This is a genomic window from Mesorhizobium sp. M1088, from assembly GCF_040318575.1.
Taxonomy (GTDB): Bacteria; Pseudomonadota; Alphaproteobacteria; order Rhizobiales; family Rhizobiaceae; genus Mesorhizobium.
In genome coordinates this window covers 1-115,343 of sequence record NZ_JAMYMO010000004.1, presented here as the reverse complement: position 1 = coordinate 115,343, position 115,343 = coordinate 1, and the positions used below count along the sequence as shown (strand labels likewise).

Sequence of the window (115,343 nt, the reverse complement as noted above, 5' to 3'; positions counted from 1 at the left end):
GAAGGGTCAGGCTGAGGCTGTCGACGGCGACGAGTTCGCGCAGGTCCGGCCTCATGAACGTGCCATGCCGCAGCATGAAGGAGACGCGCACATTCCTAGCTTCAAGAATAACGTCGGCGCCTTCCGGCAACGGATTTGCCTGGCCGCGCGGCTCGGAGGCAAGCAGGTGACAGGTGTAGGGATGCTGCGGATTGGCGAACAGCTTCTCCGTCACATTGTGCTCGCGCATCTCCCCATGCTGCATGACGTAGACATAGTCGGAGAACTGCCGCACCACGGTCAGGTCATGCGTGATCAGGATCACCGCCATGCGCAGTTTCTTCTGCAGGTTTCGGATGAGATTGAGGATCTGCGCCTGAACCGTGACGTCGAGCGCCGTCGTCGGCTCATCGGCGATCAGCACATCGGGATCGTTGGCCAGCGCCATGGCGATCATCACACGCTGGCGTTGGCCGCCGGAAAGCTGGTGCGGGTATTGTTTCAGCCGCGCCTGGGGCTCAGGAATCTGTACCTGCTGCAGCAGCTCGAGCGCTCTTGCTTCGGCCTGCCTGCGGCTCATCTTGCGATGCACCCGTATCGCCTCGACGATCTGGCTTCCGATCGTGTAGATCGGGTTAAGCGAACTCATCGGCTCCTGAAAGATCATCGAGATGCGGTCGCCGCGCAGTTTGCGCCGCGCACGCTCGGAAAATTTCAGGATGTTGGCCCCGTTGTATTCGACAGTCGATTTCGGCGACACGACTGCGCGCTTCGACAACAGTCCCATGACGGTGCGCGCCGTCACCGACTTGCCCGATCCCGACTCGCCGACAATGGCGATCGTCTCGCCGCGATAGAGCTGGAAGGAGATGTCCTTGACGGCTTCGATCATGCCGTGTTCGACCTTGAAATCGACGGCGATGTTGCGGGCATCAATGACCGGGTTTTCCGAACGGCCGTCATGGTCGAGCCGGACAGGCGGTGCGAAGGATTTGACGAGCGCGTGTTGCATCATCTCATGCTCAATAAGGATCGACCGCATCGCGCAGTCCATCGCCAAGCGCGTTGAACGCGAAGACGGTGACAAGCACGAAGCCGACCGGTGAGAGGATCCAGGGATAGGTGCCGATGACCGAATACGTCGCGGTGTCTTGCAGCATCAGGCCCCAGGAGATCAGCGGCGGCTTCACCGCGAAGCCGAGAAAACCGAGGAAGGATTCGAGCAGAACCACGCTGGGGATTGCCAACGTGACCGCAACGATCACGTGGCTCATCACGTTTGGAAAAATGTGTTGCATGATGATGCGGCCATCTGTGGCGCCGACCGCCATCGCCGCACGAACGTAATCAATCCGCGCCAGTGCCAGGGTCTTGCCGCGCACTTCGCGCGACATCTGCGCCCAGCCGAGTGCCGACATGACAACGATCACGAAGGCCAGGAAGACATTCGTCGGCGCCGTCACCGGAACCAGCGAGGTCAGCGCCAGATAAAGCGGCAATTGCGGAAACGCGAGCACCAGTTCGACGAAGCGCTGGACCCAGACGTCGAATGTGCCGCCGAAATAGCCCGACACCATGCCGACCGTCGTGCCGATCACGGTGACGATGAAGACCACGGTCAATGCGATCATCAACGAGATGCGCGAACCATAGATCGCACGAGCCAGCACATCGCGACCGAATTTGTCGGTGCCAAGGAAGTGCACCGGCTGGCCGTCGGTCGAGCCGAAGAAGTGCCGGTTCGCGGGAAGCAGGCCGAGCAGTCTGTACTCCGCTCCCTTGACGAAGAAGCCGAGCAGCCGCGGATGGTCGTAGTCCGGCCCGACGACGGGTTGGAAGGTGACCGGGTCGAGGTCTTCCGAATCCGCCAGGGCATAGACGCGTGGCTGGAAGACGAAGTTGCCGTCCTTGTCATGGAAGCTCATCATCTGCGGCGGGGCGAAGCCGACATCGGTCACCTTGGGATCCATCGGTGCGAAGAAGTCGGCAAACACCGCCAGCAGCACCAGAAACGCGACCAGGATGAGCCCGGCCATGCCGGTCCAGGACCGTTTCAGGCGGCGCCAGACGAGCGCGATGTAACTCTCATTGCCGCGCGGCTTGATCTTGGCCGGTTCCTCGGCAAGTGGCGGCAGCGAGGGCTCGAAAGCAAGCATCTCAGGACCCTGCATATTGGCGCACACGCGGATCGAGCATGACGAGCAGCATGTCGGCGATGATGTTGCCGACGATCAGCGTCGCCGACAGCACCATCATGAATGTCGCCGTGACATAGACGTCGCCGACCGCCATCGAGCCAACGATCGCCGGGCCGACGGTCGGCAGGGCAAAGATGATCGCGGTCTCGATCTCGCCGGTCAGCATATAGGGCAGCACCACGCCCTGATACATGACCAGCGGATGCAGCGCATTGGGCACCGCATGGCGCATCACGACCGCACCGCCGCTAAGGCCCTTGGCGCGAGCGGTTTCGACATATTGCGCGTTCAGCGTGTCGAGCAGATTGCCGCGCATCACCCGCATGTTGTAGGCGAGCCCGCCGAAGGTGGCGATGGCGACAACCGGCCAGACATGCCGGACGAGATCGACGAACTTCGCCCAGGACCACGGCGCCCCGCCAAATTGCGGCGAAAAGAAGCTGCCGATCTCGGAAACGTTGAACTGGAAGACCAGCAGATAGACGATGATCAGCGCCATCAGGAAGCGCGGCACCGTCATGCCGAGGAAGGAAATCGCTGACAGCGTACTGTCGATCCAGCTGTACTGCCTGGTCGCCGCCCATATGCCGAAGGTGATACCGAGGACCGAGGCCAGCAGATGGCACACCAGCGCCAGCAGCAGCGTGCGCGGCAGCCGCTCGCCCACCACATCGGCCACCGGCTTGTTGTAATAGAGGCTGTAGCCGAAATCGCCGCGGGTGATGATGCCGCCGATCCAGTTGAAATACTGGACGGGCAGCGGCTTATCGAGACCGTGTTCTATCCGATAGGCCTTGGCCTGCGCGTCGGCCTCGGCGAATGAGGCCCCGCCCTGATTGATCAACTGCGAGCGGATGTAGTCGGCATAGTCGCCCGGCGGCGCCTGGATGATGGCGAAGGTGACCAGGCTCAGAATGGCGAGGACCGGGATCGCCGACGCTATGCGCGTGAGCAGGAATCGCAACATCGGTCGGTCCGCTTCCTTGTCTGGCCGGTCGCTCTCTTTGAGCGTACGGAGGTTTGCTTTGTCCGGCCCCCCCCAGCGGCGCCGCCGGAGTTCTCAGTCAGGGGAGGTAAACCTAGTTCATCGGGCCCTTGTCTCCGGGCTTGCCGGGAAGCTCTTCGGGGAACAGCTCGTACTTGGCCTGCTTGTCGGCAGCGACAAAGACCCGCTCGCGGACGATCGAATCCTCGGCCCAGTTGAACATGAAGATCGGCGTGCCCTGCGGGATGTTGGAGAAGCGTTTGTTGATGATCAGCGCGCCGGGATATTCCGTCAGGCCGACATTGTAGACGTGCTCGGTCGAGATCTTCTGGAACTTTCTCATCAGGCTGGCGCGCTCGTCATTGTCCGCGGACGAGACAAACTTGTTGACGATGTCGACGAGGTCCTTCTCGAAAGGCATCATATCGACCTCGCCGTTTTCCGGCGCACGATGGTCCCAGCTGGTTCGTGGACCGACCGGGGCCAGCTGATCGGTATTCTGGACGACGGAAGTCAGCTCCTGATCGTTGCGCCGTACCAGCCAGTCGAAGCGGCCGGAGTATTGCGAGGCATCGCGCTGGGTGCCGTTGAGTCCGTTCAGCACGATCCGCAGCCCTAGCTTTTCCATCTGGGCGACGACACCTTCGGCAAGGCTCTTGTCGGTGGTGTAGTCGTTGTTGACGAGCATCACGATCTCGACATTCTTGCCGCCGGCGGTACCTGCAGGAAAATTGACGAAGCCGTCGCCATCCGTGTCCTTCAGGCCTGCCTTGGCGAGTTCCGCCTTAGCGCCTTCGAGATCGAAGGGGTAGTAGACCGTCGACTTCCGGTCGTAGAAGCTCGTGCCCGAGGATAAGCCGCCCGGATAGATGGCAGTGAACGGACCCTTGACCAGCGAGTCGCCGAGCGCCTTGCGGTTGAGCGCCATGGTGACGCCTTTGCGGAAGTCCTCGTTGCGGTTCAGCTCGCGTATCGCCTGTCCGCGCTCGTCGGGGTTGCCCCAGCCATTGGCTGAGAAATTCATGCGCAGATTATAGCCGATCAGCCGCGCGCCGAACGCAAGCCGTGCCGGTGCGTCTTTTTGCGCCGCGCGCTTCAGCGAGGCGACGAAGTTCTCTGGCTGCTCCAGATTGGAGAAGTCGCCCGCCCCCGATACCGCCTGAACGTCGCGGTCGGCCCAGGTCGACAATTTGTAGTGCAGTTCATTGAGATACGGCAGCTGGTTGCCCTTCTCGTCGACCTTCCAATAGTACGGATTGCGACGCATGACGATGATGTCGTCGGGGCGGTATGCCACCGGCACCCAGGCACCCATCACCGGCATGTTCATATATTCCGGCGGGAACGCGTTCTTGAACTGCTCGTAGGTGTTCTTCGAATATTTCGGATGCTGCGGCTTGAGGATATGCGACGGGCCCGGACAAAAGGTGCCGTAAGCCATGGCGTAAAGGTATTGTTTCGGAAAGGCGTCCTTGAACGTCCACTCGACGGTGTAGTCGTCGATTTTCTTCAACGTCGTGCCGACGCCGAAGGTCTCCTGCGTCGCGCCGTTCAGCGGCGACACATTGGGGTCGATCACCTCGTCGTCCCAGTAGAACATCACATCGTCGGCGTTGAACGGAACGCCGTCCGACCATTTGGCTCCTTCGACCAGATGCATCGTCAGCGTGTGGCCGTCCTTCGACCAGTCCCAGCTCTTGGCGAGGTTCGGCAGCGGCTCCGTGTCCTTGGCCTCGACCTGGAACAGCGGCGCGGTGCGCGTCAGGCATTCGGAAAGGCCGATGTCGATGCCGCCCCAGCCCTGCGTCTGGCCGGCGCCGTAGTTCCAGCCCTCCGGCCGGCCGCCGATGACATGACGCATCGTATCGCCGTAGACACCGACGCCGTCCGGCATATTGCCGGTCTTGAAGACCAGCGGCTCCTTCGGCAGCCGGTCCTTGACCGGCGGCAGCTTGCCTGCCTTGACGTATTTGTCGGTGACCCAATCGGGTTCGTGGTATTCCGGAAGTGCCTTGAACTCCAGGATGGAGTCGCGCGCGACGTATTTGATCTTTCCCTCGGCGGGAAATTGCGCGGGCACCGGCGGCACGGTCGGCTCGGATGCATACGCGTTCAGCGCCGAGGCCGAGACGCTAAGCGCCAGCCCGGCGAGAATGCCAATGTTTCGAAAATTCCTCATCGTCTCTCCTCCCTGTTGTTCAGGAGCGCGTTGACGCCGCTCCATTTCTCCTCGAACGAATGTACAGACTGGTGCGGAAAATCCTCCCGAAAGCTTGCCGCGATCCGTTCTGGCGAAATTCAGACGGCCTGCTTGAGAGCCGTTTTTTCCGCACGCAATTCCTCGATCGAACGGACGTCGCGCCTTGCCGCACCGGCCCATTCGCGGGTCTTGATCCTGGATTTCGAAAGCCGTTCCTTCGCGGCCGGCACCGCATCGGCATATTGCGGCAGCCAGCGAGCCTGGGCGACGACCATTTCGTCCACCATTTGCCAAACCTCTTCCGGCGTCGAAACCGCGCCGACCAGCGGGTCGTGCAGGACCGCGAGCTTCAGCAGGTCGATATCGCCGGAGATCGCCGCATGAACCGACATGCGCTGGACGTTGATGGAGGAAATGCAAGTGGCGGCGCAGGCCTCCGGCAGCGTGATGCCGGAGGCCATGTTGATACCGAAGCGGTCGACGAAGCCGGGCGACTCGACGATCGCGTCCTGCGGCAGGTTGGTGATGATGCCGTTGTTCTTGACGTTGAAATGGCCGCGATAAACGCGGTTCGTCTCCAGCGCCTCGAGAATGTGGCTGGCATGCTCGTTGGAGCGCTTGGCGGGGTCTATCGGCCTGGCGGCGGATTCCAGAAATTGCGGGAACTCCGTTTCGAACCAGTTGCGTGTTTCGGTCGAATAACGAAGGTAGCCGCCGGTCTCGCCGTGGATCCAGTCGGACATGTCGATCCAGCGGGTGATTTCGTCCGGCCGCTTGCGATACCAGGGCAGGTATTCGGAAAGATGGCCGTTGCTTTCGGTCGAATAGACGCCGAAGCGCTTCAGGACATCGATGCGCAGCTTTTCCTGCTGCGAATAGACCGGGTGCACCTCGAAGGCGGCAACCAGTTCGTCCTTACCGATCTTGCGGCCGTTGAGACGCAGGTCGATGAACCAGGTCTGGTGATTGATGCCGGAGCAGACGTAGTCGAGCTCGGTGCGCGACTTGGCGCCGAGCACTTCGGCGATCTGGTCGGCGCCATGCTGGACGCCGTGGCAGAGGCCGACGGTATCGACCCTGCCATATTCGATCGCCGCCCAGGTGTTCATGGCCATCGGATTGGCGTAGTTCAGGAATTTCGCCCCAGGCTCGGCGACTTCGAGGATATCCTTGCAGAAATCGAGGATCACCGGAATGTTGCGCTGGCCATAGAGGATGCCGCCGGCGCAGATCGTGTCGCCGACGCACTGGTCGATGCCATACTTCAAGGGAATGCGGATATCGTCCGCATAGGCTTCGAGACCGCCGACGCGAACGCAGCTGATGATGTAGCGGGCGCCCTCGAGGGCAGCACGGCGGTCTGTCATTGCCGTAACCTTGGTCGGCAGCCTGTTGAATTCGACGACCCTGTCGAGGATCGACTTGATCATCTGGAGGTTGCGCTCGCTGAGATCGGTCAATGCGAATTCGACATCCCTGAATTCAGGAACGCACAAAATGTCGGTGAAGAGCTTCTTGGTGAACCCGACGCTTCCCGCACCGATGATAGCGATCTTGAAACTCATCAGCCTCACCTCGACCTGATCGAACACTAGGGCAAAGGCGGCGAAAAGAGGCCTGGCCCGCCTGCCACGCTATGCAGGCTGGAATCCGGCACTTCCTCCCATCCGCTCTTTGACCGCGGTTTCTTTTGCTTTTCTCGAGGGATTATGCGCCTTATTCGGCACGCGACCAGAGAAGGATTATGCTTTTAGGGGTAATTTTGTGCTGCGGAACTTGATCGACATCGGGCCGGCGGGCAGGACGGTATCGCTGCCGCGCGGGCGCCAGCGCCTACACACCATGCCGACAAGCACCGGCTATGAAGTGCGCGAGAACGAGGTCTACGACTGGGATGGGCGCAAGCGCGGCCTGACGCCGTTTACCGTGCTCCAGCATACGATCAGCGGCACCGGCCGATTGCGCTACGAGAACCGGAACTACCGCCTGCAAAAGGGCGACACTTTGCTGGTTCTCGTGCCGCACAACCACCGTTACTGGCTGGCCAAGGGCGAACGCTGGGAGTTCTTCTGGATATCGATGAACGGCGAGGAGGCACTGCGCATCCACAAGTCGATCCTTGCCGCCGTCGGTCCGGTGCTGCGGCTGCAGCCCTCGACGATCGATCATCTAGCTGATTGCAGTGTGCGGCTGATCACGGGCGCGGTCTCGCCGGGAGCCGCCTCGGCCGTCGCCTATGAAGCAGCCATGGCGCTCTACGACGATGTCTTCGGCTCGCATGCCGTCACCGACGACAAGAGCGCCATGCAGCCGGTCATCGATCACATCAGGGCCAATCTCGACAGGCCGCTCCGCGTTGCCGATCTCGCTGAGATCAGCGGCCTGAGCCGCGCGCATTTCTCGCGCTGCTTCGCCGAGAGTGAAGGTCTTCCGCCCGCCGAATTCGTGCTGCAGCAGCGACTGCAGCGCGCGGCGAAGTTGCTCACGAAGGCCGATTTCCTGCCGGTCAAGGAAGTCGCCATCATGTGCGGCTTCGAGGATGCCAATTACTTTTCGAAGGTCTTCCGCCGCCTCTACGGCATCAACCCGACGCAATTCCGCACCAACGGAATGTATGCCAGCCTGGGAACCGCCCGATAGATTGGCACCGCGCGTGGCGTCGGAAGCGGGAACGCTTTTGCTTCCCCTTGGTTTAGGACAAGAGAGCCTGATCGCCGCTGCGGCAACCCGCTCTTGGCGGAGATCAGGCCACAGATGTCAGGGGAGTGATCGATGAACAACCCCGATCCGAACAACCCGAATCCACTGCCGGACAATCCCAATCCGGAGCCGGCCCGGCCGCCTGCCCCGCCGGAGACTCCGCCGGGAGAACCTCCAGGCGTACCCCCGCCCTCGCCGGATCCAATTCCGACGCCGGACCAGGAGCCGATCGGAGTTCCTCCCGGCACGCCTTCCGAAATTCCTTCGGAACCGACCTTTCCCGGGCCGACCGCCTGAAGGGCAGTCGGGTGGAGGATGGCAAGGGTGATTTCGGCGAAGCGCTCGAAACGGGTCTTGCCATGGAACGTTTTGCGCTGGCGCTCATTCACCCTTTCATCCTGGAAACCGGCGGCGGGCCCTGCAACCAAGGGAGGTTAAAATGAAAGTTGGCAACTGCATGACAAAGGACGTCGAGATCGCCAGTCCGCAGCAAACCCTGCGCGATGCGGCTGAAATGATGGGTCGCCTCGACGCCGGCGCAATGCCGGTGGGCGAGAACGATCGGCTTGTCGGCATGGTAACCGATCGCGACATCGCAATCCGCGGCGTCGCCCAAGGCAAGACACCTGACGCCAAGGTACGGGAAGTGATGAGCACCGAGGTCAGGTATTGCTTCGAAGACGAAGACGCAGAGGATGTTCTGCGTAACATGGCTGACCTGAAAGTGCGCCGCTTGCCGGTGCTGAACCGCGACAAGCGCCTGGTCGGCATCGTTTCGCTGGGCGACCTCGCCACCAACAGCGAGACGGCGACAGCAGGTGAAGCGCTGAGCGGCATCTCGCAACCCGGCGGCGAGCATTCGCAAACGATACACTGACGGCGCACCACCGGCCGGCCTTTGCTACGACCGAACCGCCGGCTGGATAGACGCCGGCCTGCCGGCGAAACTGTTCAGAGCGAACTGGACTGCAACCCGACGAGGAGCAAGCCATGATTACGATGAAGGCCGTCCGTATCCACGATTTTGGTGGACCGGAGGTTCTTTCGCTGGACGCGGTTCCGTTGCCTCAGCCGCATGACGACGAGGTCACGCTCAAGGTCTACGCGGCAAGCGTCAATCCCGTCGACTACAAGGTTCGCGAGGGCTCTTCGGGCGCGGATCTGCCCGTCACGCTCGGCCGCGACGTATCCGGCGTGGTGGAACTGTGCGGCACGCGGGCCCATACGCTGAAGAAGGGCGATCCGCTATATGCCATGCTCGGCAACGACCGCGGCGGCAACGCCGAATATGTCGTCGTGAAGGCAACGGAGGCGGCGGCGAAGCCGCAACGCTTAAGCCACGCCGAAGCCGCCGCCGTGCCACTTGCGGGCCTTACCGCGTGGCAAGGCCTTTTCGATCACGGCGGCCTCAAATCCGGGCAGCGGGTCCTTATCCATGGCGGCGCCGGCGGCGTCGGTCATCTGGCGGTGCAGTTCGCAAAGGCCGCGGGCGCGTTTGTCGCGACGACTGTGTCCGCGCAGGATTTCGATTTCGTCCGCGCGCTTGGCGCCGACCAGGCGGTCGATTACAAGAACCAGCGCTTCGAGGAGCTTGTCGAGGACGTCGACCTCGTCTTCGACCTGGTAGCGGGTGAAACACAGGACCGCTCGTGGGACGTGCTCAAGCCCGGCGGGACGCTCGTCTCAACGCTTTCCGAACCGTCGGCGGAGAAGGCCCGCCTGCATCGGGCTCGCGGCGTTTCCTATTTGACCAAGCCGAACGCGGCGCAGCTTGCCGAGATCAGCCGCCTCATCGACGCCGGGAAGGTCAGGCCATTCGTGCAGGCAATCTATCCTCTTGAGGAAGTCGCCAGGGCCGAGGAACAGCTCGAGAAGCAGCACACGCGCGGCAAGATTGTGCTTCAGGTAGCTGCCTGAGCACTCGCCGAACAACAGGCCGCGGGCCAGTTTGCGGAGTGCTCGGACACAGGCCGTTTTCTGCTGTCCAGAAGCCCGGCGGCCGAGAGTTTGACACAGGACGGCCCGCCGGGCCTGGCCGGCTTAGGCAGGTGCCGGCTAAAGCAGCATGCGCCGGGTTTGCCGGGATGCGCAAATCAAACAAATCAAGGAGATGCAACGGATCGTGAGGCACGTCGCGACGACACCGTCGCACGGCCGACGTCAGTTAACTGCGAAGCGAAGGACATAGCGTTTACCGACAGGCGGGCCAGGTTCCTACCGGCCGCAAGCCGCAAAAACCGCTTCAAACTGTCGGAAACCGGCGATAGGTTCGAACCATGTCTCAACCCGCCAATATCTCGCGCGAAACGGCAGTCTCGCCGTGGCGCCACAACTGGTCAGGAGCGTATGATGGCAGACGAATGCAGGCACGCCGGGGACATTCGCGGCGTGACACCGAGCGCGCTCGGCTGCGAGGAATGCCTGAAGAGCGGTTCGCAGTGGGTGCATCTGCGGCTCTGCCGCACATGCGGCCATGTCGGCTGCTGCGACGACTCGCCCAACCGTCATGCCACCAAGCATTTTCGGGCAACCGGCCATCCTGTCATCGAAGGCTACGATCCGCCGGAAGGTTGGGGATGGTGCTACATCGACGAAATCTTCCTCGACCTCGGCGACCGCACCACGCCGCAAAACGGTCCGATACCGCGCTTCATTTGAGCTTTTTGCGAGCGGGCCGTTTCCGTGAAACGATGAACCGTTCTAAAGCATGTCGCGCAAAAGTGTGCAGCGGTTTTGCGATAACGACATGTTAAAACAAGATTCTAAAGCGCGTTGCATGAGGCCGATCGAACGCGACGCGCTTTAGTCCAAGGCTGCTTCGGCTTGAGCGGGCGCATCGCGTCCCTCTGGTGGTGCCGATGACCGCTCGCGCATATGCCTGACCGTCTGGAGAACACGATCGGCAAGAAATGCAAGCGCGCCCTGTGCCGTGCGCGTCCCGATGACGGATTCCAGCGTAACCGCCTGCGTTGAGAATTTGTGTTTGAACGACTCTGCGCCACAGAGGAAATCGACCATGCTCAAACCGTGATCTATCGACCACTGCACGTAATCCATCAACAGGATCACACCCGGCGACGCCCGGCCGAAATCCGGATCGAACGTCGTCACGAAGGCCATCATCACGTCGTGCTGGACGAAATTGATCGACACCGCGACCATCACGCCATTGCATTCGAGGACGAAGATATGCAGCACGCCGGCGCGCGCCAACGCACCGACGAGCGCGGCGAGTACCGGGACGCCCTCTTCGAACAGGTCTGACTCACGCATGCGCTCGGTCAGCCATTTCCGCTTCAAGGCCGCGAGGCGCTCCAGTACCGGTTGCAGCGGCTCGTCGGGGGCAAGCAGGCGAAATCTCACCTGTCCGGTTTCTTCCAGCGCTTTGATGCCGCGCCGATAGTTCTGGCGCGTCTTTTTCGACTGGCCCGCGAACCATGCCGCTCCGCTTTCCCATTGTCCGGCAACGCGATAGCTGACTTCCGTTCGGTGAAACGGACGAAGCCTGATGCCGCCGGAAGCTCCTGGCGTGAAAATTTTGCGGGCCGCCGCATCCGGTGAGAGACGATTGATCAAGGCAAGGTCGAAGCCGCCGGCATCGCAGAGTTGGGTCCATAGCTCCTGCAGCGCCGATAACGAGCATTCCGGAGCAACGAGAATATCCCCATAGTCGGTATAGCTGCCGGCCGCCCATTCGAGAAACCGCAGCCCCCTGCGCCTGCCGATCGCCAGCGGAACGACAGCAACGAGTCTCTCGCCCTTCCAGACCAGGCCGATCCGCAACGCGCGCTGGTCACGGCGTTGTACGGTACTCCACCATGCCGAAATCCAGGCATGGCTTTGAAAGATCAGCCCGTCGGTACGATGCCAAAGCTCCATCCAAGCGGCTTCGACCGCAGCCAGGCGATCCGCCGAACGGACGATTTCCAGGCGCTCCGCGCTTAGGACGTCGATGGAAACAGCGGTGTTCATGAAGGAGAACTGTCCTGTGGCTGCGCGACCACATTGGGCCGTCTGTGAAACAGTCGCATGACATGCCTTGCCATCTTCTTGAGCGGCAGGATGTAGAGCCCAAAGAGCGACTGGTAATCGCGCACATCGCGATCGACCAGGCCAAATTTCAGGTCTTCATCCGGCTCCGGGACAAATTGCGTTCCGAACAGACGATCCCAGAACGAAAAAAGCAGGCCGAAATTCTTGTCATAATGACGAGGGTCGATGCTGTGATGCACCTGGTGCCAGTGCGGACACAGGATGATGTTGTTCAACGGGCCGAACGATATCTTGAGATGCGTATGGCGAACAAAGTCCATCATCAGGATGTTGCGGATGACGTAGACGTTGATGCCGAAGATAGCGACCTCTACCGGATCGAGTGCGATCAGGCTCCAGATCCCGAAGCAGATGCCCGGGATGACGCCATCCCACATACGGTTCATCAGATCGTCCAGCGGATGAACCCGGTCCTTGGTGATCCCCACCATCACCTCGGCCGAATGATGTACCTTGTGCAATTCCCACAGGAACGGGAAACGGTGCTGGGCGACGTGGTAGAGGTAGTATGAAATATCATAGGCGACCAGCATGGTTGCGGTGAAGATGACGATCGTCACCGATCCCGCCGGGCCGCCGGGAAGCGTCGCGTGGATGTTAAGGAGCCAGCCAATTGCCTCGCGTGTGCCATAGCCCACCGCGACGACGAAGGTGACGCCGGCAGGAATAAGCAGGAAAGGCATCATCGCCCGTTTCGTGATCCAGAACATGGCGTCGGCTCGCGCCGACGGGTGCAGGATGACTTCCTGTGGGAAGGCGAAGTCGAAAAAGTCCCTGAGGGACTTATGTTCGGCAGTTCGCCAGTAGGCGATCACCGCGCTGCCCAGTGCGGTGAGGAGAAGCAGGCCGAGCGTGGTCAGATTGACGTTCGAAAGCTTTTCCACAATCGCTCTGGCAAATTCGGAAAACATTGATGCAGCGGCTCCTGGTCGTAAGAAGGCAGTCTGGGGGTCGTAAGAAGGCGATCTGGCGAATAGCAAAGCACAAAATTCCCGCCAAACTCGCTACGCCGCCTGCAACCAGTGGCTGTTGCGGGGCGCAGCGGGCAAAGCAGGCTGGATGGTGCGAGACTAGCAGATCAACGGTAACGAAACCGCTAAATGTCCAAACGTAATTAATGTCGAATACGGCTGGAACTCACGCGGCAACTCTACGTTGGCACCGGTTTTTGCTGTCGCGGCGGGTGAATTGGGGCAAGATGGATATCGATCCCGGCTTCGCCCACTTCACCGTGCCAGGCGAGGCGTTCGGCTTGCTGCCTGCTGCCAAAACGCAGTGAAACCCAACCGCCTTGGCCCGGCATGTCACCGCCGGCGCCGATATCGAGCACAGCATCAGGAAAGCGGATGGCCAACAGTACCTCGTCGCCGCGCAATACCGCGACCGTATCTTCGTGCCGGTCGGCATGGAGGCCGGGGGCCAGTTGGAAGACGATCTCGGACTGGCGCCTGCCGCCGAGCAGTTGGTCGGTGATGAGGATGCCATCGGCCTGGCGCGCCAAAGTGCGCTGATGCACGACGCCGAAGCGGCTTCTATAGCCGTCATGCCGGGCGCTCAGCCTCCAGTGCGGTCCCGGTTCGCTCTCCACCAGCGATGCGACTGCCTTGTGCGACCAGTTGAAATTTCCAGCGATGGTGCTTTGGCTCTTGCCCTCGATGTTCAGCGTGTTGTGCGCCGGTGTGGAGCGGAACCAGTCGCGCCATGCGCCTCCCGAACCGTAGAGCCAGGTGCCGGGATCGACCAGCACCGGCTCATCGTCGATGCACAGGGTGAGCGACAGCGCGTCGGCATGGCCGTGCGCCGCTATCGAGAGATAGCCGAGCGGTCCATGGTCGAACGTCAGTTCGACATTGCGGCCATTCATTGCTCCGCGCCAGACGGAGAGCCCGCCTTGCGTGAATGTCTGTAAGCCATGCACCGCGGGCGCCGGGCCTGACGGCGCACCAAAGAAAAGCGAACGAAAATCGTCAGGCTCCGGCGCGTTGCCCGGCGTCCCCAGTAAGCCGTGGATGGCGGCCGCGACGGATCGGATATAGTTCGGCTCGTCGCCCAGCTTCAGCACATGGCCCTCATCGTCGTCGCCGAAGCGGGCGGCTTTCTGTGGCAGCCAGCCGACGAAATTGGCGAAGGCGCCCAGACGCGCTTCGGCGGCCGAGGGAAACGGCATTCCCGCCTGGCGCGCCGCGGCGGCGCACAGCAAGATGAGTTCGGCGCTGAAGGCTGCATAGGTCGGCGTTTGCTCGGCACCGGCGCCGTCGGCAAGAATCTGCTTGTGCGTCTCATTTAAGAGGGCGCTGCGGGCAATTTCGGATTCGGCCCCGAGCGCCAGGCCAACCAGATATTCGCCAGCCAACTCTGCGACGAGATGGTTGTTGGCGGAGGAATATCGCGACGGAAACCGCGGCAGCCAATAGGCGCTTGCCGCGAGTATCTCACCGGCTTTCCGCAGCGTCGCCGGGTCAAGCCGGTCACCGATAAGGTCCAGGGTGACGATCAGGCTGATGGCTCGCAGCGCTACTTCGATGCCGGAAGCCCAGCCAATGCCTCGGTACGGCGGATTGGCGGAATGCCAACTGCCGATTGCCGCCTCAATGGCACTCCGGGATCGATTGTCCTCGCTGAGGAGCAGGTGTGCAGCCAGTACTGGCAATTGCTGCAGCCGGTTGATCTCCCAGACATATTTTATATCGCCAAGGTCGCCGCCATCGCGAAAATCGATATCGAAAGTATGAGCCTCGGCGCCAGGCCAAAGCCTGCCGGTTACCGGATCAAGACGCCAAAGCTCAGCAGGAAACAAACGATCGGGCTCACGCTTTGGCCATGTCCGCCCGAGTGCCGAAAACCGGCCATGCAGCATCTCTTGCGCGGCCGCCGCTATGGCCTGCCGTTGAGCGTCGGTCGCTGCCAGCGCAGCATGGCGAAATCCGGGCAGCACTGGGTGCAACTGCGGCGATGGATAGCGCTCCCACCCATCATCGCGGCGGCGCGACGCGATCCTTCGACGTTGCTCGCCCAGCCGGTGCAACACCTCGGCCGGTCCCATGCTGCGCAATCGGTTGATGTACCAGCCGATTCTCATGCACGCCCCGTCAACGTTTCGGTCCTTGTATACCATGCCGTCGAAAAGCTGCGGGCCGGCAATCTTCTTTCCCGTTCGTTGCGGTTAATATCTCCCGCGAGCATGCGGAGGGAGCGATGCGAAAAGCGGTGTATTTTGTTGCCTGGGTGCTCGCCTTGCTTGTGGCGGCCGAGGCAGAGCCCATCCCTCTCAAGCGCGGCGTTGGCGTGCATCAGTGGCTCAACTGGTCGCCGGTGGCGAAAGACGGAACCTACGTTTGGCCGCCCTATCGCAGCGAAAAGGAGTGGCTTGCGGAAAGCAGGCCGCTCACCGACTGGCCGGCCGGGGAGGTGTTTGCCCACATCCGATCGATGGGCTTCGACTTCGTCCGGCTGAGCGTCGATCCCGGCCCGCTGCTTGCCAGCGGGGACGCCAGGCGGCAGCAGGCGCTGGACATACTTGCCGCCGCCGTCGAGCGGATCACGTCGACCGGCCTCAAGGTGGTTTTCGACCTGCATGGCGTCACTCAGGTTCCCGACTACAGCATGGAGATGATCTATGGCGGCGCCGACAGCGAGGGCGTTGCCCGCTATCGTCAAATGGTTGTGGCGGTCGCCGCCATGCTGGTCAAGATAGGCACCGACAAAGTCGCCCTCGAACCTTACAACGAGCCCGCATACTACCCTTGCGATGCGAGCGGCAGCGATCACTGGCAGCGGATCATGGCAGGGACCGTCCACGAAATTCGAGCGGTCAGCAGCGAACTTACCATCGTTGCAACCGGCGCCTGCGGCGGCAGCATTGCCGGATTGGTCAACCTCAGCCCCGGCTTTGATGACCCAAACCTCTATTACAGCTTCCATATGTATGAGCCGCACAGCTTCACCCACCAGCGGCCCGATGACACGATCAGCTTTGCTTCGGGACTTCCCTGGCCGGCCGACAGCAGTACACCCGAAGTGGTGACCGAAACCCTTAGAGCGCGGATGGACGCTGCCGGCTTGAGCAGGGTCGAGCAGGTCATGAACATGGCCACCACGCGCCAAGCAATCGCGAACTATTTCGAGCAGAACTGGGGCCAGAGCCAACTGGAGGCGAGCTTTCGCCAGGCTGTCGACTGGGCTGATGGCCATGGCATTCCCAGCCGGCGGCTCTTCATGGGCGAATTCGGCGCTATTCTCATGTCCGCGGACGGCCGCATGGGCGCCTTTGAGGCCGACCGTTCGCGCTATCTCAAGGCAGTGCGCCGAGAGGCCGAACGCTTCGCGATCCCATGGTCTGCCTGGGAGTTCTCCAATCCCTATGGGATGAGCCTCATCCCGCCCGATGGTCCCCCGGTTCCCGACCCGGAGATGCTGCAGGCATTGGGCCTGCCATAGGTGCCATCACACGCCCTCACTAGCGAACAACCGGTGGCAATCCCTGACCCGCCAGGCTCGATCGAGGAACGGCCCGCGGCAGCTTTCTCCCGGTTGGGTTGTATTGGCACGAAGTGTTTAACACATTTGTTGTACTGAGTGGGGAATGCGCGCGCCTAGGGGGGAACAATGTGTGGAATTGCCGGATGGATCGGGCGAAGGGCTAAAAATCCACAAGAGCGGGCCGCCAAAATGTCAAACGCATTGCGGCATCGCGGTCCCGATGCCGAAGGCACCGAGATATTGGACCTGAATACCGGCGAGCAACAATTGGCATTGGTTCATCGCCGCCTGGCGATCATTGACCTAGCGCCCGAGTCGAATCAGCCGATGCAGATTGAGGACGGTCGTCTCAAAATAATTTTCAACGGCGAGATATATAACTACATCGAGCTGCGCCAGGAACTGATCGGCCTTGGCCATCATTTTCGAACGCGCTCCGATACCGAGGTGCTGCTCCGAGCCTACGATCAGTGGCGCTTGTCAATGTTCGACCGGCTGAGCGGCATGTTCGCCTTTGCACTCTGGGATGCTCAGAGGCAGGAATTGATCCTCGCCCGGGATCCCTTCGGGGAAAAGCCGCTTTACCTCATGCAAAGCGAAAAATTGCTGCTATTTGCCTCGGAGATCAACGCATTGTTGTCATCGCAGCAAGATGCTCAGGAACTCGATCTGGATGCCGTGCACGAGTATCTGAACTGGCGTTATGTGCCGGGACCGCGCACGCTCTTCAAACAGATCCGCAAACTCAATCCCGGAAGCTATGCTGTCTGGTCGCAAGGGGTAGTCAAGGAAACGCGCTACTATACGCCTCCGGACCAGGCGGCCGTTACCGAGCGGATCGACGGAAAAACCGCCAAGCGGCGATTTCTGGAATTGCTCGACCATTCCGTCGAGATCAGGATGCGCAGCGATGCACCTTTTGGGGCCTTTCTCTCCGGAGGGCTCGACTCCTCGGCTATCGTCGCGCTGATGGCCAGGCACAGCGCCACGCCCATTCGCACGTTTTCCGTCGGGTTCGACAACGCAGCCTATAGCGAATTTGCATTCGCCCGACGCGTTGCCGATCATTTCAAGACCGATCATTGCGAACTTGTAATCCAGCCAGGCGATCTGATGGATCATCTGCCGATGATGGTTCGCCAACGCGGGGCACCTGTTTCGCAAAGCAGCGATATTCCAATTTACCTGATGTCGGAGCGAGCCTCGCAAGACGTCAAGATGGTGCTCACCGGAGAAGGAGCCGACGAGATTCTCGGCGGCTATCCCAAGCATCGCGCGGAATCACTGGCCGGGATCTACCAGTCGCTTGTTCCAGCCTCGCTGCACGATAACGTCCTTTCCCCTTTGGTACGCGCCATGCCGGGCGCGTCGGCCAAGGTCGATACATTTGCCCGCACCGCGGGCGAAAGGGACTTTGCCGCCCGGATGGTCTCCTGGTTTGGAGCCGTTTCGGCGCAGCAGAGCGCTTGCCTGATCGGCGCGTCCGCAAATCGCCGTTATGAGCGCAATGACTTTCCGTTCTCGTCAAGTGCTGCGGCCTCCCATCTTCGCCGCGTGTTGTTTTTCGATCAGACATCGTGGCTGCCTGACAATCTCCTGGAACGAGGCGACCACATGATGATGGCCGGTTCAATCGAAGGAAGAATGCCGTTCCTCGATCGAGACCTGGTTTCATTCGTTAGCAAATTGCCCGATCGCTACAGGCTGGGTTGGTTGCACAGCAAGCAGATCCTGCGCGACAGCATGGCCAATATCCTCCCGGAGGAAATTCTCAGCCGCCGCAAGGTCGGGTTCAAGGTACCGGTCGCCGAATGGTTTCGCGGATCGATGAGGAACTACGTGCATGACCATCTTTGCTCGCCTCACTCCGTCATTCGCAGCTATCTGAGTCCGAAACAGCTAGATCAAATCGTCTCGGAACACACAACGCGTGCTGCAGACCACGAAAAGCTGATATGGGCGCTGTTGAATTTGGAGATATTCCACCGCGAATTCAGGCTCGACGCGCCGCCGCGATCGTCGGCCTCAGCGCTTGACCGTTTGACGGCTTGACGCGGCCGACCGCCAGACATCGCAGATTGCGCCGACAAACGGGGCGAGCTCAAGCCGTTCCCGATGCACGGCCATGGCACCGGCACCAAGCTTTGCCCGCAGTGCCGGGTTCTCCGCGAGGCGGCTCAGCGCCTCGGTCAACGCTGTAACATCGCCTGGCGGCACCAGCAGCCCGGATTGCCCGTCGGTGATTATGTCTTCGACGGCGCCAACCGGGGTCGCCACCACCGCCAAACCGGCTGCCATGCCTTCGATCACCGACATCGGCAGATTTTCGGCGAAGGATGGAAGAACCAGAATATCGGCCGAAGAAATCAGCGATGCGACATCGTCCGGTCCCACCCAACCCGGAAAGGCGATCCGGTCTGCAATCCGCAGCGCGGCTGACTTTGCCCGTGCCGCCTCGACTTCGCCATCGCCGGCAATCGTGGCGCGCCAATTCTTGACAGGGCTCATGCGGTGCAGTGCCTCGAGCAATTGCGGCACGCCCTTGCGGTCGCCGATGCGGCCCAGGAACAGGATATGCAAATGGTCGCCGCCGCCGACATGGGCCAGCGACGGGACTTCGGTCGCATTGGGCACGATCACGATATTGCCGGCTGCGCCCGGCGCCCTGCTGGCGACGAAATCGCGCCAAAGCCTGCCCAAAACGATCACCCGATCGGCATGCTCGAACAGAGCTTTGATACGGCGGCTAATGAAACCGCGGTCGGCTTTCCAGAATGTCTGATACTGCGCCCCGTGCAAGTGCAGGACATAGGGTATCGACAGCAGCCGTGCGCAGGCGGCGATCACCATCTTGCGGTAGGTGCTGCCGGAAACTGAGATGTTGATATGAATGACATCGGCGCGTCCAGCCAGACGCGCTTTAAGCATCCGTAAGCAAAAACCGAGCATATAGAAGATCGAAAGTCCGACATGCCCCGGGCCACGACTGGCAAGGAAGCACACATCGATGTCGGCGATTTCTTGCCGTTCGAACTCCTGCTTCAGCGCGCCCATGATGCGGTCGATGCCGCCCTGCCCCGAAACGCCCGAGGGCGTCGCGACCAGGACATGTATTTTTCGATCGGATATGAGGCGCTGCAACATGATGGTACTCTAAATAACACAGACCGGGTAACTGCAAAGCAAACGTTCCCGATAAGTTTTACGGCAAATCTTTTAGTTCAAACTGAATCTGTTCACCCTTCGGCGTCATCGGGCTGGATTTTCCGCCAGTCGGCGGCTAGTCGAAGGTGAGTTTTCCAGGGACACGCCCTTGCTGCTCCGTTCCACGCTCATTTATGCTCCGGCGATCCTGCTGACGCGAATTTCGGCGCTGCTCCTGCTGGTCGTCGTGACGCGTTTGATCAACCAGACCGAGTATGGCCTGCTCACCCTGGTGGTGACCGTCGGGGAAATGACCGACATTGCCGTCACCAACTGGCTGCGCATCGCCTTGCTCAGGCTTGGCGGCAAGGGCGAAGTCAGCCGCGGCAGCCTGATGCTGGCCGGGCAGGTGTTGCTTGCCACCACGGCACTGGCGCTGGTCATATCGGTAGGCGCGTCGGCGGTGATCGTGCCTGAACGCTGGATCGAGTTCGCGATCGCAGTCTGCGGCTATCTGGTCGCCGGGTCCATCAGCCGCTTCGCGTTGACGGTGCTGCAGATGCAGCAGCGCCATTCGGTCTATTCGATGCTAGAAGCCCTGCGTGCCCTGCTGCAACTCGCGTTACCGATCGGCGCTATCCTTGTCTTTCAGGATAGCTTTCTGACGGTGTCGCTCGGCTCGAGCCTCGGCGCCTTGATTGCCGGCATCGTGGCGGGCATCATGGCATCGCGACGGCTCGTTGCCGGTCCGCCGCGTTTCACCCACAGGGACTTCTTTGCGCTCGGTGTGCCGCTGATCATCATGGCGCTGGTTGGCTTCGGGCTCAACAGCGCGGAGCGTCTGTTCCTCAAGTTCTATTACGATGCCAGCGCCGTGGCGATCTTCGCGGCAGCCTATGCGCTGGCCCGCCAGCCGATCGATATGGTCGCCAACGCCATCAACATGGGCGCCTTTCCCGAGGTGGTTAGCCGGTTCGACGAGGATGGGCCCGCGGCATCGGGTCGGTTGCTGTCGCAGTTAATGGCCTTGATGATGCGGCTTTGCCTGCCGATTGCAGCGATGCTGGTCGCGCTCAGCAGCGATATCACCGAGCTCATGCTGCCCTCGCAATATCACGGCCGCTTCGGCCTGCTGTTTCCGATCATTGCCTTCAGCGTGCTGTGCGCCAACCTCACCAGCTTCGTCTATGGCGTCGTGGTGCACGCGCACAAGCGGCCGTGGCTGCTGATCATCGCCAATCTCTTCGGCTCCGTGGCAACAATCGCATTGTCCCTGCTGTTGATCCCCCCGATGGCGGAGATCGGCGCCGCTTTGGCGCTGGCGGGGGGCTCGGTGGTGGGCTCCATAACCTGCATCATCATCAGCGAGCGGCTCACGCCGGTGCCGGTGCCGTGGCGCGACATCGGTGTTTCGGTAATCATCTCGCTCAGCACGGGGGTGGCCGCCAAGGTTGCCAGCATGGTGGCCGGCGACGTGCCGGCGATCTTCTCGCTTGTCGCCGGCGGCACCACCGGCGCCGCGGTTTTCTTCGGGCTGACCTCGTTGTTCCACCCCGTGGCAGCGACGCAATTCGTCGCCCAGCTGCGAGCGCGGCTACGGATCGCGTAATTTCCAAGCGATCTGTAAGCAGGTATTTCTGAGGCTTACAACACATGGTGTACCTTGCCGGGGACGGGCTCGTTGCATATCCGACATTCGGTCTCCGGGTGTTCGGGTCATGAGAGCGAGGCGCCATAATGGTCCGCACGTCGCGCTCGGCGGAAAAATGCCAACGAATCCGCGGGATCGCAGTCGGGCGAGAAACGGATGATTGAAAAGCTGCAATCATCGGCATTTAGTCGAACCCGGCTTCTTGTCCAAGTCTGAGGGGGCAATGTGATTTCCCGATCCAAGAAGGTTAAACAATTTCGCGCTCTTCATAAATCCGGCTGCTTCGTGATCCCAAACCCTTGGGACGTAGCCGGCGCGCGGATGATGGCTGGTCTGGGTTTTAGGGCGCTGGCGACCACCTCTTCGGGCTACGCCTTTTCGAAGGGGAAGAAGGACGGAGCAAAGGAAGTCGGCCGCGCCGAAAGCTTGGCATATGCCGCCGAGATCGCAGCCTCGACGACCGTGCCAGTCACTGCCGATTTGGAAGATTGTTATGAAGACACACCAGAAGGCGTGGCTGAAACCGTCCGGCTTGCCGCCGAAGCGGGATTGGCTGGACTTTCGATCGAAGATCGACAACCAAATCCCGGCCAGCCAATACGCGATTTTGATACCGCGATGGCACGTGTAGCGGCGGCGGTTGCGGCTGCTCGAAAATACGACATCGTACTCACCGCCCGCGCCGATGGGATGGGTAAAGGCGTATATGGTCTCGACGAGGCAATTCGCCGCCTGAAGGCCTTCGAAGCTCTTGGCGCTGAGGTGCTGTATGCGCCGGGCGTCCCGGACCTGGCGTCTCTCGAGCAGATTTGCAGCTCTGTCAGTGCACCAGTGAATCATGTCCTTGGCCAAGGTGTTTCCGGTCTCACATTCGAGCAGATTGCCGAGGCCGGTGTACGGCGGATAAGCGTGGGCGGCTCACTTGCGCGCGCCGCTGGCGGAGCACTAATGAAAATATGCCAGGAGATCGCAACCGGGAAATATACGGCGTTGGAAAGCGCTCTGGCCTGGAACAGTCTTCGCGATCCTAAGCCTGCGGTCGAAAGGGGGCGACGCCTGCGTTCCGGACATTAGGCGCCGCGCCGCTGGAGCCCCGTAGGCGAAACTATAAACCGGCGTTTCGGCGCCAGCGACGCTCCCAGAACTCCCGGCACAGCAGTCCCGCATAGGCAGTGTTGGTATCGTAGTAGCGGCGCCACAAGCGTCGCGGCTCCTGGACGACGCGGAACAGCCACTCCAGGCCGGCCGCTTGTATCAGCTTCGGCGCGCGGGCAACCTTGCCCCCATAGACGTCGAAACTGCCGCCCACGCCCATCACGAAACTTGAGGCGAGTTCATCGCGGTAGCGTTTGAGAAAGCGTTCCTTGCGCGGTGTCGGCATGGCCACCAGCAGGCAGTCGGCGCCCGAGGCGTTGATCGCCGCGACGATCCCGGCCTCGTCCTCCGGCTTGAAATAGCCGTTGCGCATTCCCGCTATGACGAGGCTCGGATGGTCCTTGGCAAGTCTCACTACAACCGCGTCGAGAACGTGCTGTTCGGCCCCCAGCAGATACGGCCTGAATCCACGCTTCGCGCAGAGGCTCAGCAGATTGATCATGATGTCGACGCCCGCCACCCGCTCGGGCAGCGCGACGCCGCACAGACGTGCACCCCAAAGCACGCCGATGCCGTCGACATTGACCACGTCCGCCCCGGCCACATCCTCGCGCAGCTCGGCATTCTGGCGCATGGTCACCAGCTTGGCGACGTTCACGACCACATGATGCAGCGGCCGCCCCAGGGTCATCGCCTCGTCGGCGATGGCCAGTGTCTCGGCCATGGTCAGCGCATGGATCGGTGCACCAAGGAACTCCCGGCGCCGTGATGCCAACAGGGAATGCTGCGCCCATGCCGGGGCGTGCGCGTTCATGCGGCCTGCTCCCTTGCAAGCGTCACTTGTGCGACCTCTGGTTTCTTGCCTTCGATGCGGGCGTCGGGCTTGCGTGCCTTGCGCCACGTCCACAGACCCCTCGTATCGACGAGCTTCTTGTCCTTGAGCGCTTCGGGGTCGACCAGATTGAACTGCCGATGGTCGACCAGGAGGACGACGATATCGGACTTGTCGATGGCCGAAAGTGCGTCGGTGAACACGATGCCCCTGCCCTCGAGCTCATGCGGCAGCGCATTTGTGTTGGGTTCAGCCGCAATGATCTTCACATTGGGGTTATCGGACAGAAGCTTCACCACCTCGACGGCCGGGCTCTCGCGCAGATCGTCGATATTGGCTTTGAAGCTGAGGCCAAGACAGGCGATCGTTTGCTTGCGGGAGGGGTCGAGCAAGGCCTCGATATCCCTGACCACCGACATCGGCCGCTCGGAATTGATCTGGCGTGCCGAAGCCATCAGCCGCGTGCTGTTGGGTGCGGCGTCGATGATAAAATATGGATCGACCGCAATGCAGTGACCGCCGACGCCCGGGCTCGGCTGGAGGATGTTCACGCGAGGGTGCCGATTGGCGAGATCGATCACTTCCCAGACATTGAGCGACAGGTCCTGACACACGGCGGCAAGCTCGTTGGCGAAGGCGATGTTGACGTCGCGGAACGCGTTCTCGGTCAGTTTCACCAGCTCAGCACTTTCGGCCGTCGTCATGAACAGGTCGCCGGTGACGAAGGTTGAATAGAGTGCCGCGGTCCGCTCCGACGATTTGCGGGACAATCCGCCGATCGAGCGATCGTTGTTGATCAGCTCGGTCAGCACCTTTCCCGGCAGCACACGCTCGGGCGAATAGGCGACCAGCACATCGGCGTCTTCGCCATGCTGGACAGGAAATTTGAGATCAGGCCGCAACTCGGCAAGCAGCCCGGTCATGATACGCGTGGTTCCAACCGGCGATGTCGATTCCAATACCACAAGGTCTCCGCGCTTCAGCACGGGGGCGATGCTTCGTGCCGCCGCGAGCACGTAGGTTACGTCCGGCTTATGATCGTGGGTCATCGGGGTCGGCACGGCGATGATATAGGCGTCCGCCGGCTGCGGCGTGCTGTAGGCCATGAGCTTGCCGTTCGCCACGACCTTCTGGATCAGACCGTCAAGGTCCGGCTCGACGATGTGGATTTCGCCGCGATTGACCTTCTCGACCACCGCTCCGTTGACATCGACGCCAATGACGTTGAGCCCGCGGCTGGCGAAAATGGCGCAGGTCGGCAGGCCGATATATCCCATGCCGATTACGGAAACGGTTTTGATTTCAGCCATGATGCAGCAGTTCCTCAACAATCCGGTTACTAGCCCGGCCATCGCCATATGGGTTGTGTCGTTCCGCCATGCCGCGATAGGCAGCCTGATCGTCGAGCAGGCGATTGGCGTTGAACAGGATTTTTTCGACATCGGTGCCGACAAGGCGGGCGGTGCCGGCCACGATCCCCTCGGGTCGCTCGGTATTTTCGCGCATCACCAGCACCGGCTTGCCGAGCGACGGCGCTTCTTCCTGCACGCCGCCGCTATCGGTAAGCACCAGATAGCTCTGCTTCTGCAGGTACAGGAACGGCAGATAGTCCTGCGGCTCGACCAGATGGATGTTCGGCACGCCTTCCAGCTCTGCGTTGACCACCGAGCGCACATTGGGGTTTGGATGGACAGGGTAGACGATCTGCACGTCTCCTCGCGCCGCCAATCCCTTCAACGCCGTACAGATGCGCTGGATGCCGCCGTCAAAATTCTCGCGGCGATGTCCGGTGACGAGGATCATCTTCTTGGCAGGGTCGAGGAAGGGGAAGCTGGCAGCGAGCTTCGCGTTCATCAGCCTGTCGGCATCGATCGCGCTTGAAAAATGCAACAGCGTGTCGATCACCGTGTTGCCGGTCACGAAAATGGTGCTTTCGGCCTTTCCTTCGGCGATGAGATTGTCGCGCGCTTGAACGGTCGGCGCAAAATGCCAGGTGGCGATGTCGCCGGCAATCTTGCGGTTCAGTTCTTCAGGAAACGGCGAGTTGATGTTGTGGCTGCGCAATCCTGCTTCGACATGAGCGACGGGGATACGCTTGTAGAAGGCAGCAAGAGCCGCGGCCATTGCCGTGGTGGTGTCGCCCTGTACCATGATGATATCGGGCTTCGCCTTGTCCAACACCTCGGCCATGCCCAGGAGCACGCGCGAGGTCACATCGAACAGCGACTGGCCGGGTTGCATGATGTTGAGATCGTGGTGCACAGGCAAGCCGGTCAGCTCGACAACCTGGTCGACCATTTCACGATGCTGGGCGGTTATGCATATTTCGGTGATGAAGCCTGGATGAGCGAGGGCGGCACGCGCCACTGGAAAGCATTTGAGTGCCTCCGGCCTAGTGCCGAACACGATCAGCAGTTTCTGCCTGGATGGCAGTTTTGGACGTGAAAGGACGTTCATCGCTGATCCTGGTCGCCTGCAGCCTTCGGGACATGCCGACTATTGCCCGCAAGAGTCATAATAGCGCCGGAAAGCGCCTTCGTGATCTCAATTCTTAATATATGATTAACAACCAAGGCCGCGTTCTCCCGGTTTAACTCTTGTGAAAGGTTGGGCTGACAAGTAGTCTATGGCAGTAGTCTTGAAAAAGAATATATTGGATTGACTAATATTTTAATCATCGGCCACGCCGACACATCCCGGCGCTGGGAAAATGAGCTTCTGGCGCGGTTGAGTGCGGCTGGACATGCGGTTTCGAGTTGCCGCGCGCCGACGCCTGAACCCAATGCGCGCACGATGGATAATGTGCTGGCGCTCGAGGGCCGGCGCTTCGGCCCCTCACTGGCAAGCCGTTCCCGGCCGTTGCCGTCCGGCGACACCGGCCCAGTCGATCTTATAGTCGATCTCACGGCTACCGCCGCACGACGCGGCACGCCTGTCCTGACGCTCGAATTTTGCGGCCAAAGCAGCTTTGCCGCAGGCATGACCGAGATGCTGGCGAGCGGGCGGCTGCCCGAACTCACCGCGCGCCTCGACGGCGTTGCCGTCGCCAGGGCGCGGCCGATGATCAGCGACCGGTTGTGGCTGTCCCGAACCAGCAACGACCTGCTCGCCGGCGCCATCTCCCTGATTGCCCAATGTGTCGCCCGCTTTTCCGCGGGCAAACTTGCGCCGATTGCCGAGAGCCCGGCGCCGCCCCTGCAGAAAGGCGGATTTATCGGGCACTATCTGCCCTTTTTCGGCAGGGGGTTAGTCGACCGCGCCGTGCAAAAACTGCGACGTGGTCGGCGTCCCTTCTATTGGCAGGTTGCTTATCGGCTGATCGACGGTCCAGGCGTCGCCGAAACCGGACTGCTGGATGGTAAGCCCTTCACCGTGCTTGCCGATGACGGGCAGCGCTTCTACGCCGATCCGTTCGTTCTCGAGCGCGACGGCCGTCATTTTCTGTTTGTCGAGGAGTTTCCCTACTCCACCGGCCGCGGGGTGATTTCTGTCGCTGAACTTGGCACCGACGGCACTTTCGGCGTGCCGAAAGTGGTGCTGGACGAAGCGCATCACCTGTCATATCCGCAGGTGTTCGCTCACTCCGGCGAGATTTTCATGATCCCTGAAAGCGCTACGGCGCGAGAACTGGTGCTCTACCGTGCCGTGCAGTTTCCGGATCGCTGGGTACGCGATACGGTGCTGATGACGGACAGGGATTTCAACGACGCCACGCTGCTCGAATCCGACGGCCGTTTCTGGCTGTTGGGGACGGGGCGGTTCGGTTACGGCAGCGCGTCCGACACGATGGCCGTCTATTCCGCCCCGGCGCTGCGTGGGCCGTGGGCTGCGCACGCGCTCAATCCCGTCGCCGTCGATCACTCGGCCACTCGGCCGGGCGGCGGTTTCATCCGCCAGGGCGACGCTTTGCTACTGCCCGTGCAAAACGGGTCTAGAGCCTATGGCGGCGGCCTGGGATTGATGCGGTTGGATCGCCTTGACGACTTCGATGTCCTGTTTGCACCGCCCCACCCGATCGGCCCAGGACCGGCATGGGCGCGGGCGGGCATCCACACGCTCAATCGCGCAGGCAATGTCGAGGTTGTGGATAGCGCCGGCTGATGCGTCTGGAGCCTGCGCTTATCCAAGCCGATCCAGTTTCGGCTCGGATGCGACAGCGGTCGAAGACGTGCTCTTCGGCTGGTTTCTATACGGCACGTTTCTATAGGCAAGCAGCAACACCACGATAGTCGTAATATCCGGCGCTTTTGACGAGAGCGCGTTGTTCGACAGCGCAGCAAGCAGGAAGGTCATGGTGCCGATCCATGCCGGCAGCGGCGCCGCGCGCAGCAGCCGAAAAATGAACCAGAATACCAGCACTATGAAGAGCACAGCTATCGGCAAGCCGAAGAGCATGGTGATGACCACCGGAGCGCTCTCGATATAGGGCAGATGCAGCTTCTCTTTGACGATCGCCAGGAGGTCGTCGACGTTCATGCCAAACAGGATGTCTTTCCAGCTAACAAGTCCGAATATCTGGTAGATCGTCACCCGCGCCATGAAATTCTCGTCAAAGATCGTGTTGCCGAATCGATTCAGCAGCCCGCCCGAAAATAGTATGGCCACCAGCACTGCGCCGCTCACCAGGGCGAACAGCAGCACGACGGACTTGGCCTGCCGCTGGTGCTTGAGAGTCAGGCGCGGCCAAGGCACGAACAGCAGCAGAATGAGGGTTTCTCCCGCAGCGAGCATCAGGGCGGCGCGGGCGCCTGACGCAGCACAACCGACGAGCAACACGAGAATCGATGCCACCCGCACCCATATGCGCCAGCGCGTCAGCGGCACGAATCCGATGGCTGTGGCGCAGAGCGCGCCTAGCGCCAGCGGGTGCGCCGATAGGCCAATTGGCCTGAACTGCAGTTCGTTGAGACCGTAAGGCATAAATCGATGTTGAGTCACCGCTTCGATCGTGCCGAGCACAGCGCTGAGGATCACCATTCCAAGCACGACGTCGCCCAACGCCCGCCGCACTTCCGCGTTCAAGGCCAGCATCAACAGGCCTGCGGCGCCGGCCACCAGATAAGAATCGATGATGAACCCGGAGGAGCCCGCACGGCCGGTGACGAACAGATAGGGCACCAGCGCGAACATCAGCACCGAAAAGCGAATCAACGCTTTGAATATCCCAATTTCGTCGCCCTGCAGCAGAAACGGTCGGCTGAAAAGAACGACGGCAAGGACCAGGAAGATCGCATAGGTGCCGAAATGCAGCTTCTCGTAGAACGAGCCCCCCTGGGCCGTATAGTCGACGACCATGTTCATCACCTGCGGCGACACCGTAAAGCGAAGCAGGAGCGCGAAGGCGGCGCATAGGAAAAACAGCAGCGACAGCGCGTTCTCACGGCGCGCTCGACTGGGCAACAATCGTTCCGATGCGGCAGCGGGATAGCTCATGGCCCATCCAGGTGAAGGTATTCAAACAGCATTCCGGGCAACGAGACCCCTTCAACGTCCGCCGGACGGACAGCGAGAGCGGTAAAATGGGCCAACTTGGAAAATAAGATGTTAACGATGTTTCTGTAGAGCAGGCCAAGCGTAATGATTTAACAAGGGTTGTCACCATGTCTGCCGGTTCCGGCACACCCCCTATCTCCGCGACGGCTTCCAATAACAGTGCATTCGAGCGTATCGCCAATGCACGGCGCAGGGCATTGCTGCAACAGCATGGCCCAGTCGCGGGGCTAAGCTCCGCGCCGGTGACGCCGCAACCTCCAGAGCCTGTCGCAACGGTGACCCTGGACAAGATCGGCGATTTCCTTGAGCTCGATTTTCGGCGTCTGTTCGTCTGGCTGCGGGCCGGCCTCGCCCTGGCCTTCATGCTGGCGGTAGTCGGCGGCATTGTCGGCGGCGCCTATGCATTGCTGAGCAAGCAGCGTTACACCGTCACGACCGAGGTCCTCATCAACCCATCCAATTTGCAGGTTGTGGAAAACGACCTCTACTCGCAACCGGGCCAGGTCGATAGCCAGTTGCTCAGCACGCGCAGCAAGCAGCGCATCCTGACCTCGGGCAACGTGCTTTCCCGTGTGGTGGACGAACTGAATCTGACTCACGATCCGGAGTTTTTCGATCCGGACCGGAGCACATCCTCGTCCGGCGCTGTGGCGAAGCCCGACCCGAGGCTCATCGCCTTGAAGAACCTGGCGGACCGGGTAGACGCCATCGCGGATCCGACCTCGTTTGTCACAACCCTCTCGGTATCTGCGGAAACCACCGCCAAGGCGATCCTGATCTCGCAGGCCATAGTCAAAAACTTCCAGGAAGAACTGGCTAAGGCCGAAGCTGCCGGCGCCAGCCGTGCCGCGGCTGCCCTTGACAGCCGGCTTGGCCAACTCAAGAGCGACGTGCAGGCAGCCGAAGAGAAGGTCGAGAGCTACAGGCGCAGCCACAACCTGTCGTCCAGCAATGGCCAGCTCGTCAGTTCGCAGACGCTGACGCAGCTCAATGGCGAAATCGTCGATGCGCAATCGCGTGTCATCGCCGCGCAGGCAAGCTACGACGCCCTGGTTGCCTCCGGTATCAACGGGGCCAATCCCGACCCCACGGTTTCGGAAGCGCTCGCTGCGCTGCGCGACAGGTCAAACAGCCTGCGGCAGCAGATCGACTCACAGTCGATGACCTTCGGTCCGCGCCACCCGACGATTGTCAGGCTCAGGACGGAACTCGAGACCGTCAACTCGCAACTCCGGGCCGAGTTCTCCCGCACCGTCGGCACGGCAAAGGCCAGCCTGGACAAGGCCCGGGCCTCGTTGGCTTCTCTCAACGCCAGGATGAACGATCTGAAGGGCAATGTATTCACCGACAGCGAATCCGAAGTCGCCCTGCGTGAACTTGAACGCGATGCCGCGTCCAAGAGAGCGGTCTATGAGAGCTTCCTGTCACGTGCGCGCCAAATCAGCGAGCGCGAGCAGATCGACACCACAAACGTACAGGTGATTTCGACCGCGGTGCCCCCGCCCGCGCGCTCATGGCCCCCGCGCACTGCCCTGGTGGCAGGCGCCGGAGCGTTCGCAGGCTTTGCCCTGGGGATGCTGCTGGCCATCGGCATGGGCATCATCCGCGACATGCGCCGGCCGCCGAACCGATCGGGCGTTGCCGCCAGCCAAGCCTGAAGCAAGGCATGGTGAAGCGCATCGTTTTCCACATCGCCAGCCTGAGGGGCGGCGGCGCCGAACGTGTTTTCGTCCTGATGGCAAATGAACTGGCATCGCGTGGCCACGAGGTCACGCTTTTTACCTGGAACGCGGAAGGCCCCAACGCCGCGCTGCGTTCCGCTGCCGTGCATCTGGTCGACTTCGGCCTTCTCTTGCGCGGCGAGGGTTACGCCAAGTCGGCGACGCTGAAAGGCATCGTGCGAAGCGCAAATTTGTTCCGCCGCCTTGATCCTGATGCGGTTTATAGCGCCCCGGAATTCGCCAATCTGGTGATGGCGCTGTCACTCATGTTGGCCAGAAGCCGGGCAAAATTCTTTCCAAGCTTCCATGCCGCCGCCTCGCTGCCTGCCAGCGGCCTCGGCGCGAGGCTGGCGATCTGGCTTTCCGCGCTGGTTGCAGCGCGCGCAACCAAAGCCATCGCCGTTTCGGTGGGTGTCGGCCGTGACATCATCGCCCGAGGCTTCCCCGAATCGAAGGTTGTCGTCATCAACAACCCGCTGCCGCCGGCTGAAGCACCGCAGAGGAATTCCTATGCCTGGCAGGCAGCGTTGGCGGCGATGGGCGATGGCCCGGTCATCGCCACCGCGGGACGCCTGGTGCCGGTCAAGGACCACCGGACTTTGCTGCGGGCCTTCGCTGCCCTGCGCGCCGGCCGCCCTGCCCGGCTTGTCATCTTCGGCGAAGGTCCGCTGGCTGCCGAATTGCACGCCTGTGCCGAGCAGATCGGCATTGGCCAGGACGTACTCTTTGCCGGCTACGTCAACGATCCCGCAGCCTGTTACGCCGCAGCCGATCTGTTCGTCCTTACATCCACGAGCGAAGGCTTTGGCAACGTCTTGGTCGAGGCCATGGCCGCCGGTGTCCCCGTAATCTCCACCGATGCTCCGCACGGCCCGCGCGAAATACTCGGTGACGGCCGCTTCGGCACCTTGGTGCCGGTCGGTGACGCCGCGGCCCTGGCGAAGGCGATGGCCGAGACGCTGGACCACCCCACCCCTGCTGCCGTGCTGAAAAACAGGGCGGTGGATTTCACAGTCGACAAGATTGGCAATCAATACGAAGCGTTGCTCTAGTCGTTACGCACTGGCAGCAGATCGGCGTTGGATGCGGTCGGCGTGGTCGGGCTTTGATTGCGATAATCTCTTCACGGGCTTGGGCGCAACGAATTCATCGTGAGGCGTTCCCTCGTTCCTTGAGTTGTTGGGCGAGGAAATCCTTGACCGAATCGAGAACCGCGTCCCGTTCATGAGAAATGCCTGGCAGCAAATCGAAGCGCACGCGCCCACCCGCCTCCTCGAACGATCGACACAATGCCATGAGGCGTTCCGGCCGTGTTCGCCCGGCATCGTTGGCGCCTGGCATCCAATGGGTGCTGCCTTGGACATGAGTGATTTCCCAAGTCTCCAGGTCAGCGCCGCCGACGATCATCTGGAAAGGCACCTTTGCCAGCGCTGCGGCATCGAAGGTGATGCCGAACCTCTCCGGCAGATCGCGAATGCCCACCCACCAGTCATGCGTCGGATCGAGCAAGGTCACCGAGCCTGGCGCGCCGATTGAGGCCGCCCAGAGCCTGTCGGGATGCAGGATAGCAAAACGATGCGTGAAATGCCCGCCGCCGGAAAATCCGAACATGGCAAAGCGGCTCCAATCCTGACTGTATTTGGCGCTGACCTCCTCAACCATGGCGAGCAGCGCCTGATCGTAGCGTATGTTGCCCTCGAGCAAATATTTGTACCCGCTGCGGGCATCATCCCCGAGAACGCCGATTGGAAACAGCGGACACAAAACGGCGCAGCCGTTCCAGCGTCCGAACTCGGAAAACGCGTCGCGGAATCCAAGAAAAGAGGTGCGGCCGGTGCCATGGACAGCGACCATCAGATCGACTTTGGCCCCTTCCCCAACCGCGGGAGGCACATACAGGCAATAGTGAAAGCGCGCGTCTGATTTGGAAGCAAAGATGGCGGTCGCGCCAAGGTCATAGGTAGCGCGACCGCGATCCGCGACAGGCCCCTTGGCAACACTTGTCAAATCGATAACTCCTTAATAGGCCCGGCGTTCCGACAACAATATACCGGTCGGCCGACCTCGTGAACTGGAGGCGCCTCCAGGCAGCCGCGAGGAGGACCTCGTCGTGCACCGGAAGCAGGGCGCCGCCGGGGCGACGGGACAAAAAGAATGCCTCCGCCAACGCCTCGGGAAGCCGCCATTAACTTTTCGTTAACCATGCCGGGCTAGCCTTAACCAATCAGTAAGGACTCGCCTCTGTGACCTGCGTCGCTCCCATCCAAAACAAGTCCATACGCTTTCGAGCGCGCTCGTTTGTAGCCTTCACCCTCACCCCTGAGGCCCCGCTAGGGGAATGGCTGCAAAGCCTCGATCACTGGACCGAAAACTCCCCCGGCTTCTTTGCCGGCCGCCCGGTCGTGCTCGATCTGAATATACTCAAGCCCGAGGTGGGCGAGATGCGGGATCTGGTCTTACAGCTCGCGGAGCGCGGGATTCGCATCTACGCGATCGAGGCCGATGGCAATGTAGCGCTCGATGCCGATCTGCCGCCGCTCCTCGTTGGCGCCAAGGAGGCCACCGCCGACGCGCTTTACGTGCAGCCGGACCCGAAGGCCGCAGCTGAGGCCAAGACGGAAGAGCCGCAGGCGCCGAACTCATTGATGATCAAGGCACCGATCCGCTCCGGCCAGTCGATCTTTCATCCCGATGGCGATGTGGTCATTGTCGGCTCCGTCAGTTCCGGATCCGAGATCGTCGCCGGAGGATCGATCCACGTCTACGGCACGCTGCGTGGACGTGCGTTCGCCGGCGCCACGGGAAATTCCGCGGCTCGCATCTTTTGCCGGAAAAACGAAGCCGAACTTCTGGCGGTGGACGGCTGGTACCGCACTGCCGAGGAGATGGACGCCTCCTCGCGAGGAAGGCCGGTACAGGCCTTTCTCGAGGACGGCGCACTTTGCGTCGCACCGCTCAACTAACAACATTGGAGGCACAAATATGGGCAAGGTAGTGGTTGTCACATCCGGCAAAGGGGGTGTCGGCAAGACGACCTCGACGGCCGCTCTCGGCGCCGCGGTCGCGAAAACCGGCAAGCGGGTGGCTCTCGTCGATTTCGACGTCGGCCTGCGCAACCTCGATCTGATCATGGGTGCCGAGCGGCGCGTTGTTTTCGATATCGTCAACGTCATTCAGGGAACCGCCAAGCTTTCGCAGGCGCTGATCCGTGACAAGCGACTCGAAACGCTGTTCCTGCTGCCGGCCTCACAAACGCGCGACAAGGATGCTCTCACCGAGGAAGGCGTCGCCGACGTCATCGACAAGCTGCGCTCCGTTTTCGACTACGTCTTCTGCGACAGCCCGGCCGGCATAGAGCGGGGCGCGCAACTTGCCATGCGCTTTGCCGACGAGGCGGTAATCGTCACCAACCCGGAAGTGAGCTCGGTCCGCGATTCCGATCGCATCATTGGCCTGCTCGACTCCAGAACGATAAAAGCCGAGCAAGGTGAATCGATTGCCAAACACGTCCTCGTCACGCGCTACGACGCTGCCCGCGCTGCCCGCGGCGAGATGCTCAGCATCGATGACGTGCTCGAGATCCTGTCCACGCCTCTGCTGGGAATAATTCCCGAGAGCCAGGACGTACTGCGCGCATCCAATGTGGGCGCGCCGGTTACGCTCAGCGAAAACACCAACCCCGCCGCACGCGCCTATATCGACGCGGCAAGAAGACTCGAGGGCGAGGACCTGCCGGTCATTCTGCCTTTCGAGCGGAGGGGCCTCCTCGACCGGCTGTTGGGAAGGAGGGCAGCATGAACCTGCTCGATATCTTCAAGCGCCGCGGCAGCGCGCCGGTGGCGCGCGAACGCTTGCAACTGCTGTTGGCTTACGAGCGTCGAAGCCGCAACCAGCCCGATCTCGTCTCGGTGTTGCGCGAGGAGATCATGGCGGTGATCGCCCGGCATGTTCAGGTCGACCAGGATTTCCTGCAGGTGAGCATGGATCACGGCGAAACGACGTCGAGATTGGAGATCGACATCCAGATCCCCAACAAGATCGCAATGCCCATGGCCGCGGCGTTCTAGAGCGGAATGCATTTGGATCGAATCGGGCATTCCGCTCTATCTGTTTGTTTTAGCCGCATTTGTGCGACGCCAAGTGGTTCCACTTGGCTGCAAAATGCTTTAGCGGAATCCTCCGGCCAGGGCTTGCGTCGGCTGCTGCCGAGGTTGCGGCGCCGTGGTTGGCGTGTTTGACCCGGTCGCCACCGGCAAGTCGCGCAATTCGAGGACAATAATCACTGCCTCACCAAAAACCCGCGGCCGTTTCCAGCCGCGGGGGGCCTTGGGAGGGGCCTTTCGAAACCCGTGATCAAATGTTGGCGAGCAATTCGTTGACGCGGCTTTCCATGTCGGCAAGGGCGGTGTCGACGTCCTTCTGGCCACTGATTGCTGCACTCATCTCTTCGCCGATAATGTCCTGGATCGCAAACTGACGCTGTACGGCGGACGGCAGCGGCCTGCCGAGATCGGCGACCGCAGAGATCGTGTTGCGATGCGGCAGGGCCTTGAAGGCGTCCGAGGTGATGACGGCCTTATAGGCCGGCAGGTGACCGGTGCGTGACCATTCGAAGTCGTTGTCGGCGAAGAACTTCAGGAATTTACCGATGGCCGCGATCTGTTCAGGCGTGCGGTCTTTCTGCGAAACGGCCCAAGTGTGGCCGTCGGCATATTGCGCATGGGCGCCGCCAAACAGCTGCGGATACGGATAGACCGCATAGCCGCCCTTGTTGAGCGCCGTACCCTTGGTCTCGGACTGGGCGTTGTAATCGCCGACCACCCAGGTGCCGTTAAGGTGGACGCCACCCTCGCCGGCAAGGAAGGCGTTTATCGAGCCGCCATAATCGAGATCCTTGGTGGTGTAGCCCTTCTCGAAGATCGCCTTGTACATCTCGACGACCTTCTTGGCTTCCGGCGTATTCAACTTCACGTGCTTCGGATCGGCAAAGAAATCGGAATCCTGCTGGAAAAGATAGGTGTAGAGGTTGCGTGTGTAGAGTGCAGTCTCATTGGTCAGGTTCTGAACGAAATAAGGCTTGCCCGTCTTCTGCTTGAACTGTTCGGCCTGGGCGAGCAGTTCCTCGGGCGACTTTGGAAAAATCGGCGTGCCGTCGGCATTGACGAGGCCGGCTTGTTTGAAAAGATCCATGTTGACGTGATAGAGCATCGTCCAGCTGTCGATCGGCAGGCCATAGACCTTGCCGTCTTTGGTGGCGCCATTGCGTGCCGCGTCGGTGAAGGCGTCGGGTGTCACGCCGACCGACTTCAAGAGATCGTCGAGCGGCATCAACAGGCCCTTCGACTGATAATCCGACAGTACGGATTCATGGATCGTGACGATGTCCGGAGCGTCGCCTGAAGCGAACTGCGCGGTCAGCTGATCATAGCCGGGCCATTCCACGGTGGTGACGTTGACATGGACATCGGGATTGTCGGCGTTGAACTTGTTGATTAGCGAGGTGATGATGCCGCATTCGCCAACGGCCTTGGTGGCATCGGTGTTGGTGCCGAAATCGGCATCGCAGGCGCCGAAAAAGCGCTGCACGCTCAGCTCCGTGGCCGCGAAGCTTGGACTTGCGAGCATCATTGCGCCCGCAGAGACTGCGGCAAACAGTATTTTCTTCAGTTTCATATCAGTTCCTCCTACTGAGTTTCCGCCGCTCCACCCTGGATTGGCTTTCGTGCTTCAATTGCTGCGCATTCCCCCGGCCGTCAGGCAATCTTCGTTATCTCACCGCAGCGCCGGAGACCGCCGTGACGATGTATTTCTGGAAGAACAGGTAGACGATCAGGATCGGTGCACCGGCGAACACCGCCTGCGCCATCAGGAAGCCGATGCCTTCGGACTGGGCGAAGTTGGTCTGGGTCGAGGCCATGCCGACCGTCAGCGTGAACATGTCTTTCTTCGTCGCCGAAATCAGCGGCCAGAAGTAGTCGTTCCACGCGCCGAGAAAGGTGAAGATGCCGAGCGTCGCCTGCGCAGGCAGCGTGAGCGGCAGAAGCACCTTCCAGAAAATCCTGAGCCGGCTGGCGTTATCGAGCATGGCGGCTTCGTCCAGCTCCTTCGGGATGGCCTTGAAATACTGGGTCATCAGGAAGACGCCGAACGGAGCTGAAAGGCCCGGCAGGATGAGCCCTTGATAGGTGTTGTGGAACTTCAGCATGCTGAAGATCTGGTGACGGGCGACAAGCACGGCCTGTTCCGGGACCGCCAGGCCGAACAGCACGATCACGAACAGCACGTCTCGGCCGGGGAAATTCAGCCGTGCAAAGCCGTAGCCGGCGAGCGATGACAGGATCAACGTGCCGAGCGTCAATCCGCCCGAGACGATGATGCTGTTGCGCACCCAGATGAACACCGACGAGGTGCCGACGGTGTTGATGTAGTTCTTCAGCGTATAGGGCGCGTGAAACACCGAATTCGGATCGGCCATCAGCTCCGTATTGTCCTTGAGTGACAGGCCGATGACCCACGGAACCGGCGCGATCATGACGATCGAAAGCAGGATGACCAGGGCCAATAACAAATGGTCGCCAAATGCCCGGCCCTTGATGGAAGCTGCTGTGGCGCTCATGCCTGGTCTCCCCTGCTGCGTGTCACCAGGTACTGGGCCATGGCCGCGACCAGGATGAGGATGAACAGGATTTCCGATGCCGCGGCGCCCAGGCCGAGATCCCAGCGACGGAATGCGGTATCGTAGATGTAGAGCACGATCGGCTTGGTCAGGTTGTTCGGACCGCCGCGCGTCATCAGCCAGGCCTGGCCGAACAGCTGGAATTGCAGCACGATCTGGATGATGATCACCAGGATGAAGGTCCGCTTGATCGACGGCAGCGTGATCGAGCGTAGCGTCTGCCAGCGACTGGCATTGTCCAGCGCTGCCGCCTCGTAAATATCCTGTGGAATCTGCTGGAGCGCCGAGAGAAAGAGCATCATCGGCAGGCCGATGCACCACCAGATGGTGGCAATGGCGATGCCGATCATCGCAAGGCTGGGGTCGGAAATGAAGGCCGGAGCCGTTGCGCCGAACCATCCGTAGATCGTCGACAACAGGCCGACATTCGGAATGAAGACGATGCGCCAGATCAGCGTGACGATGGTGACCGACAGCACCGACGAGGAAAAGAACAGCGTCCGCAAAACCGCGGCAGTGCGCGTGCGGCGGTTGAGGCAAAGCGCCAGGAAAAGGCCGATCAGCGCCAGCGTCGGCACCGTCAGAAGCACGAAATAGAAGGTGTTCCAGATCGATTGCAGGAAGACCTTGTCGTGATACAGCCTGGCGTAATTGCCGAGACCGACAAAATTTCCGGACGAGAACGTGTCGGCCTTGTGGAAACTCAGCCACATCCCCCAGAGCAGCGGGAAGAGCAGCAGCGTGGTGAAGAAGAACAAGAATGGCGCAACGAAAATGACGTTTCGCCATTGCGACGCATAGATGTCGGCGGTAGGGGCTCTGACGCCGACAGCAAGCGTCGCGGTCGGGGACATCGCCAGCCGGTCAGCCATCTCAGGCCTCTCTCGCATGCCAGGCGCGGCCGGTCTCGTTGAACAGATGCGATTTCTGGCCGTCAAAGGCGAGCCCGATTCTGTCGCCGACGGCGACGCGGCTGTTGCCGGCATCCGAGCCGACGATCTGCTGGCCATCGCCCAGCCGCGCGTAGATCAGGGTGCGTTCGCCGAGCCGCTCGAGCACATCGACCACGCCGCCGGCGTTGCCCTGTCCGGCGGCAACGATGCGCACGTCTTCAGAACGGATGCCGAAAGTGTACTTGCCATCGGTCAGTTGGCTGGAGGCGATCTCGGTCTGCACCGAGACGCCGTCCGCAAACCTGGCCGTGGCGTTCTCGCCGGATCTGTCAAGCGTCGCATCGACGAAGTTCATCGCCGGCGAGCCGACGAAACCCGCGACGAATTTGGTCGCCGGGCGTTCGTAGATCTCCATCGGGGTACCGATCTGGTCGATCTTGCGATTGTTCATGACGACGATGCGGTCGGCCAGCGTCATTGCCTCGACCTGGTCATGGGTGACGAAGATCATCGTCGATTGCAGCCGCTGGTGAAGCTGGGCAAGCTCGATGCGGGTGCGGGTGCGCAACGCCGCATCGAGATTGGAAAGCGGCTCGTCGAACAGAAAGGCCTTCGGCTCCTTGACGATCGCACGGCCGATGGCGACGCGCTGGCGCTGACCACCGGAGAGCTGGCCCGGCTTGCGATCGAGCAGATGCGGCATTTCGAGGATGCGGGCGGCTTCGTTGATGCGCGCCTCGATGACCTTGCCTGGAACGCCGATATTCGCAAGCCCGAAGGCCATGTTGTCGCGCACCGTCATGTGCGGATAAAGCGCATAGGACTGGAACACCATGGCAATGCCGCGCTTGCCCGGTGGCAGATGATCGATGCGCTCGTTGTTGATGGCAATCTCGCCGCTATCGACAGCTTCGAGCCCGGCAATCATTCGAAGAAGCGTCGATTTTCCGCAGCCGGACGGGCCCAGGAACACGATGAATTCGCGTGCCCTTATGGAGAGCGACAGATGATCCAGCACCGTCATGGCACCGAACTGCTTGCTCACGTTCCTGATCTCGATATCGGCCGTCACGTCGACGCTCCTCCTCAGCGTTTGCGCTTTCTCGATGATCCGCCTGAACTCAGAGCCTCAGGCGTATGACCTGGTAGGAATAGGCCGGCAGTGACAGGCTCAGCTTGCCGCTGGCGAGCGAGGCGCCCTCACCCTTCCTGGGGCCGACATTGCCAGGGTTTTCGGCCGAATTGACGGCTTTCAGATCGGCGTGTGCCATCACCTGGTGATCGACGATCTCCGCCGCGCCGAAGCCGGTGAGGTCGACCACTGTTTCGATTGCCTCGCTCGAATGGCGGTTGACCGCGAAGAAGGTGACGTGGCCGGTTTGCCTGTCGTGCACGCCGGCAACATCGACATAAGCGACGTCGCCCGCAACGCTGGATTTGTAGGTCGGGCTTTCCACCTTGAGATCCAGCGCATTGCCGCGACCATAGCTAGAAGCAAACAGATAGGGATAAAAGATCGTCTGCCGCCATGCCGGGCCATTCGGAACGGTCATGATCGGCGCAATGACATTGACCAGTTGTGCCAGGCAGGCGATCTTGACGACATCGGAACGGCGGATGAAGGTGTTGAGGATCAGGCCGACCTGCAGCACATCCTCGAAATTATAGATGTCTTCGAGCAACGGCGGGGCGAACGGCCAGCCGTTGCTGCCGCCGAGTATCTTCCTGTCCTGCTCCTTGGAATGGTACCAGACGTTCCATTCGTCGAACGAGATGTAGACCTGCTTGTTGGAGCGCTTCTTGGCCTTGATATACTCGATGGCGCCGGCGACCGAGACAATGTAGTCGTCGAGCTTTTCGCTCATGGCGAGATAGTTCGGAGCGTCGTTGGCTTCGTTGTCGAAATACATGTGCAGCGAGATGTAGTCGACCTCGTTGTAGGTATGGTCGAGAACCGTCGCTTCCCATTCAGGGTAGGTCGGCATCTTGGCATTCGAAGAGCCGCAGACCACCAGCTCGAGTGACTTGGAGAAGGCACGCATGGCCTTGGCCGTCTCATGCGCCAGCCGGCCATACTCGTCCGCGGTCTTGTGGCCGATCTGCCAGGGGCCATCCATTTCATTGCCGAGGCACCAGAGCTTGACGTCGAACGGCTCCTTGCGGCCGTTGGCGATGCGCTTGTCGCTCCATTTGCTGCCGCCGGGATGGTTGGCGTACTCCAGCAGGTTGCGGGCTTCATCGAGGCCGCGCGAGCCGAGATTGACGGCAAGCATCATCTCGGTGTTGGCGGAGGTGCACCAATCGGCAAATTCATGCAGGCCGACTTCGTTGCTTTCCGACGTGTGCCACGCGAGGTCGAGGCGCACTGGACGCTGTTCCTTGGGGCCAATGCCGTCTTCCCAATTGTAGGCCGAGACGAAATTGCCGCCGGGGTAGCGGACGATCGGAACATTGAGTTCCCTGACGAGATCGATGACGTCCTGACGCATGCCGTTGGCATCCGCTGTCGGATGGCCGGGCTCATAGATGCCAGTGTAAACTGCCCGCCCCAGATGCTCGATGAAGGATCCGTAGAGCCTCGGATCGATTTCCGAGACAACATAGTGCGGATGAGCCGTAACGGCTGCCTTCATGCATTCCTCCCATCGATATCACAAACGATGATTTAAATCATCTTGCCCGATATCAAAGAGGAATTGGCAGCCCTTCGTCAAGCCAAAATAGCCAAATGTAGGACAATTAGACGAACGCTTTGGAACAGCAGAAAGCCAGATAGTTGAAATTGCTGCGTTATCTTCAGAACCCGGTTTCATGATATCAACCAGTTTTGATCCTGAGCAGGATGTCCTGATCGTAATTTCCAAAGCCCTTGCCGAAAATATTGATCCCGCCGGGGCGCTTGGCGTCGTCCTTGACGCCGATACGGACGCGGATTGAATGATGGCTCTTCAGATCGAGTGCGGCGAGGCCGGTTTCGGAAATCCTGAGGCCGTCGACATGGGTGCCGTCATTGGCAATTCGCCAGTTCTTCAGCTTACCGTATTGCGAGCCCTTGAGCTTCCACCAGGAGGGCGTGAAGACGCCGCGCTTGTCGCCGAAATCCCCCGGCGACGTCCAGGTGCCGACATCGACGCCATTGATCGTCAGCGTGATGTCCGAGGGCCAATCGGCGCTGGTGCCCGGCACTTCCGAAGACAGCTCTATCGCAACTTCGAGGCCGGTGATCTCGGCATTCGCGAGCTTGGCATTGTTGGGGAACTGGTATTCGACAAAACCGCGCGTGAACCATAGCAGACCGGCCTTCATGCGGTCCGGATCGAGGAAAGTGTTCGGCACATCGAGCAGACCGATGATGCCGTCCGGCGAACAAAGGCCGCAGGGCGCGGTAACCTCGAAGCCGGTATAAAGCCCGATCGGCATCGACACTTCGATCGCGTCGTTCTTGACCGCACGATATTCGCTCTTGAACACGACGAGCACTTCTTCCGCCGTCGGATAACAGATTTTCTGACTGCCTTTCTTCGCTTTCAGGTTCTCGGTGCGGATCAGCCCCGCATCCTCCAGCACCTGGATGTTGGTCGAGACGGTCGACTGCGGAAGCGACAGCACGGCGGCGATTTCGTTGACATTCATCGGCCCCTTCTCATGCAGCAATTTCAGCATCGAGATCCGCGCCGAGGAGGCAAGCCCCTTGAGCACGGCAATGCCTTCCTCAGGTTCAATCACCAGAAAATTGCGACTCATGAAATTGCCCGGCCCATGTAAAATCCATATCCGAAATTACCCTGTATATCGGGATATCTGATTTAATCAATGTGCGGGCGGAACGCCTGGCAATTTTGTTGAATCCGGCAGGGCGAGGGTCGCGCGGTGGCCCTGCACAGAATTTGTGCAGGAGCCATATGCAGAGTGGACACCTGAACGCCGATCGCCCAATCTAGTCCGGAGCCGAGCCCGGTGATGGCGGCTTGCACATAAAGCGGTTGGACGGGTCGTGACCAAAGGGTGGAAATTATACGATCAGCGACTGGCCTGGGTCCTCGTCGCGCCTGTGCTTTTACTGCTTACCCTGCTTCTGCTGCTGCCGATCGCGATGATGACGGTCTACACGTTTTTCACCTTCGTCACCGCGGGGGTGGAGTCGGCGGTGCTGACCTTCGACAACTGGAAGGAATTCCTCACCGACAGCTACTATCACGGTTTTCTTTGGAAGACCGTTCGCGTCGGCGCCATCACCGCTGTGATCTGCGCGATCCTTGGCTATTTCCCCGCCTATTTCATCTGGGCCACGACCTTCAGGCACAAATGGCTGTTGTTGCTGCTGCTCATCGTGCCGTTCTGGATCAGCTTCACCATCCGGACATTCTCGTGGATCCATATTCTCGGCGAACAGGGGCTGATCAACGTCGTGCTCATCAGGCTGGGGATTATCAACGAGCCGTTGCCGATGCTCTACACCGAGGGCGCCGTCATCATGGGGCTGCTGCATTTTCTGCTGCCCTATATGATCCTGAACGTCTATGTCAGCCTGGAAAGCATCGACCGCACGCTGATCGCCGCCGCCCGCTCGATGGGCTGTACCAGCGCGCAGGCGTTTCGCGAAGTGACCCTGCCGCTATCGATGCCGGGGCTGGGCGCCGGGCTGCTGCTCTGCTTCGTGCTGGCGGCCGGCTCCTATGTGACGCCGCAGCTGCTCGGTGGCAGCCGCGATGCGCTGTTCGGCAACTTGATCTACGACACCATCATGGGGCAGCTCAATTGGCCGATGGGCGCCACGCTTTCCATCGTCCTGTTCGTCCTGCTCGGCGCGGCCGCGGCCGCCTATAGCCGCTATATGGGCCTATCGCAGATCATGAAGGGCCTCAGTGCATGAGAGCGGACCATCCCGATCGCGAAGGCAGATGGGTGTGGCGGCTGACCGGCGCGATCACGGTGTGCGTCTACGTCTTCATGTTTGCGCCGATCCTCGCCACGGTCGTGCTTTCCTTCAACGCCTCGATGTTCGGCGGCTTTCCCCTCACCGGCTTCAGCCTGCGATGGTACGAAAAGCTGCTCACCAACGAGCCGGTTCTCGACGCCTTCCGGACATCGATGTGGATTGCCCTGGTGACGGCAACGGTGACGACGCTGCTCGGCATCATGGCGGCATTGGCGCTGGTGCGCTTCGAGTTCCGTGGCAAGCAGGCGATCAACACGCTTGTCATTCTTCCCGCGCTGGTCCCCGAAACGATACTCGGCGTCGGCCTGCTGGTCATGATCAAAGCCGTCGACCAGCCGCGCACCATGACGCTGCTGGTGCTCGGCCACATTCTGCTCACGCTCCCCTACGTGGTGCTGATCGTCCAGGCGCGCATGGTCGGCATAAAACGTTCCTATGAGGAGGCGGCGCTTTCGCTCGGGGCGCCGCGCGTGTCGACATTCCGCGAAATCACGCTGCCGCTGCTCATTCCCGCAGTGCTTGCCAGTGTTCTGCTCGCTTTCACCATTTCGTTCGACAACACCTCGGCCAGCCTGTTCTGGCGGCCGGCCGGCGTCGAGACCATGCCGACGCAAATCCTTTCGATGCTGAAGATCTCGATCAGCCCTGAGGTGAACGCGCTCGGAACCGTCATGATCCTTTTGACGGTCGGCATTCCCTTGGCAGGCGGGCTCATCCTGCAAAGCCTCACCTGGTTCAAGGCAGGCAAGTGAAAATGAAAATGGGAGAATGGAAATGAAACTGACAACCACCAAACGACTGGAACGGCTCAACGAACGCTATGCCAATGGTGACATCAGCCGGCGATCATTCCTGACGCTGACGGCGGCCGCTACCGCCGCCACCGGGCTTTCCATGCCCTGGATGGGACGGGCGCTGGCCGCGGTTTCGGAAGTGCGCTTCGACGGATGGGGCGGCGTGGTGCAGGAGGCGATCGATAAGTACGCGTTCCAGCCTTATACCGCCAAGTCCAAGGTCAAGGTCGTCCAGGGCACCTTTGGCGACGAGAACGAGATCATCACCAAGATCAAGACGTCGAAACCAGGCGACTTCCAGATCGTCCATTCTTCCGGCGTCAACTACTACATCAAATACGTCAATGGCGGTTTCAATTCGGAGATCAACGAGGCAAACATTCCGAACATGGCGAATGTCCTGACCGCCATGATCGAGCCGTTCCGCAAGATCACGCCGAAGCTGTCGGCAGTGCCATATGATTACGGCACCACCGGCATCGCCTACAACAACAAGGTCATCTCGCCGGAGGAAGCCAAGGAAAAGGGCGCCAACCTGCTTACCGACACGAAATATGCCGGCAAGATCGGCGGCTATGCCGATATGACGACGCGCGTCTGGTATGCGGCACTGCAGACGAAACAGGACCCCAACAACATCCAGGACATGGATGCGGTCTGGGCCAAGGTTCGCGAGACCCGCGACCTGGCCAAGAAGTTCTGGAGTTCCGGCGCGGAACTCATGGACCTCCTGTCGCGAAACGAGATCGTTGTCACCGACGCCTGGTCAGGACGTGTCGCCGCCCTGCAGCAGCAGGGCCAGCCGATCGGCTATCTCGACCCTGCCGGCTCATACGCGTGGATGGAGGACATGCTGGTGCTCAAGGGTTCGCCGATGGCCGAATGCGAGGAACTGATCAACTTCATGCTGGATCCTGCCACCTCGATCGCCGTCGCCGAGGGCCAGAACTATCCGCCATCGCTTGACCCCACCAAGGTGAAGCTGACCGACAAGATCGCGGCGCTTCCGGCCTTCGACCCGACTGGATCGATGAAATCGCTGACCTTCGCCGATCCGCTCTACTGGGCGAAGAACGAAGACGCCTGGACCAAGCAATGGGACAGGGTGTCGAAAGGTGCATGACGACAACAGCCACGACCAGCAGCCCCGGCCGGCTTCGGCCGGGGCTGATGGCGACCCGCTCGCCCAGAGCGAGCGGCAGCCGATAGGAAAGCCTGCGGTCGAGTTTCGCGACATCGATATTTTCTACGGCAAGTTCGCCGCTGTGCGCGATTTTTCACTGGCAATCCGCAAAGGTAGTTTCGTCACCTTGCTGGGGCCGTCCGGGTGCGGCAAAACGACGATCCTGCGCTCGATCGCGGGCCTGGTCGACATCTCCAGTGGCCAGATCTCGATCGGCGGAAAGCGGGTCGACGACATCCCGATCTATAAGCGCAACATTGGTCTGGTGTTCCAGAACTACGCGCTCTTTCCGCACAAGAACGTCTTCGACAACGTCGCATTCGGCCTGAAATACCGAAACGTGCCGAAACCGGAAATCGTGCGCCGGGTCAAGAAGGCGCTGGATATGGTGCGGCTGCCCGGCAGTGAGACAAAGCTGCCGTCACAGCTCTCGGGCGGCCAGCAGCAACGCATCGCACTGGCCCGCGCCATCGTCTTCGAGCCGGAAGTGCTGCTGCTGGACGAGCCCTTGTCGGCGCTCGACGCCAATATGCGCGAGGACATGCGCGTCGAGATCAAGAAAATCCAGAGGGAGACGGGCATCACTGCTATCTTCGTGACGCACGACCAGGAAGAAGCCTTGTCGATGTCCGACCACATCGTCGTGATGAACGCCGGCCTGATCGAGCAGATCGGCTCCCCCGCGCAGGTCTATGACCAGCCGGCCACCGCATTCGTCGCCAATTTCCTGGGCAAGGCCAACATGCTGCCCGGCAGCGTGACCGTGATGGACGGCAAGATGGCGACGATCGCGCTGGCCACCGGCCATATCGTAAAGGCGGCCGCGCCGAAGGCGCTCGAGACCGGCAGCGTGGTCACCGTCGTCGTTCGCCCGCAGAAGCTTACCGTCGGTACCGCCGGTGCTGCCAACAGGCTGGCGGGACGGATCGCCTCGACCTCCTATCTCGGCGGCAATGCGGTCTACGAGATCGACATCGGCGCCGGCACGCTGGTGCGCGCCAACACGTTGATCGACGGCCAGCCGCTGCGTGAAGGCGAAGCGGTCGATGTCTGCTTCGACCCGCTGGGCTGCGTGCTTCTCGACGCGCAAGGCTTACGCATCGCCTAGCGAGGCGGAACTGAGCCGTTCAGTCTTTCGCGTCACCCTTTGGCCCGAGAAACCGCGCATAGACCTCACCGACAATACCGCGCCGGAAAACCAGCACGCAGACCATGAAGGTCAGGCCGGTGGCGATGGTCACCGGAAAGTTCGAGGTGGCGAGCATGTTTTCCAGGCCGACGACCAGACTGGCGCCGATGATCGGCCCGGCCATGGTGCCGATGCCGCCGAGGAGCGTCATCAGGATCACCTCGCCCGACATCTGCCAGGTGACGTCGGTGAGCGTGGCAAACTGAAAAACGATCGCCTTGAGCGCGCCGGCCAGCCCGGCCAATGTTGCCGACATGACGAAAGCCGCCAGCTTGTAGTTGGCGACGGAATAGCCCAGCGAAATGGCCCGGCTCTCGTTTTCCCGGATAGAACGCAGGATCATGCCGAAAGGCGAGTTGATGATGCGCCAGATGGCGAACACGCCGATCAGGAAGACCGCCAGCACGAAATAATAGATGTTCATCGAGACGTTCAGGTCGAGCATTCCAAGCAGCCTGCCGCGCGGCACGCCCTGGATGCCGTCCTCACCTCCGGTGAACGGCGCCTGCACGCAGAAGAAGAAGAACATCTGCGACAGCGCCAGCGTGATCATGGCGAAATAGATGCCTTGCCGGCGGATGGCAAAGAAGCCCATCACAAGGCCGAGCAGCGCGGCACCTAGGACACCGAGCAGGATGCCCGCTTCCGGTGGCCAGCCCCAGACCTTGACCGCGTATGCGGTGAAATAGGCCGCCCCGCCGAAGAATGTCGCATGGCCGAAGGACAACAGCCCGGTGTAGCCGAGCAGAAGGTTGAACGCGCAGGCAAACAGCGCAAAGCACAGCATCTTCATCAGGAAGATCGGATAGACGAAGAAAGGCGCCACCAGCAGCGCCAGGATGCCGAGCCCGACCAGCGCCCATTCAAGCCGTGCCGAATTCTTGGCACGCGTCTCGCGAAGTGTCAGTTCGGCCATCTCAGGCATCCCTTCCGAACAGGCCGGCTGGCCGGACCAGAAGCACGATTGCCATGATGACGAAGACCACCAGATTGGAGGCTTCGGGATAGAAGACCTTGGTCAGGCCTTCGGCGAGGCCAAGCATGTAACCGGTGACGATCGCCCCGAGGATCGATCCCATGCCGCCGACCACGACGACGGCGAAGACGACGATGATGAGGTCAGATCCCATCAGCGGGCTCACCTGATAGATCGGCGCGGCGAGAACCCCTGCAAGTCCGGCAAGAGCGGCGCCGAGGCCGTAGGTGAGGGTCAGCAGCAACGGCACGTTGACGCCGAAAGCCTGCACCAGGCCGGGGTTCTCCGTCGCCGCGCGCAGATAGGAGCCCAGCCTGGTCTTCTCGATCAGCGCCCAGGTGCCGAAACAGACGATCATCGAGGCGACCACCACCCAGCCGCGATAATTGGGCAGGAACATGAAGCCGAGATTGGTTCCCCCGGAGAGCAGCGGCGGCACGGAATAAGGACTTCCCGATACGCCATAGTAGTAACGGAACACCCCTTCGAGCACGAGCGCGAGGCCAAAGGTGAAAAGCAGCCCGTAAAGCGGGTCGATGTCGTAAAGCCTCGACAGCGCCAGGCGCTCGACCACGACGCCGAAGCCGCCGACGATCAGCGGCGACAGGATCAGAGCCGGCCAGTAGCCGATGCCGAAGCGGGTGAGAAGCAGGTACCCGACGAAGGCGCCGAGCATATAGAGCGCGCCGTGGGCAAAATTGATGACGCGCAACAGGCCGAATATGACAGCCAGGCCCAGGCTCAACATTGCGTAGAACGAGCCGTTGATGAGGCCGACCAGCAATTGGCCGAGGAATGCCTGAACGGGTATCCCGAAGATCATCGTCATGGCGCCATCATACACCCAGCACTTCATGCAGCAGCGTCATGCGATCCGGCAGTTCGCCGACCGGAAAGCCCGCCACGACCTTGCCGTGCTCCATCAGGTAGAAACGGTCGGTGACGCGGCTGGCAAAGCGGAAATTCTGCTCGACCAGCAGGATCGTCATGCCGCGCTTTTTCATCGTCGCCAGCAGATCGCCGATGCGCTGCACAATGACCGGAGCCAGGCCCTCGGTCGGCTCATCGAGAAGCAGCATTTTCACGCCGGTTCTGAGCATGCGCGCGATCGCCAGCATCTGCTGCTCGCCGCCCGACAGCTTGGTGCCCGGGCTGTTGCGGCGCTCCTTCAGATTGGGGAAAAGATCGAATATTTCCTGCACGCTCATGCCGCCCTCGGCGACGATCGGCGGCAGAACCAGATTCTCGTCCACGGTCAGCGTCGCAAAGATGCCGCGTTCCTCTGGCACCAGGCCGATGCCTTGATGCGCGGTCCGGTGCAATGGCAGGCGCATCAGATCCTTGCCGTCGAAAAAAATCTGGCCGGTCCGCTGGCGGATCAGCCCGATAATGGCGCGCAATGTCGTAGTCTTGCCGACGCCGTTGCGGCCCAGCAACGTCACAGTTTCACCTGGAAAGACCTCAAGATCGACGCCGTGCAGCGCATGGCTCTCGCCATACCAGGCGTTGAGGCCGCGGACTGCGAGAAGCGGCGCGGCGTCACTCATCGGCGGTGCCCATATAGGCGATCCTCACCCGCTCGTCGCGGCTGACCGTGGAGTAGTCGCCGGCGGCAAGGATTTCGCCGCGCTGCATGACGGTTATCCAGTCGCAAAGATCGGCTACAACAGTCAGATTGTGCTCGACCATCAGCACCGCACGCTCCCTGGCGACCGAGCGGATGATGTCGGAAACCGTGCGCACATCCTCATGCCCCATGCCGGCCATCGGCTCGTCGAGCAGCAGCACTTTCGGGTCGAGCGCCAGCGTCGTGGCGATCTCGAGCACGCGTTTCCTGCCATAGGAGAGATCGGCGGCGGGCCTGTTCTTGGCATCGTCGAGGCCGACAGACCGTAAAAGCTCCTCGGCGCGCGGCGTCAACCGATCGAGCACAGACAGCGAGCGCCAGAACTGAACGCTGAGTCCGGCCCGTCGCTGCAATGCAACGCGCACATTGTCGAGCACGCTGAGATGCGGAAACACCGCCGAGATCTGGAACGAGCGCACCAGGCCCATCCGCGCGACCTTGGCCGGCGAGGTGCGGGTGATGTCGTGGCCGAGCAGTTCGATCCTGCCGCTGGTCGGCGGCAGGAACTTGGTGAGCAGGTTGAAGACGGTGGTCTTGCCAGCGCCGTTGGGTCCGATCAGCGCGTGGATATTGCCGTGGTAGAGGTCGAGATCGACATTCCTGACCGCAACAAAGCCGGCGAAGTCACGCCGCAAACCGCGGGCGGAAAGCACTACCCGCGGCCCATCCGGTCCAGGCGGCGCCATCGGTCCGCCAATCACTCGCCTGCCGTGGGACAGCCGCTCTCCTTGGGGCTCAGAAACGCCTCGTTACCGGGGATCGTGGCGAGCGGTTTGTAATAGTCCCACTCCTTGGTGCTCTCGCTCGGCGACTTGACCTGATAAAGATACATGTCGTGAACCATGTTGCCGTCGGCCTGCACTTTGCCGTTCGCCGTAAAGACATCGTTCACCGGCATCGCATGCAATTCCTTGGCGACCGCCTCGGTTCCATCGGTGCCGGCTTTGTCGATCGCCTTCAAATACTGGGTCACCGCTGAATAGGTGGCGGCCTGGATCATATTCGGCATGCGGTTGGTGCGCTTGAAGAAGCGCTGGGCGAACTCGCGACTCTTGTCGTCGCGATCCCAGTAGAAACCTTCGGTCAGCACCACGCCTTGCGCCGCCTCGAGACCGAGCCCATGCACCTCGGCCAGCGTGAACAGAAGTGCTGCAAGCCGCTGACCGCCCTGCACGATACCGAATTCGGCCGCTTGCTTGATCGAGTTGGAGGTGTCGAGGCCGGCATTCGCCAGGCCGATAACCTTGGCGCCCGACGATTGCGCCTGCAGCAGGAAGGATGAATAGTCGGTCGAGCCGAGCGGGTAACGCACCTCGCCAACCACCTTGCCGCCATGGCTCTCGACGAACTTTGCGGTCTGCTCCTTCAGCGAATAGCCGAATGCATAATCGACTGTGACGAAGAACCAGCTGTCGCCGCCTTGCTGGACGAGAGCGCCACCAGTCCCCACTGCCTGCGAATGCGTGTCGTAGGCCCAGTGGAAGCCATAGGGCGAGCACTGTTTACCGGTGAGTTCGGTGGTCGCGGCGCCGGTGACGATGTCAATTTTCTTCTTCTCCTTGGAAATTCCCTGGACGGCGAGCGCCACCGAGGAGGTGGTCAGTTCCATGATGGAATCGACCTGTTCGGTGTCATACCACTGCCGCGCAATGTTGGAGGCGATGTCCGGCTTGTTCTGGTGGTCGGCGCTGACGATCTCGATCGGCGAGCCTTGTACCTTGCCGCCGAAATCCTCGACCGCCATCTTGGCGGCCTCAACCGACCACCTGCCGCCGAAATCGGCATAGACGCCCGACTGGTCGTTGAGAATGCCGATCTTGATCTTGCCGTCGGAAATCTCGGCGGCTGCGGCAGGCATCGCGGTCGCTGCAAGAAGCGCGGCTGAGACCAGGTACGATATCTTCATTGGTGACTTCCTCCCTTATGGTCGACAACCGAGCAACATGTCGGCGGCAGCCTGCTGCAGCACGAAGAGTGGCCTCCCACATTCCGTCCTCGCCGGCGCAAAATCACGCAGCGCTGTACGGCCGCCGTCCTTCAAATCGTAGCATCGCTCGGCAACGCGAGAACAGTTACTTTAGTATTAGGCATCCGCGATGCCCGGCCGCCGAAGCGCAACATAGCGCCGGATCGTGCGGCGTCCAGATCGGCCTCTATTCTCGCCGAAGCAATGATTACGGCTGACGGTCCGGATATCGTTGAACGAGAATTCCCCTAGTCAACCGTCGGCTGGATGATGGCACGCGACCAGGCGGCCCTCGCCAATGCTTTGGAGAAGCGGGCGCTCGCTGCGGCAGATCGGGGTGGCAGCTGGGCAACGGGTGTGGAACCGGCACCCCGAGGGTGGGTTCATCGGGCTGGGCAGATCACCCTTGAGCACCAGCCGGCCGCGCCGCGCCCGGTCAATGCTGGGTATCGGCACGGCGGAACGCAGCGCCGCGGTGTAATGGTGTCTGGGCGCCACAAAGACCTCGTCGGTCGGCCCGCTCTCCACGATTGACCCCAGATACATCACCGCCACACGGCTCGAGATTTGACGCACCACGGAAAGATCGTGGGCGATGAACACATAGGTCAAGTTGAACTCCTCGCGCAGGTCGGCGAGCAGATTGACGATCTGCGCCTGGATCGACACGTCGAGCGCCGAGACCGGCTCGTCGGCCACGATCAGCCGTGGCCGCAGCGCCAGCGCGCGGGCGATGCCGATACGCTGGCGCTGGCCGCCGGAGAATTCGTGCGGGTAGCGCGATGCGTGCTGGGGCGACAAGTCGACCCGGCGCAGGAGCTCGGCCACGCGGTCCGCCATTTCCGATGCCGAGAGGCGTTCATGGATGCGGAACGGATCGGCCAGCAGATCGCCGACCCGCCGGCGCGGATTGAGCGAAGCGCTGGGATCCTGAAAGACCATCTGCATCTGCCGCCGCAACGGACGAAGCTGGCGCTGGGAGGCGTCGCTGATGTCGCGGCCCTCGAATTCCAGCGACCCCGAGCTGATTTCGGTCAGACGCACCAGACACCGGCCAAGCGTGGATTTGCCGCAACCGGACTCGCCGACGATGCCGAGGGTCTCCCCGGGCCAGATGTCGAGCGACACCCTATCAACCGCATGCACGGTCCGGCGCTGCGCCGGGAAGATCGAGCGGCCGACGCTATAGCGCTTCGACAGGTCGCCGGCACGAAGCAGCGGACGTTCGAGTGGCCTGGCATTCATCGTTGCATCTCCACCACGCCGCCAGGCCTCTGGGCAGCGAATTGTCTGCGCGTAGGCTCCGGCAACAGGCACGCGGCGCGATGGCTCTCGCCTTGCATGATCGGCAGTTGAACCAGACAGGCGTCGTGGCGAAAGGCGCAGCGGGGGCTGAAGGCGCAGCCTTTCGGCAGGTTGGAGAGCGACGGCGGAATTCCCGGAATGGCAGCGAGCCGGGCTGGACGTGGTCCCTCCATCGGCGGGATCGAGCCGAACAAGCCCCATGTGTAGGGATGCAGCGGCGCCCGGAACACGCTGCTCTTGCCGCCCTCCTCGACAAAGCGTCCGCCATACATAACCAGTACCCGGTCCGCGACTTCGGCGACGACGCCAAGATCATGCGTGACCAGGATCACAGCGGAACCGAACTGGTCGCGCAATCGTCCGATCAGTTCGAGGATCTGCGCCTGCACGGTAACATCGAGGGCTGTAGTCGGTTCATCCGCGACGAGCAGCGCCGGGTTGCACGAGAGCGCCATGGCAATCACCGCGCGCTGGCGCATACCGCCGGAAAGCTGGTGCGGGTAGCTGTCGATGACCCGATCCGGATTTGCGATGCCGACCGCATCCAGCAATTGCACGGCCCTCGCCCGTGCCGCTTTCGCCGACACCTTTTCATGCGCGCGGACCTGCTCGCCGATCTGGTTGCCGATCGTATGCACCGGGGTGAGCGCAGACATCGGATCCTGGAAGATCATCGCGATTTGGCGGCCGCGGATGGCATCGAGCGCACGCCGCTTGAGCCCGATCAGCTCCTGTCCCATGAAACGGATGGAACCGGAGACGATAGCGTTGGGGCTGTCGATCAACCCCATAATGGCGAGCAAGGTCTGGCTTTTGCCCGAACCGGATTCGCCGACCACACCGACGATCTCGCGCTGCTCGACGGAGAACGAAACACCTCCCACCGCCCGCACCAGGCCTTCGTCGCTGCGGAAGGAGACAGTGAGGTCCTTGACCACCAGAAGGGGAGCATCAGCCGACATTGCGCGCCCTCGGGTCGATTATGACGAAGACGACGTCGACGACGAAGTTTGCCATCACCACGAAGAAGGCGGCGTAAATCACCGTGGCCAGGATCATCGGCAGATCGAGGGTCTGCAGCGCCTCATACGTCAGTTTTCCGACACCCTGCAATCCGAAGACCACTTCGGTCAACAGCGCGCCGCCGCCGACCAAGGCACCGAAATCGAGGCCGAACATGGTGACGAATGCGACCAAAGAGGTCCTGAGGCCATGATGCAGCAGCACCCGGCGTTCGCCGATCCCCTTGGCCCGGGCGGTGCGGATGAAATCCTCCTGCATCATTTCGATCAGGCTTGCCCGCAGCACCCGGCCGTAGAGGCCGACATAAAGGGTTGCCAGCGTGAACCACGGAATGACGAGCGCCTTGAACCAGCCCCAGGGATTCTCGGTCAGGGGGATGTAGCCGAGCGGAGGAACCCAGGAAAACAGCCAGTTGTCGTGCCAGCGGCTTTGCGTCAGCAGGTTGGCGACCTCGCCCAGCCAGAAGACCGGGATCGACACACCTACCAGGCTCAGGATCATCAGCGCGCGATCAATGAATGTACCGCGCGTTGCGCCTGCGATCACACCGACGATCAATCCGCCGAGCACCCACAGCACTGCCGCGCCGCCGACCAGCGACAGCGTCACGGGAATGGCGCTTATCACGGTCGGAATGACGCGCTGCCCGCGATTGACGAAGGAGGTGAGATCGCGGCTGACGAAAAGCCGGTTCATCATCAGCCCATATTGCACCGGCAATGGCCGGTCGAGACCGAAATCGTGGCGCACCTGGATCAGCGTCTCTTGCGAAGCATTGCGGCCAGCAATGCGCGCCGATGGATCAGCGCCAGGCGTCGCAAAGAAGATCAGGAAAGCGACGACGCTGATACCGAACATAACCAGCACCATCTGGCCAAGCCGGAAGCCGAGCGCGGCAACCACTAGACGCCCCTCGGCGAGGATTTCGGATCGAGCGCGTCGCGCACGCCGTCGCCCAGAATGTTTAGAGCCAGCACCGTGATCACAATGGCTAGCCCCGGCGCCAGTGCCACGACCGGCCGCGAATAGAGCAGGCCCTGGCCGTCCTGGATGATCGTGCCCCAGCTGGCATCCGGCGGCTGCACGCCGATCGACAGGAACGACAGCGAGGATTCCGTCATCATGTTGAGCGCCAGGATCAACGGCACGAAAACGATGATGCGGGTCACCACATTGGGCATGATGTCGCGCAAAAGGATGCGCCAGGGCGATGCGCCAAGGCCGATCGCAGCGGTGACGAATTCGGCATGCATTAAGGTCAGGACATGGCCGCGGATCGGCCGCGCCACATAGGGCACATAGACGATGCCGATGATGAAGACCGGTAGCCACAGGCTGCCGGAGCGGATTTCGAACGGACCGATCTGGATACTCTGCGCAATCAGCACGATCGACAATGAAATTGCCAACAGGAAAATCGGAAAAGCCCAGAGCACGTCGAGAATGCGCGACAGGCCGATGTCGACGATGCCGCCGAAGAAGCCGGAAACGACCCCAAGGAATGTCGCGAGGACAAGGCACAGCACGGCTGCAGCACCCGAGATCAACAGCGAATCCCGTCCGCCGTAAAGCAGCCGCGCCGCGACGTCACGGCCCTGGTTGTCGGCACCCAGCATATAGGGTCCGATGCGCCAGGTCGGCCCGACCGGCGTCATGCCGAGGCCAAGGCCTTCGGTGGAGGGCTGCAGCACCGGCTGGGTCACCCCATCGACGACGATCTCGCCATTGAGATTGGTCACAAATGGATCGGTGCCGGAGACGTACCGCGCATAAAGCGGCGCCGCGAGCGAGGCGATCACGATGACGACGAGCACGGCGAAGGCAGATATTGCCGAACGATCGCCTTTCAGCTTGCGCCATGCGGTGCGCCACGGGCCATCGGTGGCCCGGCGAACCGGGATGGCAGGCTGGTCCGCAATGACATTGACCATGAACAGGATTGCCTGGGAAAAATCGCGGCCTGGAAGATGCGCTGATCCGCCGGAAAAGGAAATGCGACGGAGAGCCAGCGGCACTCCGTCGCATTGGCTCCGGTCGGCTATTCCACCCAGGACTGGCTGACAATCCAGTAGAATTGCGGGCTGAAGGTGAAGTTCTTCAGCCTGGAAGAGATCACATCGACGCGCTTTGGCGTGAACAGGACAGCGACCGGAGCCTTGTCCGTCACAGCCTTGTCGATGGCGGTCCAGAGTGTCGCGCCCTTGGCCGGATCGGCGATGGTGGCTGCCTCTGCCTCGTCCATCGATGCGTCGATCGACTTGTCGCAGAACCCCGAAATATTGACCGAGGCGTCGGAGCCCGGCGTAAACGAGGCACAGCTGAACAAGACCTGCAGGAAATTCGATGGCGCCGGGTAATCCTGGAACCATTGCGAGATCGAAATCTGCACCTTGTTATTGGTGTTCTGGATGTAGGTGAACTGTATGTTCTGCGAGATCGGCTTGACCGACGTCTTGTAGCCAAGCTGGTTGAGCACATCCTGCAGGTAGACGCCGATCGCTTTGGAGACCGTGGTGTCCTCGGTGATGATCGTCACCTCCTGACCTGCGGTTCCCGATTCAGCGACCAATTGCTTGGCCTTGTCCATATCCGGTGCTGACCACTTCTCGCCCGGATTGGCGGTGAACGGGCAATAGGCCACAAATGACGGGAAGCCCGGTGGCAGGATCTGGCAGGCCGGTTGCGCCAGATTGCTGCCGCCGAACAGCTTGACCATCGCGGCGCGGTCGATCGCGAAGTTCACTGCCTGGCGAACGCGGATGTCGTTGAACGGCGCCAGATTGGTGTTCATCGGCGCGTACCACATCGCTGTCAGCGGATGAACCGTGACCTGCTTGGCATATTTGGTGCCGAGTTCGGCGAGACGGTCGGACGGCGGCGGGTCGAACATCCAGTCCGCCTGGCCGTTCTCGACAGCGGTCACCGCCGCCTCGTCGGTTAGGCCGAATTCGTAGTCGATCTCGTCCGGATATCCGGCCGGCTGCGCTTCCTTGCTCCATTCCTTGAAATGAGGGTTGCGCACAATCTTCATCAGCTTGTTGGGATCGTAACTGGCGATCATGTAGGGTCCGGTGCCCGGGATCGGATCGGTGCCGGCGTCCTTCAGCGGCGCGCTCGCCGGCAGGATCGACGCATGCGGAACAGCCAGCTTCTGCAGGAACTCGGCATCCGGCTGGACCAGGTTGAAGGTAATGTTTCCGGCGGCGTCGTCGACCGACAGGCCACCTTCGAGGGTACACGTCGCAGGCGTCTTCAAGCACGCATCCGCGCCGACGATGCCTTTGTAGAAGGTCCCGGCCGTCGGCCCGCTGATCTTGAAGATGCGTTGGAACGAAGCCACCACGTCCTTCGTGGTGACATCCGACCCATCCGCGAATTTGATGCCCTTGCGCAGCTTGAAGACGTAGGTCTTGCCGCCGTTCTCGACCTGCGGGAGGCTTTCCGCCAGGTCCGCGACGACTTCGAAGCCGGTCTTGTCCCCGGCCTTCTTGTAGGTCACCAGGCCATCGTAGAGGACATAATTGATCTGGAAATACTGCAGCGTGTAGTTGATGTGCGGATCGGCGGTGCCTGCCGCGGCATTGGCCAGCAGTCGGAGTGTGCCGCCTGGCTTTCCCTCGGTGGCCAAGGCACTGCTTGCCGGCGACATCATGGTCACGCCGAGCAGAGCCAGGCAGGGCATCAACGCTGCAAATGCTTTTTGGGGTCGCATATTTGTTCCCTCATGGAGGCGTGTCGGCTTTTACCGCGCTGAACCCGGTCGATCGACCATTGCGCGGCTGAAACCGTCTGGGTTTGCGAACGGTGTCCGCTACTTGGCCCAATCGCAAAAGACTACGGCGAGCGAAGCCGGACGGGATAGCTATTAAGATAGATAGGGTCGGACAGGTTATCCCCGCCTATTTGTTGAGCAGCCGGCCGACATGGCTATTTGACAAGCAATCATCAGCGGGTAAGCTTGCCCGATGCAAAGCCTTCCAGGCGATCTAGAGAGCCGGTTCCAAACCGGAATGAGCATCGACGCTGCCATGGCGGTGGCAACGGAGGTGCTGGAGCCCATCGGTTTCACCGCATTCATCTACGACTATACGCCCGTGCCGGTCAGTCACAAGGGCGAGCTTATCACGCCCTCGTTGATGGCTCTGCGCAACGTGCCGCGCGACATGCAGGATCTCTGGTGCAAGGGCGGATATTATCAGCTTGACCCGGTGCAGGAGGCCGCGCTCACCGTATCGAGACCGTTTCTCTGGTCGCACAGCGGCGTTCAGAGCACCGTCATGCAGCGCGTGCTCCAGTCCAAGCACGATCCTGTGGTCAGCTATTTGCTTGACACCAGGATGACCTGCGGCGTCACCGTTCCCATTCGCCTTGCCGGCGGCGATCTCGCCACCTTTACCGCGATCCGTGCCGATCCGGAGGCCGGGTTCGAGCTCGAAGCCAGACCCTTGATCGCCGAGATCGGAGATCTGGGTCATCTGCTGCATGACTCCGCCTACGCCGGTTTCGACGCCGGAATCCGCACCTGCCAACATGTCCATCTGACGTCGCGCGAACGTCAGTGCCTGCGCCTGGCCGCTGCCGGACTGACGGCCAAGCAGGTCGCGCGTGAGATTGGCCGCGCGGTGCCTACCGCAACGCTGCACCTCAACGCGGCGACGCGAAAGCTTGGCGCGCGCAACCGCTTCCATGCCATCGCGCTCGCCGCCCATTACCGGCTGCTCGAACCGGAGCATTGAGGCTCGCGACCTGCGGGCGATCGGCCTTGCCTCGGGCGAACCCATAACCGGCGAACCTATAAATAGTGCTAGCTGTAAATGCGCTGGGCCGCTTAGTACCGTCGGCCGCAAACAAGGCTTGGGAGGGGTGCACCAAAGTGGCTCCTGCCGCGCCATGATGCGGAGCTTGGACTGTGACGGCACATGCGATCACCGAAGGATTTAGCGACTACAAGGGCTATCGCACCTGGTACCGTGTGACCGGGGACATCGGGTCGGGCAAGCTGCCCCTGGTCGTCGCTCATGGTGGACCGGGCTGCACCCACGACTATGTGGACTCATTCAAGGAGCTTGCCGGAACCGGGCGAGCCGTCATCCACTACGATCAGATCGGCAACGGCAAATCGACCCATCTGCCGGACAAGGGCGGCGACTTCTGGACCGTCGATTTCTTCCTGGGCGAACTCGATGCGTTGCTCGCCCATCTCAGCATTGCCGGCCATTATGCACTGCTCGGCCAGTCCTGGGGCGGCATACTCTCGGCCGAGCACGCCGTGCGCCGCCCTGAGGGGCTCAAGGCATTGATCCTGGCCAATTCGCTGGCCTCGATGGCGCTGTGGGTGGAAGGAGCCCGGCAATTGCGCGCCGAGTTGCCAGCCGATGTGCAAAGTGCGCTCGACCGGCACGAAGCGGCGGGAACCACCGATCACCCCGAATATGTTGCGGCGACGAAGGCTTTCTACGACCGTCATGTCTGTCGCGTCGTTCCGATGCCGCCAGAGGTCGCCCGGACATTTGCGGCAATCGAGGAAGATCCGACCGTCTATCACACCATGAACGGTCCCAATGAGTTCCACGTCATCGGCACGATGCGGAACTGGACCATCGTCGACCGCCTGCATCGGATCGAGGCGCCGACCCTGGTTTTCCGCGGCTTCTACGACGAAGCGACCGAGGCCTGCGTCCAGCCCTTTCTGGATCTTATCCCGTACGTTGAAGGCCTGGTCTTCCCGAATTCCAGCCACATGCCGCATGTGGAGGAAAAGCACGACTGCCTCAGCGCCGTCGGGCGTTTCCTGGCCAAATACGATTGACGTTCCAGCACCAGGCCTTCTGTTCCAACGGATCGTCGACACGACGCAGTCGTCGTGAGGCAGGTTCAGAAAACCACGAACCGTCCCATTTCTCCGCCGACGCACATTGCTATGCCTCGGTGATGGCGACACCACGCTATGTGGATGTCCCGCAAAGGCCTGCAGGGTCGTCCGATAAGGCCAAATCACGGGCAGAATGCCAGATCACGGACAGCATAAAGGAGCCCATTCGAGCGCCTTTTCCATTGCCCGCGGAGGCGGAGGCCTAACGTTGCGGCGCAGATTGGCATGTCGCCGGCATGGCCGCAATCAGCCTGCCTTCCCCCGAACTGGCATCCCGTCGCTGAAAAACCTGACGGATACGGAGGACCAAGTTGCCGGTGGGTACGGAAAGTATCGGACCCAAAGTTTCGCCAAGCAGTTGCAACCGAATTCATTAGCCGGCGTTAAAGTGCGGGTGATCTAGCGGGGCATGGGGAGGCTTTCATGCAGACGTATCTCGTCGAGCGTATGGACGGCGACGATGTTATCTCGGTGCGCGTTGTCAACGCGCCGAGTCCGTTCAGAGCCGCAGCTATGATGACGGGCGGGCGTATTACCTTCCGAACGTGGGAAAAGGATTGGATCCGCGTGACCGACGAAAATCGGGGACAGATCTATGCCTATTGTTTCGTCCCCGGCAGCTATTCCGATACCGAAGCATCGGCGGTATCGTCCGGAAGAACCACCGAATAGGCAATATGCCTGAATAGCGGCAATTCCATCTTCGACCCCACCTTGGTCTTCGAGCCCGCCTTGGCATGTGTCCGTGTCATGCGCACCACAACAGCCAGCGAGCCCGGCATGATTGGCTCTGCCGGCGGCTTGCGAAACAGGCGAAGTGACTAACCAAGCGTCATTGAGCGAAGATCGGGGCATCATCAGAATGATCGATGAAAAGATTGGGGCGGGGGGCGATAAGTGACCCTAATCTTAGCGTAGGCAACTCATGTCTTCGGCATATTTGGGATCAGAAGTCGCGGATCAGGATCTAGCGGTGGATTGTCAGACAACGACCTCGGATAATTGGTCAAGTGTCCCACAATACGCACTGGATCAGGGTGGTCCCGTACTGCGCCCATTTCAAAGATTGGGCGTCGATTTTACCAACATTGCGGCCTTCGATCACCTGAGAAATGTCGTCCGCCAGTACCCCGACAAGCTTGCAATCAGCGACGGCGCCAATCGTCTGACCTATTCCCAGCTCCTCCGGTCAGTCGAGACGCTGTCCCACCAGATCGCGGCGGCCGTCCCAGACGGACAGGCGATAGGGATTCTTCAGGCCAACTCGGCCTGGTATCCCATTGCCATGCTGGCAAGCATGACGGCTGGGCGGCCTTCGGTGCCACTCAACACGCGAGATCCTAGCTCGCGTATCCTTGAAATCGTGGCCGGGGCGCGGCTCTCAGCTGTCCTGGGCGAGGGCAATGTCCGACCCGATGGTTTGCCTCACCTGGTCAGTTGGATCGATGTGTCGACCAGTGCGGCCTCGCAGGCTGGGCAAGTGCCTCGTTCTTATTTCGTCTCGGTCGATGCGCCCGCCATCGTGCTTTATACGTCAGGGAGTACGGGCAGGCCCAAAGGCATCGTTAACAGCCAGCGCAGCTTGCTATCCCGGGTCCAGCAATATGTCGATGCGTGCCACATCAACTCGGATGACGTTTTCCTGCCATTGACCGGACCGGCCACAATCGCCGGGTGCCGGGAGATTCTTGCTGCTCTTCTCACCGGCGCCACCTTGCATCTGGTCGAAGTCGAAGCGGTCGGCTTGCGCGCCGTTCAACGCCTGGTGCGATCCGAAGACGTGACAATCACCTATCTGGTGCCGGCACTGCTTCGCGCGCTTATGGCAGACGGACCTGCAGAAGCGTTCCATTCACTCAGAGTCGCCCGGATCGGTGGCGAGAAGGTGCCCTGGACCGACATCGCCCTGCTGCGCAAGGCCGTCTCCGATACGTGCCTTGTCCAGATCGGTTATTCGTCAACCGAGACCACCGGCTCGCAATGGTTCCTGCCGCGAGACTGGCCAGAGCATGGAGATTCGGTTCCAGTTGGCTGGCTGCTGCCTGGAATCACCTTCGCAATTGTCGACGAAGCGGGCCGCCGCGTTCAACCGGGCCGCAGCGGAGAACTTCTGATCAGGAGCCCGTATGTCCTGCTTGGCCATTGGGAGGACGGGGCGGTTGTGCCGGCAACATCAGACCCGCACGATCCAGGCCTTCGGATTTTCGCGACAGGTGACCTCGTTCGACTTGATGATCAAGGCCTGCTGCACATCGTCGGTCGCAAGGGGCGCCAGGTAAAAATCAACGGTCGACGCGTCGAGCCAGCCGAACTCGAACGGGTGCTGCGTTGTGCACCCTCTGTCGCGGATGCCGTGGCAATCGTGACGGCCGCGAATGAGCTTGTCGCCTTTGCTATTCCTCGGCGCTCGGCCGAAGCGACCTTTTCGGACGAGCTTCGCCAGCTTGTCAGGACCAATCTGCCGCCGCCGCTGCGTCCCTTGCGGTTGCACACGATCGCCGAGATTCCGCGTCTGCCGAGCGGCAAAGTCGACATCACGACACTTGCAGAGATGGATCTTTCAGCCAGAGAGACAGCGGCGACCGCGCGTCCGCTCGAGCCGCAAGGCAAGCTGACCGCGCAGCAGGTCGTCCAGCGGGCATGGACCAGCATTCTCAATACGCGCGTAGCGGCAGGACGCTGGGATGACGCCGGAGGAGATTCGCTAAAGCTGCTGCACTGCGTCATGGAAATCGAAAGCGCCATCGGGCAGGAACTCGGCCTTGAGGCCTTCACCGTCGGGATGAGCCTGGAGCAAATGATCAAGGCGGTCGTGTCCGCCCAGGCAGGCGATCAAAGCGCGCGCGCCCAGAAGCACGACCCTCCCATTCTTTTTCTGTTCCCCGGGTCCGTCGGCTATGGCCCGAGCCTTGCTGCCTTTGCAGCAGCGATGGGCAAGGTGACCCGTGTTGCCCCGATCAGGTATCCGGCCCTGGCTATGATACTGCGCGGACAAGACAGCCTCGCCGATATGGCCGACGCCGCCGTCGACCAGATCCGCCGCGCCCAACCCTCGGGCCATGTACGACTTCTCGGCCATTCGCTCGGCGGCGCTGTTGCCTTCGAAGTTGCGGCGCGGCTGCTGGCAGCGGGGCGAACCGTAAAGTTCCTCGGCATCCTCGACACCAGCCTCGTCGGGGAGCGAAGCGCCCGCTGGGAGACGTTTACGCGCACAGTCAATCGAATCCGAACCAACCGCGTGTCCGCTTACCGGATGGCTTGCCGCGCCCTCGCGAAAGTTGCCGTGGCAATGAAGCGCGAGGCACAACTGGTCCAGTTTCTCGACCGCTTCGCTCAAGGACAGTTCAACGCGACGAGCTTTAGAACCAAACTAGAACTGCAAGAGGTTTTGCGCGCGCAAGCCTTCTTCCAGTGGGTGGCCGAGCCAAAGCCGTCTCTGCCGATCACAGGCACCCTGTTCCGCTGTGCTCGACCCGGAATGCCTCTGGCAATCGGCTGGGATAACGTCTTCGCCCATCTGGACGTGATTCCGATCGTCGGCAGCCACATCGATCTGGTTGTAGAGCCTCACCTTACCACCAATCGTCCCCTTATCGAGAAAGCGGTGGCGAAAACCTATTCGCCAATCGAGTCTCGCAAACTGGAGTACAAGCCATCGACCTGATCTCATCATTCGGCAAAGACGCCCTGGTGCTCGACGCTGGCGCGGAAGTCGATCGCATCGTCCAGATCTTGCGCCAGCAGGTCCTTGGCACGCTGCGACGTCGAGGCGTGGTTGTCGGCCTCTCAGGCGGCATCGACAGCTCCGTCGTTGCGGCGTTGTGTGTTCGCGCCTTTGGGAAAGGCAAGGTCCTCGGGATATTCATGCCGGAGCGCCATTCCTCCGGCGACTCACTGAGGCTCGGCCGCATTGTCGCCGCACACCTTGGTATCGAAACGATCCTGGAGGATATAACGCCGGCCCTGGAAGCGACCGGCGCCTATAGACGGCAGACCGAAGCAATCCAGACCGTCGTTCCCGAATATGGGGACGGCTGGAAATGCAAGCTGGTGCTCGCCTCGGTTCTCGAGAGCAACGGTCTCAACATCACGCGCCTCACGGTTCAGGACCCCGAGGGCAGGACCGACACAGTGCGCCTGCCGTCGGCAGCCTATCTGCAGATCGTCGCTGCAACCAGCTACAAGCAGCGCCTGCGCAAGATGACCGAATACTACCATGCCGACCGCCTCAACTACGCGGTAGCGGGCACGCCGAACCGCCTGGAGTACGACCAGGGCTTCTTCGTCAAGCAGGGCGACGGAATTGCCGACCTGATGCCAATCGTCCACCTCTACAAGACCCAGGTCTACCAATTGGCCGAATATCTTGGGGTGGACGAAGAGGTCCGGCGCAGACCGCCCACCACGGACACCTTCTCGATGGCGCAGAGTCAGGAGGAGTTCTACTTCGCGCTTCCTTATTATCTGATGGATCTGTGCCTCTACGGCTTGAACCATGGGATCGCCGACGAAGACGTCGCTGAGGCAACCAGCCTCACGGTGATGCAGGTCCAGAAGGTTTTCAAGGATATCGACAGCAAGCGGCGCGCCGCACGTTATCTTCACGCGCGGCCGTTGGTGTCCTCTTCAATGGGCGAGGGCTAGGCGATGTGCGGCATCGCCGGAATTGTGTCGCTGAGCGCCGCAGCGGCGCCCCCTTCCCGGGATGCGCTGATACGTATGGCGGGCGCGCTGGCGCATCGCGGCCCGGACGAGCGCGGCCTTTACCGGGACAGACGTGCGGGATTGGCGCATGCCCGCCTGTCCGTCATCGATCTCGCAAGCGGCCAGCAGCCACTCGCCGGCGCGGGCGACACGATGTGGATCGTCTTCAACGGCGAAATCTTCAATTACGTCGAGCTGCGACAAGATCTGGTCGCGCTCGGTTATCGCTTCCGCACACGCAGCGACACCGAGGTCATCGTCCATGCCTATCATGCCTGGGGCGAGGCCGCCTTCGAGCGAATGAATGGGCAGTGGGCAGTCGCCATCTGGGACTCCGTGGCAGGTCGTCTCGTCTTGTCTCGGGATCGGTTCGGCATCTGCCCGCTGCACTTTTGCGAGCATGGCGGGCGGCTTTACTTCGCCAGCGAGGTGAAGGCCATTTTCGCGGCCGATGCGGATATACCCCGCGCCTTCGATCCAGCCGGCATCGATCAGACTTTCACACTCTGGACTGTCGCGCCGCCACAAGGCGTGTTTGGAGGAGTAAGCGAACTCACGCCGGGGCATGTCCGCATTTATGACAGCGGCGTCGTCCGGGAGCGGGCTTTTTGGAAGCCTGACTATCCAGAGGTTGACGGACCCGGCGATGATGAATTCACCGGCTCGCTTGATGACGCGGTGGAGGAAGTGCGCAGCGCCCTGGAAGCCGCGACGGCGCTCAGGATAGTACGCGCCGACGTGCCGGTCGGCTGCTATTTGTCCGGCGGGCTCGACAGCTCGCTGGTCGCCACGCTGGGGAGACGCTTCGCGGGCGAGCGCTTCCAGACTTTCTCGCTGCGTTTTGCCGACGCCGAGTATGATGAGACGCATTTCCAGCGCTTGGTTGCCGGCGTGGCCGGCAGTGACCATCATGAGGTGGTTGTTTCGCGCAGCGATATCGCTGGCATCTTCCCTGAGGTGATCTACCACACCGAGCGGCCAATCCTCAGGACCGCGCCGGCGCCGCTGTTCCTGCTCTCGAGACTGGTGCGCCAGCACGGCATCAAGGTCGTGCTTACCGGCGAAGGGGCCGACGAAATGTTCGCCGGCTACGATTTGTTCCGCGAGGGCAAGGTCCGCCGCTTCTGGGGACGCCAGCCCGCCTCGACGCGACGCTCGCGGCTGCTGGAGCGCCTCTATCCCTATCTCAGCCGCTCGCCGGTGCAGCAGCAGGCAATGGCACGCCAGTTCTTCGGGCGCGACATTCACGCCTGTGACGCGCCAGGTTTTGCGCATGGCACGCGCTGGCGTACCACAAGCGCCATCAAGCGGCTGTTTTCGGCAGACATACGCGCCCAAACGGAGCGCCGCAACGCCGTGTCCGAACTGCTTGCCCGCCTGCCGCCGGAGTTTTCGCGATGGGGCTCTCTTGCGCAGGACCAGTACATAGAGATTCAGACGCTGATGTCGGGATACCTGCTTTCCTCACAAGGGGACAGAATGCTGATGGCTCATTCCGTCGAGGGGCGCTTCCCGTTCCTCGATCATGAACTCGTGAGACTCGCGAATTCGCTTCCGGCCGCCTACAAGCTGCGCGTGCTCGATGAAAAGCATGTGCTGAAGCGCGTAGCGCAACCGATCGTGCCGTCGGAAATCGTCACCCGCAAGAAGCAGCCTTACCGGGCTCCCAACGCGCTTTGCTTTGTCGCAGATGGCGCTCCGGCCTATATTCGCGAAGCACTTTCGGAGGCGGCGCTGCGCGAAGCGAACGTCTTCGATCCCAAGTCGGTCACCCGGCTCTTGAGCAAGTGCCAGGCCAGCGCCGGCGGCGGCGACCTGTCCAACTCCGACAATATGGCGCTGGTCGGAGTGCTGTCGACGCAGCTTCTCCATCGGCAATTTATCGCGAGCCGTCCAAATGGGGCCCGCACGCTCAAGCTCAGCATCGATATCGACCGCGAACACCGCGAAGAGGTGCTCGCATGATGCATGGCGCCGTACCGCTCCTGCACGACTATCTCACCCACTCTGCCAGCCGGCTCGGCGAGAAGGTGGCCCTGGTGTGCGGCAATCAACGCGTCACTTATGGCGATCTCGATATGCGTTCGAACGCCATAGCGCACCATTTGACCGATGCCGGAATTGCGCGTGGCGATCGCGTGGTGGTCTTCGCCGACAACACTGTCGAGGCCGTCGTTGCGTTCTGGGCGGTGCTAAAGGCCAACGCCGTGGTGTGCATCGTCAATCCGCTCACCAAAAGCGACAAGCTTGATTATCTGCTCAACGATTGCCGCCCGACGGCACTGATCACCGACAAACACCTGCACTCGATTTTCAGCGAGCCGGCGCGGAATTGCCCATCGTTGCGCCGCATGATCGTCTCCGGGCCGATCGAACACAGCGACCTGCAAGAATTGCCGCATGCTGTGCGCTGGGACACCGCGGTCGCGGCAGCCCACAGCACGCCGCCCTGGCGCCGCTGCATCGACATCGATCTCGCTGCGATCATTTATACGTCCGGCTCGACGGGCGAGCCCAAGGGCGTGATGCTGACGCATCGAAACATGATCGCCGCGTGCGCCTCGATTTCCTCATACCTGGCGCTTGCCGAAGACGAGGTGATCCTCAATGTCCTGCCGCTCGCCTTCGACTACGGTCTTTACCAGATGATCATGGCATTCGGCGCGGGCGCCCGGCTGGTGCTTGAGCGCTCATTCGCCTTCCCGGCGCAGATCCTTGGGCTGATCAAGCAAGAAAGGGTGACGGGTTTTCCCGGCGTACCGACCATCTTCGCCGCACTCGGGGAGCTCAGGTCTCTTAGGGATCAGGATTTTTCGAGTATTCGCTACGTCACGAACACTGCGGCCGCCCTGCCGCTCAAGCACATTCTCCTGCTGCAGGAACTGTTTTCTGGCGCCCGCATCTATTCGATGTACGGCCTTACCGAATGCAAGCGCTGCACCTACCTGCCGCCGGAGGATCTGGAGCGAAAGCCGTCGAGCGTCGGGATCGCCATCCCCAATACGGAAATGTGGATTGTCGACGAGCATGACAGGCGGGTCGGCCCCGGCATCGTTGGTCAGCTCGTCATCCGCGGAGCGACGGTGATGAAGGGCTATTGGGGCAAACCGGAGGCGACAGCCAGGAAGCTCAAGCCCGGCCTGCTGCCGGGTGAGCAGGTCCTATACACCGGCGACTACTGCCGGATGGACGCCGAGGGCTACCTCTACTTCGTCGGTCGCGGCGACGAGATCATAAAATCGCGCGGAGAGAAGATAGCGCCGAAGGAGGTGGAAAACGTGTTGATGAACATTGCGGGCGTACGGGAAGCCGCGGTCATCGGCGTTCCGGACGAACTGCTCGGGCAAGCAGTGAAGGCATTTGTCGTGATGGAGCAGGGAAGCATGATCGGTGAAAAGCAGTTGCAGAAAGAGTGCCAGAGACGGCTGGAAAACTTCATGGTTCCGAAGTCCATCGTCATCGTACCCAGTCTGCCGATGACCGACACGGGTAAGCTCAAAAAAACGGCCCTGTCATGAGTCGGTACCAGGGCGAAGTTGATCAGCATTCATCTTTTGTACCGGAGGCGAAATAAATGTTATCTACCAAGGATAGAACCGATACCTGCAGCGAACAAATTCGCGCTTTCCTGGCCTCGAATTTCTATATAGCCGATCCCGAGAGCCTGGAGAGCGACACCTCGCTCCTCGACCAGGGCATCGTGGACTCGACGGGTGTGCTCGAGGTTATCGGCTTCATCGAGGAGACCTTCGGCATCACGGTCGAAGACAGCGAGCTGCTGCCGGAGAATCTCGATTCCATCGAGGGAATTGCGCAATACGTCATGCGCAAGAGAAACTGACGCAAGAGAAACTGATTTCCGAAATCTCGCGCAACTCTGTTTCAACTTCCCGGCCGTTTCTAGCCGCGACAGCGCGTCTACCTGCCGCGGCTGCGATGCTTACGCCTGCGCCCTCGTATGTCCCACAACCACCCTGACCTCACCGGCCTGGTTGGTGACTGCCCGGATACTCTCATAGGCCTTGGAACGCTCGAGCAAACTCATGACCTGCCGATCCTGGCCAAGCCCCACTTCGAAAAGCAGGATGCCTCCGCGCCGCAAATAGCGCGGCGCCTCCTTGAGCACCCGCATGTGGATGCTCAGGCCGTAGGGGCCGGCTGCGAATGCTTCACGCGGCTCGAGCTCGACCAGATGCGAACGGTCGCCCTCGAGCCGTTTTTCCGAAATGTAGGGCGGGTTGCAAACGATCACGTCGATCGTGCCGTCGAGCTCCAAGCCTGAGAAGGCGCTGAACAAGTCGCCCTGAAGCACCGTTACCCGGTCCTCGATTTTAAGATGGGTGACGTTGCGGCGCGCGACCTCCACGCATCCGTCGGTAAGATCGCTTGCCCACACGCGCGCGGTGGGAGCGTGGTGCGCGATGGCGCACGCCAGATTGCCCGCCCCACAGCACATGTCGACAACGCGAGGCACCGGCAGGTTCAGTTGGCTCAGGACATCGAGAGCGGCCTTGCCGAGCAGTTCCGTTTCCGGCCGAGGAACAAGCGCACCGGGCGAGACCAGCAACTGCAATCCCATGAAGGTGCTGCGCCCCCTGCCGTAGGCATCGGCAACATTGATCTCTTCGCTCACGACACTCGCCTCCCCGATTTAGCCGGCGTTGGTGGCCGACGTACCGATGAAGTGTATCTCAAAACCGTTTAACTCTCGATCGACAAAATCAAAACCCATCCGTCGCCAGACGCTTTGAAGCCTTGATGCTACAAAGATGATCATAAGCTTCTGCCGGGTGTCATGATTAGGAATATCTCCTTACCTGACCCGGTTATCCCCAGCTTGGCGAGCCAGTTGCCGAATTCTCAGCCTGGCGTCACGATTTTGCTACATTTTAATCAAAGAAGGCACGTATGTAAGCAATTCGTAATGTTCAGCAGCGGGGCGGGGCTGCTGCTTCCCGGAAGGTTAAAGTTTGTCCCTCATCGAAAGAATCGACGAGATTGCGCGGCAATTTCGCGTCAACGAGCGCACATCATGAAGTCGACCAAAGGGCGCTCGCTCGATCTCCGCTCCGCAATGTTCGGCTGTGTGCACGGCCTCGTCGGCGTAGGCGTTTTCTCGGCATTGATAAATATCCTCGCCTTGACCGGCTCCGTCTACATGCTCCAGGTCTATGACCGCGTGCTGCCTTCGCAGAGCGTGCCGACTCTTATCGGATTTACAGTCGGGATGCTGGGACTTTACGCGGCCTATGGGCTCCTCGATTTCGTGAGGCTTCGCCTGTTGGTCCGCATCGGCAGCCGCCTGCATAGAAATCTGCAGCAAAAAGCGTTCGCAGCCTCGCTTTCCCTGCCCCTCGTCGCCGGGCCGGATGCGAACCGGGTACACCCGCTTCGTGATCTGGACCAGCTACGTGGCTTTCTTTCCGGGCTCGGGCCGACAGTCTTGTTCGACGCTCCCTGGATACCATTTTATATGGTGGTCATCTATCTGCTGCACCCCGCGCTTGGCGTGCTGGCAACGCTCGGCGCATGTGCCGTTGTGTTTTTGACGGTGGTTGCCGAGATCATCGGCCGCAAACCAGCGGCTCGTGCATCTGAGACACTCGTAGCGCAGCGGCTTCTGGCCGACTCCGGCCGCCGCAACGCAGAGGTTGTTCAGGCGATGGGCCTTTCCGCCCCGCTTAGCCGGCGCTGGAACGAGGTCAGTCATCTTTATCTGAAGAACCAGGAACGGCTCTCCGACGTCGTCGGCGCAGCAAGCTCACTGTCGAAGACGCTCCGAATGGCCCTGCAATCATGTGTGCTGGGGCTTGGTGCCTACCTTGTGATCGGCGGCGAGGCCTCGCCCGGCGTGATCATTGCATCGTCCATATTGCTGGGCCGCTCGCTGGCACCGGTCGATGTGGCGATCGCAAACTGGAGAGGGTTTCTGGCAACCCGCAAAAGCTATTCCGAGCTGGCGGCAGCCCTGGATGCTTTTGATAGCCAGCAAGAGCCAATGGAACTGCCCGGCCCGAAGGCTGAGCTTGCGGTCGAGGAATTGACCGTCGCGCCACCAAGCCTGCAGAAGCCCACCATCTTCAATGTAAGCTTCCGCTTGGCGAGAGGCGCAGGGTTGGCGGTCGTCGGCCCGAGCGGCTCCGGCAAGACCACGCTCGTGCGCGCTTTGGTCGGCGCATGGAAGCCGCTTCGTGGCACGGTAAGATTGGACGGCGCCTCGCTCGATCAGTGGAACTCAGAACTGCTCGGCATTCATATTGGCTACCTGCCGCAGGACGTTGAGCTGTTCGACGGGACGATCGCCGACAACATTTCGAGGTTCGGCGGTAAAAGCGACGCAAAAGGCGTGCTGGCAGCTGCCAAGGCTGCGGGCGTGGACAAGATGATCATGCGTCTTCCGCAGGGTTTTCAAACACGCATCGGAGAAGGCGGCGCGGCCCTTTCGGCTGGGCAGAGGCAGCTCGTCGGGCTTGCCAGGGCACTTTACGGCGATCCATTCCTCGTCGTTCTTGACGAACCAAATTCCAATCTGGATGCAGACGGTGATGCTGCTTTGGCCGGCGCAATCCTGGCAGTGCGTCGGCGCGGCGGTATCGTGATCGTCGTTGCGCATCGCCCCTCCGCTCTCGTCAACATCGATCAGGTACTCGTCCTGTCGAACGGGATGCTCCATTCGTTCGGCTCGCGCGAAGACGTTCTGGCAAATGTGGTCCGGCCCTTCCCGCGCCCGGACAAGCCAAACATTGTCGTTCCGCTGCAGCACGGTGCAAGCGGGCATGCGTGAGGTATTGCTTAGTGTCTAACGTGACCATGTCGTCATATGCTGCGGTTGGCGGCGAAGGCCCGCCGACCGGGCAGAAGCCGCAGCCGGATGGGATTCGAGCCAATCTACCCTGGGGTACTCTGGTCCGGAGCCTAGCAGCACATTGTCGTTCCGCCGCACAAGGGTGCAGCCGGGCATATGCGAGGTATCGCTCTGCTGTTGCCGTGTCATACGTCGCAGCCGGTGGCGAAGGCCGTTCGTTGGAGACGAAGCCAGAGCCGGATGGCATCCGGGCCAATCTGCTCTTGGGCCTGGCAACCAGCTTGCTGTTGATCTTTGGCGGAGGGCTCTGGTTGGGATTGACCAAGATTGCCGGCGCGGTGATTGCGCCCGCAACCGTGGTGGTCGAAAGCAACATTAAAAAAGTCCAGCATCAAACCGGCGGCACCATCGGCGGAATCTTCGCTCAGGACGGCGATCATGTGAAGGCCGGCGATGTGTTGGTCAGGCTGGACAACACATTGACCCGAGCAAACCTGCAGATAGTCACCGAGGACCTCAATCGCGCCACCATTCGTCTGGCCCGACTGGAGGCCGAGCGCCAGGGTCTGCCGGAAATGCAGACCCCGCCCGACCTTCGCGCTCAAATGGGCGACCCGCAAGTGGCGGCACTTGTCAGTGGCGAGCGTGCCTTGTTTGAAAGCCGTGCTGCGGCGCTGGCTGGCCAGAAGGCACAATTACAAAGCCGCGCGAAGCAGCTGGAACGTCAGATCGATGGCCTCAAATCGCAGCAGTCTGCAACGGACGAGTCTCTGGATCTGCTGACCAAGAACCTTGCGGATGTCGAATCTCTCTACGCAAAGAAGTTGGTGTCCAAGGAGAGGTTGAGCAATGTCAGCCTGGACAAGACCCGGGCTCGCGGCGAATCGGGACGCCTTGTCGCAGCGATAGCAGAGGTCCAAGCTCACATCAGTGAAACGGACCTGCAGGTGCTTCAGCTCGACGAACAAATGCGGAGCGACGTGACCAACGAACTTCGCGAAACGGAAGCCAAGCAGACCGAGCTCAGTGAGCGCAAGGTGGTGGCCGAAGACGAACTCAGCAGGACAGACATTCGTGCCCCGCAATCGGGCACAGTACAAGAATCCTCGGTCCATACCGTAGGAGGCGTGATTGGCGCGGGAGAGGTGCTCATGATGATTGTGCCCGATTCCGACAACCTTGTCGTCGACGCTTCCATTCCTCCGTCGCGTATCGACGAGATTCATCCCGGACAGCAGGTGTCGATCCGCTTTCCAGCGTTCGACGCCGGCACCACACCTGCTTGCGAAGGCTCGGTCAAGCGCGTCTCAGCGGATCTGATCAAGGATCAGCAACGCCAGCTTTCCTTTTTTTCGGCGCGTATCGACGTCGAGAATGAAGCGACGTGCCTGACAGGAGAGAAAATCCTCAAACCGGGCATGCCCGCCGAAGTCCACATAAGAACCGACGAGCGCAGTGTCTGGTCCTACTTGATGAAGCCCCTCACCGACCAGTTTTCCAGAGCTTTCAGGCAGTAAAGCGGTTGCCACACTCAACCGACAGTGCGGCGGCCGATTGGATCGGGGCGCAGCCGATCTATCGGGTCGCTGCATTTTCGAGAGCGCTGCTGAATCTGACCTCGATCGTGTCTCCCGGCATGACCTCGGTGTCTTCTTGGGCAAGCTGTTTTCGCCATTCTTCGCCGAGCTTGCGAATGATCGTGACCTCGGCCTGGATCGTTTCGCCGGCAACCGGCAATGGCAGAGCGGCCGCTCCCGTGGGCTGCAACTTCTGGCTGGCGGCGCGAAGTCTTGCGCCAACGTCGGCAAGACGCACGTTGGTATCCTTCAACTCAGTCAGCAGACCCATTCTTCTTTGGTTGACATTGCGTTCGTGCTGTCTGGTAAAATCGTCCTGCTGACGTCGTGCTCTCATAAGCTCAACCGACGTTTCGAGTGCCCGGCTGGAAGAAAGAACCAAAGCGCGCCGGACATCGGCAAGCCGGGTATTGGTTAGATTTCCGGACTCAAACGCTTTCCTTACGCGCGCCAGCTCGTCTTCGTCCGCCTTCACTCCATCCGCTTCGGCCTGCTCGCGCTTGAGCAGGGTCTCGGTTTGTGCAGCAGCATCCTTGCCACTTTTTTCGAGAAAGCCCTGCTCTTGCCGGAAGTTGTCCAACGAGAGCTTCAGCCCTTCCGCTTCAGCCTGCGCGATCGCCGACGCAAAACTTGCCGGCAAGGGAGATCCTTGTGGTGGCTGCATGTCGAAAGTCGGTTTGTCCTGAAGTTCGGCGCGGATGCGGGTGCTATGAAAATAATCTCTCGTATATTCCCCCCAAAGCGACTCGTAATCGCGCCGCAGATCCACCGGATCCGGGCCAACCTGGTTTGCCCGGGACCGCAAAAGGCTGAAACCGCCTGACACGGCAATCGCCTGCCGCACGGTCATCAGCGGGCGGTAGGCCTGCTGTCCGGGAGTGAGCACGTCGCCGGTCACATAGATCGGCCTGTACTCCGCAACCACGGCGGTCACGTCTGTCGGCTTGATGACGATCATTTGCTCCCGCCCATCAGGCAGACGCTGGTGGAATATCTTGGTCGGCAAGATCGTCTGCATGCGCGTTTGCAGTTCAGCCGGAGTTAAGCCCCCCACCGAAACCATCCCGACTTCGGGAAGCGCGATCGTGCCGTCCATCTGGACCACCGCACGTTGCGTTCGCTCCGGGATGGAGGCAATTCCAATCTCGACGGTGTCGCCGGCAGAAAGTCGATAGGCGACCCGCGGTTCCGCTGCAGCAGCCGTATTCATGGCAGCCAGCATACCGAACACGACAAGAAGCATTCGATCAACGAGGACCATTGGCGGCAATCTCCTTCTGGTTCGACCGCGGCTCTTCCGGCCAATCGAGACGGGTGACGAATTCGTAGACCGGCCCGCCAGGCACGCCCCAGTTGCTCGACCAGATTACCTGTGAGCCGTCGGGGGATGGCGAGGCATGGGTCTCGCTCCAGTAATCGGACGGGACGTTGTGAGTTTGCGTGACGCGTCGAACCTCCCCGCTGCCGTCGAGGCGAAGCGCGATCACCTCTCGCGCATATGGCGCCCAGTCGGGATTGGCAGATATCTCTTCCGGCTTGCCGCCATAGCTTACGAACACCCAACCGCGCCTGTCCAATGCCCGCAGGGATGCATGCTCGGCTTCGCCAAACTTCATAAGTGAGGTGACCTTTCCGTCGGCCAGCCTCCTTTTGATGACGTGATATTTGTCAGGGTCGGACTTGCTGATGCCCACGAAAACTTCGCTGCCGTCTTTATCCACCGTCATATCGCCATGGCCGGGGCGATGATGGTCAGTCCACCTCTGCCGCAACGTCCCGTCGACGGAGAAAATAGCCCGCTGCTCTGTGTCCTCGTTCACATTCTGAAAGCACAGGATGTTCGCTCCGAGCGGGGAGATCGAGCAGGCGCTGACGGTTCCGGCAAGCTGAGCAAGATCGATGTCCGGAAATTTCCGGCGCTGCTTGAGATCATAGGCAAATACAACCATCGCGCCATCCCCACGGATTGCGCGCACTGCTATGCGATCGCCGTCACGGCTGGGATTGCCTTTGGACGGCCCGAACTGAAGATCACGATAATTCGGCGAAACGAACAGGACGTCTTCGCGATTGGTCCGCGGCGCCCAGGTCGAAATTTTCCGGTCCTGAACGCAGATCATCAGATCGGCATTTTGCGGATGCCATTCGCATTCAGCCGATCGAGCACGACGGAAGAGCGGGACATAGGTCTGCCCGTCGAAAAAGCACATGCCATTGCAGCCGTTGGTGATGACGAGGAGAGTCTGGTCCGAATTCCAGGCCTGGGCGCTGGAATAACGGTGGCTGCAGAATTTTTTCTCGCATACGACTCCATTCCCAAGGGCCCCAGGCTTGGTAATGCGCATGAAAATTGTCCCGAAGGCTGGGTCGGTCGCGGGTTGGAGATAATCGGGCAAGTCCATCGTCACTGGCGCAACAAATTGTCTCGACGCGCTGCTTTGCCGACTGCCTGCCACGGTCAAATCCAACGACAAGGCAGCCGCAATCAACAGCGGAGCCAATCCTCCCGGGCGAAAGCTCATGTCATGTAGCCCATTTCGTGTCGCACCCGGCCTTCGCTGAGGCGCCCTTGCCACCATCCGATGGTCCGCTCCAGGCCTTCGCGCAGGCTGGTCTGGGCACGCCATCCAGTCTTGCTTTCGAGGAGCGAAGAATCGGCCAGCAAGGCACGCACCTCGGAATTCTGCGGCCGCAGGCGGCGCTCGTCCCGGTGGATTGGTTTCTTGCAGCCACTCAACTCGATCACCAGATCCAATATGTCCGAGATCGTCACGGCGCGCTGGCTTCCGGCATTGTAGGCATGGCCAAATTCGAGCTCGGCGGAACCTGCGGTCAAAAACGCCGCCGCGGTGTCTTCCACGAAAGTAAGATCGCGGATCGGGCTTGTGTCTCCCACCATGATCGCCGGGCATTTCTTGTCGAGAGCCTGGCGTATAATGGTCGGTACTATGGCCCGCTCACTCTGGCGCGGGCCGTACGTATTGAAGGGCCGCATGATAACCACAGGGATGTCGAACGATCTGGCGTAGGACTCCGCCATCATGTCCGCGCCGATCTTGGATGCCGAATATGGTGACTGTCCCTGCAACGGGTGCGATTCGCTGATAGGCATTGTCAGCGCGGTGCCATAAACCTCGCTTGTCGAGGTGTGCACCACACGCTCCGTATCCCATTGGCGCGCCGCTTCGAGGACGTTGACCGTGCCCAGGATGTTCGTTTCTACATAGGACTGGGCCGCGGCGTACGAATATGGGATAGCTATCAGTGCGGCGAGATGAAACACGACCGCCTGGCCACGCACGATCCGGTTAAGGAAGGCGCTGTCACGAACATCGCCGCGGATGAGGTTCAACTGGCTTCGAATGGTGTCCGGCAAATCGTCCAGCCAGCCGTGGCTGTCGAAGGAATTGTAGAGAGCCAGCGCAGTGACGTCCGCGCCGCTACGGACGAGTGCTTCGGTGAGATGCGACCCGATGAATCCGTCGGCACCGGTAACCAGAACTTTCCTGCCCTTGTATGCCATGACCCAAGCGTTCCCCCTATGACGTGAGGCACTGACTTTGCAAATCCACGAGAGTGCGGGTGTTCCACCTGCTCTCAAGTTCCGATCGGCGACGGCGAAACCACCCCAAGCACCGCCAGCAAGCCGCGCACCATCCACCCAACATCGGACCCGATCGTGCGCTGCGGATAATAGGAAAGGTCGAGCCTGGCTTTGGCAGGAAACAGAACCTGGCGATAGAACAGTAGCGGGTCCATCGATCGCGGATAGAAACGGGCTTCATGCCGGAAGAGAACCTGGGCTGGACCCAGCAAGCCTGGCTTGTATTGTAAAATGTCTTCGAAGCCCCCGCGAAAACAATCGGCGAAGGCAAGGCTCTCCGGGCGTGGCCCGATGATTGCCATCTCGCCTCTGAAGACGTTCCAAAGCTGTGGCAGTTCGTCGAACTTGGTGACCGCGAGGAACCGTCCTATCGGCGTCATGCGGCTGTCATCGGCCATGGTCAGAGCCAAGCCACCGGGGTCACATTGCACGCTGAACTTGCGAAACTTGTACATGCGGAATGGGCGAGCACCGGCCCCGACGCGGGTCTGTGTGAAGAAGATGGGCCGACCGCCTTCCAGCAGCAGCGCCACGGCAATCAGCAGCATCAGCGGGGCGAAGACGATCGCCGCGGCTGCAGCAATGACGAGATCGATTGCTCGTCTCGCAGACCCATGGGCGGCGCTCGAGCCGTTAGGCCTGTGAATGGCTAGGTCCAGGGCATTCATGCGGCTGTTCCTGTCTGAGCGCAGTTATTGACCGCCGCGGCAAGAGCGACCACCACCGTTTCGACCAAAGGTGCGGTGATCTGCGGATGCAGCGGTACAGTCAGTTCGCGCTGGGCGAAATCTTCAGTGCGCGGTAAGTGAGTACCGGGAATGAGCTCACGATAGAGCGTCATCTGGTGCACCGGCGGGTAGTGGATAGTGGTTTGTATCCCTTGCCCGCGCAGTGCGTCGATGACGTCTTGCCTGTCGGCGTAACGTGGCAAAAGGATAGGCATGATGTGGTAGGCCGACGTCCGCGGCTCGTGGAACGGGATGGTCACGGCTGGGCAATGCTTCGCTATGAGACGACGATACAGCATGACCAGGATACGCCTGATCTCATTCCACTCCTGCAGATTTTGCAGCTGGACCAGTCCGATCGCAGCCCGCAATTCATCCATGCGATAGTTGAATCCGAGCATGGTGACATCATACTGAGGGGTGCGGCTGTTCAGCCTTTGACGTGTCCCGGTGGTCATCCCATGTCCACGCGCCTGGCGGATTGTCTCGAGCAGACCGGCATCCCTGGCGATCACAGCCCCGCCTTCCGCCGTGGTCATGTTCTTGTTGCCGTAGAAGCTGAAGGCGGCCGCGGCACCAAATGTCCCCACCTCCTTCAAGCCCGGCGCATGCGCGGCGTCCTCGACGATGTGTAGCCCCCGGGCACGGGCGAACCTCTGCCATTGTTCCCGATCGGCGAGGTAGCCGGCGAAATGAACGAGAATGATTGCCTTGGTGCGGGCCGTGCATTTCGCTTCGGCTTCCACGATCGACATCAGCGGCACGTCGGCTGACTCGATGTCGACGAAAACCGGCGTCGCACCGACATAGAGGACCGCATTTGCGGTCGCCACGAACGTCAAGGATGGCACCAGCACCTCGTCGCCCGGTCCGATGCCAAGTGCGTGCAAAATGAGATGAAGCGCTGCGGTGCAAGAACTGACCGCGACGCAATCCTCCGCATCATGAACGTCGGCAAAAGCTTGTTCGAAGGCTCGTACCTGCTCCCCCATGGTCAGCCAGCCGCTGTCGATGACCCTGGTCAAAGCAGTCTTCTCCGGCACACCCAAGATCGGGGCACTGACCAAGAGCATCACAACCTCCTAGACTGATAACTGTGGGAACCGGGCTCGTGACTTCATCATCATCATGCAGCCGTCGCAGTGACCTCGATCGAGGCCGACTGGTCTTCCCAGGAAATGGTCTGTGCGTTCTGAAAATCGTCGACGCGCCCGATATCGAGCCAGAGACCCTCATGCTTGTACACGTGCACGGTTGTGCCATTCTGCATCATCTGCAGCATCAGGTCGTCGAACCCAAAGGGTATGCCGGATGGGATAAACTGCAGAACATCCGGGTTCATGCAGTAAATTCCCATGCTGACCAGATGCGAAAGCGTCGGCTTCTCGCGAAAGACCTGCACGGTATTGTCGACTTCGTCGATGACGCCGAAATCCATCTTGATCAGGCGACAGGCTGTTGCGATTGTCACTGGATCGGTGTGCTTACGGTGCGCTGCTACAAATCGACTGAGGCTTAGATCCGTAAGGACATCGCCATTGAGAACGATGAATGGCTCCGTCAGTTCATCCCTGATCAAAGACAGTGGCCCGATGGTGCCAAGCGGCTCCATCTCCTGCGTATATCGAATTTTCAGGTTCCACTGCGAGCCATCTCCACACACGGTGCGGATCAAGTGGCCGAGATACCCGGTTGTAATATAAACTTCCTGAATGCCGTTGCGTCGCAACCATTTCAGAAGCATCTCGAGAACCGGCCGTGCGCCGATCGGCATGAGCGGCTTCGGCAAGACCGAAGTGAAGGGGCGGAGGCGTGTTCCCATTCCTCCACATTGAATAACCGCTTTCATCCTGGTCCTCCCTTGTTCATTCGGCCTGAACGCCATCGTCACGGGCCGGCTATCCTGCCCTGGTCAGCACCCGGGAAACGCGTTCTTGTCCCCTCAGAAGAACCGGTGAGATTTCCCGTAGAAGACCGGTGAGATTACTCCACTGTCCCCTGATCCGGACATTGCATCTGGATGGTATGTGGCCGTCAGGGTGGATGTCGTCGTGCATTCGAATGGTAACAATTCAGCCGTTTTGCTGTTCTATATCTTTAGGCCTATAGCACTGCTGAACGACCGGCCGGTCTGTCAGCTGTCCAAAAGGTCAGAACGTATGTTCGACGACGTTCGGCGGGTTTCGCTCTCAAGGGGCAAAAAAAGAGGAGCGTTTCCCGTCATTTAAGATTATATTAGAAATCTGGCGTTTGCGGTGTTGGGGGTGCCGCAGCGTCGGCTGGATGAATCGACGAGTGGATGGCCACGATTTTCAGGCCATTACCGTTCAATCCATTCAGATAGGCGTTGGGGTAGTTCAATGTATCGAATCGTCATCGCCGACGATCACGGCTTGTATCGTCGCGGCTTGCGATTGGCACTGACCGCAGGCATTCCAGGTGTGGAGATCTTTGAAGCGTCCTGTTTCGACGCGGTGCTCAGTTTGCTGGCAGAGCAGTCGTTCGTGGATCTTGCGATCCTGGATCTGAATATGCCGGGCCTGTTCAATCAAGAAGTGCTCGGCGGGATCCTGTCTGCCTATCCGGACACGCGATTTGCGATCGTTTCCGGAAACGATTCACGCTCGGAAATACTCACAGCTCTGTCGATCGGGCTTCACGGCTACATCGTAAAATCGCAGACGGACGAAGAGGTTGTTTTGGCCGTCAATGAAATCCTCTCCGGCCGCATCTATGTTCCTGCACTTCTGTCACGCCCGGGAGCGACGCAAACAACCCACGCGCATACCCATTCCGACGACAAAGGCCCACAGAGGCGTACCGCTGGCGTCAACCTTGGCAGGCTGACTTCGAGGCAAAAGGAAGTCCTCAAGCTGATGGCGGAAGGCTATTCAAACAAGGAAATTGCGCGCGATCTGGAAATCGCGGAGGCGACCACGAAAATCCACGCTGCTGCGGTTCTGCGTGAATTGGGGGTACGCAATCGGACCGAGGCTGCCGTTATGCTGAAGACTTGGCTTTCGAGACATGCCAGCTAGAGCACCGCGCGTCCTTTTGGACGTGCAAACGGCGTCGCAAGACTCCTCATGCATTTTACTGCATATCCCAAAGCCGCGGCGCAGCTTTGGGCCGACGACATTCTTGGAAGGAACCCTGCGCATCTCAAAGGCCGCTCAGCGCGACCCGCCTTTAGATATCTGCTTTCCGATTGGAGCACTGCACTACAATCCGATTTCCTTGCGTGACAGCCGCAGCGAATACCGTAACCCTTGGTCCGATATTTCCAGCCTGGGAGAGTGACCGACAAGCGGCGCTCCATCCACTCCGATTATCATGGAACCGAAGCCATGACGGACTACGCTCGAGGTCCGCCGCCGCCCCGATTCCACCCACTCGAACGCGATCTCGCTGCCTGTGTCTTCAGGTGCGAACGTCCAGCTTACGTCGATCCGGCCTTTTGGATCGCCAAGCGCTCCATACTTCATGGAATTGGTGGCAAGCTCGTGAACGATCATCGCAAAACTCTCGGCGGCGCCTCCCGACATCGTCACGGAAGGACCGCCGACCGATATGGCGCGTGTTCCCATATATGGTTGCAATTCTTGAGCAACGAGATCGTTTAGCGTCCCCGATACGCTGCCGTTGCGTGAAAGAAGCAGATGGGTTGCCTCAAGCGCGCGTATCCGGTCGATCAGCATTTCCTTGTATTTGGCAACATTGTTTCCAGGAGTATCGACCATTTTCACGAGCGCCGTGATCACCGCGAAAACGTTGCCGAATCTGTGACGCTGTTCGAGCATGATGCGCTCCCGCTTCTTTGCCGCGGCGCGCAGCAGCGTGGTTTGTCGTCTCTCGCTCAGGTCGGCGGCCACTCCAAGCCGCTGTCCACCATCATCATGTCTTTCCTCCCTTCCGCGCAGCGCAATCCAGCGGATATGTCCGTCCGGTCGGCGGACGCGTATCTCGACATCGTAATTCGTGACCGATGGTGCGGCCTTTCTCGATGCCGCCAGCTTCGGCCAGTCCGCCGGATGAACGACAGCTGACAGCTCCTCCAAACTGCGGCTATTGGCCTGGGCCAGGCCGAGAATGTCCCAGAACGTGTCCGAGCCCGTGACTATCCCGTCTTTAAGGTCTATGCGCCACGTGGCCAAGCGTCCAGCAGACAGAGCGAGGTCCAGCCATTCCTTCTGGGCCCGAAGCGCTTCGTGAACAGCGCGTCGTTCCGAAATATCGTCGACCACCACGAAGATGCTCTCCGAGAGGCCACCCTCGGGCACGGACGAAGAAAGCGTTAGCCTAGCCCAGAATGCCGTACCGTCCTTTCGTGACAGACGCACCTCCGAAACGAACGAAGAAATGTCATTGCCCAGCCTCGCCAGCAATTGCGCCAAGGTATCCCGGTCGTTCGGATGGGCGAGCGTATCAAGCTGTAATTGGGCAAGCTCCTCCTCCCTGTACCCGGTCATCTCACAAAGGCGTCTGTTAGACTGCAGCAACTCACCTTTCTTGTTGGTGTTCGCGAATCCCATGGCAGCACGTTCGAAGGCCCAACGATAGCGGCTTTCGGTCGCCTCGACGGCAGCGAGCCTGGCCTCCGCGACTTCCAGCAACTCACGCAAGTCCTGCCGCAGACGATGGAAGGTCATGGCAATCACGCCACCCGAAACCAGAAGCAGGATTGCGCGCGCCCAGTCTCCACTTGAAATCTGATCGTGTCCTCGTGCCCACAGCCCGACAGCAACCATCAGAATGGTCGCAGCGAGCGCAGGTACGCGGTCTTCGAGATAAGCGATAATAATAATAGCCGGAATAAATTCCAGAAAACTGGCGCCTTGCCCAATATAGGCTGACGATTTTATTTCAAATATCAGTGTGGCAGCTAACACCGATGCAGACGCAATATGAGTTAGCAATCTGCCCGACGGGTTCGAATTCGACCTGCGCGACTGCGAGCTCATGGACACAGACTACAACCTTCTGACTAGCCCGTCGAGACTAGAGCAAAAAACGTACAGCTTAGTACCACTGCCGGATTGCCATACCGCTATCATAGCGCGCATTTTATCGGACGCAGCGGGGCCTAAGAGCTGCCTTAGAACTGTCGGATCATATTAAGTTTTCAAGGTGATGATGAACGTATTATCCGTCAGCGCATAGAAGACTATAATCCAGCTACACATAGAAGACTACATGAATCCCGAATACTTATTTCGGGCGTGTGAAACTTTGGGTTAGGGGTAGAAAATGAATCTGATCGATAGACAAGTCGATGCTTCTTCGAACAATCGGTATATTGTTACGAGGACCAAGTATGATTTTGAAGCGCGGAATACGCGGCCCTCTTCTGGTCACCTTCCCGATCGCGCATCGGATCCATTGGGCGCAAGGTTCGGCGAACCAAAAGGCCGCAGTCTGGAATCCATAACCGGCGTGCTTGATCGCATTGGCTGTGGCTATCTCGTGTTGAATCGCGAAAGAAAAGTAGTCGAGTGGAACGCAGCCGCCCAAACCACGCTTGAGCGCCAGGGCGAAGCGGCCGACACGGCGAGCGGACTTACGGCCGCCCTAAGGCGGCTGATCGCGAATGTTCCGGGCCAATTCCTGCCGGGCTCATTGTCTTGGGTAGTGATCCGCAGCAGGGGCGACCGACCGGTGATACTGAACGAGAACGGCGTTATCGCTCCCGACGGAACAAGCATTGTGGCGCTGCTGGATCGCGACAACAGGTCGGGGCCAAATCCTCGGACGCTGCAAAGAATGTTTGGCTTGACGAGCGCAGAAACGCACCTCGCCTTGCGCTTGGCCCAGGGCGACGCACCTTTGGAGATCGCTCGCAGCTGGCGTCTCAGCCGCACCACGATCCGTTCCCAGCTTGCCTCGCTGTTCGCCAAGACCGAAACAAAACGCCAGGCGGAACTGGTGGCCCTTCTTGGGCGTATTTCGGTCCTGCCGTAAGGGCCGCGCAGTTGTTGGGGTCTAGTTGGCGGCATCCACATGCGACGGGGCTTGGTCGACCGGTGCTGGAGGCCGTTCCAACCTAGCTTGGCAGGTCACGTTGCGCAGCGCGTGGCCGGCGCCTGCTCACCTGTGCCGACGCCGACGCCCCGGCACATAACATCCCGGCACAATTGGCCGGGATCTCGGAATAGGCAATTCGACACTGTCGAGTGACGTCGAAGGGGCAAAAAATTGGATCATGATTTAAACGGTGGTTCCGTTCTTTCTGCGGAAAATATGGAAACCGCCCGATCCCGGTCAGACCGCGCCGTGAAGGAACTCGCCCCGATAGGACCGATCGTCGTCACCGGTGCTGCAGGCTTCATTGGTTTTCACGTCGCCTTGCGGCTTTTGCGTCTGGGTGTCGAAGTCATCGGCGTCGACAATTTCACCCCCTACTACGATCCACGACTCAAGGAAGCGCGGTTTGCACGTCTCTGTGCCGAGCCGGGCTTCACTTCGATGCGAATTGATCTGGCGGATGCCGCCCGCGTTCAGTTGCTGTTTTCAGAATTTCGCCCCTCACACTTTGTCCATCTCGCGGCTCAGGCCGGCGTGCGTCATTCACTTGCTGACCCGCATTGCTATGTGCAATCGAACATAGTGGCGTTTCTCAACGTCCTTGAGGGCTGCCGGCACTTCGGCGCTAGTCATCTCGTCTACGCTTCGTCGAGCTCCGTCTACGGCTCAAATCGAACCACACCGTTTTCTGAGCATCACGGCGCAGACCATCCTGTCAGTCTGTACGCCGCAACCAAGCGTTCAAACGAATTCATGGCGCATTCATACAGTCATTTATTCTGCTTGCCCGTGACCGGACTGCGCTTCTTCACCGTTTATGGCCCCTGGGGCAGGCCCGACATGGCAGTCTACATGTTCACGCGTTTGATTATCGAGGGGAAACCAATCGAAGTAGCCAATGCCGGCCGCGTGTGGCGAGACTTCACCTATATCGACGACGTCGCTGAGGGGGTGGTTCGAGCACTCGCTGCACCGCCGCGACCCGACCCGGGTTGGGATTTTCTTACCGCAGATCCCGCCACAAGTTCTGCACCGTACCGCGTCTATAATATTGGCAACGACCGGCCGGAGGAGATTAACCGGCTGATTTCGCTCATCGAGACCGCCCTTGGCTGCCGGGCGATTCGCGTGGAAGTGCCTCTACCACCGGGCGACGTTCTGGAGACTCGCGCCGACGTGAGTGATCTTCGTAACGCTGTCGGCTTCGCCCCGGCGACAACGCTCGAGGACGGAGTGCAACGCTTTGTCGAATGGTACCGGGACTTTCATGGAACGAACATCGCAGCCAGCACACAGCAACAAACGTTAATGCATGTGTAAGCCCACCGTGTAATCCGCGCCTTGTCGGAGCGACGAATCCACGCGTCGGCCATCCTTGTCGCGGCTGCTGGTCTGGTCAAAAGATCCAGTTGGTACCGCATAACGTGACGACGACATTCCCGAGCATCGATGCCCGCGCGATCCCCGCAGAAATCAGTTCATCGCGGGCAAGTCCAACGAGCGGTCTCAATTTCAGAGCTGCAGTTGTGCCCCGCCCGGAGCACAAAGAATTCGCTACATCGCCGCTCCGCCGAACGATGTCATTCAGATGGATGATGGTGACGTTCAGGCCCCATCGTAAGCTCCGGTCAACCGCATTTTGCCTCCTCGGAATCGCGAGCTCATGTCCCAAAGCTACTTTCTGAGATCCAGGACGGTTCCTACGGTCGAGAAAATAATCACCCGTGTTCCTCCAAGCCCGATCGGCAGTATTCTGCGCGCGGCAGGAGGCGTTTCGGCCATGGCGATTGCCGGTCAGTTGACTCTCGTCGCCGCTATTCCCGTTTTGGCCCGGCTCTATTCCCCGGCAGATTTCGGGATCTTCACGATTTATCTTTCGATCGTAAACATCCTCGGCGCGATCGCAGCACTGCGTTTCGAGGCCTCTCTCTATGGTGTCAAGGACAATGCGCGGGCGTATGTGACTGTTAAGCTCATTCTCCTGGCTGTGTCGGTGACGAGTGTCCTCGCCTTTGCGGCAGGACTGCTGTGGGCGAGCATCGCTCCAGCGCGGGTCGGCCACCTCGCCTGGCTCGTTCCACTTGGGATGGCGGGCGCAGGTCTCGTCGAAGCCATGAACTGCTGGAGCCTGCGCGCAGGCCTGCTACGAGACTTCGCCCTCGGCCGGCTGATCTTGCCGGCGACCATGGCCCTGCTGCAATTGATTTTTGGGCTCGCCCATTTCGGAGGTGAGTCGATGGTACATGCCCATATCCTGAGCCAATTCATTTTTATCGGACTCCTCGGCTCTCGGATTCTGAGCTGGAAGGACTTACACGGCGTCGCCCGAGCGCCGTGGCGTACCGTCTTTGCCGTCGCCAGGCGAGAATACAAGTTTCCGTTATTTGACATTCCCTCAGCTCTCGCGAGTTTCGCCATTATCAATCTTCCCGCAATACTTGTTGGTTCGCTGTTTGGCGCCGCTTTTGCGGGTTACCTGGGAGTGGCAGCGCGGCTGGTGACTGCGCCGGTCACGCTGATCGCCACCCCGCTCAGCAATGTTTTTGTCTCCGAGGCGAACAAAAACAGTGATCGCAGACATCTGCTCGGCACCGCACGCGGCCTCTTGATGCTTTCAGCCTGCCTCACTGCATTGCCAATATTGGCGCTTGGCCTGGCTGCGCCATATATTGTCGTCCCCCTGCTGGGCCCGCCCTGGGTTCCCGCCGCAGACATTATGACCGCGCTGGCGTTCATGGGGGCTGCGCAGGCGTTGGCGACGCCGCTTCAAGATGTCCCAGCTCTCCTGCGCCGGCAGGAGCTACGGCTTCTCGTCGACGGCGCGCGGACGGCGCTGGTGTTTGGTCCGCTTCTTGCCGGTGCTGAGGCAGGTTGGGAACCACTCAAGGTCATTTATCTGATGGCGGCCGGCGGCGGCGTCGGGTTTGCACTGAAAACGGCGGCCTCTCTGTATATTTTGAGCCATGCCATTAAACCAGCGGGAGCTGCCATACCAAAACAAGGTCATCATCTCGAGGGAAAAGCACCATGAAACAATCGCAGCTTGATCAGCTCCAAACGACCGCTGTGGTTGACCAACATCATCGCGCTGATGCTTCGCGACTGCGCCCTTTCATTTCAGTTGCAATCCCAACCTTTCGCCGACCGGACACGATCCGCCGGGCAATGGATAGCATTCTGAGTCAGAATTTTTCCAGTTGGGAGTTGGTCGTCAGCGACGACGAGGGCCGGGACGGACCGACCTGGGCAATCGTGGCCGAGTATGCGCGGACCGAGCCTCGCATCCGAATTGTCGAAAACTGCCGGGGCCGCGGTCAGGTAGAGAATACCAACAATGCCATGCTCGCTTGCGCCGGAAAATGGATCAAGCTGCTCCATGACGATGACTGGCTCGCCCCGGGCGCACTCAAGACCTTTGCCGAGGTTTCCACCAAGCATCCCTCAGCTGCATTCATGACCTGTGCAGCCAATATAATTGAGGACGATCGGATGAAATTCCGATTGCCACCGCAGGGGCGGCAACGAATTTCCGTCTACTCAAGCCAGCAATGCCTGACGGACCTCTATCTGGTCCGCACGACGCGGAGCCTTGGGATCATCCCATCGACGCTTTTGATCAACCGCGACGTCATTCACGCGGGTTGCCTGATGCGCGCCCATAATTCAATCCCAGCTGGAGTCGACCAGCTGTTCTTTGTCGATCTGGCCTGCCACGGAGACATGGTCGCGATAAACGATGGCTTGATCTTCTACGACGCGACGAACCACCCGAGCATCACTACAACCAAGAGTTTCGATGAGGTCGATCAGGTAACGCTTGCCGTCAAAGAGCTTAACTGGAACCTCATCGAGGATCGTAAACATCTTCCCTGCCCTGAGACTCTGTTACGGGCGCTGCGGGTTGCTCGTCTTCCCAGCAGATTCCACCAGCAACCCTGGCGGGCGACGATCCGAGATGCGATGCAAATTCTTCGCCCGTCAGTTATGAAAATAGCGAGCCAGCACATTCTTACTTACGTGTTCGCGATCCGCCCGAGACTGGGTCGATTGCGTAGCCTGAGACGATTTAGCTTCTGAGCATGGCGGCATCGTCGAGCGCGACGGCGGGCGGGCTGGGGCGCATCATATACCGTCGAAGGCGGCTTTCCTTCGGTCTGGCCTTTAGGGGTAAGCGAGATGACCATTTGTCCGGCGTGTGCCAGTGTATCAACCGCGAAATTGTTCGAAGTGACAGCAGATGAGGCCTCTCGACATTTCATCAATCCGCGTCAGGACCCCGACCGCTCTCGAAAATTAACAAGCCACCTGTCGGATCTCTGGGGCAGCAACACATGCGATATCCGCAAATGCGCAGATTGCGGATTCGGTTTTGCAGATCCCTTCGTCGCTGGCGGCGTTGAATTTTATAACTTAGCCTGGGCGTACCCTTCCTATCCGACCATGAAATGGGAATATTCAAGGACTATCGAAGAGCTCGCGGGCCTGAAGACTGGCGGAAAAACTGCCCTCGAAGTGGGGTCTGGGTTCGGATATTTTCTCGATCGCATCAAGAATAAATTCTTCCATGTTTCCGACATCTCTGCGGTCGACTACAACGAAACGGCGAGGTCTGTACTGGCGTCGAAAGGCTTTAAGACCTATTCAGGCGATTTTCGGATGGACAGCTTCGATTCTATGAAAGAGTCCTTCGACTTTATTTTCATGTTTCAAGTCTTCGAGCATATGGACCAAGTGGACGACGTTTTTGCTCGATTGAAATATCTTCTGAAGGCGCAAGGATCTGCCTTTATCGCCGTGCCAAATGAAAACAGAACTTACTACATGGAGTCCCATGGCTCGCTCATAGACATGCCACCAAACCACATCGGCCGATGGACGAAAGAAGCCTTCGATGCCATATGTCAGCGGCACGGCTTGCAATTGAGCAAGTGCGAGCGGGAGCCGTTCAATCTCGCCAAATTCCTGAAACAAGACATCGTCCACAGCTTTTTCCGAAAGGGAGAGAAACCAGGTAGCGTGAGTGAGTTCGTGCGCGCCCTGCCGCGAAGCAAAGCGCAACGGATTGCGCAAGGTTTGACTGCCCTTGCGATTTCACCATCGCGGTTGCCGGCATGGGCATACGCGGTCAGGAATGCATCGACGATGGGGGGGAGCGCACTCTGGGCAAAGATCGACAAAGTCTCGTCACCTGCGCTACGGATTCATCGCCAAGCCAAGCAGCGATGAGCGGGTCCGCGTGAAGGGTGATTTCGACACCACTAGGCGCGCGGTGAACGCCAAGCAGACGAAGGACGGCGTCAGGCGCGTTGCCTCAGATGGGGTCCGGAATTCATGAATGCCCGTCCGGCGGCTCCTGGCCGTAGGTTCCGTTGTGACACTTCGGACCCACGCTCCGGATGGATCTCTCCGCGACAACCCCAGCTACTGCCGGATGGCCCGCGCCCAGCAGCCGATCGGCGCAGCGCCTAGCGCGGTGATTTTCAACCAAGCGGGAAGTGCGCAACAACAAGAGCCGCGCTCGTCATGTCCTCTCCAGCAAGAGGTCAGCGCTGTCCCCGAACCGGTAACCAGCGTGCTTCCTGAGATTAACCTTCGTGAGAACGCTTGCGACGGGGACCGAAGCTGGTGCATCGCCCGCAAGCAGGTCCAGAACGCCTCGCGCGATGCTGCGTCGCGTTTTCGCCCAGCGAACGGCGAAAAGAACCACGTCACCCCAGCCTGTCAGGAGCCTGGCCTCTGGTCCCTCAAGCCCCAGCGGTCCATTTATGATGACGACCCGATAGATCGAGTGCAGTTCATCTTTGAAAGGGGAGCCGTCGACACTGGACAGCAAGGGCAGCAGATCCTCCGACGGTGCGAGCGCCATGAAGTCGATCCCGATCGCCGACATTCCTGCTATCGCATCGTGCAGTGCACAACGGTCACTCACATAGTCTCCGAAAAAATTGTGCGGCTTACGTGCGCTGAATTCCTTCACAAACTCGCCGGTAAGGCGGTGGTCCGTGCGGTCCAGATCAATGAAGAGTACTCGCCCTCCAAGTCTGGTGGCCGCCAAGGCCATGCTCCATGCGAGCTCGGTCTTGCCATCATCCTCACCGCAGGATGTTATCAAGATTATGTTCGAGTAATCCCTTGCCTGTTGGGGCGCCGCGGCGACAAGCAGGGACGTCACGGCGCGGCTGTATCTGCACCCCTGCTGGCCTGAAACCAGCTGCTGCAGTCGCTTCGCGTGCGTTGTGGGAGCCTGGGGTATTAGCCCGAGGCACGGAACCTTGAGCGCTGCTTCAGCTTCGGCCTCTCCGCGCAAAGTGCGATCGAAGCGTTGGCGGACAAGTATGAAAATCCCTCCAATCAGGCCAAACACGACCATGCCAGGCGGAATAAGAAAAATTGGCGAAAGAGTCGTTGGATTGGTAGGGGGCCACGCCGCTGAGAGAAGCCTGACTCCGGGGGATGGACTTGCAATACGCCGCATCAAGTCCTGTTGCCGGGTCAAAAGGTCGTTGTAGCGCTGCGTCAGGATGCTGACCTGCGGCTCGAGAGCACGCAGTCCGGAAAGCCGGCCGGCTGTATCGGCCACAACCGCATCTAGGACATCCTTACGCTTTTGCAGCGCCGCAATCTGGGAGCGATAGATGTTTGCCTCAGCAGCGACGCGGGCGATTTCTTGTTCGATCTCACGATCGATCGCATTTGTGACATTCTCATCTGCCGTGCCGTTGGCCTGGCCTGCCAAGAGATCGGCCAGCAAGGGTGATTCGATGGCTTCGGCTACCGAGGCAACGGGCGCGCCCCCCTTTCGCAAGTCCTGAATGTGTTGGAGTCGAGATTCCGTTGCGGAGAGGTCCGCTTTCGACAAGGAAATTTGCTGAGTGAGTTCGGCTGTCTCCTTGGCAGCATTGTCCGCCGCACCTTGATCGACCGCGCCATGGCTCAACCGATATCTCTCCAGACGATCGGTCGCTTCTGCCAGACTGCTTTGTATAGTCGGCAGCCCGGAGACTATCGAGTCGAGTTCCAGCCTGTCCGACGCTTGGCTTTTCCTTGCCAGATCGCCAATATACACTTCGACGAACGTGTTGGCGATCAGAGCGGCTCGCGCCGGATCGTGATCGGTGAAGCCGACACTGATAACTCTCGATCGCAGCTCCTGGCCGATCCTCATACCTTCACGCAGCACCTTGAGTTCAGCCGCATCTGGCTCCGCCGGCGTGCTTCGCGGCCAAATTTTGGCCAGCAAATCGGCTGGAACCGAGCGCAAATTCAGCGGCTCGACGCCAACAGGCTTCGGAGGATGGTTTCCGGTTCGAGCACCAGCCTGTTTAGCACCATTGGCAGCATCCGTTTTGCGCAGCGCTGCCACTACGCTTCGCAGGTGGCTTTGCGATGAGAGCATGGTGATATGGTCGTCAATGCTGGAATCCAGCTGATCCTGAGCAGAGATCAAGCCGCCGGCAGGGGCTGCTCTACTAGGTGCGTCGACGATTACCTGCGTGGTGGCCTCGTATAGGGCAGGCCGTGCAAGCCCTCCAAGCGCGGCCAAGACACCGCCTGCGACGACCATGGCCAGGAGGAACCACTTTTTTCTTGAGAGGGTAACGAGGAGCTGATGGAGCGGGGTTTGCGTGTCCATCTGCTCACGCAACGGCCGTTTCATGCGCGGAGTGATTTCGCGCGCAGGCAAGTGCATTTCGGTAACGTGCGGAAGGTGGATGCGGCTAACTATGGACCCTTCCATCTTAATCTCCTGTAAGTTCGGGCACGCGAGAACCCGTTGCTGGCGGCGATGGCCGCCTTGCCTCGTTGTGCCAGGCCTGGAACATCAAAGCCGGCCACAATTCGCGAGAATGGTCGTGCCTGCCATCGACGTGACCGCGCCAGCACGCATCCACCTTCGCAAGGTCGAAAATTCCGTCTCCGGAGATGCGCATATCGGCGACAAGATCGTTTGCCCAACTGAGCAGCGGGCCCCTCAGCCAGACTGCTATAGGAACATCGAAACCTTGCTTTGGCCGCTCGATCAGTCGCTGCGGAACGTACCGGCGCAACAACTGACGAAGGATCCACTTACCTTTGCCATTACGAACCTTGGTATTCGTCGGCAGGCGCCAGGCGAATTCGACAACCCGATGATCGAGTAGCGGGCACCGCCCCTCGAGGCTGTTGGCCATGCTGGCGCGGTCCAGCTTCACCAATATATCGCCGGGCAGGTAGCCGTCCATATCGTCATACAAAAGACGGGACAGCAGCCCATCAAGCCGGTGCTCGACGTGGATTGATGAGGGGGGCTGGTGCAGGCTGAGGTTCTCGGTCGACGATCTCGTCAGTCGCCGAAACAACTCGTCCTCATCGGCTGCAGCGAGTAGCTGAGCAAGGCGATCCAGCCGGTCGCCCCGCAGCGCATGCCGTGCACCCTCCGAAAGCGGCAGCTTCCCGACGAGATCGTGACGGGCTGCACGGGCCAGTAACCCAGTGCCTGCCGCGAGCGCCCGACGCAGTGCCGACGGCAGAGTATGCTGTCGTCGCAGGCGGGCAGCCATGAAGTGGCGGGCGTAGCCGGCGAAGCATTCGTCGCCACCGTCACCCGACAGAGCCACCGTAACGTGCCGGCGGGCGAGCCGCGCCACCAGCAGAGTTGGTATCTGCGATTCGTCAGCGAAAGGCTCGTCCCAGATCTGCGGCAATTCTGGAATGACTTCGCGCGCTACGGCAGCCGAAAGGTGGAGTTCGGTATGGTCGGTGCCCAGATGCCGCGCGACTTCCGCCGCGTGGGGAGCCTCATCGAACCCGCCCTCTCCGAAAGCGATCGTGAACGTGCGCACCGGCTTGTCCGATTGAGCCTGCATCAGGGCTACAACCGTCGAGCTGTCTATTCCGCCCGACAGGAAGGCCCCGAGCGGAACGTCAGCGATCATGCGCTCCCGAACGGCAAGTCGAAGCAGGCCATCCAGTTCAGTGGTAAGTTCTTCGTCACTGCCGACGACCTGCTCCGCCCGCCCTTTGGCGGCGGTTTCGGCTAGCGACCACCAGTATCGAATACGATGCGCTAGCGAGGCGGCACTTCGCGACGCGGCGAAGTCAGCTGCCGTCACCGACAGGACCGAACCCGGCGGTAATTTGAACACGCCTCGCCAGATGCAGCTGTCATCCGGTACCCATCCGTTCGAAAGCATCGCCGCGGCCGCATTGATATCGAGCTCCTGACAAAAACCTGGAAAACGGGTGATCGCCTTCAACTCAGAGGCAAAAACAAGCGCATCACGTGTTGAGGCGACATAAAGCGGCTTTTTGCCCATTCGGTCGCGGGCGAGATGGAGCGTCCTCGTCTTCAGATCCCATAGTCCTAGCGCGAACATGCCGGCGAAGCGTGTGAGTGCTTTTTCGAGGCCCCAATTCTCAATAGCGGCAAGCATGACCTCGGTATCGCTGGTGCCCCTGAAATGACGACCTGTACTTTCCAGTTCGCAGCGCAGATCGCGGAAATTGTATATTTCGCCGTTAAACGTAATGACGTATCTGCCGCTTTCGGAATGCATTGGCTGGCAGCCCGCCTCCGACAGATCAACAATGGCCAAACGCCTGTGACCGAAGGCAAGCCCGGCTTCGCTATGTATCCAGAATGCCTCGCCATCCGGTCCGCGGTGACGAAGCGCGGCCGTCATTTGCTCTATTGCCTTGAGCGGCTTCGTGTCGGCTGAATCGGGGGCAAGAAGAATTCCGGCAATACCACACATGCCATTAACCCGGATTGTTGGAGATTGCAGAAACTGCTTTCGGAGCACCGGCGACAAGGCAGATGGTCAGCGCAAACCACACGATCGGGTGACGGATGATCAGGTGCGGCATTCCGAAAATAGCGATTGACACCACGAGCGCTAACAGCGCGTCGAGCTTCGCACGCCATACCGACACGATGGCGGCGCTGACGATCCAGACCAGCGCCAGAACCGCAATAAGTCCACCTTGAGTGTACAGGTCGAGGATCGTGTTGTGAGCCTCGAAGGGTCGTTCCAGAAATTGCGATTCGAACACTGATGGGCGCTCGAGATGCGGACCTGGACCAAGGCCCAACGACCCGGATTCCGCGCCCTTCTCTATTGCTTCGTCCCAGAGATGCACGCGGAGTGCGGCGGTTTCGGCAGTGGCCTCGCCGCCCTTGTCCTTGGTCAGGCCCTTGGCGAAGTTTTCGAGGACGCTCGCCTCCGTCACGGCGTAGGGGGTTATCGCGATCGCCAACGGAAGGATACCGACGAGCAACAGGAGGACGGCTTGCCGTGAAAAGCTGCCCCTGTTGCCACCGGTCTTGAGCCATGTCCTGATCCGCAGCCCGAGGAACGTCAGGCAAGTCAGGATACTGGTATACAAATAGGTATCGCTCTTTGTCAGCCTCCCGACATAGAAGGTTAGGAACAGGCTGGCGATCCCAAGAAAGCTGCCCCATCGATTGCTGGTGGTGGTCGCAAGATGCAAGGCTAGCGGGCCAAAGATTGCGCAGTAGAGCGCGAGCTGATTTGGATTGTGCGACCAGCCGCGAAAGCGGTCCCAGTACCAGGGATCGACGCCAGCTCGGGGGATCCAGCCCCAGCCCTGTCCCAGCTGAATGGCAAGGGCCATATTCGCGATACCCACGACCCACCAGCCAGTACGACGGAGATGGCGGTCGGCGTCGGGTTCTGCAGCGGCAAGGCAGGTGACGCTGACCAACAGCAGGTAGGCCATCGTATCGTGCATCAGGCCCGTCAGGTATAGAACTGTGGTCAGATAGCCGACAACGGTGCCGACCCCCAGAGCCAGCGCCATGATCGTCCAGTAACTTGCAAGGAGTGTCAGCGCCGGCCTGGTCTCCAGGCGACCGCCGGCAAGGACGCGCGCGATCGACAGCATGATCCAAAGCACGAGGAACAGTTCGCCAATCCCCAAGGGCGACCCGGGAATGTCGAGTTGCTCCGCATAGGTCGTTGCGAGCCCGCAGGCCAGGATCGCGTCCCGGATCATCGGCGCACATCCAATCTACCGCTGACAGCATCGTCTCTAATTAAGATCGGATACCCCGGTCGGGCGAGGCCACCGTGGGATTTGGCGCCAAGGATATTTTCGTACAGATCGCAATACTGAGCGACCACCCGCGGCAGCGCGAACTGCTCACGGACGAGTTCGACAGAACGACCGCCCATGATTTTTCCGTGACTGCGGTCGGACAGGATGTCGACTATTCGAGATGCAAGGCCATCGGCGTCGTAGGGTTGGACTAGGTAGCCGTTCCATCCATCCTCGACCACCTCATTGCAGCCGGGCATCTTTGAGGCGACCATGGGCAATCCCGCCAGCCCTGCCTCGAGCAGGACGCGCGGGATTCCTTCTCGATATTGTGTGGGGAAGGCGAACACGTCGGCCATGCCAAGAAGGGCTGGAACATCGCGTCGTGGGCCTAGCGCGATGATATGAGGAGCGTGTCTATCGATTTCCGACTTGTCGACTGCAAATGGACCTTCGGACTCCCAAGGGCCGACAAGCACGAAACGCGCATTAGGCCTTTTAGAAAGGACGCGGGGGACTGCTTGGAGCAGCGTCGGGATGCCCTTCTGGCGGGTTAGCCGGCCCACAAAAATTACGATCTCTGCTGACTGGAGCCCGAGTTCCTGGCGCATTTTCGCCGCCGGCGGAGCAAGATGCCTCGCCATAGCGAACGCATCGACATCGATGCCAGAACTGCGGATCACTCTTCCGCTGCCAGGTTCAATCAATCGAAAGCGCTTGAAGAAAGCCTCATCGTCCCGATTCTGAAATACCGTCGCTGCCGTCCAGAAGGAGGCAAGCCATTGTAGTCCGCAAAAAATTGGACGTAAGGCCAGAGCCCGCGGTTCCAACGATGAAAATGTCCAGCCCAGGCCGTTGATCGTGCGCACGACCGGGACCGTTCCGCGCACCGAAATGGGTGTCAGCAGGTTAGGCTTGGTATCGAAGCTTTGGACGATGTCAGGCCGGAGTTCCGCAAGCAATTTCCGAATCGCTCTTACAGCGGTCCACTCGCCAGTGCCGCTGGCAAATCGGTCGAAACCGTAGCGGCGATGCGGAATGCCATGCCGCAAAAACGCAGCCTCATCGCCGGTTGAAACTGCCGTGACCCGGAAGCCGCTTTCGCGCAGCGACATTAGGAACGGAATTCTCAGGGCGTGATCTTCGCCTCCCACACAAACGAGATGCGGATTCATCCCGAAGCTCCCGTCCGTGCGCCGTGTTCCGGTCGCGTGAAGTAACTGCCTTTCGCATCTGCTTTCATGGTTTTGCTTCGTTACTTCTGTGCGCGTGAAAGGATACGGTAGGAGGAGGCTTGCATACTGTCCTCGTCTGTTTGAATGAGGCAAACTGCATGGGGATCACGGCCTTACGGGTATCGCGAACCGCCTCGACGGCATCTGGTGGTGCATAGGAACGGGTACGGTGATGAATTGCGCCTCGAACTCTAGGGGTTCGGCCAAGCCGGACTTGCAACTGATAAGGCAACCGAAGAAAGCGCTTCCGACAGTCGTGCGTTGTACGGCTGCTCTACGCTGGGCGCGTCGGATTCCTAAGCTCCCGGTCCGGGTTCGCGCCTCAGCTTGTCCCGCTTGTGCTACCAGGCATGATGGTCGACCCCTCAGCCACAACTCCTGGCGCAACCTGCCTCCTTGCGACCAGCGGATAAGCCGATTCGGACCGTTCCGACGCCGGCGACCTGATCTGCCGACCGATTTCACGCGACGAACGCGCGGACACCTACGAATTATCCACAACTAATTGGTTGCGGGATTGAGACTGTGGAGGGGTCTGGCTCTTAGGTGAACGTCTGTCTGATCTCTCAATGCGCGGGTGAACAGTTAGATAGAAACATAATTTACAAGTTTATTTCAGCGATCTGCAAGATACGCTCTAGATATTAAACTATCTGTCTTTCAATCTAACCAGATGGGCTGGATAAAAACACGGCCCTTTGATGGGATCATATTCTTGTTACTTATTTATTATGTCCATGGAAGTTACTCCTTCCGTGCAGCATTCCTATTGGCGATCAACCATCCATCAGAGCCTGCAGGTATGTGATTTGGCGCTAATATACACCCTCTAGTAGGCAGACATCCGCGGGGCGCTATCGAATCAAAATGAGGGATTATGGATGGCAACTCTGCACTATGCATCGGGTGGATCCGCCACCGAAATCGCAACCGCCGGCTTCAATCTGGCTGACGTTCAGTATGTTTCGCTGGTCGACGCATTGCCTGACGGCATGAAAGGCCTGGTGTACCTCAACGAGCATGAGGGCGTAACTTCATCCTTCATCGAGAAAATGACCCCCTTCCTCGGCAATCCGAATGTGTTTGGGTTCTATCTGGTTGACGAGCCCGATCCCACGGGCAGGTGGGGCACCTATGCAACCGCCGAGAACCTGAAGGCGGAATCCGACTGGATCCATGAGCATTTTCCAGGCGCCAAGACCTTCATCACCATGATGAACATGGGATCCCCGACCAATCCGGATTTTACCAACACCTACAATCCGGCCAACACGCATATCGACTATTTTGGAATAGACCCCTATCCGGTGCGCACGGGAACGGACACGGTCGACTACGACATGATCGACCGAGCCGTGGCTGCAGCGGTGAAATCCGGCATCCCGATCAGCAACATCGTTCCGGTCTATCAGGCCTTCGGTGGCGGCAATTGGGAGACTTCCGATGGCGGCAGACAGGTCATGCCCACCGCCGAACAGATGCAAATCATGATCGATCATTGGGCCAAGCTGGTTCCGTCACCCGCCTTCGACTATACCTACAAATGGGGAACGCAGAACGGCGACACCGCATTAGAGAGCTCTCCGGAACTACAAGCCGTTTTCCGGGAGCACAACCTCGCAACGACTGGGACCGAACCGCCTCCAGTCGACACAAGCGACACCTTGTATGGCACCAGCGGCGACGATGTGTTCCACGGCGCCGGCGGCCACACGATGATCGGCTATGGTGGCAATGACACCTATTATGTCGAAGATGTCCGCGACAAGGAGATTGAGACAGCAGGCGGCGGTACCGACAAAGTGCTCGCGTCCGTAAGTCATACCCTTGCGGGCGGGTCGGAGATCGAGCTTCTCGCCACCAGCAATCCGTCCGGCACGATGGCGGTCACCCTTGTCGGCAACGAATTCGCCCAGACTATCCAGGGCAATGCCGGCGCCAATGTCATCAACGGCCTCGGCGGCGCTGACACAATGACCGGCTATGGCGGCAATGACACCTACTATGTCGACAATGCCGGTGACAAGGTCATTGAGACGGTGGGCGGCGGCGCCGATAGGGTGATCACTTCAGTGAGCCATGCGCTTTCGACGGGCTCCCAGATCGAGCTTCTCGCTGCAAGGTATCCATCCGACACGACGGCAATGAACCTCAGCGGCAACGAGTTCAGCCAGACCATCGTGGGCAACGCTGGCGCCAACATCATCAACGGTGGCGGCGGCGCTGACACGATGACCGGCTACGGTGGCAATGACACCTACTATGTTGACAATGCCGGTGACAAGGTCATCGAGACAGTGGGCGGCGGTACCGACAAAGCACTCGCCTCCGTAAGTCATACCCTTGCGGGCGGGTCGGAGATCGAGCTTCTCGCCACCAGCAATCCGTCCGGCACGATGGCGGTCACCCTTGTCGGCAACGAATTCGCCCAGACTATCCAGGGCAATGCCGGCGCCAATGTCATCAACGGCCTCGGCGGCGCTGACACAATGACCGGCTATGGCGGCAATGACACCTACTATGTCGACAATGCCGGTGACAAGGTCATTGAGACGGTGGGCGGCGGCGCCGATAGGGTGATCACTTCAGTGAGCCATGCGCTTTCGACGGGCTCCCAGATCGAGCTTCTCGCTGCAAGGTATCCATCCGACACGACGGCAATGAACCTCAGCGGCAACGAGTTCAGCCAGACCATCCAAGGCAACGCCGGCGCGAACATCATCAATGGTGGCGGCGGTGCCGACATCTTGACCGGTAACGGAGGCAATGATGCCTTCGTGTTCAACAGCGCTCTTGGAGCCGGCAATATCGACAAGGTCACCGACTTCAACAAGCTCCAGGACAAGATCCAGCTCGACGACGCCGTTTTTGCCGGGCTTAAGCTTGGAGGCCTCTCATCCCATGCTTTCTTTGCTGGCACGGCTGCGCATGACAGCTCCGACCATATCATCTACAACAGTTCAACCGGAGCGCTCTCTTTCGACAGCGACGGGATCGGTGGCGCAGCTCAAATACAGTTCGCCACTCTCTCTCCAGGTCTGTCGCTTACGGCAGGTTCGTTCCTTGTGATTTGAACGACCCGGAACGGCGGACCTTCAATTCGAGACGGTCCGCCGCTTTATCTTTGTTCAAGCACCGGATTTTTCCAAAGCGGGATGCCCATTTCTGGCTGATGCTCAACCTTCGTCACCCAGCGGGTTCGAGTTGTGTGCGTCAAGTTCAGCAAAATGGCGTGGTATTGCGGTGACGTCGGCGTGTCCGCCGCGCAGCCCCCGTGTTTAGCGGAGCGGCGGACACATGACGGTGCTCAGGCGGCCAAGGCCCTCAGGCTCTCCAGCTGGGAACCAGCCCTACTCTCACCTTTTGGGAGGTTTCCTAAATTGATTTGATTTCGATCACGGAGATCTGCCGACCGATACCAGGTGACGAGCGCGCAGATGCCTACATTGTCCACAGCTAATTGGTTGGGCAGTGAAACTGTGGAGGGGCCCGGAGTCAGAGGTTAACGTCATTTTGAATTTCCGTACGAAAGTTGACGTCTAACGCATTACAATCTATAAATGTATAGCCATTATAAAAATATCGAGGAACTTCAAAAACCACAGCGCCTTCAAAATAAAGTCGCAATTCTGGCATCATTCTGACATCAGAAGACAATAAGCATCTTGTCCTAAGTCGCTGCTGTCAAAATAAGTCACAATCCGTGCAGCATTCCTACAAACGGTCAATGATTCTATCGACGGGTGTCTGTATGTGATTTGGCGCTAATATACGCCGTCTGTAGGTAGACGCCGGGCGCTATCGAAATCAGAAAAAGGAATATTGGATGGCAACTCTGCATTATACGTCGGGTGGATCCGCCACCGAAATCGCGACTGCCGGCTTCAATCTGGCTGACGTTCAGTACGCTTCGCAAGTCGACGCGTTGCCGGACGGCATGAAGGGTCTGGTGTACCTCAACGAGCACGAGGGCGTAACTTCATCCTTCATCGAGAAAATGACCCCCTTCCTCGGCAATCCGAATGTGTTCGGATTCTATCTGGTTGACGAGCCCGATCCCACGGGCAGGTGGGGCACCTATGCAACCGCCGAGAACCTGAAGGCGGAATCCGACTGGATCCATGAGCATTTTCCAGGCGCCAAGACCTTCATCACCATGATGAACATGGGATCCCCGACCAATCCGGATTTTACCAACACCTACAATCCGGCCAACACGCATATCGACTATTTTGGAATAGACCCCTATCCGGTGCGCACGGGAACGGACACGGTCGACTACGACATGATCGACCGAGCCGTGGCTGCAGCGGTGAAGTCGGGCATCCCGATCAGCAACATCGTTCCGGTCTTCCAGGCCTTTGGCGGCGGCAATTGGGAGACTTCCGATGGCGGCAGACAGGTCATGCCCACCACCGAACAGATGCAAACCATGATGGATCATTGGGCCAAGCTGGTTCCGTCACCCGCCTTCGACTATACCTACAAGTGGGGAACGCAGAACGGCGATACCGCGCTTGAAAGCTCCTCGGAACTGCAAGCCGTTTTCCGGGAACACAACACCACTACCGCTGTGGCCTCAGACACCACCAGCAGCGACAGCAGTGCTGCTGCGCCCGCGTCCGACGCCGCCACCAGCGATAGCAGCTCGACGGTGACTGCGCCTTCCCATGCCGCAACCGGCGATAGCAGCTCGACTGCGACCGCGCCTTCCCATGCCGCCACCGGCGATAGCACCAGCGATGGCAGCTCGACCGCGACGGCGCCTTCGCACCTCATCGCAAGCGATGGCAGTTCGACTGCGACCGCCGCCGCCAGCGCCACCACGAGCGATGGCAGCTCGACTGCGACCGCCCCTTCCCATGCCGCCACCGGCGATAGCACCAGCGATGGCAGTTCGACTGCGACCGCCGCCGGCGCCACCACGAGCGATGGCAGCTCGACTGCGACCGCCCCTTCCACCGGCGATAGCACCAGCGATGGCAGCTCGACCGCGACGGCGCCTTCGCACCCCATCGCAAGCGATGGCAGTTCGACTGTGACCGCCGCTTCCCCCTCCGACCGCGGCGGTTTTCACGCTCTGACCGATCTGTTCGGCAGCAACGACACCAGCCATGATACTGCCGGCGACAAGGGAGGCAGCAGCGTTGACCGGGTGCTGGCCGCGTTGAGCCCCGCGCTTTCGTCCGGCTCGGAGCTTGCCGCGACCAGCAGCCCATCGGAGAAAACGGCAACCAGCCTGACCGGCCACGGGTTCGCCCAACTGCTCCAGGGCAACGAAAATGCCGGCGCCGGTGTCCACAAGAGCGCCGTCGCCGACCTGACATCCGGTCACGGCAACGATGCCTTCGACTTCAGCAAGCTTCAGGACAAAGTCCAGCTCGACCACTCCGCGCTTGCCGACCTCAAGTCGGGAGGGCTTTCATTGCATACGTCCCCTGCTGTTATGGCCACAGATGACGGTTCCCACCACATCATCTTTGACAGCTCAACCGGGTCGCTCTCTCTCGACAGCGACGCGGTCGGCGGCGCAGCTCAAGCGCAGCTCGCTACCCATCTCCCGTTGCAGCATCACTCCTTGATCTGAAACCGGAGCGGCGGACCTTCAACTCGAGCGTGTCCGCCGCTCCGTCCGTGTTCAATTGCGCCACGGAAGCTTGATTGAGAAAAATGCGATATCGGCAGACAGCAGAGGGATCGAAGTTGGTCGCATTATCGCCAATGCGAATTCCGGATTCACCACACCCTACGAAGTCTCGGCAATTTTCAGCACTGTGTCGATCTCGGCCATCACCGTTGCCGGCAGCGGCCCTTTCTCCAGCGCACCGAGATTGTCCTCGACCTGCTCGGGCCGCGTGAAGCCGGGAACCGGCAGGGCGATTGCCGACTTGGCGAGTATCCAGCCGAGCGCGCCTTGCGCAAGCGTGCGTCCGCCCGAGGTGAGCAGGTCGCGGATTGCCGAGAGCCTTGACAGATAGTCCGGGTTGGCGGCGCCATCCCTGAAAAACACCATCCATTCGGCATTCCCGCCGCGCACATCGTTGGTGGGCAGCCGCATGGCCGGCGTGTATTTGCCGGTGAGCAGCCCCATTGCCAGCGGCAGCCGGCTGAACGAGACGAGGTTCTCGCGCGCCGCAACGGCCATCAGCTCGTTCGCCGGGGTAAACACATTGAAGTCGTTCTCTACGGCGACGAACCCCTCGCGCGGCGCGTAGACGGCAAGCCGTTCGCGGTGATCGGTGCTCCAGCCGAAGCCGCCGATCTTGCCCTCCTGGCGCAACAGGCCGAGCGTATCGAACACCTCGCCGGCGCGCTCGATCGGATACTCGTTGATATGTAGCAGCACGACGTCGATACAATCCCGCTGCAGGCGCTGCCGCGAATTGTCGATCGATGTCCGGATTGCCGCGGCAGAGGCATCCTCGGGTGCGATCTTGCGCGTTTCGGGATCGCCGAAATAACCGACCTTGGTGACGATGACGGCTTCGTCCTTACCCCTCAACGCCCGCCCGAGGATCAGTTCGGCATTGCCGGCGCCATAGGCGGCAGCCGTGTCGAACACCCGCGCGCCGATCTCATAAGCCATCGCCAGCGCGGCTTGCGACCTGATATCGTCGACCTCGCCATAGATTGTCGCCGTCTCACGCCAGCGCGCGGGGCCACCCGCCGCCCAGGTGCCGATTCCGATGCGCGGTACCGAGCGGCCATCCCAAAGCATCATCATCTGCATGCCCGGCTCCTCAACGACGCAAGCTGGCGTGGCGGGCACGCTCGCGGATCTCTTCGCGAGAAATGCCGGCATCCGCCAGTGTGCTGTCCCGGGCCTGCCTCAAACTCGCAAGCGTCTGGCGATAGGCAATCCAGCGGGCGAAACGGTATCGAAGTTCATCCAACATGATCGTCTCCTTTGGTACGCAGAATGCCTGCGCGCCTGGGTTGGTCGGAAGCGCAAAACCTCTGCGCCAATCGCATGCGCGATCGAAAGGGTTCAGTTCGCTTCTTGGCCAGCCGAGGCGCTTGTCCCTGTCCCGCCAGGCAGGATTGTCCAACGCCTCCAATGCCTGCATACTTGCGCACGATGCCCGCTTTGCGCTACAGCCACGGTCGCAAGGAGTTTTTCATTTCTGCAAAATGGATATCGGCTGGGACGATCTGAGGTTGTTTCTCGACGTTGCGCGGCTGGGTGGCTTGAGCGCAGCGACGGGAACCACGCGCCTCAGCGCAGCCACCCTTGGACGACGCGTCACCGCGCTCGAAAAGCAGATCGGCGAACCTCTATTCGTGCGCCAGCAGACCGGCTACCGGCTGACCCCGGTCGGCGAGGAACTGCTGCGGCGCGCCGAAGACGTCGAGGCGGCAATGCAGTCGCTGACCCGCTGGCGCGAGGGAAACCTGCCCGACCGCATTGTCCGCGTCTCGGCCGGGCCATGGACCTCGGCCTTCGTTTCCGCCCATATCGGCGAGATCTGGACGGTCGATGATGGCATAAGGGTGGAGCTCGTCACCACCACCGACCGGGTCGACATCGGTCGCCGTGCCGCCGACATCGGCATCCGCAGCGAGCGCCCGACCGAGCAGTGGCTGGCCGGCCGTCAGAGCGGCAAGGTCGCCCACGCCATTTATTCCGGACGTCACCTGATCAACGGCATCGCCGCCGGATTGTTCGTCGGCGTCACCGGCGAAGGCGCAAACATTGCCTCGGCGCGCTGGCTGCAAGCCCATCACGGCGACCGCATCGCCGTACGCGGCAACAACACCCACTCGGTGCGCGAACTGGTGGCCGCCGGCGCCGGCCTTTCGGTCTTTCCGTGCTTCGTCGGTGACGGCGATCCGCGGCTGGTTCGCGTTGCTCAGCCTATCCCCGAACTCGAAACCGACCAATGGATCGTCACCCATCACGAGGAACGTCACTCCCCGCCGGTACGGAAAGTCGCCGACCGGATTGCCGCCTTGATGCGGGCGCACCAGCCGCTGTTTCGCGGCGAGACGCCGATCCGGTAAGCCTCAGGCAGACGGCCGCCAGTGGATCAAGAATCAGATATCTTGGTGGGCCGGACGATGGTACCGCCGCCGTTGAGGACGCCGGAGTGCGGCGCGCTGCTCGTCGAGATCCTTGCCTTGGGCGAAGAGAGCGGTATAAACCGACCAGCACGGGGCCGCCTATCCGGTCACTCGTCCTCCTGCCGGCTCATAGCCGTATGCTTCGCCCTTACGCACCACGCGACCGATGCCCGGCCAGCCAAGGTGCGCGCCGGCGATCCACGTCCCCGCCTCGGCCGCGTCACTGAAAACCTTTAGGCGGGTTGCGCGCGCGGTCAGCTGATCGTCGTCATAGCCCCAACTGAACGCGGGATTGCCGAACTGCAAGGCCGGCACATGAACGATGTCCCCGAAGAATAGGAAACGATCCTCGTCCGTGTCGAACGTGTAGCCGGTATGACCGGCAGCATGACCGGGCAAGGCGACCGCCCTCAATCGCTCACCCACCTGGTCGCCATTCTGGACAGGCTTCAGCAGGGGCCGGAACTGCGCAAGGTGCGCGTAAGCGAAAAAGCTCTGCACAGCCGCCTCGGGAATTACGATCGCCTTCAAGTTTGGAAAGAGCACTCGGCCGTCGGGGGTCAAAAGTCCGTGCACATGATCCTGATGGGCGTGGGTGAGCGCCAAGACCGTGATCGAAGCCGGGTCGATCTTGGCTTCCGCCATGGCCTGCTCAAGACGCCCCACTGTCAGGGCCCAGCCCCCTCCTCCGCTGTCGATCAGAACGCCGTCAACGCCTGGACCTGCAAGGGCGAAGCAATTGACAGACAGGCGAAGCGCCCCTGCCTTCGCAGCTTGCGGCACCAGATTATCCTGCGGATCCCGCAGAAGGTCCGCCGGCATCTCGATGTAACCGTCCGAGAGCGACCAGACGCGCCACCTTCCCGACGTGCTGCCGAGCACGTTATTGGTTTGCGATGTCACGATCATATGGCCACCTGCCGCAAACGAAAATGGAGGATAGGTTCGATTGTCACTATTTGGCTCTCTGCATCCTCTGCGCAAAACGTGGGAAACCGATGAAGATCAATGCGGAAAGCACCCGATCTCGATAGGCCATGGATCGGAAGATGATCGTTGACGGATCTGCTAGCTTCGCGGCGATGCCAGCTCTTATTGCATTCCCATGTAGATTCCTCCCTTCGTAAGCTCGTCAATCATCTGATTTATGCGCTTTCGGCGTGTTTCCGGGTGACGGGCGCGCTCGATCCAATGCAAGTAATCATTGCGCTGATAGGGAGGCCGTTGCTCGAAAGCAGTCATCAGATTTGCGGCCTCGAGCTCTGCACGCAAACTGTCGGGCATCTTAGCCAACGGACGTTTCAGCAACTCACATCTCCGCCATTCGAATCCTGATGCTGGAATAGATCACAAGTCAGCCGTCGCGCCTGCGAGACCGCAGCCGGCCTGGCGACAGCCCTTTCAATCGGGTCACGACGCGATTCATATGGGCCTGGTGAGTGAAACCCGCGTGCTGAGCAATCTCGGCCAGCGGCAGATCGCTATTTTCCAAAAGCTCGACCGCGCGATCAACGCGGCGGCGTAAAATGAATTGATGTACCGGCAATTGCGTCGCCTCGCGAAAGGCGGCGGTGAAGGCGCGTCGTGGTATTCCCGCGATTCCGGCAAGATGGTCGATCGACACCCCCTTTTCCAGATCGCCGTCAATCGCAGCGAGGACCCGGTCGAACCGCTGCGAGGTTAGGACCGGAGACTTCTGCTGCCGCTGGCGTGCATGCCCGAGACGAAGCAGGTTCGCGAAAACCAGGCCCAGCGTCCATTCGCGGACGATCGGGTTGGCTGGCGGGTCGCCTTCGAGGCGTCGGCACAACTCGGCCACCAGCGAATCGCGTATCGGTCGATCGGTCAGGATGACCAGGTCCTCGGGGGTCCCGCCTGCCGATACCAGGAGCCTTGACGCCAGCGCGGAGTCAACGGTGATCATCGTCAGCTCGCGCGGCTCCTCGATCTTGAACCGCGTGGCACGCTCGGGAAGACTGAGCAGCAGATCGCCGGGGCGGGTGAAGACGCGCCGCAGCCCGCGGCCAAGATCGATCTCTGCATAGGATGAACCGCTGCGAATCACTCGCAGCTGAACGACTCCGGCCGGCGCGTGGCGATAGTCGCCGGCAGGAAAGAACAACCTCTTTGCACTTGCCGCGGTCACCATCGTTGTACCGGGCGTCCGGACGCAAGTTCCTCCAGGACTTCGATGATCGATCGCCGCATCGTCGATCCTTGATGCCTACACTCTTGCCCGTTTGACTGGTCCACCAGGCGCATCACTTGCCAGGGCAGTCAGTTCACCAATCCGGGGCACAAAGATGTTGTGCAGTGTCTGGGTCATAATGGTCATTTCACGCTGAACTTGCAGTTCCTGTGCGGCGGGAAACAATGTGTCCTGCAAGAAGAGCTCCAGGCCTGCCTTGTCGTCCCATATCTCGATGATGCGATAACCATCGTCTGTGGCATGCGCGATGTGCTGGTAGATGCCGCCAGCGGGCCGTTTCTCCACGCCGATCCGATCGAGGATGCGGCTATAATCTTCGGCCGTCAGGCCGGCAATATCAAGTGTCGTCACTACGGCCATGGTTCATCCCCGCTGCTGATAGTGGTTGTTTGAGGTGGAGTTCTTGGACGGACCCCGGATCCTATTGGGCCGATGTCGTTTGGCATCGCCCGCCCTGACGGCGAGTTTATCTCCCGAACTTCACCGACAGGAGCGGTCCTTGGTCCTCAGCCACCGAGCGCCTCGATGACAAGACGGGCGGTCGCCGCTCCGGAGAAGTTCTGCTGGCCGGTGATCAGATTGCCGTCGCGCACCGCAAAATCGCGCCACAGCCCGGCCTGAATATAGTTCGCGCCGAGCGCACGCATTTCATCCTCGATCCGCCATGGCATCAGATGCGTACCGTGCGGCAGCGCGCCCATCTCCCAGACGGCATTGTCGGCGAAGTCCTCCTCGACATTGGCGAACCCCGTAACAGTGCGCCCTTTGGCCAGCAGCTCGCCGGTTAAGAGGCGCGCGTAGCGCAGCAGCGCGACGCCATGACACAAGGCGGCCGCGACCTTGCCGGCCGCGAAAAAGTTGACGAACAGCCGCTGCAGCTCAGTTGCGCCTTCGAAGGTGAACATCGGCGCCTGGCCGCCAGCGACGACGATCGCGTCGAACGCGTCGACCGACAGCTCTGCGATGGGCCGGGTCGTCTCCACCAGCGCCGCCAGTTTCGGCGTCGACAGGAAACCGAGCGAGATCAGATCCGTATCCGAATAGCCGGACGGATCGCGCGGGTCGCTCAATGCATCCGCCTCGCATTTGCCGCCCTCAGGCGAGAAGATCGCGACTTCGTATCCGCGGTCGGTGAAGGCGAGCCAGGGATGGGTCAACTCGCTCCACCAAAACCCGACAGGCCAGCCGGTGGTGATCGATACAGCCGGGTTGGAAAGGACCATCGCGATGCGTTTGGGATGCCGCGGGTCGAGTGGGTTGGAATCGCGCACGCTCATCGGGCCATCTCGACCGGTTCGCCAAGATTCGCCCAAATCGTCTTGTATTGGGTGTAGCTTTCCCACGCCTCGCGGCCCTGCTCGCGGCCATAGCCGCTCATCTTGAAACCTCCGAACGGCGCATTAGGATGGTACTTGTGCCAGCAGTTCAGCCAGACCGTGGCTGCCTTGATCCGGTCGGCGAGCCGCAAGGCGCGGCCGAGATCGCTGGTCTGGATGCCCGAGGCGAGCCCGTAGCTCGTATCGTTGGCGATCCGGATCGCGTCCTCCTCGCTGTCAAATGGAATCACCGGCAGGACGGGGCCGAAAATCTCTTCGCGCGATATCCTTAGGTCGTTGGTCGCATCGGCGAAGATGGTCGGCTCGATGAAGAGGCCCTTGCCGTTGACCTGGCGGGTGCCGCCGCCCGCGGCCAGTCGCGCGGTGCGCTTGCCCTCTTCGACATAGCTCAAGACCTTGTCATACTCGCCGCGCGATGCGATCGGCCCGATCATCGTCGCAGGGTCCAGCGGATCGCCGAGCGTCGCCGACTTCGCCATGGCGCTCAGCTTCTCGACGACCTCGTCATAACAGGCGCGTTCGACCAGCAGGCGCGATCCGGCGACGCAGACTTCGCCCTTGTTCCAGAAGATGCCCCAGAAGGCTGCCTGCATCGCGGCATCGATATCGGCATCGGCGAAAACGATGTTGGGACTCTTGCCGCCGAGCTCCATGGTCAGGTGTTTCATCGTCCCGGCACCGTTGCGCATGATGCCCTGGCCGACGCTGGTCGACCCGGTAAAGGCGATCTTGTCGACGCGGGCATCGTTGACCAGCGCGTCGCCGATGGTGCCGCCCGGGCCGGTGACGAGATTGTAGACGCCTGGCGGCACGCCCGCGTCGAGGATCACTTGCGCCAAGGCGAGGGCCGTCAGGGGCGTGTCGGTCGCAGGCTTGTGAACGACCGTGTTACCCGCCGCGAGTGCCGGCGCGATTTTCGAACAGGACAGCGCGAGGGGAAAATTGAACGGGGTGATCGCAGCGACCACGCCGAGCGGCTCGCGCCGCGTCAGGATCCTGATATTTGGTTCGTAGCTGGTACGATAGGCGCCGTCCATCGCGCTCATGGCGAGCCCGCCATGAAAGCGGAACAGTCCTGAGCAGTGCGGCATGATGATATCGCGGAAATCGCGATAGGGCATACCCATATCCATCGCCTCGCGCACCGCGAAATCCTCGGCCCGCTCGTCCATTAGATCGGCGATGCGAAACAGGATCTTGGCGCGCTCCTCATGATGCATCCGCGCCCAGGGTCCTTGCTCGAAAGCCCGCTGCGCGGCCGCGACGGCATCGCTCGTGTCGGTGACGTCCGCCTTCGCAATATCGGTGATCGCCGCCTCCGTGGTCGGATCAAAAGTCGTCGAAGTCTCGCCGCTGACGGCATCGCGCCATTGGCCATCGATCAGCAGACGTCCTACTGGAATCGCCTTGCGCCGCGCGGGTAGATAATCAGTCATGAACCGGTTCCGTCCTGTCGAATGAGATTGAAGGAAATTGTCGGCCCCATCCCGCGCCGATAGGCGAGCTGGACCAATAGCAGCATCATCGGCTCGATCAGGCGCGAGGCCGTGAGATCGCCGACATCGACCGGCATTGTCGGCAGATCGGCGAGAAGACGGCAAACCGCCGCCTTGGCATCTGCGTCATTGCCGGCGACATAGCTCGTCACCGGATCGCCGTTGAGACGCGGATCATCCCTGTCAAGCAATTCGGCAAAGGTCGGAATGCACTTGACGACAAGGGCGCCCCGCGCGCGCCTCTGAACCTCCTCGCCTACAGACGTAGTAGTGCCTAGCAGCATCGTGGAAAGGTCAGGCGCGACTGCATTGGTATTGTCCCAGACGATCTTGCCCGACAAATCGCCAAGCGCGTCCATCGCCAGCTCCAGAGCCGGCCATGGCGTCGCCAGGGCAATTACGTCGGCCCATCTCGCTACGTCGTCAGGGGCACCGAAGCCAACACGGAGGGTTGCCGCGATTGCGCGCAACTTGCCTTCGTCACGACTGAAGCTGAGGCGAATTTCGTGCCCGGCGAGGCCAAGACATTTCGCCAAGGCCTTCCCGAGCGAGCCTGGTCCGATGATCGCAACTTTCACAACTGCCTCCCGACACGCGATCGGGCTTGCCTAGCATCATTGCAGTCGCGCTTATTTCACGAATTGCCCTTGCACGATCGGGCGCACTCGTCACATGGGTCGGCGCCAATTGGCATCCGGATCCGCCGCGCGCTCACGCCCTTCCCGAACGTGTCCCTATTGGGCATGTATGTGTGGGCGACCATAGAGCAGGGTGCGATCAGCGGAGGTCCCCAGGGCACAAGCCTGCTCATATGGGTTGACGCTGGATTTTCCTTGCCTAATCCGTCGGCGTTGCGATGACTTTTGTGGCATCAGCATAGCGCGATTGCCTGCAAATCCGGGGAAAGGCCGCCTCAGGACGGCTTTCCGGACTGGCACGCCCCTTGCTTCGTTATTCACGTGCAGAGCGTCTAGGGTTCCGGCCGTGTCGATCACGGTGCTGGTCCAAGAGACGCGACCGCTTGAGATGCATTGAGGCATCTGGCGGAACACGGCGGGCCAAAATCCCGGGAGAACCCTGCACGGGTTTGCTGGCGCGAACCTCTCCCGGATGCGCGCTCTGTGAACCCCCCAACAGACGTTCGGACGCAATCCGGATCGCAAACAGGGGTATGTAATGCTTCGCAAACTGGCCACAATCATCCTAGCCGCATCACTCAGCCTCCCCTTCATCTCAGCCGCGCAAGCGGCGCCCAAGAAAGACTTCAAGATTTGCTGGTCGATCTACGTCGGCTGGATGCCGTGGGGCTATCTTTCCGATAGCGGCATCATAAAGAAGTGGGCCGATAAATACGGCATCAATGTCGAGATCACCCGCATCAATGACTATGTCGAAAGCATCAATCAGTACACGGCCGGCGGCTTTGACGGCTGTTCGATGACCAACATGGATGCGCTTTCGATCCCGGCCGGCGGCGGTGTCGACACGACGGCCTTGATCGTCGGCGATTTCTCCAACGGCAACGACGCGGTCATCCTCAAGAACAAGACCACGCTCAAGGATATTGCCGGCCAGAAGGTCAATCTCGTCGAGCTTTCCGTCTCACATTACCTACTTGCGCGCGCACTGGAGACGGTGGGGTTGGCCGAAAAGGACATTACGGTGGTGAACACCTCCGATGCCGACATGGTCGCTGCCTACGGCACCAGCGACATCACCTCCGTCGTCACCTGGAATCCGCTAGTCTCGGAAATCGCTGCCATGCCGGGCGCCCACAAGGTATTCGATTCGACTGAGATCCCCGGCGAGATCATCGACATGATGGTCGTCAACACCGCGACGCTGAAGGACAATCCGGCCTTGGGCAAGGCGCTTGTCGGTGCATGGTATGAAGCCATGGCGCTGATGACGTCGGGCACGCCCGAAGGCAAGGCGGCCAAGGAAGAGATGGCCAAGGCGTCGGGGACGGATCTTGCCGGTTTCGACGCTCAGCTTGCATCAACGGCGATGTTCTTCGAGCCGGCCAAGGCGGTCGCATTCACCAACGGCGCCGAACTGCCGAAGACCATGGATCTGGTGCGCAACTTCCTGTTCAGCCACGGCATTCTTGGTACCAACGCGCCGAGCGTCGACGTGATCGGCATGAGCTTTCCCGATGGCTCGACGCTGGGCGATGTCAACAACGTCAAGCTGCGCTTCGATCCGGCCTTTATGGCAGAGGCGGCGGGCGGAACGCTCTGACGCGGGAGCGCGACATGCTAGCCAGAGGAACCGGCATCATGCAGGCCGCGGCAGGCCCCGAAGTCGCGCGCCTGCAACGTAGCAGGCCGAAAGCGCGGCTTCGCCTCATCAACGCGACGGTCTCGCGCGGCGGAGCGTTGCTGCTTGGGACGCTGCCGTTTGCCGCCGTGGCAATCGCCTATCTCTTCGCTTCGTCGCAAAGGCTGGCGGTCAATCCCAGCGACAAGCTGCTGCCCTCCCCTGCACAGATGTGGTCGGCATTTTCAGACCTAGCGACAGTGCCGGACAAGCGCTCCGGCGACCTGATCCTGTGGGCCGACACCTATGCCAGCCTGATCAGGCTGTTCGCCGGAGTCGGCATGGCCACGCTGGTGGCGCTCAGCCTCGGCGTCGCCATAGGTTTCATCCCGCGCGTCAGGGCCTTTCTGCTGCCCTTGGTCACAGTTGTCTGCGTCATCCCGCCACTGGCGCTGCTGCCGATCCTGTTCATTGCGCTCGGCCTCGGCGAAACGGCCAAGATCACCTTGATCGCTCTCGGCGTCGCACCGGTCATGGTGCGCGACATCGCCAACCGGGTGATGGAATTGCCGCCGGAGCTCGTCGCCAAGGCACAGACGCTCGGCGGCAACAGCTGGACCATGGTGCTCAGGCTGGTGCTGCCACAGGTCATGCCGCGCCTCATCACTTGCGTACGGCTGGCGCTTGGGCCGGCCTGGCTGTTCCTGATCGCGGCAGAAGCCATCGCCTCCACCGAGGGGCTCGGCTACCGCATCTTCCTCGTTCGTCGCTACCTGTCGATGGACGTCATCCTGCCTTACGTCGCCTGGATCACGCTGCTTGCGGTGATGACCGACTGGCTACTCGTGCGGCTCTCTCACATCATCTCGCCCTGGGCGCATCCGGTGCGGACCAGATGAGCCGGATCCTCGTCCATGGGCTGGAGAAGAGCTACGGCGACGCCCGCGTACTGGAACGGGTCAATGTCTTCGCCGAAGCGGGTGAATTCCTGTCGCTGGTTGGCGCCAGCGGTTGTGGAAAATCGACGTTCCTGCGCATCCTGCTTGGCCAGGAACAGCAAAGTGGCGGCGTGGTCGTCGTCGGCGACCAGCCGATCGTGCCGGAGCCGACGCCGCAGCGCGGCATCGTCTTCCAGCGCTATTCCGTGTTTCCGCATCTCACCGCGCTGCAGAACTTGCTGCTGGTCGAGGACTTCCGTTCGGGCGGACCGTTCGGCCGCGTCTTCGGCGCCAGGCGCAAAAGCGCCAGGCAAGAAGCCGAAACCATGCTGGAACGGGTCGGGCTTGGCCATGCGCGCGACCTCTATCCGGCCATGCTTTCTGGCGGCATGCAGCAGCGGCTGGCGATCGCGCAGACCTTGCTCGGCCGGCCGCAGATCCTGCTTCTCGACGAGCCCTTCGGCGCACTCGATCCCGGTATTCGCATCGAGATGCATGAGCTGCTCACCGAGCTCTGGACCGAGCACGGCATGACCGTGGTCATGGTCACCCACGATATCGGCGAGGCATTCAAGCTCGGCACCCGCGTGCTGGTCTTCGACAAGGTGCGCCACGACCCCCAGTTCCCGTCCGCCTATGGCGCGACGATCACCTACGATCTGAAGCTCGACCGCAAGCACCGGGCTTCCGCACGAGACGTGGCCGAAGTGGCCGCGATGGTCGGGACGACCCGACTGGATAGCGCAATCGCGACGACGGCGTCGTGAAGGAGGTTTCATGCACAGAGATAGTCCAGAACGCCGGCATCGTCGCGCCGGGCTCACCGACCACCAGCCACGCCAACGCTTCCACCATCCGAACTTCGAGATCCGCGACATGCAGGGCTGGAAGTCTATCGAGGCGGAAGGAAAGCTGCCCGAGGACGGCTGGCGCAAGGAACAGAAATGGGCACTCGACATGGGCCTGCCCGGATCGGATTCGATCATCGACAAGTCGATCCCGACATTCGCGCGAGGCGAGTTGCCGCACTTCGCCGGCATCAACACCTTCCTCAAGGCGCCCTATGTCGAGAACGTCCGCGATGTCGGCAGATATGACGCTGCCGTCATGGGCATTCCTTTCGACAGCGGCACCACTTACCGGCCCGGAACCCGCTTCGGGCCGCAAGGCATGCGCCGCATCTCGGCGCTTTACACGCCTTACAATTACGAGCTCGGTGTCGACCTGCGCGAGCAGATGACGCTTTGCGACGCCGGCGACGTCTTCACCATCCCCGCCAATCTCGAAAAGAGCTTCGACCAGATCACCAAGGGCGTCAGCCATGTCGCCTCGTCCGGCGCGCTGCCGATCATGCTCGGCGGCGACCATTCGATCGGGTTTCCGTGCGTGCGCGGCATCGCCGACGTGACCTCCAAGCGAATCGGCATCATCCATTTCGACCGCCACATCGACATCCAGGAAAAGGATCTCGACGAACGTATGCACACGACGCCCTGGTATTGGGCGACCAACCTGCCGAACGTCTCGGCCACCAATCTGGTGCAGCTCGGTATCGGCGGCTGGCAGGTGCCCCGCTACGGCGTGGCCGAGGCGAGAAAGCGCGGAACCAACGTGCTGACGATCTCCGATATCGAACAGATGGGGCTGGAGAAGGCGGCCGAGATCGCGCTCGAGATCGCATGGAAGGACACCGACGCCGTATACATCTCCTTCGATGTCGACAGCATCGATTGCGGTTTCGTGCCGGGTACGGGCTGGCCGGAGCCCGGTGGCTTCCTGCCGCGCGAGGCACTGAAGCTGCTCGGGCTAGTGTCGGCGCCCGGCATCTGCGGACTGGAAGTGGTCGAGGTGTCGCCGCCCTACGACACGTCAGACATCACGGCGCTGTTTGGCGTGCGGGTTGTCGTCGAGGCGCTCGGCTCGATGGTCGCGCACGGCAATCTCGGCAAACACAAATCCATCATCGACAAGCCGACGAGCTTTTGACCATGCACGATGATCATCACCACCACAGCCATGATCATGGCGACGGTCACCATCACGGGCCGAACGGTCATCATCACCATCCCCACCCCGTCGGCCACAACGGGCCGGCCGGCAAGCCGTTGCAATGGCAGACACCGCATCTACCGCACGACCATGCGCCCGAACCCGCCGACGCGCGGGCGACCGATCTCGATCTCGTCGAGATCGCGTTTCTCGAAGGGTTTTCGCGGGCGCCCGACCCGTCCAGTTTCCTGCGCCTCGCCGGGATTCCGTTCGTCGGCGAGACCGCCGACGGCGTGCGGCTGCATCTTCTGCGCGTCGAGACGCAGGACATGGTCGATGTCGGCGCCGTCATGCCGCTGATTGGCGGCGCCGGCGTCACCTATCACCCGCTGCCCGCGAAACTGACGTCGCGCCGGCGCCGCCTGGCCTTCGTCTACCATAACGGCAAGGCACAAACGCCCCTTGACTTCGGCGAGGCCCGACTTCTGGCCGACAGGTCCGGCGCCGCACAATTCACCATGCCAGGGGCCGGACAATGAGCACCGGCCTTGAACCGATCGCACCCCTATCAAACAGGTCCAGAACCATGAACAGAACGCTTTCATTCTTCGGTAGACTCGCCCTGGCAGCCGCCACAACCCTCATCCCCTCATTGGCCTTCGCCCATAGCGGCGGTTTTCATGCCCACGGGTTTGTAGACGGCATTCAGCACCCGCTGACCGGTATGGACCACCTGCTTGCCATGATGGCTGTAGGCATCATTGCCGCTCGCGCCGGCGGCAAGGGGATCATCATCGTGCCGTCGTGCTTTGTCTCGGCGATGCTCGCTGGCGCCCTGCTCGGTATCGCCGGCATCGGCCTGCCCTCACTGGAAACCGGCATAACGCTATCGCTGGTGGTCTTCGGCGCCATGATGGCGCTTGCCAAGCCGCTTCCGCTCGCTGTGGCCGCCTCGCTGACTGCTCTCTTCGCCCTCTTCCACGGCAATGCCCATGGCCTCGAAATTCCCGAGACGGCCAGCGGCATCGCTTATGCGGTCGGCTTCGTGGTCGCTACTTCGGCTCTTCACGCGACCGGCGCGTTAGCCGCCCTAACACTTCGGCGCTGGCCGCGAGCCATCCGCACGGCAGGGGTCGGCACGTCGTTGGTCGGCGTGGCGCTGGCGGCACAGATCATCTGAACCGCAGCCCATTCATCTGCGATGAACAGGAGGCGAAGGCGTGATCAACCGGCTAACCGTTGGGCAGCGCATCCGAAACGTGCTGTACCAGATCCTGAAGACCCGGTCTGAGCGACTCTGATCTCATCCGGAGATTGAGGCTAGCAGCTTGCCGTACGCCGCGCGCGCGTACGGAGCCGTCCGCCGTGGGTTGCGATTAACTTCCTAGCTGCAGCCGGACGGTCTTGCCTGACGTAGCCGGCCTGTTCCCAGCTACGCCAAATGATCGCCGTCGTGAACTCCGCGCCGGCGAGCGTGACTTGGTCGTCACCGCTGCTGGCGGCCTCCCGGGCGAGGTCATGAAGAACTGGCGTGTCAAAGCGCCGAACAGTAAGCGATGTTCCGACGGCACCTTTCGGGGATCGGCGTGAAGGACGATGTTCGGAGCCCTTTGAGGGCTTCGACATATGACGATTTCAGAGCTTACGCTTAAGTCGAACGACTTGGAGCCGGTGCGCCGGTTCGAGGTGTTCACGGGCTCCGGCCGGCGACGCGAATGGCCTCCAGAGGAGAAGGCGCGGATCGTTGCGGAGAGCTACGAGGCTGGCGAGACGGTTTGTGCTGTAGCTCGCCGATATGCGCTTTCCCCGCAGCAATTGTTTGCTTGGCGCCGGGCTGCGCGTCAGCCCTCGGCGGAGGCGCCGGCATCAGAATCCCTGTTCGTTCCTGCGGCGGTTGCGGCGTCCTTGCCGGAACCGGTGGCGCAGCGCCCAGCACGACCACGGAAGCAGAAGGCGGTCCGCGACGCTGGCGTGATCGAGCTTGAGATCGACGGAGTCGCCATGCGCGTTGGCCGCGGCGCCGACACCAAAACGGTGGCTGCTATAATCCGCGCGCTTAAGGCAACGACGTGATCGGGCCGACGGGTGCGGTCAAGGTAATGGTGGCGACAAAGCCAGTCGACTTCCGCAAGGGTGCGGAGGGGCTGGCGGCGCTGGTGCGCGAGACGATGGGCGCCGATCCGTTCAGCGGCGCCGTCTACGTCTTCCGGGCGAAGCGCATCGACCGGATCAAGCTGATCTTCTGGGATGGCACCGGCGTCTGCCTCTATGCCAACGATCTGCATTCATACTACGTCCCCTTTCGTCTTCAGTTGAGAGTTTTTGCCTGGCTGGCATTTTGCCTTCGTGCGGCAGCGCGATCGACGAGCC

97 protein-coding genes, 1 pseudogene and 1 riboswitch (1 of these 99 running past the window's edge) are annotated in these 115,343 nt (G+C 60.6%); of the genes and pseudogenes, 46 read left to right on the top strand and 52 right to left on the bottom strand.

Annotation, left to right across the window (positions count from 1 at the left end; all coding sequences use genetic code 11):
- From NKH49_RS07000 to NKH49_RS06980, 5 genes are all read right to left on the bottom strand, one after another.
- Nucleotides 1-991, bottom strand: partial view of an ABC transporter ATP-binding protein gene (locus NKH49_RS07000; RefSeq protein WP_352501439.1) — the 5' portion only. 677 nt of this gene lie to the left of the window's left edge; only the first 991 of its 1,668 coding nucleotides appear in the window; it begins with the start codon at nucleotides 989-991; its stop codon lies off the left edge, out of view.
- 10 nt (nucleotides 992-1,001) lie between these two features.
- On the bottom strand, nucleotides 1,002-2,135 hold the full coding sequence (locus tag NKH49_RS06995; protein WP_352467677.1) for an ABC transporter permease: 1,134 nt from the start codon (nucleotides 2,133-2,135) through the stop codon (nucleotides 1,002-1,004).
- 1 nt (nucleotide 2,136) lies between these two features.
- On the bottom strand, nucleotides 2,137-3,144 hold the full coding sequence (locus NKH49_RS06990; RefSeq protein ID WP_352452370.1) for an ABC transporter permease: 1,008 nt from the start codon (nucleotides 3,142-3,144) through the stop codon (nucleotides 2,137-2,139).
- Between the two features lie 112 nt (nucleotides 3,145-3,256).
- Nucleotides 3,257-5,341 (bottom strand): ABC transporter substrate-binding protein, encoded by a 2,085-nt coding sequence (locus NKH49_RS06985; RefSeq protein ID WP_352541688.1) that lies wholly within the window; start codon nucleotides 5,339-5,341, stop codon nucleotides 3,257-3,259.
- Between the two features lie 119 nt (nucleotides 5,342-5,460).
- Nucleotides 5,461-6,927: an alpha-glucosidase/alpha-galactosidase gene (locus NKH49_RS06980; protein WP_352925680.1), complete on the bottom strand. Its 1,467-nt coding sequence runs from the start codon at nucleotides 6,925-6,927 to the stop codon at nucleotides 5,461-5,463.
- Nucleotides 6,928-6,998: 71 nt separating this feature from the next.
- Between NKH49_RS06980 and NKH49_RS06975 the strand changes: the two are divergent.
- The 5 genes and pseudogenes from NKH49_RS06975 to NKH49_RS06955 all read left to right on the top strand — a co-directional run bounded on the left by NKH49_RS06975 (nucleotide 6,999) and on the right by NKH49_RS06955 (nucleotide 10,720).
- Nucleotides 6,999-8,002, top strand: a pseudogene (locus NKH49_RS06975) (AraC family ligand binding domain-containing protein).
- Nucleotides 8,003-8,370: 368 nt separating this feature from the next.
- A complete protein-coding gene (locus NKH49_RS06970; RefSeq protein ID WP_352501351.1) occupies nucleotides 8,371-8,505 on the top strand; it encodes a hypothetical protein in 135 nt (44 codons plus the stop codon).
- Nucleotides 8,502-8,939, top strand: a complete 438-nt coding sequence (locus tag NKH49_RS06965; RefSeq protein ID WP_352472517.1) for a CBS domain-containing protein — start codon at nucleotides 8,502-8,504, stop codon at nucleotides 8,937-8,939. The genes NKH49_RS06970 and NKH49_RS06965 overlap by 4 nt, the downstream gene beginning before the upstream one ends.
- A 113-nt stretch (nucleotides 8,940-9,052) precedes the next feature.
- Entirely contained in the window at nucleotides 9,053-9,979 is a 927-nt protein-coding gene (locus NKH49_RS06960) for an NADP-dependent oxidoreductase (protein ID WP_352449638.1), read from the top strand.
- A 429-nt stretch (nucleotides 9,980-10,408) separates the two neighbouring features.
- Nucleotides 10,409-10,720, top strand: a complete 312-nt coding sequence (locus NKH49_RS06955) for a UBP-type zinc finger domain-containing protein (RefSeq protein WP_352501352.1) — start codon at nucleotides 10,409-10,411, stop codon at nucleotides 10,718-10,720.
- A gap of 144 nt (nucleotides 10,721-10,864) precedes the next feature.
- Here the strand turns inward: NKH49_RS06955 and NKH49_RS06950 are convergent, their stop codons facing one another.
- The 3 genes from NKH49_RS06950 to NKH49_RS06940 form a co-directional block, all read right to left on the bottom strand.
- Nucleotides 10,865-12,034, bottom strand: coding sequence for a GNAT family N-acetyltransferase (locus NKH49_RS06950; protein WP_352925678.1), 1,170 nt, complete (start codon nucleotides 12,032-12,034; stop codon nucleotides 10,865-10,867).
- Nucleotides 12,031-13,026, bottom strand: a complete 996-nt coding sequence (locus NKH49_RS06945; protein WP_352925676.1) for a sterol desaturase family protein — start codon at nucleotides 13,024-13,026, stop codon at nucleotides 12,031-12,033. The genes NKH49_RS06950 and NKH49_RS06945 overlap by 4 nt, the downstream gene beginning before the upstream one ends.
- 239 nt (nucleotides 13,027-13,265) lie before the next feature.
- Nucleotides 13,266-15,194, bottom strand: coding sequence for a heparinase II/III family protein (locus NKH49_RS06940; RefSeq protein ID WP_352925674.1), 1,929 nt, complete (start codon nucleotides 15,192-15,194; stop codon nucleotides 13,266-13,268).
- 116 nt (nucleotides 15,195-15,310) lie between these two features.
- Between NKH49_RS06940 and NKH49_RS06935 the strand changes: the two genes are divergently transcribed.
- Both NKH49_RS06935 and asnB (NKH49_RS06930) read left to right on the top strand, forming a co-directional pair.
- Complete coding sequence (locus NKH49_RS06935) at nucleotides 15,311-16,552, top strand: glycoside hydrolase family 5 protein (RefSeq protein WP_352851230.1); 1,242 nt, start codon at nucleotides 15,311-15,313, stop codon at nucleotides 16,550-16,552.
- 168 nt (nucleotides 16,553-16,720) lie between these two features.
- Nucleotides 16,721-18,646, top strand: coding sequence for an asparagine synthase (glutamine-hydrolyzing) (gene asnB / locus NKH49_RS06930; RefSeq protein ID WP_352851231.1), 1,926 nt, complete (start codon nucleotides 16,721-16,723; stop codon nucleotides 18,644-18,646).
- Here the strand turns inward: asnB (NKH49_RS06930) and NKH49_RS06925 are convergent.
- Nucleotides 18,620-19,738 (bottom strand): glycosyltransferase family 4 protein, encoded by a 1,119-nt coding sequence (locus NKH49_RS06925; RefSeq protein WP_352851233.1) that lies wholly within the window; start codon nucleotides 19,736-19,738, stop codon nucleotides 18,620-18,622. The two genes, asnB (NKH49_RS06930) and NKH49_RS06925, sit on opposite strands and share 27 nt — an antisense overlap.
- Nucleotides 19,739-19,907: 169 nt before the next feature.
- On the opposite strand from NKH49_RS06925, the gene NKH49_RS06920 reads away from it, so the two are divergent.
- Both NKH49_RS06920 and NKH49_RS06915 read left to right on the top strand, forming a co-directional pair.
- Nucleotides 19,908-21,347, top strand: coding sequence for a lipopolysaccharide biosynthesis protein (locus NKH49_RS06920; protein ID WP_352925672.1), 1,440 nt, complete (start codon nucleotides 19,908-19,910; stop codon nucleotides 21,345-21,347).
- A gap of 267 nt (nucleotides 21,348-21,614) precedes the next feature.
- Complete coding sequence (locus NKH49_RS06915; RefSeq protein ID WP_352925670.1) at nucleotides 21,615-22,463, top strand: isocitrate lyase/PEP mutase family protein; 849 nt, start codon at nucleotides 21,615-21,617, stop codon at nucleotides 22,461-22,463.
- Nucleotides 22,464-22,494: 31 nt separating this feature from the next.
- On the opposite strand, the gene NKH49_RS06910 is transcribed toward NKH49_RS06915, so the two are convergent.
- The 3 genes from NKH49_RS06910 to wecB are packed head-to-tail and all read right to left on the bottom strand — an operon-like array spanning nucleotide 22,495 to nucleotide 25,773.
- On the bottom strand, nucleotides 22,495-23,298 hold the full coding sequence (locus tag NKH49_RS06910; RefSeq protein ID WP_031211886.1) for a WecB/TagA/CpsF family glycosyltransferase: 804 nt from the start codon (nucleotides 23,296-23,298) through the stop codon (nucleotides 22,495-22,497).
- Nucleotides 23,295-24,626: a UDP-N-acetyl-D-mannosamine dehydrogenase gene (wecC, locus tag NKH49_RS06905; RefSeq protein WP_352851238.1), complete on the bottom strand. Its 1,332-nt coding sequence runs from the start codon at nucleotides 24,624-24,626 to the stop codon at nucleotides 23,295-23,297. The genes NKH49_RS06910 and wecC overlap by 4 nt, the downstream gene beginning before the upstream one ends.
- Nucleotides 24,619-25,773 (bottom strand): non-hydrolyzing UDP-N-acetylglucosamine 2-epimerase, encoded by a 1,155-nt coding sequence (gene wecB, locus NKH49_RS06900; protein WP_352925668.1) that lies wholly within the window; start codon nucleotides 25,771-25,773, stop codon nucleotides 24,619-24,621. Before wecB ends, wecC begins: the two co-directional genes overlap by 8 nt.
- A 201-nt stretch (nucleotides 25,774-25,974) precedes the next feature.
- Here wecB and NKH49_RS06895 point away from each other — a divergent pair, with 201 nt between their 5' ends.
- Nucleotides 25,975-27,417, top strand: a complete 1,443-nt coding sequence (locus NKH49_RS06895; RefSeq protein WP_352925666.1) for a glucosamine inositolphosphorylceramide transferase family protein — start codon at nucleotides 25,975-25,977, stop codon at nucleotides 27,415-27,417.
- Nucleotides 27,418-27,435: 18 nt separating this feature from the next.
- Here the strand turns inward: NKH49_RS06895 and NKH49_RS06890 are convergent, their stop codons facing one another.
- On the bottom strand, nucleotides 27,436-28,749 hold the full coding sequence (locus NKH49_RS06890) for a VpsF family polysaccharide biosynthesis protein (protein ID WP_352472504.1): 1,314 nt from the start codon (nucleotides 28,747-28,749) through the stop codon (nucleotides 27,436-27,438).
- Between the two features lie 167 nt (nucleotides 28,750-28,916).
- Between NKH49_RS06890 and NKH49_RS06885 the strand changes: the two genes are divergently transcribed.
- Nucleotides 28,917-30,467, top strand: a complete 1,551-nt coding sequence (locus tag NKH49_RS06885) for a GumC family protein (RefSeq protein ID WP_352925664.1) — start codon at nucleotides 28,917-28,919, stop codon at nucleotides 30,465-30,467.
- 8 nt (nucleotides 30,468-30,475) lie between these two features.
- On the top strand, nucleotides 30,476-31,582 hold the full coding sequence (locus NKH49_RS06880) for a glycosyltransferase (RefSeq protein ID WP_352925662.1): 1,107 nt from the start codon (nucleotides 30,476-30,478) through the stop codon (nucleotides 31,580-31,582).
- Between the two features lie 94 nt (nucleotides 31,583-31,676).
- Here the strand turns inward: NKH49_RS06880 and NKH49_RS06875 are convergent, their stop codons facing one another.
- Nucleotides 31,677-32,537, bottom strand: coding sequence for an alpha/beta hydrolase (locus NKH49_RS06875; RefSeq protein ID WP_352925660.1), 861 nt, complete (start codon nucleotides 32,535-32,537; stop codon nucleotides 31,677-31,679).
- Between the two features lie 236 nt (nucleotides 32,538-32,773).
- Between NKH49_RS06875 and minC the strand changes: the two genes are divergently transcribed.
- The 3 genes from minC to minE are packed head-to-tail and all read left to right on the top strand — an operon-like array spanning nucleotide 32,774 to nucleotide 34,597.
- The gene (minC, locus tag NKH49_RS06870) at nucleotides 32,774-33,493 is read left to right on the top strand and encodes a septum site-determining protein MinC (protein ID WP_352472500.1); all 720 of its coding nucleotides are present in this window, start codon (nucleotides 32,774-32,776) and stop codon (nucleotides 33,491-33,493) included.
- A gap of 19 nt (nucleotides 33,494-33,512) precedes the next feature.
- Complete coding sequence (minD, locus tag NKH49_RS06865) at nucleotides 33,513-34,328, top strand: septum site-determining protein MinD (protein ID WP_352925658.1); 816 nt, start codon at nucleotides 33,513-33,515, stop codon at nucleotides 34,326-34,328.
- A complete protein-coding gene (gene minE / locus NKH49_RS06860) occupies nucleotides 34,325-34,597 on the top strand; it encodes a cell division topological specificity factor MinE (RefSeq protein WP_023720709.1) in 273 nt (90 codons plus the stop codon). The genes minD and minE overlap by 4 nt, the downstream gene beginning before the upstream one ends.
- A 286-nt stretch (nucleotides 34,598-34,883) precedes the next feature.
- Here the strand turns inward: minE and NKH49_RS06855 are convergent, their stop codons facing one another.
- The 7 genes from NKH49_RS06855 to NKH49_RS06825 form a co-directional block, all read right to left on the bottom strand.
- A complete protein-coding gene (locus NKH49_RS06855) occupies nucleotides 34,884-36,203 on the bottom strand; it encodes an ABC transporter substrate-binding protein (RefSeq protein ID WP_352472497.1) in 1,320 nt (439 codons plus the stop codon).
- A gap of 94 nt (nucleotides 36,204-36,297) precedes the next feature.
- The gene (locus tag NKH49_RS06850) at nucleotides 36,298-37,146 is read right to left on the bottom strand and encodes a carbohydrate ABC transporter permease (protein WP_352925656.1); all 849 of its coding nucleotides are present in this window, start codon (nucleotides 37,144-37,146) and stop codon (nucleotides 36,298-36,300) included.
- A complete protein-coding gene (locus NKH49_RS06845; RefSeq protein ID WP_352925868.1) occupies nucleotides 37,143-38,060 on the bottom strand; it encodes a carbohydrate ABC transporter permease in 918 nt (305 codons plus the stop codon). The genes NKH49_RS06850 and NKH49_RS06845 overlap by 4 nt, the downstream gene beginning before the upstream one ends.
- 19 nt (nucleotides 38,061-38,079) lie before the next feature.
- Nucleotides 38,080-39,171 (bottom strand): ABC transporter ATP-binding protein, encoded by a 1,092-nt coding sequence (locus NKH49_RS06840; RefSeq protein WP_352925654.1) that lies wholly within the window; start codon nucleotides 39,169-39,171, stop codon nucleotides 38,080-38,082.
- Between the two features lie 49 nt (nucleotides 39,172-39,220).
- A complete protein-coding gene (gene arfA, locus NKH49_RS06835) occupies nucleotides 39,221-40,732 on the bottom strand; it encodes an arabinosylfuranosidase ArfA (RefSeq protein ID WP_352472494.1) in 1,512 nt (503 codons plus the stop codon).
- 18 nt (nucleotides 40,733-40,750) lie between these two features.
- Nucleotides 40,751-40,912: a hypothetical protein gene (locus tag NKH49_RS06830; RefSeq protein ID WP_352541706.1), complete on the bottom strand. Its 162-nt coding sequence runs from the start codon at nucleotides 40,910-40,912 to the stop codon at nucleotides 40,751-40,753.
- A 4-nt stretch (nucleotides 40,913-40,916) separates the two neighbouring features.
- Entirely contained in the window at nucleotides 40,917-41,843 is a 927-nt protein-coding gene (locus NKH49_RS06825; protein ID WP_352472493.1) for an ArsR/SmtB family transcription factor, read from the bottom strand.
- Nucleotides 41,844-42,093: 250 nt separating this feature from the next.
- On the opposite strand from NKH49_RS06825, the gene NKH49_RS06820 reads away from it, so the two are divergent.
- The 4 genes from NKH49_RS06820 to NKH49_RS06805 are packed head-to-tail and all read left to right on the top strand — an operon-like array spanning nucleotide 42,094 to nucleotide 46,123.
- A complete protein-coding gene (locus tag NKH49_RS06820; RefSeq protein ID WP_352851013.1) occupies nucleotides 42,094-42,972 on the top strand; it encodes an ABC transporter permease in 879 nt (292 codons plus the stop codon).
- The gene (locus NKH49_RS06815) at nucleotides 42,969-43,790 is read left to right on the top strand and encodes an ABC transporter permease (RefSeq protein ID WP_352925652.1); all 822 of its coding nucleotides are present in this window, start codon (nucleotides 42,969-42,971) and stop codon (nucleotides 43,788-43,790) included. Before NKH49_RS06820 ends, NKH49_RS06815 begins: the two co-directional genes overlap by 4 nt.
- 22 nt (nucleotides 43,791-43,812) lie before the next feature.
- Nucleotides 43,813-44,955: an extracellular solute-binding protein gene (locus NKH49_RS06810; RefSeq protein WP_352817221.1), complete on the top strand. Its 1,143-nt coding sequence runs from the start codon at nucleotides 43,813-43,815 to the stop codon at nucleotides 44,953-44,955.
- Nucleotides 44,948-46,123 (top strand): ABC transporter ATP-binding protein, encoded by a 1,176-nt coding sequence (locus NKH49_RS06805; protein WP_352472489.1) that lies wholly within the window; start codon nucleotides 44,948-44,950, stop codon nucleotides 46,121-46,123. Before NKH49_RS06810 ends, NKH49_RS06805 begins: the two co-directional genes overlap by 8 nt.
- A 19-nt stretch (nucleotides 46,124-46,142) precedes the next feature.
- Here the strand turns inward: NKH49_RS06805 and NKH49_RS06800 are convergent, their stop codons facing one another.
- From NKH49_RS06800 to NKH49_RS06755, 10 genes are all read right to left on the bottom strand, one after another.
- A complete protein-coding gene (locus tag NKH49_RS06800; RefSeq protein WP_352501368.1) occupies nucleotides 46,143-47,120 on the bottom strand; it encodes a branched-chain amino acid ABC transporter permease in 978 nt (325 codons plus the stop codon).
- 1 nt (nucleotide 47,121) lies between these two features.
- Nucleotides 47,122-48,009, bottom strand: a complete 888-nt coding sequence (locus tag NKH49_RS06795) for a branched-chain amino acid ABC transporter permease (RefSeq protein ID WP_352501369.1) — start codon at nucleotides 48,007-48,009, stop codon at nucleotides 47,122-47,124.
- A gap of 7 nt (nucleotides 48,010-48,016) precedes the next feature.
- Complete coding sequence (locus NKH49_RS06790) at nucleotides 48,017-48,727, bottom strand: ABC transporter ATP-binding protein (RefSeq protein ID WP_352541710.1); 711 nt, start codon at nucleotides 48,725-48,727, stop codon at nucleotides 48,017-48,019.
- Nucleotides 48,720-49,493, bottom strand: a complete 774-nt coding sequence (locus NKH49_RS06785) for an ABC transporter ATP-binding protein (RefSeq protein ID WP_352541711.1) — start codon at nucleotides 49,491-49,493, stop codon at nucleotides 48,720-48,722. The genes NKH49_RS06790 and NKH49_RS06785 overlap by 8 nt, the downstream gene beginning before the upstream one ends.
- An 11-nt stretch (nucleotides 49,494-49,504) precedes the next feature.
- Nucleotides 49,505-50,713 (bottom strand): ABC transporter substrate-binding protein, encoded by a 1,209-nt coding sequence (locus tag NKH49_RS06780; protein WP_352925649.1) that lies wholly within the window; start codon nucleotides 50,711-50,713, stop codon nucleotides 49,505-49,507.
- A gap of 312 nt (nucleotides 50,714-51,025) precedes the next feature.
- Nucleotides 51,026-52,018, bottom strand: coding sequence for an ABC transporter ATP-binding protein (locus tag NKH49_RS06775; RefSeq protein ID WP_352925647.1), 993 nt, complete (start codon nucleotides 52,016-52,018; stop codon nucleotides 51,026-51,028).
- Entirely contained in the window at nucleotides 52,015-53,040 is a 1,026-nt protein-coding gene (locus NKH49_RS06770; protein WP_352472482.1) for an ABC transporter ATP-binding protein, read from the bottom strand. The genes NKH49_RS06775 and NKH49_RS06770 overlap by 4 nt, the downstream gene beginning before the upstream one ends.
- Nucleotides 53,030-54,004, bottom strand: coding sequence for an ABC transporter permease (locus NKH49_RS06765; protein ID WP_352541714.1), 975 nt, complete (start codon nucleotides 54,002-54,004; stop codon nucleotides 53,030-53,032). Before NKH49_RS06765 ends, NKH49_RS06770 begins: the two co-directional genes overlap by 11 nt.
- Entirely contained in the window at nucleotides 54,004-55,032 is a 1,029-nt protein-coding gene (locus tag NKH49_RS06760; protein WP_352449667.1) for an ABC transporter permease, read from the bottom strand. The genes NKH49_RS06765 and NKH49_RS06760 overlap by 1 nt, the downstream gene beginning before the upstream one ends.
- Nucleotides 55,033-55,139: 107 nt before the next feature.
- Complete coding sequence (locus NKH49_RS06755; RefSeq protein ID WP_352925645.1) at nucleotides 55,140-56,813, bottom strand: ABC transporter substrate-binding protein; 1,674 nt, start codon at nucleotides 56,811-56,813, stop codon at nucleotides 55,140-55,142.
- A 298-nt stretch (nucleotides 56,814-57,111) separates the two neighbouring features.
- On the opposite strand from NKH49_RS06755, the gene NKH49_RS06750 reads away from it, so the two are divergent.
- The 8 genes from NKH49_RS06750 to NKH49_RS06715 all read left to right on the top strand — a co-directional run bounded on the left by NKH49_RS06750 (nucleotide 57,112) and on the right by NKH49_RS06715 (nucleotide 67,518).
- The gene (locus NKH49_RS06750; RefSeq protein ID WP_245274646.1) at nucleotides 57,112-57,837 is read left to right on the top strand and encodes a LuxR family transcriptional regulator; all 726 of its coding nucleotides are present in this window, start codon (nucleotides 57,112-57,114) and stop codon (nucleotides 57,835-57,837) included.
- Nucleotides 57,838-58,010: 173 nt separating this feature from the next.
- A complete protein-coding gene (locus NKH49_RS06745; RefSeq protein WP_352925643.1) occupies nucleotides 58,011-58,910 on the top strand; it encodes a proline iminopeptidase-family hydrolase in 900 nt (299 codons plus the stop codon).
- Between the two features lie 486 nt (nucleotides 58,911-59,396).
- Nucleotides 59,397-59,645 (top strand): hypothetical protein, encoded by a 249-nt coding sequence (locus NKH49_RS06740; protein WP_352683162.1) that lies wholly within the window; start codon nucleotides 59,397-59,399, stop codon nucleotides 59,643-59,645.
- 253 nt (nucleotides 59,646-59,898) lie between these two features.
- Nucleotides 59,899-62,637 carry an AMP-binding protein gene (locus NKH49_RS06735; RefSeq protein ID WP_502907845.1) on the top strand — a complete coding sequence of 913 codons (2,739 nt, stop codon included), beginning with the start codon at nucleotides 59,899-59,901 and terminating at the stop codon, nucleotides 62,635-62,637.
- The gene (gene nadE, locus NKH49_RS06730) at nucleotides 62,634-63,617 is read left to right on the top strand and encodes an NAD(+) synthase (protein WP_352925866.1); all 984 of its coding nucleotides are present in this window, start codon (nucleotides 62,634-62,636) and stop codon (nucleotides 63,615-63,617) included. Before NKH49_RS06735 ends, nadE begins: the two co-directional genes overlap by 4 nt.
- Before the next feature lie 3 nt (nucleotides 63,618-63,620).
- Nucleotides 63,621-65,642: an asparagine synthase (glutamine-hydrolyzing) gene (gene asnB / locus NKH49_RS06725; RefSeq protein ID WP_352501380.1), complete on the top strand. Its 2,022-nt coding sequence runs from the start codon at nucleotides 63,621-63,623 to the stop codon at nucleotides 65,640-65,642.
- Nucleotides 65,639-67,195 carry a class I adenylate-forming enzyme family protein gene (locus NKH49_RS06720; protein WP_352501381.1) on the top strand — a complete coding sequence of 519 codons (1,557 nt, stop codon included), beginning with the start codon at nucleotides 65,639-65,641 and terminating at the stop codon, nucleotides 67,193-67,195. The genes asnB (NKH49_RS06725) and NKH49_RS06720 overlap by 4 nt, the downstream gene beginning before the upstream one ends.
- Before the next feature lie 56 nt (nucleotides 67,196-67,251).
- On the top strand, nucleotides 67,252-67,518 hold the full coding sequence (locus tag NKH49_RS06715; protein WP_023675628.1) for an acyl carrier protein: 267 nt from the start codon (nucleotides 67,252-67,254) through the stop codon (nucleotides 67,516-67,518).
- A gap of 99 nt (nucleotides 67,519-67,617) precedes the next feature.
- Here NKH49_RS06715 and NKH49_RS06710 read toward each other — a convergent pair whose 3' ends face one another.
- Nucleotides 67,618-68,310, bottom strand: coding sequence for a N5-glutamine methyltransferase family protein (locus NKH49_RS06710; RefSeq protein WP_352472474.1), 693 nt, complete (start codon nucleotides 68,308-68,310; stop codon nucleotides 67,618-67,620).
- A 399-nt stretch (nucleotides 68,311-68,709) separates the two neighbouring features.
- Here NKH49_RS06710 and NKH49_RS06705 point away from each other — a divergent pair, with 399 nt between their 5' ends.
- A complete protein-coding gene (locus NKH49_RS06705) occupies nucleotides 68,710-70,461 on the top strand; it encodes a type I secretion system permease/ATPase (protein ID WP_352472473.1) in 1,752 nt (583 codons plus the stop codon).
- 239 nt (nucleotides 70,462-70,700) lie between these two features.
- Complete coding sequence (locus tag NKH49_RS06700; protein WP_352472472.1) at nucleotides 70,701-71,999, top strand: HlyD family type I secretion periplasmic adaptor subunit; 1,299 nt, start codon at nucleotides 70,701-70,703, stop codon at nucleotides 71,997-71,999.
- Between the two features lie 58 nt (nucleotides 72,000-72,057).
- Here the strand turns inward: NKH49_RS06700 and NKH49_RS06695 are convergent, their stop codons facing one another.
- From NKH49_RS06695 to NKH49_RS06670, 6 genes are all read right to left on the bottom strand, one after another.
- A complete protein-coding gene (locus NKH49_RS06695) occupies nucleotides 72,058-73,320 on the bottom strand; it encodes a polysaccharide biosynthesis/export family protein (RefSeq protein WP_352925638.1) in 1,263 nt (420 codons plus the stop codon).
- Nucleotides 73,307-74,581 (bottom strand): hypothetical protein, encoded by a 1,275-nt coding sequence (locus NKH49_RS06690; protein WP_352501383.1) that lies wholly within the window; start codon nucleotides 74,579-74,581, stop codon nucleotides 73,307-73,309. Before NKH49_RS06690 ends, NKH49_RS06695 begins: the two co-directional genes overlap by 14 nt.
- Nucleotides 74,578-75,582 (bottom strand): SDR family NAD(P)-dependent oxidoreductase, encoded by a 1,005-nt coding sequence (locus NKH49_RS06685; protein WP_352472469.1) that lies wholly within the window; start codon nucleotides 75,580-75,582, stop codon nucleotides 74,578-74,580. Before NKH49_RS06685 ends, NKH49_RS06690 begins: the two co-directional genes overlap by 4 nt.
- A gap of 74 nt (nucleotides 75,583-75,656) precedes the next feature.
- Nucleotides 75,657-76,331: a sugar transferase gene (locus tag NKH49_RS06680; RefSeq protein WP_352501384.1), complete on the bottom strand. Its 675-nt coding sequence runs from the start codon at nucleotides 76,329-76,331 to the stop codon at nucleotides 75,657-75,659.
- Nucleotides 76,328-77,464, bottom strand: a complete 1,137-nt coding sequence (locus NKH49_RS06675) for a DegT/DnrJ/EryC1/StrS family aminotransferase (RefSeq protein ID WP_352472522.1) — start codon at nucleotides 77,462-77,464, stop codon at nucleotides 76,328-76,330. Before NKH49_RS06675 ends, NKH49_RS06680 begins: the two co-directional genes overlap by 4 nt.
- 53 nt (nucleotides 77,465-77,517) lie before the next feature.
- Nucleotides 77,518-78,240 (bottom strand): nucleotidyltransferase family protein, encoded by a 723-nt coding sequence (locus tag NKH49_RS06670; RefSeq protein ID WP_023675619.1) that lies wholly within the window; start codon nucleotides 78,238-78,240, stop codon nucleotides 77,518-77,520.
- Nucleotides 78,241-78,751: 511 nt separating this feature from the next.
- Between NKH49_RS06670 and NKH49_RS06665 the strand changes: the two genes are divergently transcribed.
- Nucleotides 78,752-79,429 (top strand): LuxR C-terminal-related transcriptional regulator, encoded by a 678-nt coding sequence (locus tag NKH49_RS06665; RefSeq protein WP_023675618.1) that lies wholly within the window; start codon nucleotides 78,752-78,754, stop codon nucleotides 79,427-79,429.
- Between the two features lie 183 nt (nucleotides 79,430-79,612).
- Here NKH49_RS06665 and NKH49_RS06660 read toward each other — a convergent pair whose 3' ends face one another.
- Complete coding sequence (locus NKH49_RS06660) at nucleotides 79,613-81,352, bottom strand: PAS domain S-box protein (RefSeq protein WP_352925636.1); 1,740 nt, start codon at nucleotides 81,350-81,352, stop codon at nucleotides 79,613-79,615.
- Nucleotides 81,353-81,638: 286 nt separating this feature from the next.
- Here NKH49_RS06660 and NKH49_RS06655 point away from each other — a divergent pair, with 286 nt between their 5' ends.
- The 5 genes from NKH49_RS06655 to NKH49_RS06635 all read left to right on the top strand — a co-directional run bounded on the left by NKH49_RS06655 (nucleotide 81,639) and on the right by NKH49_RS06635 (nucleotide 87,638).
- Nucleotides 81,639-82,349, top strand: a complete 711-nt coding sequence (locus NKH49_RS06655; protein ID WP_352472466.1) for a helix-turn-helix transcriptional regulator — start codon at nucleotides 81,639-81,641, stop codon at nucleotides 82,347-82,349.
- A 279-nt stretch (nucleotides 82,350-82,628) separates the two neighbouring features.
- Nucleotides 82,629-83,732 (top strand): NAD-dependent epimerase/dehydratase family protein, encoded by a 1,104-nt coding sequence (locus NKH49_RS06650; protein ID WP_352821435.1) that lies wholly within the window; start codon nucleotides 82,629-82,631, stop codon nucleotides 83,730-83,732.
- 460 nt (nucleotides 83,733-84,192) lie between these two features.
- Nucleotides 84,193-85,443: an oligosaccharide flippase family protein gene (locus tag NKH49_RS06645; protein WP_352472465.1), complete on the top strand. Its 1,251-nt coding sequence runs from the start codon at nucleotides 84,193-84,195 to the stop codon at nucleotides 85,441-85,443.
- The gene (locus tag NKH49_RS06640; RefSeq protein ID WP_352472464.1) at nucleotides 85,440-86,489 is read left to right on the top strand and encodes a glycosyltransferase family 2 protein; all 1,050 of its coding nucleotides are present in this window, start codon (nucleotides 85,440-85,442) and stop codon (nucleotides 86,487-86,489) included. Before NKH49_RS06645 ends, NKH49_RS06640 begins: the two co-directional genes overlap by 4 nt.
- Nucleotides 86,490-86,588: 99 nt before the next feature.
- Complete coding sequence (locus NKH49_RS06635) at nucleotides 86,589-87,638, top strand: class I SAM-dependent methyltransferase (RefSeq protein ID WP_352472463.1); 1,050 nt, start codon at nucleotides 86,589-86,591, stop codon at nucleotides 87,636-87,638.
- Between the two features lie 295 nt (nucleotides 87,639-87,933).
- On the opposite strand, the gene NKH49_RS06630 is transcribed toward NKH49_RS06635, so the two are convergent.
- From NKH49_RS06630 to NKH49_RS06615, 4 genes are read right to left on the bottom strand one after another with little or no spacing between them, the layout of a single operon-like run.
- Nucleotides 87,934-90,150, bottom strand: coding sequence for a GumC family protein (locus NKH49_RS06630; protein WP_352683144.1), 2,217 nt, complete (start codon nucleotides 90,148-90,150; stop codon nucleotides 87,934-87,936).
- A gap of 1 nt (nucleotide 90,151) precedes the next feature.
- Nucleotides 90,152-92,146: an asparagine synthase (glutamine-hydrolyzing) gene (gene asnB, locus NKH49_RS06625; protein WP_352501443.1), complete on the bottom strand. Its 1,995-nt coding sequence runs from the start codon at nucleotides 92,144-92,146 to the stop codon at nucleotides 90,152-90,154.
- Between the two features lie 4 nt (nucleotides 92,147-92,150).
- Complete coding sequence (locus NKH49_RS06620; RefSeq protein ID WP_352925634.1) at nucleotides 92,151-93,407, bottom strand: O-antigen ligase family protein; 1,257 nt, start codon at nucleotides 93,405-93,407, stop codon at nucleotides 92,151-92,153.
- Nucleotides 93,404-94,624, bottom strand: coding sequence for a glycosyltransferase (locus tag NKH49_RS06615; RefSeq protein ID WP_352925632.1), 1,221 nt, complete (start codon nucleotides 94,622-94,624; stop codon nucleotides 93,404-93,406). Before NKH49_RS06615 ends, NKH49_RS06620 begins: the two co-directional genes overlap by 4 nt.
- A gap of 941 nt (nucleotides 94,625-95,565) precedes the next feature.
- Here NKH49_RS06615 and NKH49_RS06610 point away from each other — a divergent pair.
- Both NKH49_RS06610 and NKH49_RS06605 read left to right on the top strand, forming a co-directional pair.
- A complete protein-coding gene (locus NKH49_RS06610; protein ID WP_352925630.1) occupies nucleotides 95,566-97,758 on the top strand; it encodes a calcium-binding protein in 2,193 nt (730 codons plus the stop codon).
- Between the two features lie 752 nt (nucleotides 97,759-98,510).
- Nucleotides 98,511-100,271: a calcium-binding protein gene (locus tag NKH49_RS06605; protein WP_352925628.1), complete on the top strand. Its 1,761-nt coding sequence runs from the start codon at nucleotides 98,511-98,513 to the stop codon at nucleotides 100,269-100,271.
- Nucleotides 100,272-100,430: 159 nt separating this feature from the next.
- On the opposite strand, the gene NKH49_RS06600 is transcribed toward NKH49_RS06605, so the two are convergent.
- Nucleotides 100,431-101,414, bottom strand: coding sequence for an aldo/keto reductase (locus NKH49_RS06600; RefSeq protein WP_352773556.1), 984 nt, complete (start codon nucleotides 101,412-101,414; stop codon nucleotides 100,431-100,433).
- Nucleotides 101,415-101,424: 10 nt separating this feature from the next.
- Nucleotides 101,425-101,580 (bottom strand): YjiS-like domain-containing protein, encoded by a 156-nt coding sequence (locus tag NKH49_RS06595; protein ID WP_156937304.1) that lies wholly within the window; start codon nucleotides 101,578-101,580, stop codon nucleotides 101,425-101,427.
- A gap of 235 nt (nucleotides 101,581-101,815) precedes the next feature.
- On the opposite strand from NKH49_RS06595, the gene NKH49_RS06590 reads away from it, so the two are divergent.
- Nucleotides 101,816-102,685 (top strand): LysR family transcriptional regulator, encoded by an 870-nt coding sequence (locus tag NKH49_RS06590; protein ID WP_352501394.1) that lies wholly within the window; start codon nucleotides 101,816-101,818, stop codon nucleotides 102,683-102,685.
- A 159-nt stretch (nucleotides 102,686-102,844) separates the two neighbouring features.
- On the opposite strand, the gene NKH49_RS06585 is transcribed toward NKH49_RS06590, so the two are convergent.
- The 7 genes from NKH49_RS06585 to NKH49_RS06555 all read right to left on the bottom strand — a co-directional run bounded on the left by NKH49_RS06585 (nucleotide 102,845) and on the right by NKH49_RS06555 (nucleotide 108,365).
- Nucleotides 102,845-103,627, bottom strand: coding sequence for an MBL fold metallo-hydrolase (locus NKH49_RS06585; RefSeq protein WP_352925626.1), 783 nt, complete (start codon nucleotides 103,625-103,627; stop codon nucleotides 102,845-102,847).
- Nucleotides 103,628-103,837: 210 nt separating this feature from the next.
- Complete coding sequence (locus tag NKH49_RS06580; protein ID WP_031212580.1) at nucleotides 103,838-104,029, bottom strand: YdeI/OmpD-associated family protein; 192 nt, start codon at nucleotides 104,027-104,029, stop codon at nucleotides 103,838-103,840.
- A 70-nt stretch (nucleotides 104,030-104,099) separates the two neighbouring features.
- The gene (locus NKH49_RS06575; protein WP_352621121.1) at nucleotides 104,100-104,894 is read right to left on the bottom strand and encodes a helix-turn-helix domain-containing protein; all 795 of its coding nucleotides are present in this window, start codon (nucleotides 104,892-104,894) and stop codon (nucleotides 104,100-104,102) included.
- A 75-nt stretch (nucleotides 104,895-104,969) separates the two neighbouring features.
- Nucleotides 104,970-105,314 (bottom strand): hypothetical protein, encoded by a 345-nt coding sequence (locus tag NKH49_RS06570; RefSeq protein ID WP_352501397.1) that lies wholly within the window; start codon nucleotides 105,312-105,314, stop codon nucleotides 104,970-104,972.
- Nucleotides 105,315-105,460: 146 nt separating this feature from the next.
- The gene (locus NKH49_RS06565) at nucleotides 105,461-106,231 is read right to left on the bottom strand and encodes a type 1 glutamine amidotransferase domain-containing protein (RefSeq protein ID WP_352925624.1); all 771 of its coding nucleotides are present in this window, start codon (nucleotides 106,229-106,231) and stop codon (nucleotides 105,461-105,463) included.
- Nucleotides 106,228-107,727, bottom strand: coding sequence for an aldehyde dehydrogenase family protein (locus NKH49_RS06560; protein WP_352925622.1), 1,500 nt, complete (start codon nucleotides 107,725-107,727; stop codon nucleotides 106,228-106,230). The genes NKH49_RS06565 and NKH49_RS06560 overlap by 4 nt, the downstream gene beginning before the upstream one ends.
- The gene (locus NKH49_RS06555; RefSeq protein ID WP_352925620.1) at nucleotides 107,724-108,365 is read right to left on the bottom strand and encodes an NADPH-dependent F420 reductase; all 642 of its coding nucleotides are present in this window, start codon (nucleotides 108,363-108,365) and stop codon (nucleotides 107,724-107,726) included. The genes NKH49_RS06560 and NKH49_RS06555 overlap by 4 nt, the downstream gene beginning before the upstream one ends.
- Nucleotides 108,366-108,746: 381 nt before the next feature.
- A riboswitch (guanidine-I (ykkC/yxkD leader) is annotated at nucleotides 108,747-108,862 on the top strand.
- Between the two features lie 101 nt (nucleotides 108,863-108,963).
- On the opposite strand from NKH49_RS06555, the gene NKH49_RS06550 reads away from it, so the two are divergent.
- The 8 genes from NKH49_RS06550 to tnpB form a co-directional block, all read left to right on the top strand.
- The gene (locus tag NKH49_RS06550; RefSeq protein WP_352925618.1) at nucleotides 108,964-110,028 is read left to right on the top strand and encodes a putative urea ABC transporter substrate-binding protein; all 1,065 of its coding nucleotides are present in this window, start codon (nucleotides 108,964-108,966) and stop codon (nucleotides 110,026-110,028) included.
- Between the two features lie 38 nt (nucleotides 110,029-110,066).
- Entirely contained in the window at nucleotides 110,067-110,945 is an 879-nt protein-coding gene (locus tag NKH49_RS06545; RefSeq protein ID WP_352923351.1) for an ABC transporter permease, read from the top strand.
- Complete coding sequence (locus tag NKH49_RS06540) at nucleotides 110,942-111,751, top strand: ATP-binding cassette domain-containing protein (protein ID WP_352925616.1); 810 nt, start codon at nucleotides 110,942-110,944, stop codon at nucleotides 111,749-111,751. Before NKH49_RS06545 ends, NKH49_RS06540 begins: the two co-directional genes overlap by 4 nt.
- A gap of 10 nt (nucleotides 111,752-111,761) precedes the next feature.
- Entirely contained in the window at nucleotides 111,762-112,970 is a 1,209-nt protein-coding gene (locus tag NKH49_RS06535) for an agmatinase family protein (RefSeq protein WP_352542649.1), read from the top strand.
- 2 nt (nucleotides 112,971-112,972) lie between these two features.
- A complete protein-coding gene (locus tag NKH49_RS06530; protein ID WP_352474461.1) occupies nucleotides 112,973-113,512 on the top strand; it encodes a hypothetical protein in 540 nt (179 codons plus the stop codon).
- A 47-nt stretch (nucleotides 113,513-113,559) separates the two neighbouring features.
- Entirely contained in the window at nucleotides 113,560-114,153 is a 594-nt protein-coding gene (locus NKH49_RS06525; RefSeq protein WP_352685796.1) for a HupE/UreJ family protein, read from the top strand.
- Nucleotides 114,154-114,644: 491 nt separating this feature from the next.
- Nucleotides 114,645-115,046 (top strand): IS66-like element accessory protein TnpA, encoded by a 402-nt coding sequence (tnpA, locus tag NKH49_RS06520; protein WP_352614538.1) that lies wholly within the window; start codon nucleotides 114,645-114,647, stop codon nucleotides 115,044-115,046.
- A 26-nt stretch (nucleotides 115,047-115,072) separates the two neighbouring features.
- Nucleotides 115,073-115,343, top strand: a 271-nt coding sequence (tnpB, locus tag NKH49_RS06515) for an IS66 family insertion sequence element accessory protein TnpB (RefSeq protein ID WP_502907851.1), incomplete at its 3' end; no start/stop codon positions are given.

Coding starts and splice junctions, on each gene's coding strand:
- NKH49_RS06655 (WP_352472466.1), top strand. CDS start 81,639: ATGAATCTGATCGATAGACAAGTCGATGCTTCTTCGAACAATCGGTAT.
- NKH49_RS06680 (WP_352501384.1), bottom strand. CDS start 76,331: ATGAATGCCCTGGACCTAGCCATTCACAGGCCTAACGGCTCGAGCGCC.
- NKH49_RS06590 (WP_352501394.1), top strand. CDS start 101,816: ATGGATATCGGCTGGGACGATCTGAGGTTGTTTCTCGACGTTGCGCGG.
- NKH49_RS06690 (WP_352501383.1), bottom strand. CDS start 74,581: ATGAGCTTTCGCCCGGGAGGATTGGCTCCGCTGTTGATTGCGGCTGCC.
- arfA (WP_352472494.1), bottom strand. CDS start 40,732: ATGAAGGCAGCCGTTACGGCTCATCCGCACTATGTTGTCTCGGAAATC.
- NKH49_RS06955 (WP_352501352.1), top strand. CDS start 10,409: ATGATGGCAGACGAATGCAGGCACGCCGGGGACATTCGCGGCGTGACA.
- NKH49_RS06670 (WP_023675619.1), bottom strand. CDS start 78,240: ATGAAAGCGGTTATTCAATGTGGAGGAATGGGAACACGCCTCCGCCCC.
- NKH49_RS06550 (WP_352925618.1), top strand. CDS start 108,964: ATGCTTCGCAAACTGGCCACAATCATCCTAGCCGCATCACTCAGCCTC.
- NKH49_RS06660 (WP_352925636.1), bottom strand. CDS start 81,352: ATGAGCTCGCAGTCGCGCAGGTCGAATTCGAACCCGTCGGGCAGATTG.
- NKH49_RS06990 (WP_352452370.1), bottom strand. CDS start 3,144: ATGTTGCGATTCCTGCTCACGCGCATAGCGTCGGCGATCCCGGTCCTC.
- NKH49_RS06530 (WP_352474461.1), top strand. CDS start 112,973: ATGCACGATGATCATCACCACCACAGCCATGATCATGGCGACGGTCAC.
- NKH49_RS06545 (WP_352923351.1), top strand. CDS start 110,067: ATGCAGGCCGCGGCAGGCCCCGAAGTCGCGCGCCTGCAACGTAGCAGG.
- NKH49_RS06810 (WP_352817221.1), top strand. CDS start 43,813: ATGAAACTGACAACCACCAAACGACTGGAACGGCTCAACGAACGCTAT.
- NKH49_RS06620 (WP_352925634.1), bottom strand. CDS start 93,407: ATGATCCGGGACGCGATCCTGGCCTGCGGGCTCGCAACGACCTATGCG.
- NKH49_RS06595 (WP_156937304.1), bottom strand. CDS start 101,580: ATGTTGGATGAACTTCGATACCGTTTCGCCCGCTGGATTGCCTATCGC.
- NKH49_RS06635 (WP_352472463.1), top strand. CDS start 86,589: ATGACCATTTGTCCGGCGTGTGCCAGTGTATCAACCGCGAAATTGTTC.
- NKH49_RS06855 (WP_352472497.1), bottom strand. CDS start 36,203: ATGAAACTGAAGAAAATACTGTTTGCCGCAGTCTCTGCGGGCGCAATG.
- NKH49_RS06800 (WP_352501368.1), bottom strand. CDS start 47,120: ATGGCCGAACTGACACTTCGCGAGACGCGTGCCAAGAATTCGGCACGG.
- NKH49_RS06600 (WP_352773556.1), bottom strand. CDS start 101,414: ATGCAGATGATGATGCTTTGGGATGGCCGCTCGGTACCGCGCATCGGA.
- NKH49_RS06580 (WP_031212580.1), bottom strand. CDS start 104,029: ATGCCCGACAGTTTGCGTGCAGAGCTCGAGGCCGCAAATCTGATGACT.
- minD (WP_352925658.1), top strand. CDS start 33,513: ATGGGCAAGGTAGTGGTTGTCACATCCGGCAAAGGGGGTGTCGGCAAG.
- NKH49_RS06640 (WP_352472464.1), top strand. CDS start 85,440: ATGAAACAATCGCAGCTTGATCAGCTCCAAACGACCGCTGTGGTTGAC.
- NKH49_RS06560 (WP_352925622.1), bottom strand. CDS start 107,727: ATGACTGATTATCTACCCGCGCGGCGCAAGGCGATTCCAGTAGGACGT.
- NKH49_RS06760 (WP_352449667.1), bottom strand. CDS start 55,032: ATGGTCAATGTCATTGCGGACCAGCCTGCCATCCCGGTTCGCCGGGCC.
- wecC (WP_352851238.1), bottom strand. CDS start 24,626: ATGGCTGAAATCAAAACCGTTTCCGTAATCGGCATGGGATATATCGGC.
- NKH49_RS06630 (WP_352683144.1), bottom strand. CDS start 90,150: ATGGAAGGGTCCATAGTTAGCCGCATCCACCTTCCGCACGTTACCGAA.
- NKH49_RS06940 (WP_352925674.1), bottom strand. CDS start 15,194: ATGAGAATCGGCTGGTACATCAACCGATTGCGCAGCATGGGACCGGCC.
- NKH49_RS06890 (WP_352472504.1), bottom strand. CDS start 28,749: ATGAGCTATCCCGCTGCCGCATCGGAACGATTGTTGCCCAGTCGAGCG.
- NKH49_RS06790 (WP_352541710.1), bottom strand. CDS start 48,727: ATGAGTGACGCCGCGCCGCTTCTCGCAGTCCGCGGCCTCAACGCCTGG.
- NKH49_RS06750 (WP_245274646.1), top strand. CDS start 57,112: ATGAGCATCGACGCTGCCATGGCGGTGGCAACGGAGGTGCTGGAGCCC.
- asnB (WP_352501443.1), bottom strand. CDS start 92,146: ATGTGTGGTATTGCCGGAATTCTTCTTGCCCCCGATTCAGCCGACACG.
- NKH49_RS06695 (WP_352925638.1), bottom strand. CDS start 73,320: ATGGTCCTCGTTGATCGAATGCTTCTTGTCGTGTTCGGTATGCTGGCT.
- NKH49_RS06705 (WP_352472473.1), top strand. CDS start 68,710: ATGAAGTCGACCAAAGGGCGCTCGCTCGATCTCCGCTCCGCAATGTTC.
- NKH49_RS06740 (WP_352683162.1), top strand. CDS start 59,397: ATGCAGACGTATCTCGTCGAGCGTATGGACGGCGACGATGTTATCTCG.
- NKH49_RS06540 (WP_352925616.1), top strand. CDS start 110,942: ATGAGCCGGATCCTCGTCCATGGGCTGGAGAAGAGCTACGGCGACGCC.
- NKH49_RS06960 (WP_352449638.1), top strand. CDS start 9,053: ATGATTACGATGAAGGCCGTCCGTATCCACGATTTTGGTGGACCGGAG.
- NKH49_RS06945 (WP_352925676.1), bottom strand. CDS start 13,026: ATGTTTTCCGAATTTGCCAGAGCGATTGTGGAAAAGCTTTCGAACGTC.
- NKH49_RS06535 (WP_352542649.1), top strand. CDS start 111,762: ATGCACAGAGATAGTCCAGAACGCCGGCATCGTCGCGCCGGGCTCACC.
- NKH49_RS06775 (WP_352925647.1), bottom strand. CDS start 52,018: ATGAATGCCAGGCCACTCGAACGTCCGCTGCTTCGTGCCGGCGACCTG.
- NKH49_RS06650 (WP_352821435.1), top strand. CDS start 82,629: ATGGAAACCGCCCGATCCCGGTCAGACCGCGCCGTGAAGGAACTCGCC.
- NKH49_RS06880 (WP_352925662.1), top strand. CDS start 30,476: ATGGTGAAGCGCATCGTTTTCCACATCGCCAGCCTGAGGGGCGGCGGC.
- NKH49_RS06825 (WP_352472493.1), bottom strand. CDS start 41,843: ATGAGTCGCAATTTTCTGGTGATTGAACCTGAGGAAGGCATTGCCGTG.
- NKH49_RS06615 (WP_352925632.1), bottom strand. CDS start 94,624: ATGAATCCGCATCTCGTTTGTGTGGGAGGCGAAGATCACGCCCTGAGA.
- NKH49_RS06785 (WP_352541711.1), bottom strand. CDS start 49,493: ATGGCGCCGCCTGGACCGGATGGGCCGCGGGTAGTGCTTTCCGCCCGC.
- NKH49_RS06845 (WP_352925868.1), bottom strand. CDS start 38,060: ATGTCCCCGACCGCGACGCTTGCTGTCGGCGTCAGAGCCCCTACCGCC.
- NKH49_RS06885 (WP_352925664.1), top strand. CDS start 28,917: ATGTCTGCCGGTTCCGGCACACCCCCTATCTCCGCGACGGCTTCCAAT.
- NKH49_RS06980 (WP_352925680.1), bottom strand. CDS start 6,927: ATGAGTTTCAAGATCGCTATCATCGGTGCGGGAAGCGTCGGGTTCACC.
- NKH49_RS06780 (WP_352925649.1), bottom strand. CDS start 50,713: ATGAAGATATCGTACCTGGTCTCAGCCGCGCTTCTTGCAGCGACCGCG.
- NKH49_RS06995 (WP_352467677.1), bottom strand. CDS start 2,135: ATGCTTGCTTTCGAGCCCTCGCTGCCGCCACTTGCCGAGGAACCGGCC.
- NKH49_RS06605 (WP_352925628.1), top strand. CDS start 98,511: ATGGCAACTCTGCATTATACGTCGGGTGGATCCGCCACCGAAATCGCG.
- NKH49_RS06950 (WP_352925678.1), bottom strand. CDS start 12,034: ATGAACACCGCTGTTTCCATCGACGTCCTAAGCGCGGAGCGCCTGGAA.
- NKH49_RS06665 (WP_023675618.1), top strand. CDS start 78,752: ATGTATCGAATCGTCATCGCCGACGATCACGGCTTGTATCGTCGCGGC.
- NKH49_RS06985 (WP_352541688.1), bottom strand. CDS start 5,341: ATGAGGAATTTTCGAAACATTGGCATTCTCGCCGGGCTGGCGCTTAGC.
- NKH49_RS06965 (WP_352472517.1), top strand. CDS start 8,502: ATGAAAGTTGGCAACTGCATGACAAAGGACGTCGAGATCGCCAGTCCG.
- NKH49_RS06795 (WP_352501369.1), bottom strand. CDS start 48,009: ATGACGATGATCTTCGGGATACCCGTTCAGGCATTCCTCGGCCAATTG.
- NKH49_RS06715 (WP_023675628.1), top strand. CDS start 67,252: ATGTTATCTACCAAGGATAGAACCGATACCTGCAGCGAACAAATTCGC.
- NKH49_RS06735 (WP_502907845.1), top strand. CDS start 59,899: ATGTCTTCGGCATATTTGGGATCAGAAGTCGCGGATCAGGATCTAGCG.
- NKH49_RS06770 (WP_352472482.1), bottom strand. CDS start 53,040: ATGTCGGCTGATGCTCCCCTTCTGGTGGTCAAGGACCTCACTGTCTCC.
- NKH49_RS06675 (WP_352472522.1), bottom strand. CDS start 77,464: ATGCTCTTGGTCAGTGCCCCGATCTTGGGTGTGCCGGAGAAGACTGCT.
- NKH49_RS06830 (WP_352541706.1), bottom strand. CDS start 40,912: ATGAAACCGGGTTCTGAAGATAACGCAGCAATTTCAACTATCTGGCTT.
- NKH49_RS06910 (WP_031211886.1), bottom strand. CDS start 23,298: ATGAACGCGCACGCCCCGGCATGGGCGCAGCATTCCCTGTTGGCATCA.
- wecB (WP_352925668.1), bottom strand. CDS start 25,773: ATGAACGTCCTTTCACGTCCAAAACTGCCATCCAGGCAGAAACTGCTG.
- NKH49_RS06610 (WP_352925630.1), top strand. CDS start 95,566: ATGGCAACTCTGCACTATGCATCGGGTGGATCCGCCACCGAAATCGCA.
- NKH49_RS06720 (WP_352501381.1), top strand. CDS start 65,639: ATGATGCATGGCGCCGTACCGCTCCTGCACGACTATCTCACCCACTCT.
- NKH49_RS06575 (WP_352621121.1), bottom strand. CDS start 104,894: ATGGTGACCGCGGCAAGTGCAAAGAGGTTGTTCTTTCCTGCCGGCGAC.
- NKH49_RS06685 (WP_352472469.1), bottom strand. CDS start 75,582: ATGGCATACAAGGGCAGGAAAGTTCTGGTTACCGGTGCCGACGGATTC.
- NKH49_RS06645 (WP_352472465.1), top strand. CDS start 84,193: ATGGCGATTGCCGGTCAGTTGACTCTCGTCGCCGCTATTCCCGTTTTG.
- NKH49_RS06525 (WP_352685796.1), top strand. CDS start 113,560: ATGAACAGAACGCTTTCATTCTTCGGTAGACTCGCCCTGGCAGCCGCC.
- NKH49_RS06850 (WP_352925656.1), bottom strand. CDS start 37,146: ATGAGCGCCACAGCAGCTTCCATCAAGGGCCGGGCATTTGGCGACCAT.
- NKH49_RS06755 (WP_352925645.1), bottom strand. CDS start 56,813: ATGCGACCCCAAAAAGCATTTGCAGCGTTGATGCCCTGCCTGGCTCTG.
- NKH49_RS06925 (WP_352851233.1), bottom strand. CDS start 19,738: ATGTTGCAGCGCCTCATATCCGATCGAAAAATACATGTCCTGGTCGCG.
- NKH49_RS06570 (WP_352501397.1), bottom strand. CDS start 105,314: ATGGCCGTAGTGACGACACTTGATATTGCCGGCCTGACGGCCGAAGAT.
- NKH49_RS06815 (WP_352925652.1), top strand. CDS start 42,969: ATGAGAGCGGACCATCCCGATCGCGAAGGCAGATGGGTGTGGCGGCTG.
- asnB (WP_352501380.1), top strand. CDS start 63,621: ATGTGCGGCATCGCCGGAATTGTGTCGCTGAGCGCCGCAGCGGCGCCC.
- NKH49_RS06935 (WP_352851230.1), top strand. CDS start 15,311: ATGCGAAAAGCGGTGTATTTTGTTGCCTGGGTGCTCGCCTTGCTTGTG.
- minE (WP_023720709.1), top strand. CDS start 34,325: ATGAACCTGCTCGATATCTTCAAGCGCCGCGGCAGCGCGCCGGTGGCG.
- asnB (WP_352851231.1), top strand. CDS start 16,721: ATGTGTGGAATTGCCGGATGGATCGGGCGAAGGGCTAAAAATCCACAA.
- NKH49_RS06565 (WP_352925624.1), bottom strand. CDS start 106,231: ATGAGCGTGCGCGATTCCAACCCACTCGACCCGCGGCATCCCAAACGC.